This is a genomic window from Brevundimonas sp. Root608, from assembly GCF_001427825.1.
Lineage (GTDB): Bacteria > Pseudomonadota > Alphaproteobacteria > Caulobacterales > Caulobacteraceae > Brevundimonas.
Window position 1 is genome coordinate 108,890 of record NZ_LMGT01000005.1, and the last position, 111,920, is coordinate 220,809.

Sequence of the window (111,920 nt, forward strand, 5' to 3'; positions counted from 1 at the left end):
ACCGCGAGCGCAGGGTGGGCGACAGCGGAGCGACACTCAGGCCCTCAACCGCCTCGCCTGTGGCGGCGGGCGGCGGCGGCGCGGCGGCGCCTCCCGAACCGGACCCGTCCGCAGCGGCCAGTTCCTGCTCCGACGGCCGCGCTCCCGCCCGGACGTTCAGCGTCTGGCGGCGACCGTCGCGTATGATCTCAAGACGAATGGTTTCCCCGGGTCTCGCCTGCCCGACAAGCCGCGAGGCCTCCGTGCTGTCCGCCACGGGTTTACCGTTGACCGCGACGATATAATCGTCGATGCGCGCACCCGCGCGGTCGGCGGGTGCGCCCTCCGTGACGTTTTCGATCAGCGCGCCCTTGAAGTCGCGGGGCTGGCCCAAGGCCTCCCAGCCGTCGGGGCTCAAGGTTCTGAGGCCGACGCCGACATAGCCGCGTTCCACGCGGCCGTTCCGCATCAGCTGTTCCGTCACGCCTTTCGCAATCGACGCCGGAATGGCGAACCCGATACCGACCGATCCGCCGGTCTGGGAATAGATCGCCGAGTTCACGCCGATGACACGGCCGTAGATATCGAAGGTGGGACCGCCCGAATTGCCCCGGTTGATCGCTGCGTCGATCTGCAGGAAGTCAACGTACTGGGATGTCTGGTCATCGACATTCTGCCGGGCGAGAGCCGAGACAATCCCCGCGGTGGCGGTGCCGCCCAGTCCGAAGGGGTTGCCGACCGCGATGACCCAGTCCCCGACCCGGGGCTGGGCCTGTTCCTCGAACGAGACAAACGGGAAGTCAGCGCCCTCGACCTTGATCACGGCGAGGTCGGTGGCCTCGTCACGGCCGACCAGGCGGGCTTCCATCTCGCGACCGTCCGCAAGCTTGACCCGGATTTCAGTGGCGTCCGCGACGACGTGGTTGTTGGTGGCGATGAAACCGTCGGCCGAGATGAAGAAGCCGGACCCGGCGCCCAGCGCGGTCGCGCCCTCCCCGTCCTCGCCTTCCTCCCCGCCCGGCGCTCCGTTGGGGTTCGGAATAGCGAAGGGCATGCCGGGGACTTGGATCATGTTGGGCCGCTGCACCCGCGTCTTGACCTCGATCTGCACCACGGCCGGCGCGACCTGGGCGAAGATGTCGGCGAAGCTGAGAGGCGCACCCTGCGGCGGCGCGAAGGCCAGTCCGCCGCCGGCGCTGGGCGCGAGACGGCCGCTGACGCCCGCGACGGGGCCCGCTTCGGCGGAGGGCCAGTCGATCACGCCGCCCGCGGTGGCGGCGGCGGCGAAGGCGAGGCCGGCGACGGCCCCCAGCATGAATTCCTTGCGCTTCATCATGGAGTTCTTTGCGATCCTTTCGGGCGTAACGCCGCCCGTTTCGACACTGAATATAGGACGGTGACCCGTTTCACCAACGCATGGCGCGATCATAGGTCCCGGCAAGCGTCAGTCGTCAGACGCCTTTGCGTCAGGATCGCGGCGATCCGCGCCGGCGGCGAGAATATCGGCCAGGCGGGCTTCCTCATCGGCCGACAGGGCCGGCGTTTCCTCGCGGCGGCGGCGCGCGAGGGCCAGCAGGCCGATCCCGACCGCCGCCAACGCCGCCAGCGGCCCGAACCACAACAGCCAGGTCCCCGCCCGCACCGGCGGCGTGAACAGGACGAAGTCGCCGTAGCGGCGCACCAGATCCTCGCGCACCTGGGCGTCGCTGCGGCCGGCGGCGATCTCCTCGCGCACCAGCCGGCGCATGTCGGCGGCGATGCCGGCGGGGCTGTCGGAGATGGCCTCGTGCTGGCAGACGACGCAGCGGATGTCGTCGAACAGGGCCCTGGCGCGGGCCTCCTGGGCGGCGTCGGGCAGGGGCCGGTCGGGCGCGGGCGGCGGCTCGGCCGCCATCAGGCCGACGGCGGCCAGGGCGATGAGCAGGGCGCGCTTCATGCCGCCGCCTTCCGCTTGCCGACGCCCAGCCGCAGCCGCCGGTCCAGCAGGGACACGAGCCCGCCGAGGGCCATGATGGCGGGTCCGAGGAAGATCAGCCGCGCCCAGGGATTCCACCAGACGCGCACGCTCCAGGCCGGGGCTCCGGCGGCGGTCTCGCCGCGCTCGCCCAGCACGACATAGACGTCGTCCAGACCCCGGAAATCCAGTCCGACCTCGGTGGTCGTCTGACCCCCGGCGGGGAAGAAGCGGCGCTCGGCGGTGACGACGCGCGACGCGCCGCCATTGTTCAGGGCGACGGTCAGCCGGCCCTGTTCGGCCAGGTAGTTGGGCCCCTCGACGATGCGAACGCTGTCCAGCCGCACGTCATAGCGCCCGGCCGTGACGGTCTCGCCGACGGCCACGGTCCGGGCCGCCTCGACGCGGTAGCCGGTCTCGACCACCGCCCCCAGCACGAACACGCCCAAGCCCGCGTGAGCCAGGACCGTGCCCCAGGCGCCCAGCGGCAGGCCGCGCGCGCGGCGCAGGCTCTCGGGCAGGCTCACGCGGAACAGCCGGACCCGCTCGGCGACCTCGGCCAGGGCGCCGAGCACCAGCCAGCCGCCGAGGCCGATGCCGGCGGCGGACAGGGCCTTGCGCGGTTCGAAGGCCATCCAGCCCAGCAGCGCGACCAGGATGGCCAGGCCCGCGGCGACGGCCAGACGCTGGCCGACGCCCCTGAGGTCGCCGCGTTTCCAGGCGAGCAGCGGCCCGGCCGGCAGGATCAGGAAGGCGACGGCCATCAGCGGGACGAAGGTCAGGGCGAAATAGGGCGGACCGACCGAGATGGTCGCGCCGTTCGCCGCCTCGAGGATCAGCGGATAGAGGGTGCCCAGCAGCACGGTGGCGCAGGCGGCCGTCAGGAACAGGTTGTTCAGCACCAGCGCGCCCTCGCGGCTGACCGGCGCGAACTGGCCGCCGCCCCGGAGCCGGGGGCTGCGCCAGGCGAACAGGGCGAAGGCGGCGCCCGCGGTGACGCCCAGAATGGCGAGCAGCATCAGCCCGCGCTCGGGATCGACGGCGAAGGCGTGGACGCTGGTCAGCACGCCGGAGCGCACGAGGAAGGCCCCCAGCATGGAGAAGGTGAAGGCCAGCAACGCCAGGAAGGTGGTCCAGCCCGCCAGGGCTCCGCGCCGCTCGGTCACCACCGCGCTGTGCAGCAGGGCCGCGCCCGCCAGCCATGGCATGAAGCTGGCGTTCTCGACCGGATCCCAGAACCACCAGCCGCCCCAGCCCAGCTCATAGTAGGCCCAGAAGGCGCCCAGGGTGATGCCCAGGGTCAGCAAGGCCCAGCTGGCCAGGGCCCAGGGCCGGACCCAGCGGCCCCAGGCGGGCCAGAAGCTGTCGTTGGCGCGGCCCTCGATCAGGGCCGCCACGGCCAGGGAGAAACAGACCGAAAACCCGACATAGCCGGCGTAGAGGAACGGAGGATGGAAGGCGAGCGCGGGATCCTGCAGCAGGGGATTCAGCGACGACCCCTGGAGGGGCGCGGGATTCAGCCGCTCGAACGGGTTGGAGGTGAAGACCGCGAAGGCGAGGAACATCACGCCGAGCAGCCCCTGGGTCGCCACGGCCGAGGTCTTGAGGCCGAACGGCAGGTTGCGGGCCCGCGCCAGCGCCGCTCCGAACATGGTCAGCACCAGGCACCACAGCACCAGCGACCCCTCGTGGCTGCCCCAGGCGGCGGCCACCTTGTAGAGCAACGGCTTGTCGGTGTGGCTGTTGGCCGCGACATTGGCGACCGAGAAATCCGACACGGCGAAGGCGAAGACCAGCGCGCCGAAGGCGACGGCGACGGCGGCCGCCGCGGCGATGGCCGCGCCCTGGGCCGCGCCCGCCAGCACCGGGCTGCGGCGCAGACGGCCGGCCGCGGCCATGCCGGTCTGCAGCGCCGAGAGAACCAGGGCGAGGATGAGGGCGAAGGCGCCCAGTTCGACAATCACGTTGCGGGCGTCCCGGGGGCGGGCGTTGCGCCCTCAGGCCGCCATTCGCCTCTTTCCTTCAACCGCTCGGCCACCTCGCGCGGCATGTAGTTTTCGTCGTGCTTGGCCAGCACCTGGGTGGCGCGGAACGACCGGTCGGGCAGGAAGGCGCCCTGTGCCACCACACCCTGCCCCTCGCGGAACAGGTCGGGCAGATCGCCCTGATAGACGACCCGGGTCGCGGCCATATTGTCGGTGATGGAGAAGGCAACCTCGCCATCGGAGCCGCGCCGGACGCTGCCGGCGGCGACCAGACCGCCCAGGCGAACGACCCGGCCCGCCGGGGCCTTGGCCGCCGTGGCCTCGGAGGGCGAGAAGAAGAAGGTGACGCTGTCGCGCATGGCGTACAGGGACAGGCCCACCGCCAGGGCCAGCACCGGCGCGACGGCCGCGACCACCCAGAGCCGGCGCCGCGCCTTCGGCGATTTCGGGAGCCAGCTCACGCGCCGGCCTCCATGGCCGCGATCCGGCTCTCGAGACCGATCCGGCGCGGATCGGAAGGCTCCAGCGCAGCGATCAGCGGAGTCCACATGGCGCGCACGCCGGCGCGGTCCCCGCGCGCCATCGCCGCCTCACCGAGAAAATAGCGCGCGCCCAGCTGGCCGGGATCGCGCCGCAAGGCCTGGACGAAGGCCGCCTCGGCGTCGCCGCCGACCGCGCCCTGGTTGGCCCGGACGAGGCTTTCGCCCAGCCGCGCCCAGCTCTGCGCGTCGTCGGGCTGCAGGGCCAGGGCCCGGCGGAAGGCCGAGGCCGCGCCGATGGGATCGCCGGCCTCGAAGCGGGCGGCGCCGAGCATGGTCAGGGCCTGATGGTCGTCGGGTCGCTCCCGCACCACCCGGGCGGCGACGGCGGCGATCTGCGCCGGCTCGAGCATCTCCAGTTCGGTCGCCCACTGATCGACGCGGCGCTCGTAGGCCTGATCCGGCAGGCCGGGCGATCCGACCGTCGCATAGAGGCCAAGCGCAGCGGCGGCGGTCGCCGCCAGCCCGACGAGAACCTGGAGCCGGTCCCGCGGCTGCGCCCGTACGGGGGCCGTCTCCCGCTCCGCCGACAGAATGCGCCGGCCCGCCTCGGCGCGCGCGGCGGTCCAGCCGGCCTCGTCCAGCAGGCCGCGGGCTTTCAGCCGGTCCAGTTCGGCCAGCTCGGCGCTCGCGGTCAGGGTCGCGACGCCCTCGCCGGCGTCGGCGCCGCGCCGCGCGCCGGCCAGGACCAGCAGGCCGGCAAGCGCCGTCATCAGGGCCGTCATGATCCAGAAAACTGTCATCGCCGCGCGATGTAGCCGATCAGGCGGCCCGCGACGAGGCCCCGCCGCCCGCCGACGAGCCTCCGGCGACTGCGGCCCGACGACGCACCGTGCGGGCGGCCTCCGTCGCGGCTATCAGGTCCAGGCACTGGGCCGTGAAAGCCATCACCTTCAGGGCATGGGCTTCGTCGGGCGCCTCGCCGTCGTTGATCATGCGCAGGACGAGGTCGGCATAGTCGGTCAGGCGCGCCGTCAGGGCCTCGACGAGGGTCTTGCGGTCAGCCTCGCAGCCGAAGGTCGAGGCCGGGCCCCGCACCGAACCCACCAGCCGCAGCAGGCTGCGCGCGGCCAGGACGGTCTCGCCGTCGATCGGCGCGTCCAGTTGCGGCGCCTTGCGGGTCATGCGGCCGGCCATCTGGACGCGTTCCATGGGCAGGGCCTGGTCGACGGCCTTGTCGGCGGCGCGAAGCAAGGCCGACAGCCGACCGGCGATCGCGACCCGCCCGTCGCGGACGGACTTGCCCCATGCGCTCTGGGGATTGAGGGTCAGGGTCACGTCCAGTTCGCCCAGCACGTTCGCGCACCAGGTCAGATCGGCGATGACGTCCTTGACCCGGGCGATGTCGGCGGCGGGCTTGAAGGCGGCGATCCGGGCCGCGCGCAGGTCCACGCCGGCGATCAGCCGATCGACGAACCCGGCCAGTTCCGAGGCGCTCAGAAAACCCTCCTGGTCCACCGCGCAGGATGTCTGGGTGACGATGCGCAGGATCAGGACGGCGTCATCCAGGTGGGAGAACAGGATTTCCAGCACCCGCTGGGCGCCCTCGAGGCGAATGCCGGCGCAATCCTTGAGCAACAGGCGCAACTCGGCGATCTGGTCGCCATCCGGGCGCTTCAGCCAGACTTCCAGAGACGGCAGGCCGCGGCGGGCCATGTGGGCCAGGTCGAGGCAGGCGGCGAGGTCCTCGAGGCCGGCCAGCCGCGCCGGATCCTGCCCGCCGGGCCAGATCAGATCGGGCTGGTCGCGCACGAGGGCGGCGGCGGCCAGGCAGATGCGGTCGGCGACCATCACGGAGGGTTCGTCGCCGTCCAGACGGGGCAACAGGCCGGGTTCCCGGGCGGACGCGGCCTTCCACAGGCGCGCCAGAACGAAAGGCGGAAACGTGAGGGCCGCGACCCCGTCGGCCCGGTCCCGGAACATGGGAATCAGGGGAGCCATGACGAATTGACGGCGCACGCGGTCCCGCTGCTCGTCCGCCAGCATCATGCGCAGTTCCGCCGCCCGACCGCCCGGCAGGGGCGCGACGGCGGAGGCCACGGTCTTGAGCATGGCGTCCGGACACCGCTCCAGCATGGCGGCGAGCGCGACTTTGTGGGCGACGGTCAGCCCCGACATTCAATGTTCCCAAGGCCGGAAGACGCCCGACCGCCCGCCACACTGCACATTCAGGGTTAACAAGCGCTGTGCGAGACGCCGGATCAAGCCTCGGCCGCGGGCAGCTCCAGCAGAACTTTCAGTCCGCCCAGGTCGCTGTCGGCCAGGGTGATGCGACCGCCATAGGCCCGCGTCAGCTCGACGACGATCGACAGGCCCAGACCCGAGCCCGGCGTGGTTTCGTCCATCCGCGCGCCCCTTTCCAGCGCGGCCTCGCGCTGGTCCGCGCGCAGGCCGGGGCCGTCGTCCTCCACGACCACGACCATCTGGCCCAGACCGGTCGGTCCGGCGGAAATCCGGACCCGTCGTTTCGACCATTTGCAGGCGTTCTCGATCAGATTGCCGAGGATTTCCTGCAGGTCCTGCCGCTCGCCGCGGAAGCCCAGATCATCGGGGGCGCGCCAGTCGATCTCCACCCCCTTGGTCTCGAACACCCGCTCCAGCATGACGGCCATCTCGTCCAGGACCTCGGCGATCGGCGTGCGTTCGCCCAGGGCATGGGCGCGGACCGCAGCGCGGGCGCGGCGCAGGTGGTGATCGACCTGGGCCTTCATCACCTCGGTCTGTTTGCGCACCATGTCGGGCAGATCGCCCGGCTGGTCCCCCGCCGCGGCCAGCATGACCGAAAGCGGCGTCTTCAGCGCATGGGCGAGGTTGCCCACATGGGTGCGCTGGCGCTCGACCGTCTCCTGATTGTGGTCCAGCAGACGATTGACCTGTTCCGCCAGGGGCTGGATCTCGAGCGGATAGCTGCCGGCGATGCGGGCGATCCGGCCCTTGCGCACGTCAGCGATCTCGTTGCGCAGGGCGAACAGCGGCCGCAGGCCGATCTGGACCTGCAGGAAGACGGCGATCACCAGGCCCAGGCCGAGGATCAGCAGCGACGTCCAGGTGAAGGTGGCGAACTCGCGCGTGTCCTCGTCGATGTCCGAGCGGTTGATGCCCGCCATGAAGACCAGCGGCGCGTCCCGGCCCGGCAGCGACTTCATGCTGGCCGCCACCCGCAACGGCTCGGGGTAGGGACGACGCAGGGGGCCCGGGGCGGTGTAGCTGATGGTTTCGCCGTCGGCGGCGCGCAGGCGGCCGGGCAGGTCGACCGGGACGAACAGGCTTTCGCCCGCCAGCGACGGCGACCGGGCCAGCACGCGCAAGCCTCCGTCCGGCCCGAACTCGGCGACCGCCCAATACTTGCCGGACAGGGCGCGCAGGGTCTGGGCATCCATGATCGGGGTCACCGTCACGCCTTCGGGCGTCGCATCGGACGCCACGACCACCTCGTCGATGGTGTCGGCCAGAACGTCGCCCAGGCGGCGCAGGGCGGATTCCCGATACTGGGTGGTCAGGGCCCAGCCGGTCAGCACCAGGGCCAGCACGATCCAGGCCGAGGCCAGCCAGATCAGGCGCCGCGTCAGGCTTTTGCCCGGGCGGCCGAACCAGCGGCCCCAGGATCGTCCGTTTGTATCGACCGGCTCGTCCCCCGACGTTTCGGTCACGCCCCCTCGGACTCCCCGGCCAGCGGGGTCAGGCGATAGCCGAGGCCTCTCACCGTCTCGATGCGGTCAGAGCCGATCTTCTTGCGAAGACGTCCGACGAACACCTCGATCGTGTTGGAGTCGCGGTCGAAGTCCTGGTCGTACAGGTGTTCGACCAGCTCGGTGCGGCTGATCACCCGGCCCTGGTGCATCATCAGATAGTGGAGCAGCCGGTATTCGAGCGAGGTCAGCCGCAGGGGCTCGCCGTTGACCGTCGCCCGGGCCGCGCGCGGATCAAGCCGGAGGCCGCCGCACGACAGGGTCGCCGAGGCGATGCCGGCCGAACGGCGCAGCAGGGCCCGCAGGCGGGCCAGGAGTTCCTCGGTGTGGAAGGGCTTGGTCAGATAGTCGTCGGCGCCGGCGTCGAAGCCCGCCACCTTGTCGGACCAGGCGCCCCGCGCCGTCAGGATCAGCACCGGCGTGGTCTTGCCGTCGCGGCGCCAGCGTTCCAGCACCGAAACGCCGTCGATCTTGGGGAGGCCGAGGTCCAGCACCACCACGTCATAGGGCTCGGTGTCGCCGAGGAAATGGGCTTCCTCGCCGTCCGCGGCGTGATCGACCGCGTAACCGGCGTCGCCCAGGGCCAGCTTCAGCTGACGCGACAGGTCAACGTCGTCCTCGACAAGCAGCACGCGCATTCAGCGTTCTCCGATGACCCGGCCGGTGCGGCCATCCACCATGATGTCGGCGATCCGGCCGCCGGGATACTCCCATCGAACCACGATGGTTCCGCCGCGGTCGCTGGCGCCCAGGAATCGCCCCGGGCGACCCGAGGAGGCGCGCTGCGCGGCCTCACCCACGCTGATCCGGGGCCGTTCGTCCTGCCGCTCGCGCTCCGGACGATCGCGGTCGCCGCGCGGGACGCGGTCCTGCGCAACCGCCTGGGACAGGGGGGCGGCCGCGGTCAGGGCGGCAAGTCCTATGGCGAGGGAGCGAAACATGGGGACGGGTTTAGGCCTCAGGCTCTGAACGCGGGCTGAACGACCAACATAGACATATTTTACCGTCCGCGCCCCGCCCGGGCGGCGGAAGTTCAAAGCGGGGACGGGCCCCATTACGGCGATGTCACGGGGATGAACGGCAGCTGACACAGGGCGTTCAGGCAGGGCTCACGCTGGGAGTGGTCTTCTCCGTCTCAACGCCGGCCACCCGGTCCGCGTCGAACCGCCAGGAGACGACAGATGAAGACGTTCCTCATCCCCGCCATCGCCCTGGCCGCGGTCTCCATCGCGGTCCCGGCCATGGCCCAGAACTATCAAGGCCAGTATCGCGGCGACCGCGACGGCCGTTACGAGCAGGAGTATCGCGGCGATCGCGACGGACGCTACGAGCAAGAGCGTCGCGACGGACGTTACGAGCAAGAGCGTCGCGGCGACCGCTACGAGCGGGACAACCGCGGCGGCTGGCAATCGATCTCCCAGCGCAAATATCAGCTGGACCGCCGCATCGACCGGGGCGAACGCAATCGCCAGCTGAGCCGCCGGGAAGCGATGCGCCTTCGGGCCGAACTGAACCAGCTGGTCCAGCTTGAGTACAGCTATATGCGCGGCGGCCTGTCGGCCCGCGAACGCATGGAACTGGACCGCCGCTACGACCGTCTGTCGGCCCTGGTGCGCGCCGAACGTCGCGACAACGACAACCGTCGCTACTAGCCGGACCTTCCTCCCCCGGAGGTCCGAGGGGCGCGATCCGCAAGGGTCGCGCCCCTTTTGCTTACGCGGTCAGCCTCAGGCGGCTTTCGACCACGGTCACCGCCTGTCCGCGCAGCAGGACGCGATCGCCCCGCACCTCGGTCCCGATGTCGCCGCCGCGTCCCGGAAACAGCTGCCGGAAGCGCACGTCCCGGCGACCCAGCTTGTCGGCGTACAGCGGCGCGAGGATGCAGTGGGCGGAGCCCGTGGCCGGATCCTCGTCCACGCCGCAGCCGGGGGCGAAGAAGCGGTCGACCACGTCCACGTCGTCGGACGGATCGGCCAGGGCGCAGACGATCACCTGCCCCGTCTCCCCGGCCTCGCCCTGGATCGGCGTCAGGGCGCGGATGTCGGGCGAAACAGCGCGCACCGCCGCCGCGTCGGCCAGCACCGCGACCAGATAGCGGCCGGCCCAGACCTCGACCGGGTCCGCGCCCAGCGCCTCGGCCAGGCCGGCGGGCGCCGTCGCGCAGCGGCGCGGCGGATCGGCCGGGAAGTCCATTTCATAGCCAGACGCCGCCCGCCTCACGATCAGCGGGCCCGAGCGGGTGTCGAAGGTCAGGGCCGCCGCCTCAAGGCCCGTCTCGGCCAGCAGGACATGAGCCGAGGCCAGGGTGGCGTGGCCGCACAGATCGACCTCCATGCCCGGGGTGAACCAGCGCAGGCCGAACCGCGCCGGATCGCCCGTGCGCAGCAGGAAGGCGGTTTCGGCCTGGTTGTTCTCCCTGGCCAGCGCCTGCATCCAGGCATCGGAGGGCCATTGGCGAAACGGTTCGACCACGCAGGCCGGATTGCCCTTGAAGGGCTCGGAGGCGAAGGCGTCGACGGTCCACTGGCGCATCAGGCGGTCTCCGGTTCGATGACGGTCAGTTCAGGCCAGCGCGCCCGCGCCCGTTCGACCACGCGCAGCCAGTCCCTCGCCACGCCGCGGTTGGGATTGGGCCGCAGGACCAGGTTGAACATGTCGTCCAGGCCCAGGGGCGCGGCCACACTGACGGCGTCGTCCTTCTCCAGCCGCACGCCGATGGCGAAGGCCGGGGCCACGAACCGCTCAAGGGCCTCGTCGGTGCCCGACAGCGGGTCATAGGGCTCGCCGAAATGGGCGGGAAACCAGATCGGCACGCGCGCCTGGTTGCGCACCTCGACGGTGCTGCGGAAGGGCTCGTCGAAGGCGGCCGCGACCCGTTTGATGACGACGTCCTCGGCGTCCCAGCTCGTGTCCGGATCGAAATAGCCGACGTCATAGTCGCGGACGCCATAGCCCGCCGGCCGGCCCGTCAGGGCGTTCCAGACGCTCTGGTAGACCGCGCCCGAGAATATCCGCCAGTCCGGCAGGTCCTGATCCCGAATCCCTCGCAGCACATGCATCAGGCCCGGGTCGGCGCGGACAATGTCGACCAGCCGGGATTCCAGCGCCTTCATCGGTCGCGCCTCATCGGCCAGCCGTGGTCCAGCGGCCCGTGCCCCGCGCCCAGACCCGGCGCGCGGCGGATGGCCTCGGCGACATAGGCCCAGGCCTCGGCCACGGCGGCCTCCAGCGGCAGCCCCTTCGCCAGCCCCGCGGCGCAGGCGCTGGCCAGGGTGCAGCCGGTGCCGTGGGTGTGGCGGGTGTCCAGACGCGGGCCCTCGAGCAGGGTTTCGCCGTCCGGCGTGACGAGGACGTCGATGACGGTCTCGCCCGGAATATGGCCGCCCTTCATGAGCACGGCCGCGGCCCCGAGGTCGAGCAGATGCTCGCCCGCCCGGCGCTGGCCCTCGATATCCCTGACCTCGAGGCCGGTCAGGGCCTCGGCCTCGGGCGCGTTGGGCGTCAGCAGGGCGGCGCGCGGGATCATCAGCGCCCGGACCGCCGAGACGGCGTCGTCGGCGAGCAGGCTCTGCCCGCCCTTGGCGACCATGACGGGGTCGACGACCGCCGGGGCGGCGCAACTGTCCAGAATGGCGGCGACGCGTTCCACCACCTGGCGCGAACCCAGCATGCCGGTCTTGATGGCGTCGGCGCCGATATCGTCCAGCACGGCCCGCGCCTGGGCCTCGATCAGATCCAGCGGCAGCGGATGGACGCCGTGAACGCCAAGGGTGTTCTGCACCGTGATCGCGGTGATCGCCGTGGCGGCGTAACCGCCCAGGGCGGTGACCGCCTTGATGTCGGCCTGCACCCCCGCCCCGCCGCCCGAGTCCGAGCCGGCGATGATCAGGACGCGTCCGAGGGGCGAGGTCATGCGCGCTGGATGGCCAATCGCGGCCGGTTCGGCAAGCCGGATCGTGCTTTATCCGACGATCGCCGAGCCGACGGCGGCCTGGACTGCCAGCGCCTGGACGGTTTCGCGGACGTCGTGGACGCGGATGATCGCGGCCCCGCGCCGCGCGGCCTCGAGCGCCAGGGCCAGGGAGCCGCCGAGGCGGTCGTCGGCGTCGCTCGCCGTCGGGTCGACCGACTGGATCGTGCGCTTGCGGCTGGCCGCGTAGAGGACGGGGAAGCCGGTCGCCGTCAGCCGGTCCAGATGCGCCGTCAGGGCCAGGTTGTGCGCCGCCGTCTTGCCGAAGCCGATGCCGGGATCCAGCCAGATGCGCTCGCGCGCCACGCCGGCGGCCAGGGCCGCGCCGGCGCGGGCGACCAGCCAGTCCGCGACCTCGGCGACGACGTCGTCATAGCGGGGATCGGCCTGCATGGTGCGCGGCTCGCCCTTCATGTGCATCAGCACCACGTCGCAGCCGAGTTCGGCGGCGGTGGCGACACTGTCGGGGGCGTGGCCGAGGGCGGTCACATCGTTCCACATCGTCGCCCCGGCGGCGACCGCGGCGCGGGCGACCGCGGGCTTCATGGTGTCGATGCTGATGGGGCCGTCCCAGTTGGCGCGCAGCCCCTCGATAACGGGAAGGACGCGGGCGATCTCGTCCTCCGCCGTGACCGGCCCGGCGCCGGGCCGCGTGCTCTCCCCCCCGACATCGAGAATGTCCGCGCCCCGTTCGACCAGCCGCAGCCCATGCGCCACGGCGGCCTCGACCGAGGCCAGCCGGCCGCCGTCCGAGAAGCTGTCGGGGGTGACGTTGACGATGCCCATGACGCGGGGACGGCTCATCGGAAATCCCGGAGGAAACGGGCGCGCCGACGGGCGCGCCCTTCAGGCCTGGCCGGCCTCGCGGTCAGTGGACCGTGGCGGGCTCGACGGTGACGCCGTCCGACACCGGGGTGATCGGCACCGAGACCGACGGGCCGGCGTTGGGGAAGTTGCTTTCGTCGCGGTTGGGGGCGAGACCCTTCTCGAGCAGGTCCTTGATCTCCTGACCCGACAGGGTCTCGTACTCGAGCAACGCCTGGGCCAGGGTTTCCAGATCGGCGGCCTTGTCGGTCAGGATCTGGCGAGCCTCGTCCCAGCCGGCGCCGACGATGCGCTTGACCTCGGAATCGATGATCCGGGCCGTCTCTTCCGAGACGTTCTGGCTGCGGGCCACCGAGTGTCCCAGGAAAACCTCCTGCTCGTTCTCGCCATAGGCGACGGTGCCCAGGATGTCCGAGAAGCCCCACTGGGTGACCATGCGGCGGGCCAATTTCGAGGCCTGCTGGATGTCAGAGGACGCGCCCGAGGTGATGTTCTCCTTGCCGAAGATCAGCTCCTCGGCGACGCGGCCGCCGGCCATGATGGCGATGCGGTCGACCATCTGCTGGTACTTCATGGAATAGCGGTCGCCTTCCGGCAGCTGCATCACCATGCCGAGGGCCTGGCCGCGCGGGACGATGGTCGCCTTGTGCACCGGGTCGGCCATCTTGACGTTCATGGCCACGATCGCGTGGCCGCCCTCGTGATAGGCGGTCAGGCGGCGCTCTTCCTCGTTCATGGCCATGGATTTGCGCTCTGCGCCCATCATGACCTTGTCCTTGGCGTCCTCGAAATCGCGATGGGTGACCATGCGACGGTCCTTTCGGGCCGCCATCAGGGCCGCCTCATTGACCAGATTGGCCAGGTCGGCGCCGGAGAAGCCGGGGGTGCCGCGGGCGATGGTCTTGACCACCACGTCCGAGGCCAGGGGCACGTCCTTCATGTGGACGCGCAGGATCTTCTCGCGGCCGTTGACGTCGGGATTGGGCACCACGACCTGGCGGTCGAAGCGGCCGGGACGCAGCAGGGCCGGGTCCAGCACGTCGGGACGGTTGGTGGCGGCGATCAGGATGATGCCCTCGTTGGCCTCGAAGCCGTCCATCTCGACCAGCAGCTGGTTCAGGGTCTGCTCGCGCTCGTCATTGCCGCCGCCCAGACCGGCGCCGCGGTGACGGCCGACGGCGTCGATCTCGTCGATGAAGATGATGCAGGGGGCGTTCTTCTTGGCCTGTTCGAACATGTCGCGCACGCGGCTGGCGCCGACGCCGACAAACATCTCGACGAAGTCGGAGCCCGAGATCGAGAAGAAGGGCACGCCCGCCTCCCCGGCCACGGCGCGGGCCAGCAGGGTCTTGCCGGTGCCGGGAGGGCCGACCAGCAGGGCGCCCTTGGGGATCTTGCCGCCCAGCTTCTGGAACTTGCCGGGATCCTTGAGGAAGTCGACGACCTCCTGCAGCTCTTCCTTGGCCTCGTCCACGCCGGCGACGTCGTCGAAGGTCTTGCGGCCCTTGTGCTCGGTCAGCAGCTTGGCCTTGGACTTGCCGAAGCCCATGGCCCCGCGCGCGCCACCCTGCATCTGGCGCATGATCAGGATCCACAGGCCGATGATCAGCACGAAGGGCAGCAGGCCGATCAGGGCGCTGACCCAGATGGACTGGCGCGTGCTCTTGGCGTCGACGACGGCGCCGGTCTCGGCGATGCTGGTCAGCAGGTCGCCGTTGGGAACGGGCGTGGTGACGGTGACGACCCGGTTGTCCTTCAGGGTCGCCTTCAGGGTCTCGCCGCGCGACTCGACGCTGGCGATGTCGCCGGCGTCGCGCGCCTTGAGCAGGTCGGAATAGGTCATCGCCTGGGGCTGTTGCGCCGCGGCCTTGGCACCGGCGGGGGCGGCGATGCCCCCGGGACGGCTGACGGCCACATAGACGGCCATGGCCCCGAGGATGATGAGGCCCCAGAAGGCGAAGTTACGCAGGTTCATGCTCGTCTCGTTCCTCGGGCGCGGGCGCGCCCCGTCACTGATGTCAGGTCGAAAATAGGGGGTTCGGAGGCGTTGCGCCATGGATGACGGCGCCCAGGTCCCTTTCGTGCGTCATTCGGTCCAGCGCGAGCGCCAGTCTCCATTCGATCAGCGACCGCGTTCGCGCCGCCGTCCGTGCAAGAACCGGGGCGCCGCCATCGTTCCGGATCAGCACAGGTTGGCCGCCGCGAGCCGGGGGCGGCAGGGCCTTCAGGACCGCGCGATCGGCGTCGGACAGGGCGGCCATGCGGCCGGCGGCGGAGACGACGGACCAGCCGGGTTCGGCTGAGGTGATGGCCCAGCGGCCGTCCCAGACGGCTTCGACTCCGGGCGTCAGCGGCAAGGGCGGCGGAGGACGGCGGGTCAGTTCGCCGGGCTCGCGGGTGATGGCGACGCGGTTGGCGGCGGCCTCGATGCGAGCGCCGCAGAGGGTGGCGGTGAAGGATTCGCCGGAGCGAAGGCGGGTCACGAGGGCGCTCAGCCGGTCCCGGCGGGGCGGGCGGTCACCGCCTCCGGCGCAGACGAGGACCGCGGCGAGGGCCTGAGCGTCGATGTCGCGGGGCGGTTGGAACCACCCCTCTCCCCTCGGCAGAGGGGTTGAGCGGGCGGCGCAGCCGTCGTTCTGGCGCGAAAGGGTGAGGGGTTCCGGCGGCGGCGCCGCATGGTGCCGTAACCCCTCGTCCGCCCACCCGGCTTTCGCCGGGCGGGCCCCTCCTTCTCCCGATGGGAGAAGGGAGGCGCGGGCGCGGCTGCGGGCGTACGTCAGGTCCTCATTGGCCGGGTCGTCGATCCACGCCGCCCCCTGCCCCGCCAGCCAGTCGCGGACCTCCGCCCGGCCAGCGTCGAGCATGGGGCGCAGCAGCATCAGCCCGCGCCCCTCGGGCCAGGCCGGAGACGGAGCCCAGTCGCGCAGCCGGCCGAGCGTGGAGCCTTCTTCCCGCATGACCTCGCCCTCGGCGATGTCGTCGGCGGTGTGGGCGAACAGGATGATACGGGCGCCCGCCTCGCGCGCGGCGTCGGCGATCAGCGCGTGTCGGGCGCGGCGGGCGGCGGCCGTCAGGCCCGTCGAGGGTTTCGGCCCGGCCCACGTCAGGCGCCGCCACTCCGCGCCGGCGTCCTGGGCGGCTGTCCGGGCGAAGGCGGTCCAGTCCGCGCTGTCGGGGTGGAGCCCGTGGTCGACCGTCAGGGCCAGCAGGCGTCGCCCGTTGGCCCGCGCCCAGCCGGCCGCGACGTGCAGCAGGGCGAGGGAGTCGCCCCCGCCCGACAGGGCCAGGGCGAGCGGATGATCGACGTCCGGCTCCAAGCGAGCGGACAGGCGGGCCAGAACCGGCCCGGTCCAGTCGTCCGGGGTCGGGTTCAGCCCGGCCGCCGGACCGGCGTCGCGGCGGGGCAGCCGATGCGGGTCCGGGCCTCGGCCGCGCGGGTGCGGACCACCGGCGTCGCGGCCTCGGCGTAGCGGCGGCCGAACTCGGTCAGGGCGGTGCAGGCCTGGGTCTTGCGGTCGGTGGCGTTCAGCGCATTGGCCAGTTCCAGCGTGGTCGCCGGGGCCCAGGGCGTGGTCGGCCAGCCCCGCAGGGCGGCGGCGTAGGCCGAGACCGCGCCCGCATGGTCGCCGGCCGAGACGCGCAGGTCGCCCAGACGGCTCGAGGCCTCCTGGGCCTGGGGCGTGTCGGGCCAGGCGGCGATGACGGCCTGCAGGGCGCGGTCGCCCCGCGCCGGATCGCTGGCGGCCAGGCGCGCGGCGGCGGTCAGGTCGCGGGCGGCGTCGCCGGTCGGCGAGGTCGTCGGGATCGGGGCGTTGAGCTCGGCTTCGCGGGCGGCGGCCTGTTCGATGGCCTGCAGACGGCCCTCGGCGTCGCGCAGGCGGGTGGTCAGGGCGCCGTTGTCGCGCGTGGCCTCGTCCAGCTGGAAAGTCAGCCGCTCGAGGTCGCCGTTGACGCGCTGGACCGTGGCCTCCACGTCGGACAGCCGGCGATCCATCAGGCCGACGCGGCCCTGAAGCGCCACGACCTCGGCGTCGGGCTCGATGATGACGGGCTGTCCGGCGGCGTTGCGCTGGGTCACGGCGCGCTCGAGACGGCGCACATTGCGGTCCAGTTGGTCCAGCCGGCGCTTGTCCCACTGGATCGGCTCCAGCGGCGCGGTCTGGGCCACGACGGTCGTGGTCCCGGCGATCAGGATCACGCCCAGGACCGAGATCAGGGCGTTGCGCGTACGGAGGGCGGCGGGCAGCTTCAGCATGGTCATGGTCGTCCCAGGGGCGCCGCCCCGCCGCGTGGCGACGGGGCGAAGGATCGTATCAGCGCGTCGCGCCCGAGACGATCGCGGTGTGGGCGTTGCGGTTGCGGGCGAAGGCTTCTTCGGTCGAACCGGCGGCGATCGGCCGTTCCTTGCCATAGCTGATGGTGTCGATGCGGCCGGCGTTGACGCCGCGCTCGACCAGATAGGTGCGGACCGATTCGGCGCGGCGGGCGCCCAGGGCCAGGTTGTATTCGCGGGTGCCGCGTTCGTCGGCGTTGCCCTCGATGCGAACGGTCACAGTGGGATAGCGCTGCAGCCAGGCGACCTGGGCGTCCATGCGCGGATAGGCCTCGGGGCGGATCTGATAGCTGTCGAGGTCGAAATAGACCCGGTCGCCGACGTTGACGACGAAGTCCTGCTCGGAGCCGGGGGCGGCCGCGCCGACGGCGCCGCCGGTGATCGGGGCGGCGCTGTTGTCGTTGTACTGCTCGTTGCCGGCGGGCGGCACGGTCTCGCCCGCGCCGGTGTCGGCGGGACGGCGCGGGGTGCAGGCGGCGATGGCGGTCACGGCCAGGCCGACGGCGGCCAGACGGACCAGGGTCGAGGGCTTCATCATCGGATCGTCTCCTTCAGGTGAGGCCGGGGCCTCTGACTTGGCTTTAAAGCGTTGCTACTGACGCGCCACCGGTTTCACCAGTCGCGATAACGCGGGTTTGAGCTACAGGGCTCGGTTTGTCGTCAGCTCGGGCAGGCGTCGGGGCCGGTCCCGCCCAGATTCGACGGCTGTTCGTCCAGAAGCGGCGACCAGGCCGGGTCCGAACCCCGGCCGTCGTAGCCGGCCTGGGCCACCACCCGGCCTGACAGGTCGACGGTCCACAGCCGGGTGTCGCCGCCCGGGCTCTGGCGCGCGAACATGATGTAGCGCCCGTTCGGGGCCCAGGACGGACCCTCCTCGAAATAGCTGGACGACAGGATGCGCTCGCCCGAGCCGTCGGGCTTCATGACGCCGGTCGAAAAACGGCCGCCGCCCTGTTTGGTGAAGGCGATCAGGTCGCCGCGCGGGCTCCAGTTCGGGGCGGTGTACAGGCCGCCGCCGCGGGCGATGGCGCGCTGGCCAGTGCCGTCGGCGCGCATGACGTACAGGCGGGCGCTGCCGGACCGGTCCGAGGTGAAGACGATCTGGCTGTTGTCGGGACTGAACGAGGGCGAGGTGTCGATGCCGGGATCGCTGGTCAGGCGCCGCACCTGACGGCTGGACAGGTCCATCACATAGACGTCGGTGTTGCCGCCCCGGATGATCGAGAAGGCCATCTTCGACCCGTCGTTCGAGAAGCGCGGGGCCAGGACCTGGCCGTCGAACTCGCCGAGGCTTTCGCGGCGGCCGGTCGCCAGATTGTAGAGGTAGATGCGGCTGTAGTCCCTGCCCAGCGCTACATAGGTGATCTCGTTGGGATCGTTCAGCGAGAAGCGGGGCGACATGATGATCTCGTCGCCCTGGGTCAGATAGATCGGGTTGAACCCGTCCTGGTCCGAAATCGCCAGACGCGACAGGCGGTTCAGCTGGGTCCCGCTTTCGGAGACGAACACCACGCGGCTGTCGAACAGGCCGGTCTCGCCGGTCATGCGCTGATAGACCAGGTCGGCGATCTTGTGGCCGATCCGGCGCCATTGCTCGGGCGTGGCGGTGAACTGGTAGGAGGCCAGCTGGCACTGGCGATAGGGGTCGTACAGCCGGAAACCGTAGTCATTGCGGTCATCGGGCCGGCGCGTGACCGCGCCATAGAGCACCGCCTGGGCGCCGATCGAGGTCCATTGCGGGAAGTTGGGGGCATTGGCCAGGGTCAGCCCGGTCTCGACGAAGCCGGCCGGGTCCATCGGCTCGAAATAGCCCGAGCGACGCAGGTCGGCGCGGATGACGCCGCCCAGGTCGGCCCCGTTCTGGCCGTCGAAATTGACCACGGCGATCTGCAACGGCCGCAGCACGCCCTGATCGACGACGATGTCTTCCTGCTGCGGCGGCGCCGGCGTCTGGGCCGACGCGGCCTCGGCGGCGAGGCTCGCCGCCAAGGCGGCTGTGGCCAGAAGAAGGGTCGTTCGCATCAAGGTCTCCAGTCGTCTGCGCGGGCGGGACCGACGCACCCGGACCGCGTGTTCGCCAGCTTGGGCGGGAATGCGGCGATAATCAGGTCCGCCAACCGGTCCAGGGCGATAGGTAGCCCGAAGGCGTCACATTGGTGAAGGCGCGATCAGCGGGAGCCGCACATCGTCGCCGTCCGGAACGAAAAGGGCAGTTCCTGCTGTTCATAACCGGCGGGCATGTCGAATGGCGCGGCCGCATGGATGGCGCGAAGCACCGAATCGGCCGCCGCGCGCCAGCCCGGCTCGCTGCGCGGCTGGGTCAGGCGGGGACTGCCGACGATCCGGCCGCGCGCATCCAGGGTGACGCGTACGCCGATGGTCAGGTCATCGCCGCCCGGAATATCGCAGTTCACGTCCCAGTGCGGGGTCACCTGGCCCGCGAGGGCCTGCAGCGAGGCCCGGCCGACGGCCTGCGGGGCCGAACCGCGGCCCGTCTGCCCCGTGGCCGGGCGCGTGCCGGGCCGGGTCGCGGGACGCGGCGGCCCCGCGAGGGCGTCGAGGTCCAGCGTCTCCTCGCGGCGCGGCGGGGTCGGGCGGGGCGGCGTGGGCCGCGGCGGGGTCGGCTGGGCGCGCGGCGGCGTGGGACGCGGCGGCGTTGTCTTCTTCAACGGCGTGGGCGTCGGGAGGGGCGGCGGGACCGGCTTCGGCTCGGGCGGCGCGGGAACCGGCTCGGGCGGCGGGGCCACCGGCGCCGTGGCGGCGTCCTCGGTGACCAGCTCCTCGCTCGGATTGTCGGCGGCGGCGGCCTCGATCACCACGTCGGAGACGATCGAGACGGGCACGGCGTTGAGGATCGGACGCAGCTCGGCGCGGGGCGCGAACAGGCTGGCCGCCAGCACGGCGGCGATGGCGCCCCCGTGCACCAGGACGGAACCGATCAGGGCCGGGCCTGGCCGTTCCAAGGCGTCAGCCCTCCCCGCCTGATCCGGTAGATTGGGCCGAGGTGTCGGTGATCAGGTTCATTTTCGTGAAGCCGGCGCCCGACAGCCGGGCCATGACGCGCGCCACGGCCTGGTAGGGCGCGCGGCCGTCGGCGCGGACGAAGACCGGCTTGTCGCGCGCGTTCTCGCCGCCCTCCTGGGCCACGGCCAGGATCAGGCGATCCCACGCCACCTCCCCATCGGCGACGAAGATGGCGCCGTCGCGGTCGATCGAGACCACCACCGGCTCCTGATTGGTCTCGACGGCGCTGGCCTCGGTCCTGGGCAGTTCGACCTCGACCCCGGTCGTCAGCAGCGGCGCCGAGATCATGAAGATGATCAGCAGCACCAGCATGACGTCGACCAGCGGCGTCACATTGATCTCGCTCAGCGGCCGCTTGCGCGGCCGTCTGCGGCCCCGGACGTGTCCGCCCCCGCCGCCGCCCGCCAGCGCCATGGCTCAGAACTCCCGGCGGCTGTAGTCGCCCGAAGGCGGCGCGGGCGCCGGCGGCGGCGGCGACGCGGCGGTCGAGCCCCCCAGACGGCGCGCCACGGCGGACTGCAGGTCGTCGGCGAAGCTTTCCAGCCGGCCGGTGAACTTGCCCGCGTCGATCGAGAATTTGTTGTAGGCGATATAGGCCGGAATGGCCGCGGCCAGGCCGAGGGCCGTGGCGAACAGGGCCTCGGAAATCGCCGGGGCCACGGTGGCCAGATTGGTGTTGCCCGACAGGGCGATGGCCCCGAAGGCGTTCATGATGCCCCAGACCGTGCCGAACAGGCCGATGAAGGGCGAGGAGGTCGCCACCACCGACAGCACGCCGAGGCCGTTCTCGACCCTCTGGCCCTCGCGGGCGATCAGGCTGTCCAGCGCCCGGTCGATCCGCGACATCAGCAGATTGGCCTGGTTCTCGGTCAGGGGGCCGCGCGTCCGCGCCTCGCGCCAGTCGGCCAGGGCGATGACCAGCATGCGCGGCAGCGGATGGACCGGATCGGGACCCGCCTGGGCGGCGACCTCTTCCAGCGACCGGCCGGACCCGACCGCCTTCTCGAAATTGTCGGCCTGGCGGTTCAGCGACGAGAATCGCGCCGCCTTGTCGATGATCACGGCCCAGGACCACAGGGAGGCGATCGCCAGTCCGATCATGATCGCCTGCACGACGATGTCGGCCTCGAGGAACAGGCTCACGGGGTTGATCATCGAGGCCTGGGCGGCGGTGGTCATCGAAGGGCGTCCTTGCCGTCTGTCCGTCCCTGTGCACCGGACGGCCGTGGCGGTTGTGTGGCGTACTGCACCGGGTCTAGCGAGGTGTGGCGGCGACGTCACCCGTCTACACGCGTCAGGCGGGGGAAACGGCTACGCTTCGCGCGCCAGCCACGGGCCGACCTTTTCCACGAGCGCCCGCGTGGGCCGCCGGGGCCGTCCATCCATATGGATGCACACGACCTCGACATCCGCCCGGCACAGCACGTCATCGCCGCGCGTGACCGTCTGGGAGATCAGCAACCGCGGCCCCTTCACCGCGTCATAACAGGTGCGCACGATGAGGGCGTCGTCGATGCGCGCGGGCTTGAGGAAGTTCAGCCCCATCCTCGTCACCACGAAGGCCATGGGCTGGTCGCCGTCCAGCAGGTCGGCGTGGCCGATCCCCATCAGCCGCAGGCAGTCGGACCGGCCGCGCTCGAAATAGCGGACATAGTTGGCGTGATAGACCAGGCCGGTGAAATCCGTGTCCTCGTAATAGACCCGCACGGGCAGACGGTGCTCGCGGCCCTCGAATCGGCCGGTCGTGGGCTGGTCGGTCATGGGGTCGTCGCCGGCGGTCTGGGCAGGTGCGGACAGTCGGCGCGCAGCATGGCCTGGAATTCGGTCGCCAGCGGATCGTCGCTCATCATGATCCGGTTGGGGCGCGAGATGAAGCTGTACGCCGCGCTCTCGCCGCGCCGGCCGACATAGCCGCAGACGACGCGGCCCCGGCCCTCGTCCAGCAGGCGGATCTCGGCGGTGCGGCCCAGTTGCTCGCGGGCCTGGCGCAGCACCCGCCGGGCCGGGGGCTCCTCGACCACGCCCGGCCGCGAGGTGCGGACCGCCCCCCAGACGATCACCGCGCCCAGCAGCAGCACCGCGGCGCCCAGCACCGCGATCAGCCGGTCGGTTCGGATCGCCCTTCGCGCCATGCGCCTCTCCTTCACGCGGAGCATGAAGGGGTTCGGCGATGGCGGAAAGGGGCCGCCTCCCCTTCCGTGCATCCCGGCTTTCGCCGTGGACGGGCGGACAGCGCGATGCGCGGGTTATTTGCCCCCGAACAGTCCGCCCTGCTCCGGTCCCCGGGGCGGTTCGGTCAGGCCGAGGTGGGCGTAGGCCCGGGCGCAGGCCATGCGGCCGCGCGGCGTGCGCTGGATGAAGCCCTGCTGCAGCAGATAGGGTTCGATCACGTCCTCGACGGCGTCGCGCGCCTCGGCGATGGCGGCGGCGAGGGTGTCCATGCCGACGGGACCGCCCCCATAGTTCTCGATCAGGGCCTTGAGAAAGCGGCGGTCGTTGGCGTCCAGCCCGGCCTCGTCGACCTCCAGCCGGGCCAGGGCGCGGGCGGCGGCCAGACGGTCGATCATCGGCGACCCTTCGGCCCCGGCGAAGTCCCGCACCCGGCGCAGCAGCCGCCCGGCCACGCGCGGCGTGCCGCGCGAGCGCGAGGCGATCTCGCGCGCGCCCTCGTCGTCGACCGCCACGCCCATCTTGCGCGCCGCCCCGGTGATGACCCGCACCAGTTCATCGGGCGTGTAGAATTCCAGCCGCAGGGGAATACCGAAGCGGTCGCGCAGGGGCGTCGCCAGCAGGCCGGCCCGCGTCGTCGCCCCGACCAGGGTGAAGGGCGCCAGATCGATCCGCACCGAGCGCGCCGACGGCCCCTCGCCGATGATCAGGTCCAGCACATGGTCTTCCATGGCGGGGTACAGGATCTCCTCGACCGTGGGGGCGAGACGGTGGATCTCGTCGATGAACAGCACGTCGCGCGGTTCGAGATTGGTCAGGATGGCGGCGAGGTCGCCGGCCTTGGCCAGGATCGGGCCCGAGGTGGCGCGGAAGCCGACGCCCAGTTCGCGGGCCACGATCTGCGCCAGGGTGGTCTTGCCGAGGCCCGGCGGGCCGAACAGCAGGACGTGGTCCAGCGCTTCGTTCCGGCCGCGCGCGGCGTCTATGAAGACCTTCAGATTGCCCTTGGCCTGCTCCTGACCCACGAACTCGGACAGGGTCTGGGGCCGCAGGGCGCGGTCGTAGGTTTCGCCGGGGGCGGGGTCGGCGGAGACGATGCGGTCGTCGGTCATGGGCGCACCCCGGAAACTCCGTGCATCCCGGCGAAAGCCGGGACCCGGTTCTTTCGCGGGGCAGTCTGCATGGGATTGGCGTCAGCGTATCGGCGGTCCGACCGGGTCGCCCAAAGCACTGGGTCCCGGCTTTCGCCGGGATGATCGGTTGAGAGAGTCACCGCCCCAGCTCCTGCAGGGCGGCGCGGATCACGGCGGACAGCTCGGCCTCCTCGCCCAGACGGATCAGGGCCTGGTCGACGGCGCGGCGGGCGTTGACCTCGGCCACGCCGAGACCGAGCAGGGCCGAGACCGCCTCGCCGGTGACGCTGGGCAGAGGCGGCGCGATTTCGGCATGAACGCCCGGCGCGCTCGGTGTGAAGGAGACGTCGCCCAGCGGCTTGCCCTTCAGTTCGGTGACGATGCGCAGGGCCAGCTTGGGGCCCACGCCGTTGGCCCGCGCCACCGCCGCCTTGTCCTCGCGCGCCACCGCCGCCGCCAGCTCTCCGGGCGGCAGGACGTCGAGCACGCTGAGCGCCGCCTTGGGACCGACGCCCTGGATGCCGTTGAGAGTCAGGAAGGCCCGGCGCTCGTCCCGGGTCAGGAAGCCGTACAGCCGCGGGCCGCTCTCGGCGTTGAAGGTGGATTCGATCTGCAGGGTGGCCTCGTCGCCCGGGGCTGGCAGACGCTGCAGGGTGCGCGCGCCGCAGAACACCACATAGCCGACGCCCGAGCAGTCGATCAGACAATGGTCCTGCTCGACCTCGGCCAGCACGCCCCGGAGCCGGCCGATCACGCCGCCCCCCGCATCGCCAGCAGGGCCCGCTTGCGCAGCTGCGCATGGGTGATGGCCACCGCCAGGGCGTCGGCGGCGTCGGCCTTCACCTCGCCCGCGGACGGCAGCAGGCGTTTGACCATGAAGGCGATCTGGCTCTTGTCGGCGTGGCCGGCGCCGACCACGGCCTTCTTGATCAGGTTGGGCGAATACTCCGCCACGGACAGGCCGCAGCGGGCGGGAGCCAGCATGACCGCCGCGCGGGCGTGGCCCAGCTTCAGGGTCGACGCCGGGTTCATGTTGACGAACACCTCCTCGATCGCCGCTTCGTCGCAGGCGTGCGCCGCGCAGACCGCGCCCACCCCCTCGAGGAGATGCAGCAGCCGCTCGCTGAACGGCGCGGCCTCGGGCGGGCTGATCACCCCGTGCGCGACCCAGCGCAGCCGCGAGCCCTCGGCGACGACCACACCCCAGCCGGTGCGGCGAAGACCGGGGTCAAGGCCGAGGATGCGAGTCGCCCCATCTGGAATCAAGGTGTTCGTCATTCGTTCCATTCATGCCTCAAACGAGGTTGACGAACAATGACCGGCCGTCACTCCTCGCGGGGCAGGATGGAAAAGCCCGCCAGGCCGTCCTCGGCGCTGAGCTGGGCCACCAGGCGGTCGATGTCGATCGGCACGTGTCCCTTGACCTTGAGATGATGCTCGTGGATCGCGCCGTCGTGGGTCATCACATGACCGAGGCGGACCACCTTCACCCCGTTGCCGCGCAGCAGGTCGCGGACGGCCAGGCCGCTGGGCGCCTGGCCCCGCTTCCAGCGCAGGACCACGTCCATCACCCCCACATGGGGCAGCTTGGCGTCCAGGAACCGCAGCACGGCCAGCACGGCCAGGGTCGCGCCGGAACCGATCAGCGCCAGTTCCGTCATCCCCACGCCGTACAGGACCCCGATCGCCGAGGTGACCCACAGGGACGCCGCCGTGGTCAGGCCGTGGACCGAGAACCCCTCGCGGAAGATGACCCCGGCGCAGAGAAAGCCGATGCCGGTCAGCAGGCCATGCGACATCCGCGTCGGGTCGATCACCACCGTCTGTCCCGGCAGGGCGGTGAAGGCCCAGGTCGCCTGGTGCATCGCCGCCAGCATCAGCAGGCAGGAGGTCAGGCACACCAGGATATGGGTCCGGAAGCCCGCCGGATGGCCGTGATAGGTGCGTTCGATGCCGATCAGCCCGCCCGCCGTCATGGCCGCCGCGACGGGCCAGACCAGATCCCAGTTCATGTGTGTAAATCGCTCCGCAGACTGACGAATCTTCAGCCTAGCCCCGCCCGCGGCCCGCGATCAAGCGGTCGTCGTCCGGTCAGTCGTTTCGCGGATCCAGCCGGTAGGACGTCACACCCTCGATGGTCCGCAGCCGGGCGGCGAGATCTTTCAAGGCCCCCTCGTCGTTCAGCCTCAGGCTGAAGCTGCGGCGCACGCTGTCGCCGTCGTCGATCAGTTCGAACCGGTCCGCCCGGCGCGCGGGATCGGCCTCCGCCAGCGCCGTCTCGACATGACCCTCCGCGTCGGGATCGCCGCGCCGCCACACCACTTCCGCGTCCACGACCGCTCTTCTCGGCAGCTTCAGGTCCACCAGCCTCAGCACCACCAGTATGGCGGCCGTCAGCAGGGCCCCCGTCGCGCCGAGGGCGAACAGCCCCGCGCCCAACAGAAGGCCGATGGCGGCCGTGATCCATAACGACGCCGCCGTCGTCAGCCCGTGGATCGAGAAGCCCGAGCGGAAGATCACGCCCGCGCACAGGAAGCCGATCCCGGTCAGGACCCCGTGCGCCATCCGCGTCGGATCGCTGACGATCTGGGTGCCCGCCAGCGGCGCGAACCGCCAGGCGCCCTGCGACACCGCCGCCTCCATCAGCAGGGCCGAGGCCAGACAGACGAGGATATGGGTCCGGAATCCGGCGGCCCGTCCCCGCCACTCGCGCTCGAACCCGATCAGGCCGCCGGCCGCGACGGCGGCGAGCAGGGGCAGGGCGAAACCCGGCAGGTCGGTCATGTGCATGCTCCGGCGACGGTCGATCGCGCGGCGCTGTTCCGCCTCGCGCCGATCCACGCTAGCCTCGATCCGGGATCGGGAGAACACAGCATGTCGACTTCAGGCGGCGCCGTCGTCGTGGCCATGGCCCGGCGGGCCGAACGGACCATCGTCCAGACCCTGCGCGAACACGGCGCCACGTCGGCGGACCGGGCGGTGCCCCTGTCGGTCGGACGCCCCGGCGGCCGCGCGGCCTTGCGGCGGCTGACCCGGTGCGACGCCGTGCGCCCGAACGGCGAGCGCTACTGGCTGGACGAGCGGGCCTGGGAGGCGATGCGCGACGGCCGGCGGGTGCGCGCCGTCTTCGCCCTGATCGTCGTGGCGGCGGTCGTCATCGGCCTTGTCGCCTTCGGCGCCACGCGCGCGGGGGCCCAGACGCCGGCTCTCCGCCCCGACCAGGCGGCCTTCCGCGCGCTCTATGAAGAATTGGTCGAAACGAACACCACCCTGTCGCAGGGCAGTTGCACCCTCGCCTCGGAACGCATGGCCGCTCGCCTCCTGGCCGCCGGCTATCCCGCCGCCGACGTGCGCATCCTGACCCCGGCCGACCGCCCCAGGGACGGCAATCTCGCGGCGGTGCTGCGCGGTTCGGACCGGTCCGCCGAGCCCCTGCTGCTGCTGGCCCACATCGACGTGGTCGAGGCCAATCCCGCCGACTGGACCCGCGATCCCTTCACCCTGGTCGAGGAGGACGGCTATTTCTACGCACGCGGCGCGTCCGACGACAAGGCCCAGGCCTCGGTCTGGGTCGACACCCTGGTGCGGCTGAAGTCAGCCGGCTTCCGGCCGCGCCGCGACATCAAACTGGCCCTGACCTGCGGCGAGGAGACCGCCGACACCTGGAACGGCGTCGAATGGCTGCTGCGCGAACACCCCGACGCGCTACAGGCCGGCTTCGCCCTCAACGAGGGGGCGGGCGGCCAGCTGGACGCTGAAGGAAACCGCGTCGCCCTGAACGTCCAGGCGGGCGAGAAGCTGTATCAGGACTATACCCTTGAGCTGACCAACCCCGGCGGCCACAGCGCCCGGCCGCGCAAGGACAACGCCATCGCCGCCATGTCGCGCTCGCTCGCGGCGCTCGGGGATTACGACTTCGCGCTGGAGCTCAACCCGGTCACCCGCGCCTATTTCGCGGCCGTGGCGGAGACGTCGCCGCAATACGCCGCCGATCTTCGCGCCCTCACGGCGAACGATACGCCCGATGCGGCGGCGGCGGCGCGTCTGTCGGCGGCCAATCCGATCTGGAACGCGACGATGCGCACGACCTGCATCCCGACGCTGATCAACGGCGGTCACGCGCCCAACGCCCAGCCCCAGCGCGTCACCGCCAACGTCAACTGCCGCATCTTCCCCGGCCATACGATCGAGGAAACCCAGGCCGAGATCGCCCGGGTGCTGAACAACCCGGCCATCGCCATCTCGCCCCTGGGCGCCGCTGATCCGACATCGCCGCCGCCGACCCTGAGCCCGGCCATCCTCGACCCGATCCGTCAGATCGCCGGCCGGATGTGGCCCGGCGTGCCGGTCGTGCCGACCATGGCCGTGGGGGCCACCGACGGCCGGTTCACCAACAAGGCGGGCATTCCGACCTACGGCGTCACCGGCATGTTCGGCGACCCGGACGGCGGCGGCGCGCATGGCCTCAACGAACGCATCCGCGTGCGCTCCCTCTACGAGGGCCGCGACTTCCTGTTCGATCTGGTCAAGGCCTACGCCTCGGCGCCGTAAAGCGTGCGGAACCGGCCCGGCGCGTTTGGCGTTAGGGGCCGATGCGGCGGCGTTGGCTGCTTCACAGGAGGGGCGATGCACGGCCCGACCGACCGGTGTCTCGACGTCGAGAATTTCTCGGCCCTCAAGGCCGAGGTGCTGCGCGCCGCGGTCGAACTGTCCGACGAACAGCTGATGGATCTGACGGACGCCCTGCACGTCATCCTCCGCCTGCGCCGCCCTGGCCGGCCGATACGGCATCCTGACGGCTGGGTCACCGACGAGCTTCGCAGCTTCGCCTGAGCGGCCTCAGCCCGCGTACTTCGCCATGTCCTCGTCCGAGATGTCCTCGTTCGAATAGACGTTCTGCACGTCGTCCTCGGCGTCCAGGGCGTCGAGCAGCTTCATCAGCGTGCCGACCGCCTCGCCGGTGACCGGCACCTCGGTCTGCGGGCGCCAGACCAGGGCCGTGGACTTGGCGTCGCCGAGGATTTTCGACAGGGCCTCGGCCACTTCGTTCAGGTCCTCGAACGTCGTCCAGATGGTGTGGCCCGGCGCGTCCTCGTAGATGTCGGGCTTGACCAGATCGCTCTCGACGTCCTGGGCGCCGGCCTCGATGGCGGCCTCCATGACCGCGTCCTCGCTGCCGGCCTCGGCCGGGTAGATGATCCGGCCGACGCGGTTCCACATGAAGGCGACGGAGTTCATCTCGCCCAGCTGGCCGCCGTTCTTGGTGAAGCAGGAGCGGATGTTGGAATTGGCGCGGTTGCGGTTGTCCGTCAGGGCCTCGACGATGATGCCCACGCCGCCGGGGCCCCGCCCCTCGTAGCGGACCTCTTCCATCGTATCGACATCGCCGCCCGCGGCCTTGTTGATGGCCCGCTGGATCACGTCGCGCGGCAGGCTTTCGGCCTTGGCGTTGTTGACCGCCAGACGCAGGCGCGGGTTCATGGCGATGTCGGGCATGCCCAGCTTGGCGGCCACGGTGATGTCGCGCGACAGCTTGGAGAACAGCTTGGAACGCTGCGCATCGGCGCGTCCCTTGCGGTGCATGATATTCTTGTATTTGGAATGGCCGGCCATGAAGCTCTCTTGAAGTGGGCGCTATCGTTCGCCGCGCGGCGGCTCGCTGCATGAGCGCGGACGGCGTCGGATGAGCCCGCGCATCTAGCCGAAGCCGCGTGCGCTGTCACGACACAGGAACCGCCCGCGCCCCGGGACATTCTTCCTGCATCCCGAACGGAGCCGTTTCCATGACCGCCGAAGACGTCATCTACGACGCTGACCTGTACGCCGACGGCGACCTCGACGAGGCCGACATCGTCGAGTGGTACGAGACCCGGCCCGTCTCCGTGTCGACCGCCGTCGCCGCCGGCTCGATCATCGCCGCCTTCACCCTCGGCGCCCTCACCGCGGTGGGCGCCCTGGCCCTGATGGGCCGGCTGGACGACTAGGCCTTCAGGCTCTCCAGAAAGCCGCGCATCTTGTCGTCCACCGGCACCGGCCGCTTGGTTTCGCGGTCGACATAGACGTGGACGAAATGGCCGACGGCGGCGGCGTCTTCCTCGTTGTTGCGGAACAGGCCGATTTCGTAGCGGACCGAGCTGGTGCCCACATGGGCGACCCGCACCCCGGCCTGGATCTCGTCCGGGAAGGCGGTCGGCGCGAAATAGCGGCAACCCGTCTCGACCACCAGGCCGATGGTCGTGCCGTGGTGGATGTCCAGCACGCCGTTGACAACCAGCAGCCGGTTCACCGCCGTGTCGAACCACGAATAATAGACGACGTTGTTCACATGGCCGTAGACGTCGTTGTCCATCCACCGCGTGGAGATGGCCTGGAACCGGCGATAGTCGCCGCGTTTCGTGCGCTCGATCGTACCCGTCATGAAGTCTCCCTTGGCGCTATCGCTCGGCGCGCGGCGCCTCGCTGCTTGAGCGCGTTGTTTCCCCGGCGCGTCTGTGCGCGCTTGAGGGCAGCCTTGGGCTTGGCGGAGGCGGCGTCAAGCGCCTAGCGTGCCCGCATGCAGACCACCGCCGCCGTTCTCCGTACCCTGGGCGCCCCCCGCCCCTATGCGGACAGCCTCCCGCTCTCGATCGAGACCGTGACGCTGGACGCGCCCGGCCCCGGCGAGGTGCGGGTCGCCGTCAAGGCCGCTGGCCTGTGTCATTCGGACCTCAGCGTCATCAACGGCGACCGGCCCCGCCCCCTGCCGATGGCCCTGGGCCACGAGGCTGCGGGCCTGGTCGAGGCGCTGGGGGACGGCGTCACCGACCTGGCCGTCGGCGACCATGTCGTCATGGTCTTCATGCCCTCCTGCGGCCACTGCAACCCCTGCGCCGGGGGCCGCCCCGCCCTGTGCGAGCCGGGCGCCGCCGCCAATGGCAGGGGCGAGCTGCTGACCGGCGGTCGCCGCATTCATGACGCGGCGGGCGACCTGAACCACCATCTGGGCTGCTCCGCCTTCGCCGGCCATGCCGTCGTCTCGCGCCGCTCTCTGGTCAAGATCGACGCCGACCTGCCGTTCGAGCACGCGGCCCTGTTCGGCTGCGCGGTCCTGACCGGGGTCGGGGCGGTGGTGAACACCGCCGGGGTGCGGGCCGGCCAGGGCGTCGCCGTGGTCGGCCTGGGCGGAGTCGGCCTGTCGTCGGTACTGGGCGCCCTGGCGGCCGGCGCCGCTCCCGTCGTCGCCGTCGACCTGTCCGAAGACAAGCTGGCGCTGGCCCGAACCCTCGGTCCGGTGCAGACGGTCAACGCCGGCGACGCGGACGCCGTCGAACAGGTCCGCGCCCTGACCGGCGGCGGGGCCGATTTCGTGTTCGAGATGGCCGGGTCTGTCCGGGCGCTGGACGCCGCCTGGCGGATGACCCGGCGCGGCGGGACCACGGTCACCGCCGGCCTGCCCCCGCCCGAGGCCGCCCTGGCCGTCAACGTCGTCTCGCTGGTCGCCGAGGAACGCACCCTGAAGGGCAGCTACATCGGAACCTGCGTGCCCAGCCGGGACATCCCCCGCTATGTCGCCCTGTTCAGACAGGGGCGCCTGCCGGTCGATCGCCTGTTGACCGGCGTCATCCCCCTGTCGGACATCAACGCCGCCTTCGACCGGCTGGCCGACGGCCAGGCGGTGCGGACCGTCGTGCGGTTCTAGACCAGCTTCAGACCCACGCCCGGCTTGCCGTCCGGCTTGCCGACCGAGACGTCCAGCGTTTCAACGCCGAACTGCAGGCCGCGCACGGCGCGCGCCGCCAGGGCCTTCATCTCGTCCGCGGGCCGGTCGGAACGGATGTCGAGGAACCAGCCGATCCGGCCGATGTCGGGCCAGATGGCCCGCGCCAGCCACACCCCCTCGACCATCGGGGCCTTGAAGTTGTCCCGGATCACCTGCGTGAGCATGACGGGTTCGTTTTCGGGCTCGACATCATGCAGTTCGACCCGACCGGAGACGGGGTAGAACGACGGCAGCTGTTCGTGCTCCAGCACGGCCTTGATCTGGTCGGGGTTGAGCAACAGACCCTTGCCGTCCTCCGGGTTCAGCAGCACCACCGAATCCTTCAGAAGGCTGAGCAGGGCTCGCCCCTGCATGGCGAGGATGCGCGCGTCCTCGCCGAACACCCGGGTCGCCCGGCTGGGATCGGTGAACAGGCTGACGCTGTCGCGGCCGTCGTTCAGCACCAGGCCCCGCAGGATCAGCTGCTCGCCCTGGCGCAGCACCTTGCTCCCGTCGTCGCCGGGGGTCCCGCCGGGGCCCTCGGGATCCGGCACGGCGTACAGGTCGGCCTCGAGCATCACCCGTTCGAACCACCCCATGCGCGAGGCGTCGGCCAGAGCCTCGTAGAGGGCCTCCTCCAGCGGGTTCAGGGGATTGTCGGTGAAGACGAGGGGCTGGGCGTCGGTCATGGTCTACTCGGCGTCGAAGGGGCCGACACAAGAGGCGAGCCGGGGCGCGCCGTCAATCGTCTGCCTCCGCCGCCCGAGCGGGCGGCCGGCCCCGAAGGTCCGGCCGCCCGTGTGCGGGGTCGTCCTAGCTGAGGACGACGATCGCGACGCGCCGGTTCTGGGCCCGGCCTTCCGGCGTCTCGTTCGGGGCCACCGGCGATTCCTCGCCATAGGAGATGGTCGCCATCCGGTTCAGGGCGATGCCCTGGCGGCTCAGCGAGCGGCGGACGGCCTCGGCCCGGGCCTCGCCGAGCTGATCGTTGTATTCGGCGTCGCCGCTGGCGTCCGTATAGCCCTGGATTTCCAGATAGACGTTGCGGTTCTCGCCCTTGAGACGCTGGGCCAGTTCTGCCAGCCGCTGTTCGGCTTCGGGCGAGAGGGCGTGGCGGTCGGTCGGGAATTTGACCGAGTCGTCCGACAGCACGACTTCGTAGAGGAATTTGCCTTCCGCCAGCTTGTGGGCCGCATTGGCCCGCTCAAGCGCCTGTCCGGCCGTGCCTTCGACCTGGGTCACCCGGTTGTCGACCACGGCAAGATTCTCACGCACGAATTTGTGGCTGGCGCAGCCGCTGGCGGCGAGGCCGAGGGCGAGAACCACGCCGGTCATGGCCGTCGTCCTGAGTTTCGATCGGGTCAAGTGTCGTCTCCTGATGGGCGGGGCGCCGCTCCCGCATAGGTGCGCGGACCTGAACCTGCCGTAACCCGGACGGCGGAGTGATGACCCGCATAGGGCCAAAACGCGTCACCTTGACCATTAGCTGAGCCTTACCGCCCGGGGGCGGCGGACGCCCTTCCGGCGCCACCTTGTTGACGCGGGCGGATGGTCTTCAGGTCGGCGCGGGCGCAATCAGGCTCGCCGGTCGAGACGTCCAGGTGCCGCCAGACCCCGAGATGCAAACCGGAAAATCACCCGGTGCGGCCGTATCGGCTCCGCGCCGCCCCGCCCCGTCCGGACGCCGGATGCGGGCATGGGCGCCCGCCGTCGCGCTGAGTCTGTCGGCACATCTGACGCTGTTTCTGGTCCTCGCTTCCTCTTCCCCGTCCCCGATCACAATTGTTCCGCCCGCGCCCGAACCGAGAGCCGTTGTGGTCACCCTGACCCGACCGCCCCCTCCTCCGCCGCCGCCCACGGCTCCGGTCATCGCCGAACCGCCCCCCGGTCCGCTCACGGCCGAGCCTGCCGCCGCTGCTTCGCCCGCTCCGCCGCGCCCGGTTCCGGCCCGCGCCGCGCCGCGCCCCCGGCCGGTTCGCACGCCACCGCCGCCCGACGTCCCCGCCCTGCCCGCCAACCCGGCTCCCGTGGTCGCCCCCATGGCCGTGATCGGCGAGGCCCAGCTGGCCGGCGCCCTCCGGGCCGGGACGGGTCAGGGCGGCGGTTCGGGATCGGGCGGCGGCGGGGGCGGCGGCGCGGGCGCGGGAACCGGCGGCGCCTGCGACATGGTCCGGCGGCTGCAGGACGCGCTGCGGGCCGACCCCGAGGTGCGCGCCGCCGTAGCCCAGGCCCATCGCGCCATGCCGGCCTCGGGTCGGGCCATCCTGGTCTGGAACGGCGACTGGATCCAGGACCCGACCCAGGCGGGCAAGGGTCTGGCCGGGGTGCGCCAGGCCATCGCCCTGGAGGTCGCCTTCGCGCCGCGCGAATGCCGGACCCAGGCGATGCGCGGCCTCGCCGTCATCGCCTTCGCCGACGGACCGGGCGCGCCGCGGCTGGCGCTGGGCGGCGGCGCTTGGCGCTGGTCCGACCTGCTGGGCGCGCGCTAGGTCCCGGGCGATCAGGCCTTGTCGCGGATCCGCATGGCCCCGCCGGCGGCGCCGGTCTGGACTTCGAACCGCCCGGTTCCCCGGATCAGGTCCGACAGCTTGGCGCAGCCGTAGGTGCGCTGGTCGAAGTCGGGATAGGCGTTGCGCAACCGGTCGCCGAGGCCGCTGACCGTGACCCAGCCGTCGCCGTCCTCGTCCATGTCAGCGATCACCGTGGCAATCAACCGGGCCGCCTCGGCCGGCTTGCGCTTGCCGGGGGCGGGGGCCGGCGTGGGCGCGGGCCCCGCCCCCGTGGTCCGGCGGCGCGGCGCCGGCGACGCCTCCTCGCCTGCCGGCGCGCTGAGGTTCTCGGTGTAGATGAAGCGGGTGCACGCCTGGCGGAAGCTTTCGGGCGTCTTCTGCTCGCCGAAGCCGAAGACGTCGACGCCTTCCTCGCGGATGCGCGACGCCAGCCGGGTGAAGTCGGCGTCCGAAGAGACCAGGCAGAAGCCGTCGAACCGGCCCGAGTGCAGCAGGTCCATGGCGTCGATGACCAGGGCGATATCGCCCGAGTTCTTGCCCTTGGTGTTGGCGAAATTCTGCTGCGGCTGGATGGCGTACCTGGCCAGGACCCGCGTCCAGCCGGCGATCTGGGCGCTGGCGAAATCGCCGTAGATGCGCCGCGCCGAGGCCTCGCCAAGGGTGGCGATCTCGGTGAACAGGGCCTCGGCGATCCGCGCCGAGGCGTTCTCGGCGTCGATCAGAACGGCAAGGCGCGGGGCCTTTCCTTCAGCAGGCATGGCGGGGGTCCTCGGTTGGAGCGACGGCACCTGTCGCCCCGGTCGCGCCCCGGGTCAATGCCGGCTAGCCCGCGGGGGCGGCCGTGGTGCGGACCAGAAGACCGTCGACCGGCTGGACCACGCCGTTCGAGGCCACGGTCTCGTCGCCGGTCAGGCGCGCGCGGGCGCCGTTGTCGCCCGACACGATCACGGAGTCGCCGTCCTTCGAGAAGGTCAGCAGGGTGTTGGCCATGGTGCGCATCTCGGCGGCGCCCGAGCCGTTGCGCTCGATGGCGGCGACGATGTCGGCGCGGGTCAGGGCGCCCGGCACGATATGGGCCCGCAGCATGGCGGCGCCCTGGGCCTTCATCGCCTCGTCGCCGAGATCGCCGGCCGAGGCGGCGAAGGCGGCGTCCAACGGGGCGAACACCGTATAGGGGCCCTTGCCCGCCAGCACGTCGCCGAGAGCGGCGTTGTCCAGCACGCGTTCCAGCGTGCCGAACGACCGGTCATCCTTCAGCGTCGCCGCGATGGTCCGGTTCGAGGGGGCGGCGGCCTTGCCCGCGCCGTCAGCCTTGCCCGTGCCCTCGCCGCAGGCGGTCAGGGCCATCACGCAAAGGGGGGCCAGCGCCCAGCGCATCGTTCGTGTCATGCTCATGCTCTCTGTCGGGTCAGGGATCAGGTCAGCAGCTGGATGACGGCGGTCACCAGCTGGGTCTTGGGGTCGGCCTGATACACATAGCCGTCGTTGTAGCGGTACATGGCGTTGGCGTTGTCGACGTACTGGTCCCGGTAGGCGGCGGGCACGTTGTAGACGTCGTAACCGCTGGGCAGGGGCTGGCCGACGCTGAGGTTCTGGCCGGTCAGCAGGGCCGCGACCTGGCTGATCATCTGCGTCTGCGGATCCACGCCGTAGAGGGCGCCGTCGGCATAGCGGTAGTCCTGGCCCTGCGGCAGGCCGAAATAGCTGGAATAGTAGTCGGGCGCCGGCTGGTAGGCATATTGCGACGGCCACGCCGCGCCGGGCGCCAGCGCCCCGCCCAGCACGGGCAGATAGCCGAGCAGCGAACCCTGCGGGTTCATGCGGTACAGATAGCCGTCCTCGTAGCGATAGCGCGACTCGTCGCCGGCCCGGCGCCACAGCGATTCATAGCGGTCGACGCCGGCGGCGGCGGCGATCCGGCGCGCCTGGCCCGGAGGCAGGCAGCCGTTGTCCTTCTTCGCCAGTCCGGGCGGGCAGCCGGCGATCAGGCCGCGGTCGTCGTCGCGGTTGAAATAGACCACCGGGCGGCCGTCGCGGGTCTGGAAGACCTGACGCGCGGCCTCGCGGCGCATTTCGCGGCGGTCGTCGCGGTCATCGTCGTCCCCGCGCCGGTCGCGCACAGCCTCGACGGCGCGGGCGGCCCGGACCTCGGACCGCGCGACGCGGGGCGTCTCATTGCGGCCCGGACGGTCGTCGCGTCCCCGGCCCCGGTCGTCGTCGTCGCGGCCGCCGCGGTCGTCGCCGCGGTCCTGCTTGCCGCCTTCATGGCCGCCGTGGCCGCGACCGTTTCCGTTGCCGTGGTCCTGGGCGAGGGCGGCGCCGGGCGCGGCCAGGGCCAGAAGAAGGGCGGTGGTGATCGGAACAAGCTTGTACATGGGGTTACTCTTTCAGTTCCCCCTCACAACGTCCCCGACCGGACGGTGTTCCCTCGCCGGCCGCAAGGACTCCGCCGCGCGCCGCCGTCAAGCGGCGCACGGCAGGCCCGTCCGGGCCGGGCCGACAGGCGCAGCCGGATCGGAAACCCGGCCGCGACTCCCGCCCTGTTACCCCGCCCGCCGTCCGAACATCCCGGCCAGCGCCGTCATTCGGCCCTTGTCGGCGCCGGTCGCCCGTTCCGCCGCCGCGTTGAGGGCCGCGGCCAGGTCGGCCGCGCCGCCGCGGTCGTCCGCGCTGCGGCGCCACTGGTCGACGCCGGCGCGGATGCGCGCGGTCAGGGCGGCGTCGGCGGTCGGCGAGCGCATGATCTGGTCGAGATAGGCCTGGGCCACGTCGGGGCTGTCGGGCCAGCTGACGCGCATCTGGGTCTGGGGGTTGATGGTGTCGGCCCGGACGCTTTCAGCCGCGGCGATCTCGGCCGCCGACAGATGTTCGCCGGGGACCAGTTTCAGCACGTCGAGGCCGCGGGCGATCTCGCTGGCGTAGATGCGGCCGTTGAGCCAGTAGGCCGACCAGTGGCCGGCGACGTACATCTTGCCGGTCTCGAGCGGCCCGCGGTCGAAGAAGGCGATCTCGACCGGCCGGGTCGCGTCGGTGAAGTCCATGATCGAGACGCCGCCCTGATACCAGGCCTGGACCATCAGGTCGCGGCCGGGGACGGGGATGACCATGCCGTTGTGGGCGACGCAGTTCTGGTCGGCGGGCTGGGCCGAGGGCAGTTTGTGGAAGGCGCGGCCGCGCAGGGTGCGGTTCTCGATGGTGGCGACCATGTTGGCGCCCCAGGTCGAGGGATCCTCGGCGCGGCAGCGGGCGCTGGTGCCGCCGCCCCACTCGTCGGTGAAGACGACCTTGTCGCCGGCGTTGTTGAAGGTGGCCGAGTGCCAGTAGGCCATGTCGGGGTCGAAGATGTCGGACACCCGGGTCGGGTTCCGCGGATCCGAGATGTCCAGCAGGATGCCGTTGCCGCTGCAGGCGCCGGCCGCCAGGCCGATGTCGGGATAGACGGTGATGTCGTGGCACTGGTTGGTCTGGGCGGTGCGCTGGCTGGCGATGCCGGCGGCGCCGCCGCGCCACAGGCCGGCGACGCGGCCCGTCTGGCTGTCGGCGAAGATGCGCGGGCGGTTGACGATGGCGGCGTCCTGCGGCCGGTCCAGCGGCACCTCGATGACGTCGATCGAGAACAGGGCGGTGTCGGGGTTCTGGTCCGGCTGGCCGTCGGTGCAGATGGACAGCTCCTCGGTCTTGCGCACGTTCGAGGTGCCCGAGTTGTAGATGTAGAGCCGGCGCGGGTCGGTCGGGTGCGGGACCAGGGTGTGGGTGTGCGAGCCGCGGCAGGTCTGGACGGCGGCGATCTGGCGCGGGGCGTTCAGGTCGCTGATGTCGAAGATGCGCACGCCGCGGAAGCGGTCGGCGTTGACCTCGCCCGTGGCGGCGGTCGTGCCGCAGTCGAGGCGGGCGCGGTTCTCTTCCACCGACATGAACAGCAGGTCGCCGTGGATGGAGACGTCGCCCTGGCCGCCGGGACAGACCACCGACATGACCAGCCGGGGCGCGCCGTCGGTCACGTCATAGGCGTTGAAGCCATTGAAATTGCCGAGGAACAGCTTGCCGTCCGACATCGCCATGTCAGTGTTGGCCAGGGCCAGGGGGCCGTATTTGGGGTTGTTGCGCATCCGCGCCTGGAAGGCCTCGGCCTCGGCCTGGTTGGTCGGCGGGGCGAACAGGGCCTCGGGGTCGAAGAAGCCGGGAGCGGGCTCGACCGAATATTCCAGCGCCATGCCCGAGGCCAGCTGGCCGGCGTCCCGCAGGCCGCCGCTCAGGGCGCTGCGCGCGTCGGCCGTGATGACCTGGGCCGCGGGCGCCTGGGCCTGGGCGGGGGCGAGGCCGGCGCCCATCAGCACGCCGAGGGCGGCGACAGTGGAAAGCAGGGTGCTGCGAACGTTCATGGGCCGGTCCTTCGGGTGCGGGTTCAGAGGTCTGAGAGGAGGGATTGCATGCGCAGGATCTCCGCCGACTGGTCGGAGACGACGGAGGCGGTGAAGTCGGACAGCATGGTGTCTTCGGCGGCGCCGTCCGTGGCCAGCAGGGCGTCGACCATGTCGAGGGCGCCCTGATGGTGCTGGATCATGCCCTCGAGAAACAGGCGGTCGAAGGCGGGGCCGCGGGCGGCGGCCAGGGCCTGCATCTGCGCCGGTGACAGCATGCCGGGCATGACGGGCGTGTCGCTGGCGGGCATGGCGGGGCCGGCGTGGGCGGCGTGGGCGGAATGATCCATGCCGGCGTGGCCGGACATGCCCGGCATCTCCAGCGGCTGGCCGCGCCCGGTCAGCCAGTCGCGCATGATGTCCATCTCGGCCTGCTGGCTCAGGGCGATGCGGCGGCCCATCAGCTTCACCGTCGGACTGGCGCCGCGGGTCTCGAGCAGCCCGACCATCTCAACGGCCTGGGCGTGGTGGACGATCATATGCTGCAGGAAGGCGACGTCGTCGCCGGTGAAGGTCGAGCGGCTCAGAGCCACCGCCTCGCCGGGGGTGATGATCCGCGCCGCCGCGCCGGGTGCGCCGGGCTGGAAGATCGGCGGCGTCTGCGGACCCGGCTGGGCCGCGATCAATCCGGCGAGGAGGAGGCCCGGCAGAAGGGTCAATCGCTAGCCCGCCGTGCCGACGGTGCTGAACTTGCCGTCCTGCAGATGGCCGATGACCCAGTTCATGGTCCGCCCGCCGGAGAATTTGACGGCCCAGGTCTCGACCCGGCCGTCGGGGGTGTCCTGGGCGCTGACGAAGGTCACCGATTCGATGGCCCCCATGGCGCTCAGGCCCGGAGCCATGCCCTCGATCTGGCCGTTGCAGGCGTCCAGCAGGGACGCCGCCATCAGCGCCTCAAGACAGGTTCCGGCGGCGGCCTCGGTGACGATGCGGTTCAGCTGTTCGCCATACTGGCCGTCCTGGGCCATCGCCGGGAACGCCATCAGCCCCGCCGCCGCCACGCCGGCCAGGATCACACGGATACGCATTCGGTCTGCTCCCTGCCCCGATTTCCGCGGGGACCATGACTCAGCCGGCGGGCGTCCACAACCTGCCGCCGCATGACAAAGAGTTCACGCTGGGGCCCGCGGGACGGTCGCCGGGCGGCTGGACTTCGCCCCCCCGGGGATGCTCTGTTGAGCCGTGGCGAGGACGCGGCCCCCCGAGGCGGTTCGCAACGTCCGGCAGCGGGGATTATGGAATGAAGCGCGTACTCCTGGCCACGGCCGCCTCGCTGGCGTTCGCCAGTCCCTCGTGGGGCCAGACTGCGGCGCCGGCGCCGGTCGCGGTTCCGGCGACGCAGGAGGCCGCGGCGCCCGCCGCCGCCGTCGACGACGAGACGCCCGCGTGGGACGTCCAGAACCCGCCCGGACCCTCGCGCGACATTCCCATCGACGTCACGCGCGGCACCTGGATGTCGCTGGACGTCAGCCCGGACGGCCAGACCCTCGTCTTCGACCTGCTGGGCGACATCTATGTGATGCCCGCCGCCGGCGGCGAGGCGCGCGCCATCGCCAGCGGCGTGGCCTGGGAGATGCAGCCGAAATGGTCGCCCGACGGCCGCCACATCGCCTTCACCTCGGATCGCGGCGGCGGCGACAACATCTGGATCATGGACGCCGACGGCTCCAACCCGACCCAGGTGTCGAAGGAGACCTTCCGCCTGCTGAACCAGCCCGAGTGGACGCCCGACGGCCAGTTCATCGTCGCCCGCAAGCATTTCACCTCGGCGCGCTCGCTGGGGGCCGGCGAGTTGTGGATGTACCACCGCTCGGGCGGCGGCGGCGTGCAGATGACCGAGCGCCGCACGCAGCAGAAGGACACGGGCGAACCCGCCTTCTCGCCCGACGGCCGCTATCTGTATTTCAGCGACGACGCCACGCCGGGGACGACCTTCGAATATTCGAAGGATCCCAACACCCAGATCTACATCATCCGCCGCCTCGACCGCGAGACGGGCGAGATCGACGCCTATGTCACCGGCCCCGGCGGCTCGATCCGCCCGACGCCCTCGCCCGACGGCAAGTCCCTCGCCTTCATCCGGCGCGTTCGCTACCAGTCGACCCTGTATGTCATGGACATCGAGTCCGGCCGCGAGACCCCGGTCTTCTCGGCGCTCGACCGCGACATGCAGGAGACCTGGGCGATCCACGGGGTCTATCCGGCGATCAGCTGGACGCCCGACAACCGCTCCATCGTCTTCTGGTCCGACGGCCGGATCCAGCGTGTCGACGTGGCCTCGCAGGCCGTGACCGACATTCCCTTCCACGTCGCCGACACCCGCCGGGTGCAGGATACGGTGCGCTTCCCCGTCGAGGCCGCGCCCGACCGGTTCGACGTGAAGATGATCCGCTGGGCCCGCCCCTCGCCCGACGGATCGCGGGTGGTGTTCGAGGCCCTGGGCAATCTGTGGATCCGCGACCTGCCGACCGGAACGCCGCGCCGCCTGACCCGCCAGAGCGACCATTTCGAACTCTATCCGTCCTGGTCGCGCGACGGCCGTTCGATCGTCTACACGACCTGGGACGATCAGGACCTCGGCGCCGTCCGCGTGGTTCCGGCGTCCGGCGGAACCGGGCGTGTCGTGACGCCCGACCCGGGCCACTATGTCGAACCGACCTTCTCGCCCGACGGCCGCACGATCGTCTATCGCACCGTCAGCGGCGGCTCGCTGACCTCGGCCCTGTGGGGCCGCGATCCCGGCGTCTACCGCATCCCGACGGCGGGCGGCGAGCCCGTCCATGTCACGGACGACGGCGAGGGCCCGCAGTTCGGCGCCGACGGCGAGCGGCTGTTCCTGACCGGCCGCGACGGCGACAAGCGCACCCTGATCTCGGTCGACCTGGACGGCGACGGGAAACGCACCCACCTGACCTCGGAATGGGCCAGCGAATTCGCCGTCTCGCCCGACGGAAACTGGGTCGGCTGGACCGAACGGTTCCAGGCCTTTGTCGCCCCCTTCGTCGCCGCCGGCCGGCCGCAGACGATCGCCCCCGACGGCAAGTCCCTGCCGCAGGCCCGGGTCACCCGCGACTCCGGCGAATGGCTCAGCTGGTCCGGCGACAGCCGCCGGCTGCAGTGGTCGCAGGGGCCCGAGCTTTTCACCCGCGACCTGAACCAGTCCTTCGCCTTCGTCGACGGCGCGCCCGACGAACTGCCCAAACCCGACGAGCGCGGGATCAACATCGGCTTCACCGCCGGGGCCGACAAGCCCGAGGGCCGCATGGCCCTGACCGGCGCCCGGCTGATCACCATGAACGGCGCCGAGGTCATCGAGAACGGCGTCGTCATTATCGACGGCAACCGCATCGAGGCCATCGGCCCGGCCGCGACCACGCCCGTCCCCGCCGGCGTCCCGGTCATGGACATGGCCGGCAAGACCATCATGCCCGGCCTGATCGACGCCCACTGGCACGGGTCAATGGGGTCGGACGAGATCATCCCGGAGCAGAGCTGGGTCGACTACGCCTCCCTCGCCTTCGGCGTGACCACGATCCACAACCCGTCCAGCGACACCAGCGAGATCTTCGCCCACAGCGAGCTGGCCCGCGCCGGCCGCGTGGTCGCCCCGCGCATCTTCTCGACCGGCTCGATCCTGTACGGCGCGACCAGCGCCGGGACCGTGAAGATCGACAGCCTCGACGACGCCCTGTCGACCCTTCGCCGCATGCAGGCGGCGGGGGCGTGGAGCGTCAAGAGCTACAACCAGCCCCGCCGCGACCAGCGCCAGCAGATCATCGAGGCGGCGCGCCGGCTGAACATGATGGTGGTCCCCGAGGGCGGCTCGCTGTTCCACGCCGACATGTCGATGATCGTCGACGGCCACACCACGGTGGAGCATTCGATCCCCCTGGCCCGCATGTACGACGACGTCCACCAGCTGTGGCGGCAGACGGGCACGGCCTACAATCCGACCCTGGTGGTGGCCTTCGGCGGCAGCTACGGCGAGAACTACTGGTATCAGGAGAGCAACGTCTGGGAGCATCCGATCCTGACGCAGTACGTACCACGCCGCCTGCTCGACGCCCGCGCCCGCCGGCCCGTGACCCTGCCGGACAATGAGTGGAACCACATCTCGGTCGCGCGCGAGGCGACGCGGCTGTCGCAGCAGGGCGTCCCCGTCCTGATCGGCGCCCATGGCCAGCGCGAGGGCCTGGCCGCCCACTGGGAGCTGTGGAGTCTCGCCCAGGGCGGCATGGCTCCGATGGACGTGATCCGCGCCGGCACGATCAGCGGGGCCCGCGCCCTGGGCCTGGACCGCGACCTGGGCTCGCTGGAGCCCGGCAAGCTGGCCGACATGGTGGTGCTGGACCGGAACCCGCTGGAGAACATCCGCGACACCACCTCCATCGCCTACACCATCGCCAACGGCCGGGTGTACGACACCGGCATGAACGAGGTCGCCCCGCGGCAGAGGGCCCGGGCGCCGTTCTGGTTCGCCGGGACCGGCGGCGAAGGCTGGTCGGCGGGGGCGACGGAGGCAGAGGCGGACGGCCACGGGCACGATTGACGGCGGCCGATCCCTGGCGGGTCTGGCCCGTCCGCGTCACTACGCCCGGGCGGTTTCCCGTTGCGCCAACGCGGCCCGGACCGCCGCGTTCAGGTCGTCGATGCGGAACGGCTTCCTGAGCACCCGGCCGGGATCGACCACGGCGTCGACCGCCGCCATGTCCGCATATCCCGTCGCCAGGATGATCGGCAAAGAGGGCAGATGGCGGCGGGCTTCGTTCACCACCTCGACCCCGTTCATGCCCGGCATCGCATAGTCGACGATGACGAGATCGGGCGCCGCCTCGCGCAGCGACTTCAAGCCGTCGGCCCCGTTGGACGAGGCCACGACGGCGTAGCCGGAGTCCTCCAGGCTATCGACGATGAACTGGCGCACGCCTTCGTCGTCGTCGATGACCAGAACCCGCTCGCGCTCGGTGCGCACGGGCAGGTCCCGCCGCGCGGCGGGCCCGGCGACGACCGCGACCGGCGCCGTCAGGGGCAGCCAGATCTCGATTCTCGCGCCCCGGCCTTCCGTGCTGTCGATCCGGACCGTGCCGGCGGACTGTCGGGCGATGCCGAACACCTGGCTCAACCCCAGCCCCGTCCCCTTGCCCACCGGCTTGGTCGTGAAGAACGGATCGAACACCTTGTCGATCAGCGAGGACGGGATTCCCGTGCCCGTGTCCGACACCGTCACCACGCCATAGTCGCCGGCCGAAAGCGTCGCGTCATCGGCCGTTTCCGACCGTGTCGAGATCCGCAGCGTCCCGCCGTCCGCCATCGCGTCCCGGGCGTTGATGGCCAGGTTGAGGATCGCCAGTTCCAGCTGGTTCTCGTCGGCCATGGCCCAGGGCTGATCCCCGTCGAGGGCCATTTCGATGGTGATCTGCGGCCCGATGGTGCGCGCCAGCATATCGCTCATGCCCGACACGAGCGCATTCAGGTCGACCGGCTGCAGATTGAGCCTCTGGGTTCGCGAGAAGGCCAGCAGCTGATGCGTCAGCTTGGCCGCCCGATCGGCCGCCTGCTGGGCGTAGCCCGTCAATTTCGCCGTTCGCTCGTCCATGGTGCGGCGCTGGATCAGTTCGAGATTGCCGAATATGACCGTCAGAAGGTTGTTGAAGTCGTGGGCGATGCCGCCCGTCAGCTGCCCCACCGCCTCCATCTTCTGGGCCTGCACCAGCGCCGCCTGGGCGCGTTCGCGCTCGGCGACCTCGGCGGTCAGCCGGTTGTTGGCGGTCGACAGCTCCGAGGTGCGCCGGGCGATCCGGGTTTCCAGACTGGCGTTGAGCTGCGTCAGCCGATCCTCGGCCGAGGTCAGGTCGTCCAGCAGCTGCCGCGCCTGATACTGGCGCCGGCGGCCCCTCAGCGCCGACTTGACCGCGCTGGCCAGGGTCTCGCCGTGGATCGGCCGCTCGAGCACGACGACGTTGCCCATCTGCTCGAGCACGATCTGGGCGTCGCGCGGCCGGCGTCCCGCGCGCTTGGTCGCCAGCAGGATGAACGGAAAGTCGGACCACGCGGGCTGGGCGTCCAGCCAGTCCGTCAGCCGCCCCCGGTCGGCGTGCAGGGACTCCTCCGTGACCAGGGCGACGCCTGCCCCGGTCGCGATCTCTCCCGCGAGATCGTCGACGCTGGCGCAGACCCGGCAGTCGTGTCCTTCCGGGGTCAGAACCCGGGCCATCACCTCGGCGTCCCGGCCGCGCAGGGCCAGCAGCAGAACGCGGTCCTGAAGGTTCACTCGTCACCCGCCGCCGGCTCGGCCGACATCAGGGCGGTTCCGCCGCGATAGTTCGGAAGCCCGGTCAGAACCCCCTCGAAGTCCTTCAGCGGCTCGCCGATCTCCAGCCCGGTGTGGGTCAGGCGGAACTGCCGGATGCTGGCCTGGTGCCGGGTGGTCCGGCTCTTGGCGACCGAGATGGCCTTGAGCACATTGCCGCGCGCCTCGAAATACCGGAACAGCACGATGGTGTCGGACAGATAGCTGAGGTCGATCTCCGAGCGGATGTCGCCGACGATGCCGTGCTGACCCAGCACCAGCATGGTCACCACCCCCTGCTGGTTCAGGTAGGACAGCATCTCGTGCATCTGCAGCAGCAGGAATTTCTCGCCGGGCATCGCCTGCAGGAAGGCGTTCAGGCTGTCGATGGCGATGAACCGGACGCCGTCCTGCTCGACCGCGCGGCGGATCCAGCTGGCGAACTCGCCGGGGGACAGCTCGGCCGGATCGATCTGGAAGATCTGCAGCGCGCCGCTGTCGATGTGGGGCTGCAGGTCCATGCCCATGGCGCGCGATCGCGCCATCATGGTCGCGACGCCTTCGTCGAACAGATAGTAGGCCGCCTTCTCGCCCCGCTCGATGGCGGTCAGGCCGGCCCGGACGGCGGTCGTGGTCTTGCCCACGCCCGACGGGCCGTTCAGCAGCGTGTTGGTGCCGGGCGAGATCCCGCCGCCCAGCATCTCGTCGAACTGCGGCACGCCCGTCGACAGCAGGGTGTCGGTGAATTCCCGGTGATGTTCGGCCGCGATCAGCCGCGGGAAGACGGCGACGCCGCCCGTCTCGATGGCGAAGTCGTGGAAGCCGCCGCGGTACTTCACCCCCCGCATCTTCACCACCCGCAGACGGCGCCGTTCCGAGCCGTATTCCTGGGCCGCCTGCTCCAGGGTGATGACGCCGTGGGCGATGCTGTGCAGCTGCAGGTCGCCGGGATCCGAGCTGCGGTCGTCCAGCATCAGCACCGTGCAGTTGCGGGTCGAGAAATACTGCTTCAGGGCCAGGATCTGCCGGCGGTAGCGCAGCGAGCTCTGGGCCAGAAGCCGCATCTCCGACAGGCTGTCGAAGACCACGCGCGCCGGCCGGATCCGGTCCACGCATTCGCGCACGCCGGACAGGGTCTCGCCCAGCTCGACCTCCGACGGCTCCAGGATCGACTGTTCGCTGTCCGGGTCCAGCCCCTCCTCATTGACCAGTTCGAACAGCTCGACCTGGTCCAGCGACCAGTTGTGGCTCTGCGCCACCTCGCGCAGTTCCGCGGCCGTTTCCGACAGGGTGATGTACAGCCCCCGCTCGCCGACCCGCGCGCCCTCCAGCAGGAACTGCAGCGCGATCGTGGTCTTGCCCGAGCCGGGCGTGCCCTCCAGCAGATACGACCGGTTGGCCGTCAGCCCGCCGCCGAGCACGCTGTCGAGCTCCGCGATCCCGGTGGAGACCCGGCGGGTCGGTTCGGCGGACGTGGAAGGCGGTGACATCTGCGGCTGGCTCTCCGGCGCCTTTCGGCGGATTGACCTCACCTAACGGCCAAGGTCCGCGATTGGCTCCATCATCATCATGTGCGGCGCCTGTCGAGCGTCCATATGGACAGACAGGTCCGGTAGCGGACAAACATCCGGCCGCGCCGCCGCCTCAGTCCGCCTCGGGCCAGACCGGCTCGCCGTCCTCTGTATCCGTCCCCAGCAACTTGCGCCGCACCGCCTCGTAGGCCGCCTCGTCCGGCTCCTGCGCCCAGGCGTCGCCCCGGCCCCGCGCGGCCCGGTCGGCCAGCCGGGCATAGCCCTCCGCCAGCCCGACCAGCGCCCGCGCCTCGGCCCACAGCCGTCCCGTCATGGCCCGGCCCGAGGCCCGCGTCGCCACCCGCGCCAGCGCCGCCGGATCGCCCGCCTCGGTCTCATCCAGTTCCGCGATCCCTGTGAACAGCCGCGCCGCCACCGCCTCGGGACTGTTGCGCCGCGCCTCTTCCAGCTCGGCCTCGCGCGCCAGCGCCTGCCCGATCGCCTGGGCGTCGCCCCAGTCGCGCTTGGTCGCCCCGTGCTGGGTGATCCGCTTGCGCACGGCGTGCTGCGACACCCGCCATTTCAGCGCCAGAAACGGCGCCGTGGCCCCCTCGCGATATTCCTTGAGGATGATCTCCCACGTCTCGGTCGAGAGCCGGTAGTGGGCGGGCGCATCCGGATCGCGCGGCTTGCGCGGCCCTTTCGGGGTGCGATGGGGATAGGTGTTGGCGAGCGGCGTATCGGTCATCGCACAAGGATAAGCCCGCCCGGACGGGCGCCAGGAACAAGGGCGAAATCGGCCCGCAAACGCAGGCGGGGCGGGGAATCGGGGTGCGAGGTAGAAACTAGACGCCGTCGGTTAGGCTCGTCCAGAGAACCTCTGCGATCTGCTTCGCCAGGAACGGGGGCACAGCATTTCCGACTTGAACGTATTGCTCAGTACGATTGCCCAGGAAGAGGTAATTATCAGGGAATGTCTGAAGCCTTGCTGCTTCTCTGACAGTCAGCGAACGACACTGGCTCGGATCGGGATGGATGAAATAGTGTCCATCCTTCGAGATATGGCTGGTGACCGTCGTCGAAGGCTGATCCCACCGCTGCGTCCTGAAACGATCAGCAAACTTGCCGGACGCCCAGTTGGCGTGAGCAGGCGCAAGTGCGCCGGGGAAATCCTCCGCCTTCGGGGCGCGACCGCGGACACCGGTGAAGACGGCGCTGAAGAAATATCGACCGAGGTCTTCGGTCATGTGGCCTCGGCTCGAATGATTGAGAGTCACTTCCAGGCGGCTGTCTGTCAGCCAGTTGGCGAGCGCTTTGGGACACTCCGAAGACAATGGCGCAACGGCGAGCGACGATCGGGGAGGAGTGGAATTCGAGGCCTTGAAAGGGGCTTGCGCTTCCCGTGCCGCCGACAACACATCCAGCATCTCCGGCATCCGAGCCAAGGCGGAGATGACCTTGTCCATCTGTTCGATGACTACGCCCCGCCAGGTCGTGTCACCGTCATCACCTCTGCTCAGGCCGCTTCGAAGAACCGGGAGCCCGGCAATCGCATTTCGAACGGATGTGGGCGCTCCGGCGGACGCGCCATGTCTATCGGCGGCCGATGGCATCTTCGCCGCAACATCCCGCCGAAGGCCAACAACGATGACTCGGTGGCGAGCCTGAGGGACGCCGAATTCCTCACTTCGGACAATAAAGTCCTGAGGACGGGCGGACGGCTTCAGCACGGCCCGTCCCTCATCATCCCGACCGATAGCGAATAGCTCGTATGAACCGTCGGTGCCGTCTGCCGCTCGAAGGTCGTCAAGCACTCTGTCGAATATGCGCCGTCCATCGACCGACGACGACAGAATGCCTTTCACGTTTTCCATCACGAACGCTGCAGGCTTCAGGCCCTGCAGAATTCGGATGTACTCACGGTAGAGAAAATGACGATTGTCATCCCCCGGAACGTAGCCTTCGATGCCCTGATTTCGGGAGCGCCCGACGAGAGAGTATGCCTGACAGGGAGGACCGCCGATCACGATTGTAGGAGTTCCCTGTCGCACCAGGGAAGCGATCCTTCTGTCCAGGACTTCCGCAGCTTCCTCACTGCCGAGCTCAAGCTGCAGCGCTTCATCAAGCGCTGCCTTCCATTCTCGCTCGTGTGTCTGAGCCCAGTTGGGCAGTTGCCGACCGCTATTCAGCGCCTCGTAATATTCGCCAGGAAATTTCTTGAACTGGCGAAGGAAGGCACGGAGCTGGAGCGTCTTGTGCGCGGACGCCTCCTTCTCAACGGACAGGGTGACCTCGAAGGGGCGATGTCCTCCGTGATCGGAAAACGACGAGAAGCCTTCGGCAAGGCCGCCCGGTCCGGCGAACAGATCGACGACCTGATACGTTGATGGCATGCCCTTGAAGTTCTCGCGCCCTGAATCCAATCGCTATGTACCAGGGTCGCTCGAAACCTCCATGTGAAAAGGTCGAGATGGCTGATGTTGTCGACAGGGTGACCCGATCCCGCATGATGTCGGGCATCAAGGGCCGCAATACCCTACCAGAACTGGTGGTTCGACGAGCCTTGCATGCAGCTGGTTTTCGCTATCGGCTGCATGCTGCTGACCTCCCAGGGCGACCGGACATCGTCCTTCCCAAGCACCGAGCCGTCATCCTGATTCATGGATGCTTCTGGCACCGCCATCCTGGATGCCGCTTCACCACGACCCCAGCAACTCGACCCGAATTTTGGGCCGAAAAATTTGCCCGCAACGTCGAACGAGATGCGCGAAACCAACAAGCGCTACAGGCGATGGGCTGGCGGATCGCTACCGTATGGGAATGCGGTGTCCGCCAGCTGGATCAGCATGGAATAGAGAGCCTGATCGCCTGGATATGCTCCGACGACTCAGAGTACGAGGAGCGAGCCTCACCCATGTAGCGTTAGTCCAAGGCGTTTGCCTTGAGCTTGTCCGCGCCGACTACGTAGCCCAGCTTCAGCCCCACCGCCTCGAATGCCATTTCGGCATTCTGGTTCTTCTGCAACGCCTCATAGACCGCGCGAGTCCGGTCCGAGTGCGTCCAATCGGCCGTCCAAATCGGATGATCTATAATCCGTTGAATCGCCGCCTCAACGTTGGTCCATTTTCCTCCTGAAAAATCTCCTCGGAGAAATACTTTATCGCTCTTCTCGGCCAATATATGAGCGGAAGCCTCACGTAAAAGGTCAGCAACATACTGAAGAGATGACTGGAACATCATCCTCTTCATCCGCTCTTCAGATTGAGCTGACAAAGACTGAGAGGAATCAAAAGCAGATTGTGAAAACTGATTAAGTATCCGAACAACGTTTTGTAGCTCAGCTTGTCGTTGAGCCGCCATTTCCTCTCCCCGCTCGGGCATCGCCTTTACGGATATGAGCCTTTCGATGACCTTCCGCTTTACTGAGTTCTCGGTGATCATCGGTCGAGAATTCTTCTCCGTGCTAACCTTTTGCACATAGTTCGACAGGTCGAGGGTGGGGTCGGATAAAACCCTCTGGACGAGCGCGGCTTCAAAGGCGTCCTTCGCCCGCCTTTTCTCGACTGGGTCGGAGAAGGATGACAAAAACCCCTGTTCCGAGGCTTCCCCAGGAGAAACTGACTCCTCATAGGTCCGAAGCTTGCCTTCCCATTCATCAGAAAGCTTAGCGGCCAGTTCGAAGGGGGAGACGCGGCATTCTCCCCACCCATGCTGGTGGGGATATCGTGATCAGCTTCCAAGACCTCCGAAGCGCGGTTCATCTCGTCGCTGCAAAGGAAACACTTCCCCCCGCTCTTGATCCAGAGGCGATCTTCGATGTCATCTCGCTCTTCTGGCGGAAGACTATCTCGGAGAGCCTTGGAGATGACGATACCGTTCATGGGCACCCAGCTATTTTTGAGGGATCAGGCGTTGGAATGCTAACGTATTGCGTCTGTAGGTTTTCTCAATCCTCATCCATCTTCAGCGCGGCGATGAACGCCTCCTGCGGGATCTCCACCTTGCCGAATTGGCGCATCCGCTTCTTGCCGGCCTTCTGCTTCTCCAGCAGCTTCTTCTTCCGGGTGGCGTCGCCGCCGTAGCATTTGGACGTCACGTCCTTGCGCAGGGCGCGGACCGTCTCGCGGGCGATGATCTTGCCGCCGATGGCCGCCTGGATCGGGATGACGAACAGGTGCGGGGGGATCAGCTCCTTCATCTTCTCGACCATGCTGCGCCCGCGCATCTCGGCCCGGCCGCGGTGGACCAGCATGCTGAGGGCGTCGACCGGCTCGGCGTTGACGAGGATGTTCATCTTGACCAGGTCGCCGACCTTGTAGTCCGACAGCTCGTAGTCGAACGAGGCGTAGCCCTTGGAGATCGACTTCAGCCGGTCGTAGAAGTCGAACACGACCTCGTTCAGCGGCAGCTCATAGACCACCAGGGCTCTGGAGCCGACGTAGGACAGCTCGACCTGGGAGCCGCGGCGGTCCTGGCACAGCTTGATGACGCCGCCGAGGTATTCGTCGGGGGTCAGGATGGTCGCCTTGATCCACGGCTCGCTGATTTCCATGATCTGCATCACGTCGGGCAGGTCGGCCGGGTTGTGCAGCTCGATCTCCGAGCCATCGCGCAGGGCGATCTTGTAGACCACGCTCGGGGCGGTCGCGATCAGGTCGAGGTTGAACTCGCGGCTGAGCCGCTCCTGGATGATCTCCAGATGCAGCAGGCCGAGGAAGCCGCAGCGGAAGCCGAAGCCGAGGGCGGCGCTGGATTCCATCTCATAGGTGAAGCTGGCGTCGTTCAGGCGCAGGCGGCCGATGGCGGCGCGCAGGTCCTCGAAGTCGGCGGCGTCGACCGGGAACAGGCCGCAGAAGACCACCGACTGGACCTCCTTGAAGCCCTTCAGCGGTTCGGCGGTGGGCTTCTTCTCGTCGGTGATGGTGTCGCCGACGGCGGCGTGGGCGACCTCCTTGATCTGGGCGGTGATGAAGCCGACCTCGCCGGGGCCGAGCTGGTCGACCGGGGTGTTCTTGGGCAGGAAGACGCCGACGCGGTCGATCAGATGGGTCGAGCCGTTCTGCATCATCTTGACGCGCTGGCCGGTCTTCAGCGTGCCGTCGAAGACGCGGACCAGGACGACGACGCCGAGATAGGGGTCGTACCAGGCGTCGACCAGCAGGGCCTTGAGCGGGGCGTTGGGGTCGCCCCTGGGCGCCGGCAGGCGGGTGACGATGGCCTCCAGCACGTCCTCGATGCCGATGCCGGACTTGGCCGAGCAGAGCACGGCGTCGGAGGCGTCGATGCCGATGACGTCCTCGATCTGCTGCCGGACGCGCTCGGGCTCGGCCGCGGGCAGGTCGATCTTGTTGAGGACGGGGACGATCTCGTGGTTGTTGTCGATGGCCTGGTAGACGTTGGCCAGGGTCTGCGCCTCGACCCCCTGCGACGCGTCGACGACCAGCAGCGATCCCTCGCACGCCGCCAGCGACCGGCTGACCTCATAGGCGAAGTCGACGTGCCCCGGCGTGTCCATCAGGTTCAGGACGTAGTCCAGCTCGTCCTTCGCCGTATAGTTCAGACGCACCGTCTGCGCCTTGATCGTGATCCCCCTCTCCTTCTCGATATCCATCGAATCCAAAACCTGAGCCGACATTTCACGCGCAGTGAGCCCGCCGGTGAACTGAATCAGGCGGTCGGACAGGGTGGATTTGCCGTGGTCGATGTGGGCGACAACGGAGAAATTCCGGATACGGTCGATGGGAGGGGTCGTCATGGCCGCGCCGGTAGCACGGCGGGGCGGAATCGCCAACGCGGACGGACCCCGGCCGCTCACGCGGTGGCGGATTACTTCGCGGTAACAGGGCGGATTCGCGTTTGAGAAGCGGCCGCCGAACCGCTATTCAACGGCTGATGACAGCGCCCGGGACGGGCGGCCGTCAACCGGCGCGCGGCCTCCCCGCCGTGGCCCAGGGGGATCAGACGTGAGCAAGACCATGCGGAACATGCGGACCGGCGCGGCGGTCGTCGTCATCGGCCTGGCCCTGGCGGCCTGCGGCGGCGAGGGCGATGCGAAGAAGGCCGATACCAAGGCCGGCGCCGGCGCGTCCAGCCAGACGGTCTCGGTCGTGACCGCCTCGCTGCAGAACCTGCCGCGCACCGTCACCGCCTCGGGCACCGTCTCGGCCTGGGAAGAGGTGCCTGTCGGCGCCGAGACCGGCGGTCTGACCGCCACCGGCGTCTATGTCGATGAGGGGACCTGGGTGCGCCAGGGCCAGCCTCTGGTGCAGATGAACGACGCCCTGCTGCGCGCCCAGCTGCGCCAGCAGCAGGCCGCCGTTCAGACGGCCGAGGCCAACGCCGCCCGCGACCAGGCGGCGCTGGGCCGCGCCCAGGAGCTGAAGGAGCGCGGCTTCCTCAGCCAGGCCTCGCTGGACACGGCCCTTGCCAACCATCGCGCCTCCAGCGCCAATGTGGCGGCGGCGCAGGCGTCCCTGTCCGAGACGCGCACGCGACTGTCGCAGGCGATCATCAAGGCGCCCGTCTCGGGCCTGGTCATCAGCCGCAGCGTCACGCGCGGCCAGATCATCGCCGCCGGAACCGAACTGTTCCGCATCGTCCGCGACGGCCGGCTGGAGCTGGACGCCCAGGTGCCGGAAACCGACATGGCCCTGGTCCGCGCCGGCCAGGGGGCCGTCATCTCGTCCGACCAGGTCGGCGAAACCACCGGCCGCGTCCGCATCGTGACGCCCGAGGTCGACGCCGAGACCCGTCTGGGAACCGCCCGCATCGCCATCACCGGCGGCGCCTTCCGGCCCGGCATGTTCGCCCGCGCCCGCATCCAGGTCGGCGACCAGCCGGCGGTGACCGTGCCGACGGCCGCGGTGCTGTACCGCGAGAACCGGGCGGGCGTCTTCGTCATGGGGACCGACAGCCGCGCCCGCTTCCAGCCGGTGACCGTGCTGTCGCGGACGGTCGATTCGACGGCGGTCAGCGGCCTGGCCGCCGGATCGCGCGTCGTGGTCGCAGGGGCCGGCTTCCTCGGCGACGGCGACCGGGTGACGGTGGCCGCCGCGGCCCGCCCCGCCCCCGTCCGCGCCGCCGCGCCGGCCAAGAAATAGGGCCCGGACGATGAAAAACATCTCGTCCTGGTCGATCCGGAATCCGATCCCGATCATCCTGCTGTTCACCCTGCTGACCATCGGCGGGGTGCTCAGCTTCCTGAGCATGCGGATCAACAATAATCCGGACATCGATTTCCCGCTGGTGGCGGTCACCGCCGTGCGGCCGGGCGCGGCGCCCAGCGAGATGGAAGTCCAGGTCACGCGCCTGATCGAGGACTCGCTCGCCGGCCTGTCCGGCGTGCGCCACATCAACTCCCAGATCACCGACGGCGTCTCCTCGACGACCATCGAGTTCGAGCTGGGCACGGACACCGAACGCGCCACCAACGACGTCCGCAACGCCATGGGCGGGCTGCGCGCCGACCTGCCGCAGGACATGCAGGAACCCAGCGTCCAGCGCATCGACATCACCGGCGACGCCCTGATCACCTGGGTGATCAGCTCGGAGACCATGACGCCGGAAGAGATCAGCTGGTTCGTCGACAATGACGTCAGCCGGACCCTGCTGGCCATCAAGGGCGTGGGCGAGGTCAATCGCGGCGGCGGCGTGGACCGCGAGATCGCGGTCGAGCTGGACCCGGACCGGCTGGCCTCCTACGGCCTGACCGCCGCCGCCGTCAGCCAGGCGCTGACCAGCGTCAACTCCGATCAGCCCGGCGGCCGGGTGACGATCTCGGGCTCCGAGCGGTCGATCCGCACCCTGGGCGCCGCGACCTCGATCGAGGCCCTGCGCGAAACCCTGGTGCCCCTGTCGGGCGGCCGGTCCGTGCGGCTGGGCGACCTGGGCCGGGTCGAGGACCACTGGTCGGAGCCCCGCCGTCTGGCGCGCTACAACGGTCAGGAAGCGATCACCTTCAACTTCCTGCGCTCGCGCTCGGCGTCCGAGGTCCGGATCGCGGAACGGGTCCGCGAAGCCGTCGCGGAGATCGACGAGGCGCATCCCGAACTGGTCATCCGCCAGGTCACCGCCAGCGTCGAAGAGATCGAGGAAAGCTATATCGCCTCGCTTGAAGCCCTGCTGCTGGGGGCCGTGCTGGCCGTGATCGTGGTGTTCATCTTCCTGCGCGACTGGCGCGCCACCTTCATCACCGCCACCGCCATTCCGATGTCGCTGATCCCGACGTTCCTGGTGCTGGAGCCGCTGGGCCAGTCGCTGAACGGCATCAGCCTGCTGGCCCTGTCCCTGACCATCGGCATCCTGGTGGATGACGCCATCGTCGAGATCGAGAACATCGTCCGCCACATGCGCGACGGCAAGTCGCCCTATCACGCCTCGATGGAGGCCGCCGACGAAATCGGCCTGGCGGTCGTCGCCACCACCGCGACCATCATCGCCGTGTTCGCGCCTGTCGGCGCCATGCCGGGCATCATCGGGCAGTTCTTCAAGGCCTTCGCGCTCGCCGCCTGTGTCTCCGTGGCCTTCTCGCTCGTGGTGGCGCGCACCCTGACGCCGCTCATGGCCGCCTATCTGCTCAAGCACCAGAAGCACGAGGACGCCGACCCGTTCTGGATGAGCGGCTATCTGAAGGCGCTGGGCTGGGGTCTGAGGAACCGCTGGAAGGTGTTCCTGATGGGCACCGGTCTGATGCTGGGCTGTATCGGCATCGTCATGTCCGGCGCGATCCCGTTCGAATTCCTCGCCAGCGGAGATCGCGGCCGGGCCGGATTCTCGGTCGAACTGCCGCCGGGCGCGACCCTGGCCCAGACCGACGCCGTGGTGCAGCGGATCACGCGGGACCTTCGGGCGCGCCCCGAGGTCACCTCGGTCTATGCCTCGATCGGAGGCCAGGAGGTAAACCAGGCCAACGTCTACGCCGACCTGACGGACAAGGGTGAGCGCGACCTGAGTCAGCAGCAGTTCGCCCGCGTGATGGTCGACAGCTGGAAACCGATCCCCGGCGCCCGCATCGGGGCCGGCGTCGCCCAGCAAGGCGGCGGCCCCTCGGACGGCACCAGTTACCAGTTCGCCATCCTCAGCGACAACGGGGCCGCCCTGACCGCGGCCGCCCGCGCCGTCGAGGCCGAGATGCGGACCGTTCCGGGCCTGGCCAATGTGGTCAACACCGCCGCGATCGCCCGTCCGGAGATCCTGGTCACGCCCCGTCCGGATCAGGCCGCCCTGATGGGCGTCTCGACCAGCGCCATATCCCAGGCTGTCCGCGTCGCGACCATCGGCGATGTCGACCAGAACCTGCCCAAATACAATCTGGGCGATCGACAGGTGCCGATCCGTCTGCGCCTGACCCGGGACGCCCGCGAGGACCTGTCAGTGCTGGAGACCCTGCGGGTTCCGACTGCCACGGGAGCCTCCGTGCCGCTCAGCGCCGTGGCCGACATCCAGTTCGGAGCGGGCCCCTCGCAGGTGCTGCGCCAGGACCGGTCGCGCGTCGCGACCATCTCGGCCGAGCTGGACGGGATTCGCAGCGGGGAGGCCGCCGCCGCCGTGAGCCGGCTGCCGACGGTCCAGAACCTGCCGGCCGGCGTGCGTCAGGTGCCCGCCGGCGACGAGGAATTCATCCAGGAGATGATCATCGGCTTCGCCATCGCCTTCGGCACCGGCATCCTGTTGATGTACGCCGTGCTGGTGCTGCTGTTCAAAAGTTTCGCCTATCCGATCACCATCATGGCCTCGCTGCCGCTGGCCATCGGCGGAGCCTTCGTGGCCCTGATGATCGGCGGCTCCAGCTTCTCGATCTCGTCCCTGATCGGGGTGCTGATGCTGATGGGCATCGCGGCCAAGAACTCGATCCTGCTGGTCGACTACATCGTCATGGCCGAGAAGGACGGGATGCCGCGCTTCGACGCCATCATGGACGCCGCCCACAAGCGGGCCCGGCCGATCCTGATGACCACCTTCGCCATGGGCGCGGGCATGCTGCCTGTCGCCCTCGGCTGGGGCGCCGATGTGGAGTTCCGCTCGCCGATGGCCATCGCCGTGGTCGGCGGCCTGATCTCCTCGACCTTCCTGTCGCTGCTCTTCATCCCGCCGATCTTCACCATCATCGACGACATCGCGGGCTTCTTCGCCCGGCGGATGAGCAAGATGTTCGCTGGCCAGAGGCACGCGCCCCCGCGGCCGGAAACGACGCCGGCGGAGTAGTCGGACACCTGCTTCGCAAGCGCCGCCGTCTCCCCTTTCGGCAGACGGCGGCGGCCGCAGGCTGACGGATGAGGGGTCACCGGGGACGGCGCGGGTCATCCCCCCGGAAGGCGAATCTCCGCGCCCCTTCCACCGCCAGGATAAGACCGGCCGGACATTCCCCGCCCGGCCTGGTCGGCCCGGCCAGGGGTCGGCGGCCATTGCCGTCATGGCCTTTATGGCAGACGGGCCATTGCGGTTCATGCGGCCCTTTCGACTGCGGTCTTTGCAGGACCCGAAAGCGACCGGGGATTCCTCCCCCGCCCCCGCCCCGCACATCACCCAAAACAAAACCGGCCGGGGTTTCCCCCGGCCGGCTTCGTCGATCCGCCGTGCGGCGGGGCGGCTAGTATTTGAAGCGCAGGGTCGCGCCGTAGGTGCGCGGCTGGCCCAGGAAGGCGTCGTAGGTCTGGGTGTCCAGCGCCGGGTTGTAGTAGGTGCCGTTCGGCTGGACCGTCGTCTGGAACGCCGAGCCTTGCAGCGGAGCGTTATAGGCGACCTGGATATACTCCTCGTCGGTCAGGTTCTGGACCCAGAACTCGGCCGTCCAGCGCTCGTCCTCGGTGCCGACCATGATGCGGCCGTTCACCGTGGTGAAGGCTTCCTGCAGCTTGTAGGGCAGCAGGTCCGAGCCCGTGTTGTAGTCGCCCATGTATTTGGCGGCGAGGCTGAAGCCGGCGCGCAGGCCGTTCCCCATGTTGCGTTCGAAGTTGACCGAGCCGGTGGCCGACCACTCCGGCGCGAACGAGGCGCGGGCGCCCGGCAGCAGGGACAGCTGCGGGAAGTTGCCGGGGGTCGTCAGATCGGCGGCGGTGAAGTTTCCGTAGTTGGCGTCGGTCCAGGTGACGCCGCCCTGGAAGCTCAGGCCCTCGATCGGGGTGAACCAGACCATGTCGGCGTCGACGCCGCGCGAGGTCAGCTCGGGGATCGATTCCACCACGAAGGCGGTGCCGAGGAAGGTGTTGAGCTGGAAGTCCTCGAACGTCTGGTCGAAGTAGGTCGCGTTCAGCAGCAGGGTGCGGCTCAGCAGCGTCATCTTCACGCCGGCTTCGTAGCTGTCGACCACTTCCGACGGGAACAGCAGCGAGGCGGTCGGGGTGATGCCGCTCTGCACGCGATCCAGGTTGTAGCCGAAGCTCTTGTAGCCGCGAGCGTAGGACACATAGGCCAGGATCGACGGGTTCAGGCGGTAGGACGCCTTGACCGTTCCGCTCAGTTCCCCGTCGTCGAAGCTTTCGGAGATGTTGCGGTTGGTGAAGGCCGAGTTGGCCCAGGGCAGGCAGATGGTGCCGAGGATGGTCGGAGCCGAGGCGCCGAGCACCGCGCCAATGGCTCCGGCGTTGGCCAGGGCGGCGTTACACGTATTGCCGTTGCCGTTGATGTTGCGCTGCTGCGCCACCAGGCTCTTGTCGTCGAGGGTGTAGCGAAGGCCGAGGGTGATGTCGAAGGCGTCGGTGACGTGCCAGCTGTTGTTGGTGAAGAGGGCGATCGACTCCGACTGCTGGTCGTACTTGTCCTCGACGCCTTGCCCGACGACGAAGCCGATGCCGCCGCCGAGGGCCGCGCCGCCGCTGACGAGACAGCCGCCGAGGCCCGGCGCCGTCTGGGCCGCGCGGGTGAAGCAGCCGATGTCATTGGGGCTGACCGGAATGGCCGGGTTCGCCCGGTTGATGCCGGCGCTGAGAATGAACGACAGATAGGGCGTGTAGTCGGCGCCGAAATAGTAGCTGTCCGTACGGCCGATATCTTCCTTGGTGGCGAACAGGCCGACCAGCCAGTCGAGGCGGTCGTTCGACCCGGCCAGGCGGAATTCCTGGGTCAGGTTGTCGACTTCATAGCCGTAGTCGCCGTCCTGGACGCGGTACAGCAGGTCAGCGCCGGTGTAGTCGATGTCCTGGCCGAGGCTGGAGGTCCAGCGACGGGCCGAGGTGACCGAGGTCAGGGTCGCGCCGCCGAGGAACGTCGGCATGTCGATGTTGGCCTCGATCGAGATGCCCTTGTCCTCGACCTCCTGGCCGTCCGCACGGTTGGCGAATCCGGTGCGCGAGAACGGCAGGACGCCGAAGCCGGCGGCCGGCGGACGCTGGCCCGTGCCGTTCGAGAGACCGTCAACGAACGGATAGGTGGGTCCGGTGCGGATCTGGGTGCCGATGCAGCAGAACTCGTCGCGCGACGAATAGTCGGCGATCATGCGGATGGAGACGTCATCGTTCGGCAGCCACAGCAGCTGGCCGCGGACGGTGCCGAAATCCTGGTTGCCGTCGGTGGTCTCTGCTCGCGGGCCGTCGCCGGTGTCGATATTCATGAAGCCGTCGCGGACACGGCGACCGGCGTAGAGGCGGAAGGCCAGGGTGTCGCTGATCGGGCCGGTGACGGAGCCGGAAGCGCCCATCTGGCCGTAGTTGCCGGCGGTCAGCTCGGCGTTGAAGCCCGGGGTGAACGAGGGGGCTTCAGTGATGATGTTGATGACGCCGGCCGAGGTGTTCTTGCCGAACAGCGTGCCCTGCGGGCCCTTCAGGACCTCGATGCGGGCCAGTTCGCCCAGATCGCCGAAGCCGACCGAGTTGCGCGAGCGATAGACGCCGTCGATGACCACGCCGACCGAGCTTTCCAGGCCGGGGTTGTCGCCGACCGTGCCGACGCCGCGGATGCGGGCGGTGGTCGAGGCTTCCGACGAGGTCGAGGTGACCGTCATGCCGGGGGTCAGGATCTGCAGATCCTTGATGTCGCGCACGCCGGCGTCCTGCAGCACTTCCTGCGACAGGCTGGTGACCACGATCGGAACGTCCTGCAGGTTCTGCTCGCGCTTCTGGGCGGTGACGATGATGTCGTCGATGGTCTGCGGCGCGTCCTGCGGCGCATCCTGAGCGGAAGCGACGCCGGCGAGGCCGAAGGCGCAGGCGCCCACGACGGCGGCCGACACAGTAGTGCGAAGAAGGTTGGTAAGGCGCATGGTCGCTCCCCGACATGGGCCGGGACCCCGTCAAGGACGGCGACCGCGGCGTTTCCTGATCCCTGGCCCGCGCTCTTCTTGATGAAGCGCGGAAAGTCCAGCGTCCGGGGTAGTCCAAGCCGGACTCAGCGACAAGGAGCGGGACCATTCACGGCCCTGTTTCCGCCATGGCGCAACCGTGACTGTGACGCAAAAGCGACAGAAACCGATGACGCTAGGTCAATATTCCCCTAGGTCGGGATAGTATCCGGGGTCTGTTCGGCCAAATTCTTGCGCCGTCGCGCCGCCGCGGCCAGCACCGCGCCGCCGGCGAGCGCGGATAGCAGAGACCCGAGCAGCACGCCCAACTTGACCTCGACCTGTTCCGGCGAGTCGATCGCCCCCGGGAAAGCAAGGGTGCCGATGAACAGGCTCATGGTGAAGCCGACGCCACACAGCAGACTGACTCCGTAGACTTCCAGCCATGTCGCGCCCGTCGGCCTGGCGCCGATCCTGAGGGCGGAGGCGAGCCATGCGGCGCCCAGCACTCCGACCTGCTTGCCGATGAAAAGGCCCAGCGCGACGCCGAGCACCAGCGGAGCCAGCATCTGGTCCAGCGACAGGCCCGCGAAGCTGACGCCGGCCTTGGCGAAGGCGAACATGGGCAGGACCAGGAAGGCGACATAGGGGTGCAGATCGTGCATGGCCTCGCGCAGGGGGCTTTGACCGTCGTCGCGGCGATCGACGACCGGCACGATGGCGGCGAAGGCGACGGCGGTCAGGGACGTCGACAGCCCCGCCAGCACCGTCAGATACCAGACCGCGCTGAAGCCCAGGACCCAGAAGGGGGCCGGTATCCTGCGGCTCCGGGCGATGAAGAAGCCGACGACCAGAAGCGCCACGATTCCGGCGAGCGGCTGAAGGCTGACCCCGCTGGAAAAGAGCGCCGCGATCAGGGCGATGGCGCCGAGGTCGTCGACGATGGCGAGAGTCAGCAGGAAGACGCGCAGCGACGACGGCAGCCTGCGCGCCACCATGGCGAAGACGGCCAGGGCGAAGGCGATGTCGGTCGCAAGCGGGATAGGCCAGCCGCCGTGCGGCCCGCCCATCACGCTCGAAAGGGCCAGATAGACCAGGGCCGGGGCGATCATGCCGCCCGCCGCGGCCAGAACCGGCGTGGCCAGTTTGCGCGGATCGCTGAGCTCGCCGCGCAGGATTTCGTATTTGATCTCCAGCCCGACCACGAGGAAGAAGACCGCCATCAGCCCTTCCTTGATCCATTCAGAGATGGACATCTCGAGGGCCAGGGGCCCGACCTGGAGGACATGTTCGCTCTTCAGCCAGCCGAAATAGCCCGCCGACAAGGGCGAGTTGGCGACGATCAGGGCGGCCAGGGCGGCGAGGCCCAGGACCGCGCCCGAGCCGGCCTCGGTCTTGAGGAATTCGAGAGTCAGTTTGCGCGCCACGGCGGCCTCCGGATCGGAAAGGTCTGTCGTGGCGTCAGGTTATCGACGGACGCCGGACCGGGTTCATCCCCCTGTGGGGCGCCGGCCTGGCCGCGCGCGCGGCCTGATCTCTGCGGACACAATAGATGCTGGCGCGGGGCGTTCAACCGTTGCGTCCCTGCCATCGAGACGTCATTTGCCGGGCATGCCAACGTCCCCCGCCTACCGTCCCGATTCCCGCTTCTTCGATCTGGGCGATGAATACGGCGACGCCGTTCGTCCGGCGGACTTCCCGGAGGCCATCCTGCGCGTCCGCAACGACAGGGCCGCCTCGAGCGTGGGGCTGGACGGGCTGAGCGACGCCGAATGGATCGCCCATTTCGGCCGGTTCGAGCCGCTGCCGGGCCAGCCGGGGCCGCTCGCCATGCGCTATCACGGGCACCAGTTCCGCACCTACAACCCCGACCTCGGCGACGGCCGCGGCTTCCTGGCGGCCCAGATCCGGGACGATCGGGGGCGACTGCTTGACCTTGGTTCCAAGGGATCGGGCCAGACGCCCTGGTCACGCGGCGCCGACGGGCGGCTGACCCTGAAGGGCGGGGTGCGCGAGGTTCTGGCCGCCGAGATGCTGGAGGCGTTGGGCGTGCCGACCAGCCGCGCCTTCAGCCTGATCGAGACCGGTGAGCCCTTGCAGCGTGGCGACGAGCCGTCGCCGACGCGGTCGGCGGTGCTGGTGCGGCTGTCGCACAGCCACATCCGTTTCGGCACCTTCCAGCGAGCGGCGTATCTGGGCCGCAAGGACATGATCGAGGCGCTGATCGACCATGTCCGCGCCGCCTATCATCCCGATGTCGCGGCGGGCGACGTCCCCGGCTTTCTGCGCGCCGTGGTCGAGAGTTCGGCCCGGCTGACCGCACGATGGATCGCCGCCGGCTTTGTCCATGGGGTGCTTAACACCGACAATCTGAACGTCACGGGAGAAAGCTTCGACTACGGTCCGTGGCGGTTCCTGCCGCGTTACGAACCCGGTTTCACCGCCGCCTATTTCGACCACACCGGCCTCTACGCCTTCGCCCGCCAGCCCGAGGCCGTGTTCTGGGCCCTGACGCAACTGGGCGGGGCCCTGAAGCTGGCGGCCGACGCCGGGCCGCTGACCGAGGCGCTGAACGGGTTCGGCCCGGCCTATATCCGCGAACTGCGCGCCGCCTTCCTGGCCCGGCTGGGCGTGCTGAGCCTCGGCGAGGCCGCCGACCAGCGCCTGGTTGACGCGACCCTGGCCGTGCTGCGCGAGGGCGGCGAGGCCCTTCGCTGGGAGCCGCTGTTCTTCGACTGGTTCGGCGGCTTCGCCTCCTCCGCCCGGGCGCTGGGCGGTCCGCGCGGCAAACTCTATCAGGGTGAGGCGTTCGACGTCTTCCGCTTCGCCCTGTTCGAGCACGGGCCAGACCGACCGGAGCGGCTGGAGCATCCGGTCTTCGCCCGGTCCGAGCCTGAGGAGATGCTGATCGACGAGGTCGAGGCGATCTGGACGGCGATCGACGACGACGACGACTGGGGCGCGCTGGAGACAAAGATCAGACGCGTCCGCGAGGCCGGCCAGGCGTGGGGCCTGTCAGACTACTGACAGCAGGCTGTCAGCAGGGATGCGCCAGAAGGCGCAGGCCGGTCGCCGCCGGCGTGGTTGTGACCGAAGGACCCCCGTCATGCCGACCCCGTCCGTGCGTCCCGGATGTTCCGGGCCTGGCCTTAACCCCGCTGCAAGGCCCGTCGCATTACAGAGAATTATGGATACGGCCACGCTTCGGCCCCGTAGCTCACGCAGAAGGCGGTCACGGATGGTTACGGTCACGCTTCGCACTCTTGCGGAATGGATTGGGCGATCCGACATCGCCACTGTTGCCAATCACAAGAGCGCCCTCCCCGGCGTCAGAAAAATGACTTCCCAGACCCTCTCGCCCGCCCGCTCGCGCCTGAACGCCAGCTATCGCAACCTGACCCTCTGGACGCTGCAGGGCTGGCTCGCGATGTTCTTCATCGGCGCGGGCTACGCCAAGCTCAGCGAGCCGATGGCCAATCTGGTCGACCTGATGCGCTGGCCGGCGCATGTCGCGCCGAACATGGTGCGCGGTCTGGGTCTGGCGGAAATCCTGCTGGCGCTGCTGGTGCTGGCCCCTCTGGTGTCGTGGAAGCACGGCCGCCCGCTGCTGGTCATGGCCGCCTCGGGCCTGCTGGCCCTGGAAGTGGTCATGCTGGGCCTGCACGCGACCGGCATGGACGCCGGTCCGACGGTGACCAATCTGGTCCTGATCGCCATGACCGCGCCGGTGCTGTGGATGCGGGCTCGCGAAGTCCGCTAGTCTTTCGGCCCCGCGGCCCGGCAACGGTCCGAGCACACCCTGACGCTTTCCCAGTCGCGCGCCCATTTCCGGCGCCACGAGAACGGCCTGCCGCAGACGACGCACGTCTTCTGCGGCAGATCGCGTTTGTCCGGGGCCGAGCCCAGATTGACGTGTTTGCGAGCCATGCCCAGCTAAAGGCTTCCCTTTACGTGCACGTCAAGTTATGACGCATGCATGGCGACCGCCGACGACCATCGCACCTATTCGATCCGCCAGCTGTGCCGCGAGTTCGGGGCGACGGCGCGGGCGCTGCGCTTCTATGAGGACAAGGGGCTGCTGACGCCCGCCAGAAAGGGTCAGACGCGGGTCTATGACGCCCGCGACCGCGCGCGGCTGAAGCTGATCCTGCGCGGGCGTCGCATCGGCTTCAGCCTGCTGGAGATCCAGGAGATGCTGGACCTCTATGACCACGACAATCACAACGCCCATCAGATGGCCGTCGCCCTGCGCCGCCACCGGGCCCAGATCGCCGCGCTGAAACAGCAGCGCGAAGACCTCGACGCCGCCATCGAGACGGCCGAGGAAGCCTGCGCCGTCATGGAGAAGAAGCTGGGCGAATACCGCCCCGACCTCCTGCCCGGCGCCGAGGAATACGCCGACCTGCTGAAGGCCCGGCTGAACCCCGATCCGCACCACCAGCCCTTCAAAGCGAGAGCCTGAACATGGCCTACAAGGCGCCTGTCCGCGACCTGACGTTCATTCTGGACGAGGTGCTGGAGATCGACCGCTATTCGAACCAGCCCGGTTTCGCCGACGTCTCGTCCGATCTGGTCGCCCAGATCCTCGAGGAAGGCGCGAAATTCGCCGAGGAGGTCATCGCCCCGCTGAACCGCGTCGGCGATCAGGAAGGCTGCAAATGGGTCGACGGCAAGGTCACCGGCCCGACCGGCTGGAAGGAAGCCTACAAGGCCATGGTCGAGGCCGGATGGCCCGCCCTGTCGGCCCTGCCCGAGCACGGCGGCCAGGGCATGCCCTCGGTCGTGGCCATGGCCTTCGGCCAGATGACCGCCGCCGCCAGCGCCGCCTTCTCCATGTATCCGGGCCTGACGGCCGGCGCCTACTGGGGCCTGAACGCCAACGGCTCGGACGAGCAGAAGGCCATGTATCTGCCCAAGATGGCCTCGGGTGAGTGGGGCGGGACCATGAACCTGACCGAGCCCCAGTGCGGCACGGACCTGGGCCTGATCCGCACCAAGGCCGTGCCCAACGGCGACGGCAGCTACAACATCACCGGCCAGAAGATCTGGATCAGCTCGGGCGAGCACGACTTCACCGACAACATCATCCATCTGGTGCTGGCCCGGATCGAGGGCGCGCCGGCGGGGATCAAGGGCATCAGCCTGTTCGTTGTGCCCAAGGTGTTCGTCAACGCCGACGGATCGCTGGGCGAGCGTAACGCGGGCGCGGCCTGCGCCGGCCTCGAGCACAAGATGGGCATCCACGGCAACGCCACCTGCGTCATGGCTTACGAGAACGCCAAAGGCTGGCTGGTCGGGACCGAGAACAAGGGCATGGCGGCCATGTTCGTGATGATGAACGAGGCCCGCCTCGGCACCGGCTTGCAGGGTCTGTCGATCGGCGCCGCCGCCTATCAGGCCGCCGTTGAATTCGCCCACGATCGCCTGCAGGGCCGCAGCCTGACCGGACCGAAAAACCCGGACGGCCCGGCGGACTCCATCATGGTCCACCCGGACGTGCGCCGCATGCTGCTGGAGGCGAAGGCCTTCGTCGAGGGCGGCCAGGCCTTCACCCTGTGGACCGCCCTGCAGGCCGACCTGCAGCATTCGAACGACGAGGCCGAGGCCCAGAAGGCCCGCGACTACATGGGGCTGATCACCCCGGTGCTGAAGGCCTATCTGACCGACAAGGGCTTCCATGTCGCCTCGCTGGCCATGCAGGTGCACGGCGGCAGCGGCTACACCGAGCATTTCCCGGCGTCGCAGTATCTGCGCGATGCGCGGATCACCATGATCTACGAGGGCGCCAACGGCATCCAGGCGCTGGATCTGGTGGGACGCAAACTGCCCGCCAACGGCGGCCGGGCCATCATGACCTGGTTCGCCGACATCGACGCCTTCGTGGCCGAGAACGGCGGCGAGTCGGCGATCAAGCCCTTCGTCGACGGCCTGACCGACGCCAAGAAGAAGCTGCAGGAGGCCACCATGTGGCTGATGCAGAACGGCATGCAGAACCCGGACAACGCCGGGGCGGCGAGCACCGACTATCTGCACATCTTCGGCCTCACGGCCCTGGCCTATATGTGGGCGCAGATGGCCAAGGCGGCGCAGGCGAAGGTCGACGAAGGCTCGACCGATCCCTTCTACGCCAACAAGCTGATGACCGGCCGCTACTTCGTCGAACGCATCCTGCCCGATACGGGGGCGCATCTGGCCAAGCTGAAGACCGGCGCCGAGGTGCTGATGCAGATGCCGGCGGAGGCGTTCTGAGCATGAACGTCCTCAACGTCCCCGAGCCCGCCTTCATGCAGGAAGAGGAGATCGTCCTCTTCTCCGACAGCGTCGGCAAATGGATCGACGAGCACGCGCCGCCCGAGGCGGTGCAGTCGTGGATCGCCAACTCGTCGGTGCCGCGCGAGCTGTGGAACGCGTCCGGCGAGGCCGGCCTGCTGGGCCTGTCCATGCCCGAGGCCGACGGCGGCATGGGCGGGGACTACCGGCATGAGGTGGTGCTGATGCGCCAGCTGGGCTGGAAGGGGGCGGACCATTTCGGCATCTCGCTGCACAATGCGATCGTCATGCCCTACATCTGGCACTACGGCACCGAGGAGCAGAAGGCGCGCTGGCTGCCGCGGCTCCAGTCCGGCGAACTGGTCGGCGCCATCGCCATGACCGAGCCGGGCGCCGGGTCCGACCTGCAGGGCGTCAAGACCACCGCCATCAAGCAGGGCAACCAGTATGTGGTGAACGGCTCCAAGACCTTCATCACCAACGGCCAGCTGGCCAATTTCATCATCGTCGTGGCCAAGACCGACCCGACGGAGGGCGCCAAGGGCACCAGCCTGATCGTGGTCGAGACGGACGGCGCGGAAGGCTTCGAGCGCGGGCGGAACCTGCACAAGATCGGCATGGAGGGGAACGACACCTCCGAGCTGTTCTTCAACGATGTGAAGGTTCCCGGCGAGAACATCATCGGCGGCGGCGAGGGCCAGGGCTTCATCCAGTTGATGCAGCAACTGCCGCAGGAGCGTCTCAACATCGCCGTCCAGGGCGTGGCCGCCTCCGAGCGCGGGCTGCAGGAGACGCTGGCCTACGTCAAGGAGCGCAAGGCCTTCGGCAAGCGGGTGATCGACTTCCAGAACACCCAGTTCAAACTGGCCGAGGTGAAGACCAAACTGACGGTCGCCAAGGTCTTCGTCGACCACTGCCTTGGCCTGCACCTGCAGGGCAAGCTGGACGCGGCCACGGCCTCGATGGCCAAATACTGGGTCACCGACATCCAGGGCGAGGTCATCGACGAGATGCTGCAGCTGCATGGCGGCTACGGCTATATGAACGAATATCCGATCGCCCAGCTGTACAAGGACGCGCGCGTGCAGCGCATCTACGGCGGCACCAACGAGATCATGAAGCTGTTGATCGCGCGCACGCTGTAACCCTCCTCCCCTCCGTCACCCTCGGGCTCGACCCGAGGGTCAGGCGTGGACCTATCGGTATGATCCGTGCGCATCGGAGACCGGGTCTCGTCACCCTCACCGAGCACCGGCCGGTCTGATCCTCGGGTCAAGCCCGAGGATGACGGCCAAGGGGGTGCGGGCTATGTCAGGACCATGATCCGCCTCCACGTTCCCACCCCGCTCGCCCCCGACGCCGCCGTCCTGCCGACGCTGGACCAGTCGCGCTACCTGACGCAGGTGATGCGGCTCAAGATCGGCGACGGCCTGCTGGTCTTCAACGGGCGCGACGGGGAATGGCGCTGCGTTATCGCCGAGGTGCTCAAGAAGGGCGTCGTGCTGCGGGCCGAGGAACAGGTGCGGCCGCAGTCGACCGGCCCCGATCTGGAACTGCTGATCAGCGTGGTGAAGAAGAGCGCGCTGGAGTTCGCCGTCGAGAAGGCGACCGAACTGGGCGTGCGGCGGGTCGGGCTGGTGGTCACCCACCGGACCCAGACGTCGCATGTGCGGATGGACCGGCTGGACGCCATCGCCATCGAGGCGGCGGAACAGACCGGGCGGCTGGACGTGCCGATGATCGACGAACCGGCGAAGCTGGCCGAGCTGCTGGACGGCTGGGAGGCCGGGCGGCGGCTGATGTTCTGCGACGAGACCGGCGGCGCACCGGCCGGCCCGGCGCTTCAGGCGGCCGGCGCGGATCCCTGGGCCGTGCTGATCGGTCCCGAAGGCGGGTTCTCGCCGGAGGAGCGCGAGCGGCTGCGAGCCCTGCCCTTCACCACCGCCGTGTCGCTCGGCCCGCGCATCCTGCGGGCCGACACCGCCGCCATCGCCGCCCTGACGCTGTGGCAGGCGGCCGTGGGCGACTGGGACCGCTAGCGGGACCGTCGGCTTCAGGGCAGGATGCGGCATGTTCAACGAACTCGTCCTGTCGACGGTCATGGCCCTGCTCGCCGTCAGCATCCACGGCTTCGGCCTGCTCAGCCTCGGCCGGGGACTGGAAATCTACGAAATCCGCGCGGGCCGCTCCTATGTCGAGGGGCCGCTGTGGCGGCACGCGCTCCTGACCATCGCCGTGGTCCTGGGCCTGTTCGTCGTCCATGGGCTGGAGATCTGGATGTACGCCGCCCTCTACAAGCTGATCGGCGCGGTGCCGGACCTGCGCGAGGCGGTCTATTTCTCAAGCATCAGCTATGGCTCGATCGGCTACGACGACTCGCTGATGGCGCCGGAGTGGCGGCTGCTGGGCGCGATCGAGGGCGTGGCGGGGGCGATCCTGCTGGGCTGGTCGGTCGCCTTCTTCGTCAGCGTCATGACCCCGTTCTCCGCCCGCAAAAAACACGGCATGGTCCATCGCGACATCCCTTGAGGAACGCACTGTTTCGCCCCATCTAGCCGCCACGACAGCCTTCGGGCTCTGGGGCTGAAAGAACCACATGGCCGACGCCGCGCCGCTCTCCCGCGAAGACCTGATCGGCGCCATGGCGAAGGGGGCCAAGCCGAAGGCCGAATGGCGCATCGGCGCCGAACACGAGAAATTCGGCTTCGACCGCGCGACCCTGCGCCGCCCGGCCTATGACGGCGAGAGCGGCATCCTGGCCATGCTGACCGGCCTGCAACGGTTCGGCTGGAGCCCGGTCGAGGAGGCCGGCCACGTCATCGCCCTGGAGCGCAAGAACGACGAGGGCATGACCGCCTCGATCTCGCTGGAGCCGGGCGGCCAGTTCGAACTGTCGGGCGCGCCGCTGAAGGACGTGCACGACATCTGCGACGAGACCGGCCGCCACCTGATGGAGGTCAAACAGGTCGCCGACCAGATCAACCTCGGCTTCATCGGCGCCGGTTTCGACCCGCTGTGGCGGCGCGAGGACGTGCCGATCATGCCCAAGGGCCGCTACGGCATCATGCGGGCCTATATGCCGAAGAAGGGGTCGCTGGGCCTCGACATGATGCTGCGCACCTGCACCATCCAGTCGAACCTGGACTTCGCGGACGAGGCCGACATGGTGGCCAAATTCCGCACCTCGCTGGCGCTGCAGCCGATCGCCACCGCCCTGTTCGCCTGTTCGCCCTTCATCGAGGGCAAGCCGAGCGGCTTCCTGTCGTCGCGCGCCAATGTCTGGACCGACACCGATCCCGACCGCACCGGCATGCTGGACTTCGTGTTCGAGGACGGTTTCGGCTACGAGCGCTACGCCGACTACGCCCTCGATGTACCGATGTATTTCGCCAAGCGCGGCGAGACCTATGTCGACCTGTCGGGACAGTCGTTCCGCGCCTTCATGACCGAAGGGCTCGACGCCCTTCCGGGCGAGCGGGCGACGAAGAAGGACTGGAACGACCACCTGACCACCCTTTTCCCCGAGGTGCGGCTGAAGTCGTATCTGGAGATGCGCGGCGCCGACGGCGGACCGTGGAGTCGCATCTGCGCGCTGCAGGCCCTGTGGGCCGGGGTGCTGTACGACGGCGCGGCCCTGGCCGCGGCCTGGGACCTGGTCAAGGACTGGGACATCGGCGACCACGAGCGCCTGCGCCGCGACGTCACGCGGCTTGGCCTGAAGGCCGAGGTCGCGGGCCGGTCGGTGCGGGACGTGGCCGTCGACATGGTCCACATCGCCCGCGAGGGGCTGAAGAACCGCGCCCGCTTCAGCGGCGGCATGGTCGACGAGCGCGGCTATCTGTCGGAGCTGGAAGACATCGCCGACAGCGGGGTCACCCCCGCCGAGCGGCTGCTGGAGCTCTACCACGGGGAGTGGCAGGGCGACGTGACGCGGATGTACCGGGACTTCGCCTACTAGGCGGGGCCGGCGTTGCGCGGCGCGCGGGCGTTGTCGGCCGCGTTGCATCGGGCGATCTCGGCTTCCGTCAGCGCCAGGCCGGCCCGGGCGAAGGCGGAAACCGCCCCCATCCGGCCGACGAAGCGCCGGCATTCCCGCATCAGCGGCTGGGTCGTGCCGCCGCCGCGTCCGGCGCACTGGCCGGCCGGGCCGCAGCTCCAGTTGCGTCCGTCGAGGTTCAGCTGGATTTCGCGGGGTTGCAGCAGGGTGGCCGCGGCGCCGGACGTCGGGGCGGGAGCGGCGGTCTGGACGGCGAGGGCCGCCATCAGGGTCAGGACGAGCATGGGTTCCTCCGAAGGCTGGTCATGACGAACGATCCGGGTTAAAAGTGACCGTTCGTGCACCATTAAGTGACCGATCGGTTACTTTGAGTCAAGAGGCTTTTGCATGCCGCCCAAAGGCGAGGCCACCCACGCCCGACTGATCGACGAGGCGATGACCCAGGTCACGGTGCGGGGCCTCGCCGCCGTGAGCCTCGGCGACGTCGCGAATGCCGCCGGTCTGTCCAAGAGTGCGGTGCTGAAGCATTTCCAGTCCAAGGAGGCGCTGCAGGCCGAGGTCGTCGACGCCATGATCGACCGCTTCAAGTCGGCGGTCTGGGACCCTGCGGAACCGCTTGAACCGGGCCGCGCACGTCTGGACCGCATCTTCGAGGGCGAGCTGGACTGGATCGACGGTGAGGATCGCCCGGGCGGCTGCCCGCTGAAGGCGGCGGCGATGGAGCTGGACGACCAGCCCGGCCCCCTGCGCGACACGCTGAAGGGCAGTCAGGTCCGCTGGGCCAAGACGCTGAAGCGCGAGTTCCGGACCCTGTATCCCGAAGCCGACGAGTCCACGCTGGAGCTCAAGGTGTTCCAGTTCAAGGGTCTGGTGCTGGCCTACGGCCATTCGCGCCGCCTGCTGGACGACGAGACCGCGCGAGGCCAGGCGACGGCGGCCTATCGGGCGCTTGTGGACGCGGCTTGATCCCGCCTTCCGGGTGGCGGAGAGTGCGGCCGTACCGGTGAAGGGGCCCCGCACGTGATCATCCGTCTGACCGCCATCCTGATGGCTGCATCCGCTCTGACCGCCTGCGGCGCGTCCGAACAGACCGCCGAACCCGCCGCCGCGTCGGCGACGACGACGGTCGCATCACCGGCCGCGGCCGGCGACCGCACAGTCTTCAGCGACCCCGCCCTGGGCATCGCCTTCGACCATGCCTCCTCGCGCCGCACAGGCCCCTGCCCCGATGGCGAAGAGGCCGGCTGCGTCGCTCTGTTCGAAGGCGATAAGCACGTGCTCTCCTTGCAGCTGAAGGACGGGCCGGTGGGAGCGGTGGCGGCGGCCGAGGCGGGCTTCGAGCGGAACGCGGACGGCGTGCTGATGACCACCTACGGCCGTTTCGCGCCGGTTCCGGTGGAGCCGTTCTCCGGTCCCGGCTGGACGGGCCTCAGGGCCCGTGTGACCTGCGGCGTCTCCGACGAGGAGACCGGCTTCCACGCCGCCGGCGGCGAATGTCTTTGGGCGGTGATCGGCGATGGCGAGCGGGCCGTCGTGGCCAGCACCCAGGGCATACTCGGCCTGGACGACGACACCATGCGGACTCTGACCTCGATCCGCTTCCTGCCGAGGGCCTGAGCCATGGGCGGCAGAATCCGCGTCGGCATCGGCGGCTGGACCTATGAGCCCTGGCGCGGGGTCTTCTATCCGGACAAGCTGAGCCAGAAGAGGGAGCTGGAGTACGCCAGTTCCAAGCTGACCTCGATCGAGATCAACGGCACCTACTATTCGGGCTTCAAGCCCGAGACCTGGATGAAATGGCGCGACGAGACGCCCGACGACTTCGTCTTCGCGGTCAAGGCCAGCCGGTTCTGCACCAACCGCAAAATCCTGTCGGAGGCCGGCGAAAGCATCGGACGCTTCCTCGACCAAGGGCTGACGGCGCTGGGCGACAAGCTGGGGCCGATCAACTGGCAGTTCATGGCCACCAAGAAATTCGATCCGGTCGATTTCGAGGGTTTCCTCAAGCTGTTGCCGAAGGAGAAGAACGGCATTCGTCTGCGCCACGCCCTGGAGGTCCGCAGCGGGACGTTCGACAACGCGCAGTTCTACGACCTGGCCCGCAAATACGGCGCGGCCATCGTCTACGGCCATGACGACGAGGCGCCGGAATGGCCGCGGATCAATCAGGACACGGCCGACTTCAAATACGCACGGCTGATGTCGAGCCGCGAGGATGAGCCGACCGGCATGTCTCCGGCCGAGCTGGACGGCATCGTCAGACAGACGCGCGAATGGGTGAAGCAGGGCGACGTCTTCGCCTATTTCATCGCCGGGGCGAAGGTGCGCAATCCGGCGGCCGCCCAGGCCCTGATCGAAAAGCTGGGGTGACCCGGTTGCGCCGGGCCGTCGGCGCGCACACTTGAGCCCGGCCTTTCAGGAGCCTTCCCCATGCCCATCGCCACCCGCGCCTTCGCCGCCACCTCCAGCGACGCCCCGCTGTCGCCCTTCAGCTTCGACCGGCGCGATCCGGGCCCGGACGACGTCGCCATCGAGATCAAATTCTGCGGCGTCTGCCACTCGGACCTGCACGTGGTGAAGAACGACCTGGGCAACACCACCTATCCGATCGTGCCGGGCCACGAGATCGCCGGCGTGGTGACGGCGGTGGGCGGCAACGTCGCCCGCTTCAAGGTCGGCGACCGGGTCGGCGTCGGCTGCATGGTCGACAGCTGCCGCCAGTGCAAACCCTGCCTCGAGGGCGAGGAGCAGTACTGCGTCCCCGGCATGACCCAGACCTATGGCTCGCCCGACCCCAAGGGCGCCGCCGTCGGCCAGACCATCACCCAGGGCGGCTACGCCACCGCCATCGTGGTCGACCAGAACTATGTCGTGACCATCCCCGACAGCATCCCGCTGGAGGCCGCCGCGCCGCTGCTGTGCGCCGGGATCACCACCTATTCGCCGCTGAGGCACTGGAAGGTCGGGCCGGGCTCGAAGGTCGCCGTGATCGGCCTCGGCGGTCTCGGCCACATGGCGGTCAAACAGGCGGCGGCCATGGGGGCCGAGGTCACCGTGCTGTCGACCTCGGACCGCAAGAAGGCCGACGCGGAGCGGATGGGGGCGAAGCATTTCCTCATCAACTCGGACAAGGCGGCGATGAAGGCGGCGGGCGAGCGCTTCGACCTGATCATCAACACCGTCTCGGCCACGCACGAGATCGCCAGCCATGTGCAGCTGCTGGCCAGGGACGGGACCATGGTCATGCTGGGCCTGACCACCGAGGGCCTGCCGGTCTACGCCATGGGCCTGTTGTGGCGGCGGCGCTCGGTGGCCGGCTCGCTGATCGGCGGCATCCGCGAGACCCAGGAGATGCTCGACTTCTGCGCCGAACACGGCCTGGCCTGCGACATCGAGGTGATCGCCCCGGACCAGATCAACGAGGCCTATGCGCGACTGCAGAAGTCCGACGTGCGTTATCGCTTCGTGCTGGACATGGCGCGGATCTGAGACGAGGGGGAAGGGTCGACCCTCGAACCTTCCCCCGCTACACCTGTTCCTGAACAGGCGCCGCGTCAGACGGCGCCATCAGGGACAAGGAAACGCACATGGCACGAGTGGCTCTGGTCACGGGTGGGACCCGCGGCATCGGCAAGGCGATCGTCCAGCGGCTGAAGGAAGACGGCATGTCCGTCGCCGCCGGCTATTCCGGCAATGTCGAGGCGGCCGAGGCGACGGCGAAGGAACTGGGCGTCACCATCGTCAAGGGCAACGTCGGCTCGTTCGACGACTGCGCCCGCGCTGTGAAGGAGATCGAGGACCAGCTCGGGCCGATCGACGTGCTCGTGAACAACGCCGGCATCACCCGCGACGGCTTCTTCCACAAGATGAGCGCCGACCAGTGGTCCGACGTGATCCGGGTCAACATGGACAGCGTCTTCAACATGACGCGCCAGGTCATAAACGGCATGCGCGACCGGGGTTTCGGGCGCATCGTCAACATCAGCTCGATCAACGGGCAGAAGGGCCAGATCGGCCAGACCAACTATTCAGCCGCCAAGGCCGGCATGATCGGCTTCACCAAGGCCCTGGCGCTGGAGAATGCGCGCAAGGGCGTGACGGTGAACTGCATCGCCCCCGGCTATATCGACACCGAGATGGTCGGAGCCATGGACGAGAAGGTCCTGGCCGGAATCATCGCCCAGATCCCGGTCGGAAGGCTCGGAAAAGGCGAGGAAATCGCCGATATGGTGTCATGGCTGTCGGGCGAACGTGCCGGATATGTCACAGGCTGCACCCTGTCGCTGAACGGGGGTCAGTATCTGGTCGGCTGATCGGGGCCTGCCCAAAATCCGCCGCGCCGGCGCTTCACCACTTCCGTCATGGAGTTGACGGCAGGGTCCAGAACGGCGCGAACGCCGCTTCCGGCCGCGATGGCGATCGCCCTCGCGACGGCGGCGTTGTCCTTTGCGTCCACGGCCTCCGAAGCCCAGGCCCAGATCCGCGGCAACGCCCAGGCCGAGCAGAGCCAGTCCCTCCGCAACAGCGGGGGGACCTCGCGGACCCTGCCGCCCACGGGCCGCTATGTCGCGGAATCCGGTGAAGCCTTCATCCTCGACCGTTCGGGCCAGCGGCCCCTGCTGCGCTTCGACCGGCGCGACGAGACCTGGGTGCTGCGCCCGACCGCCGCCCCGCGCGGCGACGTCATCTATCGCAACGACGCGGGCGACCAGTTGCTGCGGGTCACGCCCGGCGGCGGCATGACCGTCTATACGCCGCGTGCGCCCGGCGGATCGCCGGCCTCGCTGTCCGGCCCGGCCGCCAGCCTGTCGCCGCCGACCCTCGGCCCGGCCCAGATGTTTCAGCTGATGACCCGGCGCAGCGCCATGCTGAGCCAGGCCCTGGGGCGGCTGATCGAGATCAATGTCGACACCGACGGCGCCGCCGAAAGCCTGACCGTCGAAGCCCTCATCCTGTCGACCGACGCGGCCCTGCGCATCGCCCGCTCGCCGTCGGCGCGGTCGTCGCTGGACCGGCTGCGCAGCATCACCATCGTCGATGGTCCCCGCGCCTCGGTGACCTATGCCAGGGGCGATCTCCGCATCGTGGTGGCGCCCGTCCAGGGCGTGGCGGGCCGGCCCTCTTCGGCGCGGGTGATCGACGCCTTCCTGACCCCCGCGCCGCCGCCCCGGCGCTAGGCGCGTCTAGCCGGTGAAGACATCCTTCGCCGCCCGGCGGGCGGCGAATTCGGCGGCATGGGTCGCGCGCATGAAGGGATTGAACGCCTTCTCCAGACCGATCGTGGTCGGAACCGTCGCCTCGCCCCGTTCCCGCATCGCGAAGATTTCCCCCGCCCGCGCGATCATTTCCGGCCGATCGTCGAGGCTCAGGGCGAAGCGGGCGTTGGCGGCGGTGTATTCATGGGCGCACCAGACCACGGTCTCGTCCGGCCAGGCAGCGAGGGCCTGCAGGCTGGCGTGCATCTGCTCCGGCGTCCCTTCGAACAGCCGGCCGCAGCCGAGGTTGAACAGCACGTCGCCGACGAAGGCCTGGGCGTCCGCGGCCGAGCGATAGACGATATGGCCGAGGGTGTGGCCCGGCGCGTCGGTCACCTCCAGCACGGTCTGGCCCAGCCTCACCGTGTCGCCGCCGGCGACGATGCGGTCGATCGGCGCGGCCTTGCGCACCTCTTCGGGCCCGACGATCTCGCAGCCGGTTTCGGCCTTGAGCCGGGCGTTGCCCTGGGTGTGGTCGGGGTGCCAGTGGGTGTTCAGGATCAGGTCCAGCCGCCCCCAGCCCGATCGCTCCAGCGCCTCCAGAATGACGGCGGCGTCCGGCGTGTCGATCGTCGCGACCGCGCCGGTGGCTGCGTCGCGGACCAGCAGGCCGTAGTTGTCGTTCAGGCAGGGAAAGAGGCGCACGTCGAGGGTCATGCGCCTATCCTAGCAGCCCGCCCCGACCCGGCCTATGCTGGCTCCATGCGGCGCAGCATCGAGGACCTTCGCATCTTCTACGGCGAGCCGGCCGGCGCCCTGGCGCGCCGTCTGCTGGCCCGGCGTCTGGAGGACGCCTGGGGCGAGGCGGCCAACAGCGACGTCCTGGGTCTGGGTTACGCCACCCCGTGGCTGGACGCCTTCGTCGGGGCCCGCCGGGTGGTCGCGGCCATGCCGGGCGGTCAGGGAGTCGAGCTGTGGCCATCGGTGGGCAAGAACCGGACGCTGCTGGTCGACGACCGCCGTCTGCCCTTCGCCGCCGGATCGTTTGACCGCATCCTGGTCGTCCACGCCCTTGAGGAAGCCGACGACGCCCAGGCCCTGATGGCCGAGGCCGTGCGCGCCCTGTCGCCGGCAGGGCGGATCATCCTGGTCGCAGCCGCGCGGGGCGGCCTCTGGGCGCGGGCCGAGACCACGCCGTTCGGACATGGGCGACCCTTCACCCGCGGCCAGCTGGAGCGGCTGGTCCGGGCAGCCGGTCTCGAACCGACCGCCTGGTCGCAGACGCTGTATGTGCCGCCCTGGGGGCCGCTGCTGCCGCTGGCCGACGGCTTTGAACAGGTCGGCAAGCGCATCATGCCGGGCGCGGCGGGAGTCATCCTGCTGGAGGCGACGCGTCGGGAATACGCCCGTATCCGGCCCGGAGGGGCGGTGGCGACCGCGCCGGTGAGGACGCCCGCCCTCCAGCCCCGGCCTGCGAACCGGTCGGGGACCGGCGATGATCTGGCGGGAACGGCCAAACGCCCTTAAAGGCGGGCCATGCAGCGACTGATCCTGATGCGACACGCCGAGGCCGAACGGGCCGCCAGCTCCGGTCGGGACCGCGACCGCGCCCTGTCCGTGCGGGGCCGGCAGGACGCCGCCGCCATGGGCCGGGCCCTGGCCGCGCGGGGCATGAGGCCCGATCTGGCGCTGGTGTCGCCCGCGCTGCGCACCCGCCAGACCTGGGATCTGCTGCACGACGCCTTCGGCGACGTCCAGGTGCGCGAGGACGAGGCGCAGTATAATGGCGGCGCCCACGCCCTGCGCCTTCTGGTCGAGGCCGCCGAGGACGAGGCCGGCTGCCTGATGGTGGTGGCGCACAATCCCGGCGTTCATCTGCTGGCCGTCGAATATCTGGTCGAAAGCGCGGCGTCGCCGTCGGTTCTGGACCGCATGAGCGGCGGGTTTCCGCCGGGCTCCGCCGCCATCTTCACCGTGGATGTCGCCGGCCGTTGCGCCTTCGAGGGCTTCCTGCAGCCCCGCGACCTGGGCGGCCTGTGAGCGGCGTCGCCTACAAGCTGGTCGACAGGGCCGAGTGGACGGCCGCGCGCGAGGCCGGGAGCTACGCCGGTTCGGCCGTCGATCGGGCGGACGGCTACATCCATCTGTCGAGCGCAGAACAACTGCCCGAGACGGCGCGCCGACACTATGCGGGTCGGACCGACCTGATGCTGGTCGCCGTGGACCTGCGGGCTGTTGGCGACGATCTGAGGTGGGAGGCGTCGCGCGGCGGGGCCCTGTTTCCCCATCTTCACGCCCCGCTTCCGGTCGCCGCCGCGACGGACGAGCGCGGCCTGTCGGTCGACGACCATGGCGTCATGCGTTTCGACGACGGAGCTGTCGGATGGCCCTGAGCGACCTCGGCGCCGCCCTGCTGCGACGGCTGGATCCCGAGGTCGCGCACGGTCTGGCGATCCGCGCCCTTCAGATCGCGCCCCTGCCGGCGCCGCCCGCCGACGACCCCATTCTGAAGACCCGTCTGGCGGGGCTCGAACTGCTGAACCCGGTCGGCCTCGCGGCCGGTCTGGACAAGAACGGCGAGGCCCTGCGAGGGCTGGCGCGCCTCGGCTTCGGTTTCGTGGAGTGCGGCTCGGTCACCCCGCGGCCACAGGCCGGCAACCCGAAGCCGCGCCTGTTCCGCCTCTCGGAAGACCGCGCCATCATCAACCGGATGGGGTTCAACAACGCGGGCCTCGAGGCCTTTGCCGCCCGCCTGGCGAATCGCCCGCGCACGGTGGTCGTCGGCGCCAATCTCGGGGCCAACAAGGACACGGACGACAAGGCGGCCGACTATGTCACGGGTCTGAGGCGCCTGCGCGGCCTCAGCGACTATGTCACGGTCAACGTCTCCTCGCCCAACACGCCGGGACTGCGCGCTCTCCAGGGCCGGGCGGCGCTGGACGACCTGCTGGGCCGATTGAACGAGGCCCGGGCCGGCGATCCGACGCCGGTTTTCCTCAAGATCGCGCCCGACCTGACGCCTGACGAGATCGCCCTGATCGTCGAGGCCAGCCTGGACCACGGCATCGACGGCCTGATCGTCGCCAACACCACCCTGGATCGGCCCGACAGCCTGCGCTCGCCGGACCGCGGCGAAGCGGGCGGCCTGTCCGGCGCGCCCCTGAAGGCCCGCGCCATGAAGGCGCTGCGCGCCGCGGCGACGGCGTCGGCCGGACGCCTGCCCCTGATCGCGGTCGGCGGGATCGATTCCGGGGCCGAGGCCTACGCCCGGATCCGCGCCGGCGCTTCGGCCGTCCAGCTCTATTCGGCCCTGATATACGACGGCCCGGGGCTCGTCGCGCGGATCAAACGGGACCTCGCCGCCCGCCTGCGCGCCGACGGATTTTCGACGGTGTCCGAGGCCGTTTCAGCGGCCCGTTGACGGAGCGTTAGGGCAACGCGGGCATAGTGCGCGCACGGGCGAAACCGCCTTGTTCGGGGAACCGCATGGCGATCGCCAAAGTCGATACGCAGGCCTCAAATCCCGCACCGGCGGACGACTGGGCGATGGCGATCCGTCAGCGGCGCAAGGCGTTGCTGCAGCGGCTCGGCATGTCCGCGGCCAGCGCCCTGATCTTCAGCCCGCTGCTCGGCTGGCCGTTGAGCGTCGGCTGGGTCGTCGGCTATTTCATCATCCAGGCTCTCGATCTGTGGATTTTCGGCCCGATCAACAGCGGCCGGACAAACCGTCTGCAAGGCCTGCGCGGGATCGCCGGGTGGCTCATACTGACCGTCAACGCCGGCTATTTCGGCAGCCTGTCGGTTCCGTTGTGGCTCGCGGGCGGCCCGATGGGCGGCATCTGCGCCGCCCTGCTGTTGTCCGCCGGCGCCATTTATTCGGTGATCAACGCTCCCCGGTCGAAGTCCGTCATGCTGCTGACCGCTTCGTTCCAGTTTCTCTATCTGTCGGCGACGCCGGTCTTCATGGCGATCTATGGCGCGTCAACGGGCTTCGTGACCGCAGCGGCCATCGCCGTGGGCGTCTTCATCACCTACTGCCTGTCGACCTGGCAGCGCATGAACGAGGCGCGCCTGGCGGAAAGCGCGGCGCGGATCGAGGCCGACCAGAAGCGATCGGACGCCGAACGCATCATGGAGGGCCGCAGCGCCTTCCTGGCCGCCATCGGCCACGATCTTCGCACCCCCATCAGCGCCATCCTGACCGGTGCGGCCGAACTGGAGCGCGGCGCGACCGACGCCTCCGCGCGGTCACAGGCCCATCTGATCACGGACGCCGGCTTCATGATGAAGGCCCTGCTGGACGATCTTCTGGATCACGCCAAGCTGGACGCCGGACACATGACGGTGGACCAGGTCGACTTCGATCTGCGCGACCTGCTGAACCAGACCGTCCGCCTCTGGCGCGGGCCGGCCCGCGCCAAGGGACTCAAATTGCGGGTCGAGGGCGCCGCCTTCGTCCCCGCGGCCGTGCGCGGCGATCCGATGCGCCTGCGTCAGGTCCTGAACAATCTGATCTCCAATGCGATGAAGTTCACCGACACCGGATCGATCACCCTGCGCCTGCAGGCCTGGCCGGACGAGCCGGGCGGCCACGCGGTGCTGATCGAGATCGCCGACACCGGTCCCGGCATGACCCCCGAACAGGTCGGGCGTCTGTTCACGCCCTTCGACCAGACCATCGCCGGGGTCAGCGCCGTCCATGGCGGAACCGGCCTGGGCCTGGCCATCAGCCGCCAGCTGGTCCAGTTGATGGACGGACGCCTGACCGCCCGCAGCCAGCCCGGCGTCGGCTCCCGCTTCACCCTGTCCCTGCACCTCCAGCCGGGCGAGGCCGTCCCGGCCGGCACGCCGGCCCTGGACCAGCAGAGCCGCGACGCCGTCGCCCGTTCCCTGTCGGGCAGCCGCTCGGCCGCCGCCGAACAGATCGCCGCGCCCCAGCCCCTGTACGAGGCGCCCCCGGCCCCCGCGTCGCTCGCCGCCGCCGCGGAGCCCGGGCAGGAGGAGGACGACGAGGGCCGGCCCATGCGGGTGCTGGTGGTCGACGACCACGACATCAACCGCCGCGCCATCCAGCTGATCCTGCAGCCGCTGGGCTGCGACATCGCCACCGCCGCCGACGGCATGGCGGCGCTCAGGATTTGCGAGCACACCGCCTTCGACCTGATCTTCATGGACGTGCGGATGCCGGAACTGGACGGCCGCGAGACCACCCGCCGCATCCGCGCCGGCGACGGCCCCAACGTCGGCGTGCCGATCATCGCCGTCACGGCCGACACGGCGGCCGAGGACATCGCCGCCTGCACGGCGGCGGGCATGACCTATTTCGTGCCCAAGCCGATCACCCCGCCGATGCTGCTGGAGGCCATCACCCATGTGATGACCATGGCTCAGGGGGAAGACGTCGACGAGGCGCAGACCGTAGCCGCCTGACCCCGCACTTCGGTCGCCAGCCGATCGGCGAAACCGTCGGCCTTCATCGCGCATTCCCAGACCGTGACCACGCGCCAGCCGTCGGCCGTCAGCGCCGCCCGGCTGGCCTCGTCGCGCCTCCGGTTGCGGTCGATCTTCGCGATCCAGTAGGCGGCGTTGGCCTTGGGCTGTCGGCCGCCTCTCGGGCAGTCATGGCCGTGCCAGAAACAGCCGTGCACGAACACGGCGACACGCCGCCCCTTCATCACCAGATCGGGCCGGCCCGGCAGGCCCGCGCCGCCCAGCCGGTAGCCGATGCCCGCCGCGCGCAAGATGCGGCGCACGGCCAGTTCAGGCGCGGTGTCGCGGCCCTTCACGCGGCGCATGACGGCGCTGCGCTGTTCCGGGGTGAAGACGTCTGTGGTCACGATCCAGACCTCTCGCGCCGCGTCGCGAGCGGTCGCGCCTCTAGAGCTGCGCCAGCAGATGCTCCGCCGACGAGACCTTGAACTCGCCCGGCTGTTCGATGTTCAGCTGCTCGACGACGCCGTCCCTGACCAGCATGGAATAGCGCTGCGAGCGCTCGCCCATGCCGAAGCCCTTGGCGTCCATCGACAGGCCCAGCTGGCGGGTGAAGTCGCCGTTGCCGTCGCCCAGCATGACGATGTCGTCCTTGCCGATGCCCTGGCTGTCGGCCCAGGCGCCCATGACGAAGGCGTCGTTGACCGAAACGCAGGCGATCGTGTCCACGCCCTTGGCGACAAGGTCCTGGCGGAGGTCCTTGAAGCCCGGCAGATGCTTCGCCGAACAGGTCGGGGTGAAGGCCCCGGGGACGGCGAACAGGGCCACGGTCCTGCCGGCGAAGATGTCGTCGGTGGTGACGGGTTTGGGGCCGTCGTCGGTGGCGCGGGTGAGGTTGGACGAGGGGATGCGGTCGCCGATCTGGACGGTCATGGGCAGGCTCCGGGAGGGGGTGTGAGGACCAAACGTGCCGATCAGATAGGCGTTGCCGCCGCTCCCGCCAACCGGTCACGCCTTGCAGACGCCGCCATCCGCACCAATGATAGGGTCATGGACGAATTCCAATCCCTGGCCGGCCGGCTTCTGGTGGCCATGCCCGGCATCAGCGACCCCCGGTTCGAGCACGCGGTCATCCTGATCTGCGCCCACCGGCCGGACCACGCCATGGGCCTGAGGCTGGACCGCCCCGCGCCCGGCGTGAACCTGAAGAAGGTGCTGACCAAACTCGACACCGCCGCGCCCGACGACGCCGACAGCCGCGCCGTGCTGATCGGCGGGCCGGTGGAGCGCGAGCGGGGCTTCGTGCTGCATACCGACGACTGGCTGGTCGACGACGCCTCCCTGGCCTTCGGCGCGGGCTTCGCCATGACCGGCACCCGCGAGGCCCTGCTGGCCATGGTCGATCCGGCGACGGGTCCGCATCGCTCCGTGCTGCTGCTCGGCTACGCCGGCTGGGACGAAGGGCAGCTGGAGGAGGAACTGGGCGAGAATGTCTGGCTGACCGCCGACGCCGATCCCGAACTCATCTTCGACCCCGACCACGAGAGCAAATGGGGCCGGGTGCTGGCCGGTCTGGGCGTGGATCCGGCGCGATTGTCGGGACAGATCGGCCGGGCCTAGGCCGACCGGGCCTTGATCGGCGCCGTGCCGTCGGCCAGCGATTCGTTCAGATACACCTCGGCCTCCTGGGCCGGCAGGGCCGGGGCGTAGCCGAAGCCCTGGCCGTAGTGGCACTGGGCGTCGAGCAGCAGCTTGGCGAGGCCGGCGTTCTCGACCCCCTCGGCGACGACGTCGAGACCGAGGTCGCGGCCGAGATTGACCACCGACTTGACGATCTTGGCCGAGCCCTCGTCCTTGTCCATGGTCAGGACGAAGTAGCGGTCGATCTTCAGCGTATCGAACGGCAGCTTGGCCAGCCAGGTCAGGGACGAGAAGCCGGTGCCGAAATCGTCGAGCGCCAGCGACGCGCCCGCTTCGCGCAGCCGGGTCAGGGTCTCGGCCGCGCGCGAGGTGTCGCGCATGATGTCGCCCTCGGTCACCTCCAGCTTCAGCGCGCCCTTGGGCAGGCCGGCCTCGGTGATGATGCGGGTGACGTCGTCGACCAGATCCGGCCGCTCGATCTCGCCGACCGACAGGTTCACACTGCAGAACAGCTTGCCCGCCGCCGGGTGGCGCGCCAGCCATTCGGCCAGCTGTCGCGACGCCGAGGTCATCATCAGCAGCCCCAGCTCGTTCATCAGGCCCATCTCGTCGGCCAGGCCGAGGAATTCGTCGGGCGGCACCAGCCCGCGCTTCGGATGGCGCCAGCGGGCCAGGGCCTCGAACCCGGCCACCGCCCCCGTCAGCAGATTGACGATCGGCTGGTAGAAGGGCTCGATCTCGCCGCGGACGAAGGCGTTCCTCAGGTCGGCCTCGAGCGCCAGACGGGACAGGCTGTCGCTTTCCAGCGCCCGGCCATAGGCGGCGGCCCCGCCGCGGCCCGCCAGCTTGGCCTGTTCGACGGCCAGTTCGACCCGGCGCAGCAGTTCGGCCGGATCGGGCGCGTCCGGCCCGCCCTCGGCCGCCGCCGAGCCGATCGACACGGTCGGATAGATGTCGAAACCGGCGATTCTCAGGGGTTGTTCAAGCGCCTCCCGCACCCGTTCGGCCACGGCGCCCGATCCTCTCGGCGCCAGGACCGCGAACTCGTCCTCGCCGATGCGGGCCGCGTTGGCGTCATGGGCGAAGGCGGCGTTCAGGCGCGAGCCGAGGGCCGACAGCACAAGATCGGCCCGGGCGTGGCCCAGGGCTTCGTTCAGGCGGCGCAGGCGGTCCACGTCGGCCACAACGAGCTCATAGTCGCCGGGCTGGGTCAGCAGTTCGCCGGCGCGGGCCAGGAAGGTGCGGCGGTCCAGCAAGCCGGTCAGGTGATCGCGATGCGAGGCGGCGAATTTGGCCTCCAGGGCCACCACCCCGGCGGCGCGCAGCCCGTCTTCCAGCCAGACGCCGCGCCAGATGCAGGTTTCGGCGTCGCGCATGCGCAGCCGGATGGCGACCTCGGTCCCCTCCTCCTGCGGTTTGAGGATCTTTTCGGCCAGGGAGCGGTCCTGCGGGGTCGCCACGGCGGTGAAGGCGGCGCCCGAACACTCCGGCGCCAGCGGCCCCAGGCCCAGGGCGCGGGTGGCCCCGGTGAATCGCATCTGGTCGTCGGCGGGCGTCCATATCCATAGGGCAGTGTCGGCCGCCGCCAGCGCCTCGATGGCGGTCGTCGCGTCCCAGGCCAGACTTCTGGAGCGAGTGTTCAAACGCTTACCGGTCCTGATGGAGAGCCCCAGGGATCACCCCTGGTCAGCCGCCGCGCGCGGCTCCGTCATTCACGACGCCGAACAGGAGATGATCTGCCCATGCGCCGTTAATTTTGAGATAAGCCCGGGCTTCGCCCTCGAGGACGAAGCCGGCCTTTTCCAGAACGCGACGCGAGGCGAGGTTGCCGGGCACGCAGGCCGCATCGACCCGGTGCAGGTTCAGATCGTCGAAGGCGTAGGCGACCATGGCCCGCACCGCCGCCGTGGCGTGTCCCCGGCCCGCGAAGGGCTGGCCGATCCAGTAGCCCAGCGTCCCCGTCTCGGCCACGCCGCGGCGCACGTTGGACAGGGTGATGGCCCCGACGAGCGCCTGGTCGGCGTCGGCGAAGATGAAGAAGGGCCAGGCGTTGCCGGCCTCCATTTCGCGGGCGTAGATGGACAGCCGACGCTTGTAGGCGGCCCGGGTCAGGTCGTCCTCGGGCCAGCTGGGCTCCCACGGTTGCAGATAGGCGTGGCTGGCCTGACGCAGGGCGGCCCAGGCGTCGTGATCCCCGGCGCGCGGGGCTCTCAGGGTGACTCCGCCCCCCTTCACGACCGGACCGGTCGCCTCGTTGATCCAGTCCAGCAGGGCCATGAGGTCAGACTAGCGGGCCGGCGCTCAGCCGAAAAGAGCCTCGCGGAAGGCGGCACCGGCCGGCGCGGCCGCCTTCGGCCCCAGCACCGCGGTCGCGGCCTTTCCGGCCCCCAGCGACATCGCCGCGGCGGCGCGCACGTCCTCGGCGGTCGGCGCCAGCATTCGCTCGGCCATGGTTTCCGAGGAGATCGGCGCGCCGAACATCAGCACCTGGGCCGCCGCCCGGCCGGCGCGGGCCGCCGGGCTTTCGTCCGACATCCACAGCCCGGCGTTCATCACCGCCTTGGCCCGCGACAGCTCCGCCGCCGTCGGTCCGGTCCCGGCGAGGGCCTTGAGCTCGGCGGCGCAGACCCCGGCCAGTTCGACCGCCCGTTCGGCGGCGGCTCCGGCGTAGATGCCGAGGATGCCCGTGTCCTCATAGGGTTCGTGGTAGGCGTCGATGGCGTAGGCCAGCCCCCGCTCCTCGCGGGCGCTCTGGAACAGGCGCGAGGCCATGCCGCCGCCCAGGATTTCGGTCATCAGCCGCGCGGCCGCATAGGCCGGATCTCCGGCGGCGGGCGCCGGCAGCTGGAAGACGATGTTGGCCTGTTCGATCCGCCGCGACAGGGCGGCGCCGCCGCCGGTGAAATGCGGCGTCTGCGGTTCCTGCGCGGGCGCGCCGGTCTCGGAGCCGAACCAGCGCTCGGCCAGGGCCAGCAGCTCGGCCTCGTCCACGGCGCCGGACACGGCGACCACCATCCGATCGGGCGAGTACAGCCGGGCCCGCCAGTCGCTGATCGACGCCCGCGTGATCGGCTTCAGGCTTTTCACCGAGCCGAGAATCGGCCGGCCCAGCGGCTGGCGGGCATAGGCTTGGGTCTGGGCCATTTCGAAGACGTGGTCGTCGGGCGTGTCGAAGGCCTCGGCGATCTCCTGGGCGACCACGTCCTTCTCGCGTTCGATCTCGTCGGGATCGAGCGTTGGGCGAAACACCAGATCCGACACCACCTGCATGGCCAAGGGCAGCGAGCCGTCCAGCGCCCGCACCTCGAAACTGGTTCGCTCATAGCCCGTGGAGGCGTTCAGCGACCCGCCCTCGGCCTCGATCCGCTCGACGATCTCGCGTGCGCCCATGTCGCCCGCGCCCTTGAAGACCAGGTGTTCGAGACAATGGGACCAGCCCGAGGTCGCCTCGGTCTCCCATTTCGCCCCGCCGCGCACGGCGACCGTCAGGGCCAGGGTGCGCAGGCCGGGCATGGGATCGCAGACGACGCGGACGCCGTTGGACAGGGTGTGGAGGGTGGCGGTCAGGATCTCGGCTTTCTACGCAGCAGCGCGATATAGAAACCGAGCACCGCCAGCGCCAGTCCGAACCACGTCAGGGCGTAGCCGAGGTGGTTGTTCGAAAAGGCGGCGGGCGGGGCCGAGGGCTGAAGGGCCCCGAAACCGGGAAAGGCTGACGTCACCGCGTAGAGGGTCTGGGAGGCCCGTTCCGGCGGGACGCCGAGGACCGCCGCGATCGCGCGATTGTCACGGGCGAAGAACCGCCCATTTTCGGGCGGAAGGGCGAAACTGTTCGGGGCCGGCGTGTTTCTGACTTCGGCGATGATCTTCGGATAGCTGCCCGGGAGGCGAGGCGCTCGATACTGGGTGAAAGGCGGACGCGCGCTGATCTCCTCCGACATGAAGCCGAGGTCGACCAGACGACCGCTACACTCGGCGATCAGGCGGACGCTTGGGACGCCGTCGTGGATGGTCTGCAGTTCAACCCGTTGGTTGGCCTGAAAGTCGCAATCGAGGATGACCTTCTGGAACTCCGGCAGGTCGGTCCGCTCGCCGGAAGGCAGGGGAACCGGCGGATGCGTCGCCGCCGCCTCGGCCTCGGCGATCAGTCCGTTCTTCCACTGCATCCGTTGCACCTGCCAGACGCCCAGCGAGGCCAGCAGGACGACCGCCAGCGCGCAGACGATCGTCAGGCCCCAGGGGAAGCGGTTACGGGTCGCCTCAGTCGTCATTGCGCGCCTGTCCCGCCTTGTTGCGCATCTGCAGGGCGATCATCACCCCCTTGCCCGGCCGCATCAGGCCCAGCGACAGGCCGGCCACCAGCGGCAGGGCTGCCGCCAGCATGGCCCAGATGGGGGGATTGTACGCGACCTGGATGAACAGGGCCGAGAACACCACGATCCCGCCGGCGATCTGCATGATGAAGACAGCCGCCCCGTCGCCCGTGTTCAGACGCGTGAAATCGAAGCCGCAGGCCTCGCAACGTTCGACCACCTTCAGGAAGCCCGCGAACAAACGCCCCTTCCCGCAATGGGGACAGCGGCAAAGCAGACCGGCGCGGATCGGGTCGATCCGCGCCGGTTGAAGATCAAGCCCTGTGGGGCCTTGGTTCACCCGAAGGTGACGTAGACGAAGGCGAAGAGGAACAGCCAGACCACGTCCACGAAATGCCAGTACCAGGCGGCGGCCTCGAAGCCGAAATGCTTGGCCGGGCTCATCTGGCCGGCGTAGAGGCGCAGAAGGCAGACCAGCAGGAAGATGGTGCCGATCAGGACGTGGAAGCCGTGGAAGCCCGTCGCCATGAAGAAGATCGAACCGTAGAGGCCGGAGTTCGCCGCCTCCTCGTTGAAGAACAGGTTCTCGTGGATGATGTGGTTGTACTCATAGGCCTGCACCGCGGTGAACAGGATGCCAAGGGCGACGGTGATCAGCAGCCCCGTCTTGGCGGCGCTGCGGTCGCCGACCTGCAGGGCATGGTGCGCCCAGGTGACGGTCGTGCCCGACAGCAGCAGGATGACGGTGTTCAGCAGGGGCAGCTGCCAGGCGTCCAGCGTCTCGACGCCCTTGGGCGGCCAGGTCGACCACGCCTTGGCCGTATCGGCCCAGTTGGCGACTTCCGGAATGTGGGCGCGGGCTTCGTTGAAGACCGCCATTTCGAAGAACATCCAGAAGAAGGCCGCGAAGAACATCACCTCGGAGGCGATGAACAGCATCATGCCGTAGCGCAGGCCGATGGAGACGACCGGCGTGTGGTCGCCCGCCTTGCTCTCCTTGATCACGTCGGCCCACCAGCCGAACATCGACACCAGCACGCCGGCGAAACCGGCGAAGAACAGGGCCTTGTCGCCCTTGGCCAGCAGGGCGCCGGCGACGGCGCCGGCGTCCTCGCCGACCAGGCCCTTCATCCAGACCACCGCGCCGACCATCATGGTCGTGACGGCGATCGAGGCGACCAGCGGCCAAGGGCTGGGGTTCACCAGGTGGTAGTCGTGATGCGGTGCGGCGTGGGCGTCGGCCATCAGGGTCTCTTCAAGCGGTCGAGATACGTAGGGGGCAGGCTATAGCGTCCGCTATCCGGCTGCGCCAGAGGCTTGGCCGGCGTTGGTCGCCAGGTCCGCCGCCTTGGTCGGATAGAAGGTGTAGCTGAGGGTGATCTCGCGCACGCCGCGGCTCTCGCGATCGGTCGCCATCTCGGGCGCGACGAAATACTGGACGGGGAATTTCAGCGTCTGCCCGGGCTGGATCGTCTGCCCCTCGAAGCAGAAACACTGCAGCTTCTGGAAATAGGGACCCGCCCGTTCCGGCACGACGTTGTAGGCCGCCGTGGCGTGGATCGGCTGGTCCGAGGTGTTGGTCACGTCGAAATAGGCCATGCCGGTCTCGCCGATTCGCACCCGCTGGCTGACCTGTTCGGCGCGGAAGGTCATCGGCAGGTCGCGGACATTGGTGTCGAAGCGAATCAGGACTGTCTCATCCAGAATTCGGTCCGGGGCGGTTTCGGCCTTGCGGACCGTGCCGTCGAAGCCCGTGACCTGACAGAACATCCGGTACAGGGGCACCGCCGCGAAGGCGGCGCCGGTCATGCCCATGACGGCCAGGACGCAGGCGATGGCGATGGCGTTCCGCGACAGCTTCATCCGGCGTAGCCCACCGGCCGGCCCTCGGCGATCGCGTCGGCGCGGGCGTCCAGATTGCGCTTCAGGTTCAGCACCGTCACGCCGAACACCAGCACGATGAAGGCGACCAGCGCCCCGGCGATGGCCAGGTTGCGCTTCTTGCGGGCTTGCAGCTGTTCCGGGGTCAGGCGGGTCATGGTCGTTACAGTCCAGGGATGGCGGCGACGCTCTCGACCAGCAGGGCCGCGAACAGGGCCATCAGATACAGGATGGAGAAGGCGAACAGGTTCCGCGCCGGTTTGGCCTCCGCGCGGACATCATACAATGCGGCCTCTCGCCCCACGGCCTCGGCCTTGTCGGGCTGGTCGCCGGCGCGGCTGCGATACAGGCGCACGGCCAGGAACAGGAAGCCGAGGCCGCCCACCACCGACACGGCGAGGTACAGCAGGCCGCCCATCCCCGTCAGACCGGGCGCGATGGCCACGGGGACGAAGACCAGGGTGTAGAGCAGGATCTGCAGCCGGGTGCTTCTCGCGCCCCGCGCCACCGGCATCATCGGAATACCCGCGCGGGCGTAGTCGCCGGCCGAATACAGGGCCAGGGCCCAGCTGTGCGGCGGGGTCCACAGGAAGATGATCAGGAACAGCAGCCACGCCTGCCACGGGGCCTGCCCCGTCGCCGCAGCCCAGCCGATGACCGGCGGGAAGGCCCCGGCGGCGCCGCCGATGACGATGTTCTGGGGCGTCCGCCGCTTCAGCAGCAGGGTGTAGAAGGCGGCGTAGTAGACGATGGTCAGCAGCAGCAGGCCGCCCGCCAGCCAGTTGGTCGTCATGCCCAGCAGCATGACCGAAAAGATCGACAGGATGACGCCGAAGGTCATGGCGTCGTTCTTGTTGACCCGGCCCGCCGCGACCGGCCGCCCGCGGGTGCGCCGCATCAGGGCGTCGGTCTCGCCCTCCAGCGCCATGTTCAGCGCCCCGGCCGCGCCGGCGCCGACGGCGATGCACAGGATGGCGATGGCGCCGGAGATCCAGTCGATGTCGCCGCCGGCGACCACCAGCCCGGTCAGGGCGGTGAAGACCACCAGCGACATCACGCGCGGCTTCAGCAGCTGGAAGAAGTCCTCCGGCTGGGCCGTCGAGATCACGGTCTGTGGGGTGGCTTCGGTCATGGCTCTTTCAAAAACCCGGAAGGCCGCCCTTTCGACTGAAAGAGCGGCCCCCGTGTGTCAGTCCCGGTATGGCCGGTCCTAGTGCTCGTCGCTCTTGACCACCGGCAGTTCGTTGAACTGGTGATGCGGCGGCGGCGAGGACAGGGTCCACTCCAGCGTCGTGGCGCCTTCGCCCCACGGGTTGGCGACGCCCTTGCGGCGGCGAATGGCGGACTCGGCCAGCATGATCAGGAAGACCAGCACGCCGATGGCCGTGATCGCATAGCCGAACGACGAGACCTTGTTCCACAAGGCATAGCCGTCTGAATAGTCGACATACCGGCGCGGCATCCCCTGCAGACCGAGGAAGTGCTGCGGGAAGAACACCAGGTTCACGCCCACGAACATGATCCAGAAGTGCGCACAGCCGAGGAACTCGTTGTACTTCACCCCGAACATTTTTTCGTACCAGTAGTAGAAGCCGCCGAAGATGGCGAAGACGGCGCCCAGCGACAGCACATAGTGGAAGTGGGCCACGACGTAATAGGTGTCGTGCAGGCTGTAATCGATGCCGGCGTTGGCCAGGACCACGCCGGTCACGCCGCCGACGGTGAACAGGAAGATGAAGCCGATCGCCCACAGCATGGGCGTCTTGAAGCTGATGGAGCCGCCCCACATGGTGGCGATCCAGCTGAAGATCTTCACCCCTGTCGGCACCGCGATGATCATGGTCGCGGCGATGAAGTAGGCGCGCAGGTTCACGCTCATGCCGACCGTGAACATGTGGTGGGCCCACACGATGAAGCCGACGAAGCCGATGGCGACCATGGCGTAGGCCATGGCGAGGTAGCCGAAGATGGGCTTCTTCGAGAAGGTCGAGACGATGTGGCTGATGATGCCGAAGCCCGGCAGGATCAGGATGTAGACCTCGGGGTGGCCGAAGAACCAGAACAGGTGCTGGAACATGACGGGGTCGCCGCCGCCGGCCGGGTCGAAGAAGCTGGTGCCGAAGTTGCGGTCCGCCAGCAGCATGGTGATGGCGCCGGCCAGGACGGGCAGCGACAGCAGCAGCAGGAAGGCCGTGATCAGCACCGACCAGGCGAACAGCGGCATCCGGTGCAGGGTCATCCCCGGGGCGCGCATGTTGAAGATGGTGGTGATGAAGTTGATCGCGCCGAGGATCGAGCTGGCGCCGGCGACGTGCAGCGAGAAGATCGCCAGATCCATGGCCGGGCCGGTGTGGCCCGTGGTCGAGAGCGGCGGATAGATGGTCCAGCCGCCGCCGAAGCCCTTGCCCGGTCCGCCGTCGACGAACATCGACAGGCACAGCAGCACCCAGGCCGCGACCAGCAGCCAGAACGAGACGTTGTTCATGCGCGGGAAGGCCATGTCCGGCGCGCCGATCATGATCGGAACGAACCAGTTGCCGAAGCCGCCGATCATCGCCGGCATGACCATGAAGAAGATCATGATCAGGGCGTGGGCGGTGACGGTGACGTTGTAGCCGTGGTGCGAGGCCTCGACGAGGCCCAGCTTGTCGATCAGGCCGCCCTGGACGAAATACTGGATGCCCGGTTCGGCCAGCTCGAGGCGGATGAAGCCGGACAGGATGCCGCCCACCAGGCCCGCCATGATGGCGAACAGCAGGTACAGCGTGCCGATGTCCTTGTGATTGGTCGACAGGAACCAGCGGGTGAAGAAGCCCGGCTTGTGGTCGTGGTCGTCATGACCGTCGTGGTCATAGGCGAGGTTTTCGGCTGCGGTGGCCATGATCTGGGGGCTCTCGCGGATCGTTACTGGGCCGCCGGCGCCGCGGCGGGAGCCGGGGCGGGGGCAGCGGGTTGGGCAGGGGCGGTGGCGGCTGCGCCGACCGTCGGGATGGAAGTCGGGGCGGCGACGGCGCCTTCGGAGACCGTCGGGGCCCCCGTCGTGCCGGCGGCGACCTGGGCGGCGGTGCCGCCCGGAGCCTGTTCCGGCGTCTTCGGCGTCATCGAGCCGCCCTTGGAGGCGACCCAGGCTTCGAACTCGGCCTGGGTGACGACGTTGATCTGGATCGGCATGAAGGCGTGGTCGACGCCGCACAGTTCCGAGCACTGGCCGTAGAAGGTGCCGACGCGGTCGGCGCGGAACCAGGTCTCGTTGACGCGGCCCGGGACGGCGTCGGTCTTCAGGCCGAAGGCCGGCAGGGCGAAGGCGTGGATGACGTCGGCGGCGGTGACCAGCACGCGGACGGTCTTGCCGACCGGCACGACGATCGGTTCGTCGGCGGCCAGGCGGTACAGGCTGTGCGGCATGCCGCGCTGGGCCAGCTCGTCTTCCGGCAGCATGTTGGAGACGTATTCGGCGATGCCCTGGTCCGGATACTCATAGGCCCAGTTCCACTGGTTGCCGGTCGCCTTGATGGTCAGGTCCGGCGTCGGCATGTCGTGATAGGCGAACAGCAGACGGAACGAGAACAGCGAGATGAACACCAGGATCAGGACCGGCAGAACCGTCCAGATCACCTCGATCAGGGTGTTGTGGCTCCACTTGGCCGGAACCGGGTTGGCCTTCTTGTTGTAGCGGACGACGATCCACAGGATCAGGCCCAGCACCAGCAGGGTGATGAATGTGATGACCGGCATCAGGATGATGTCGTGGAAGAAATGCGCCTCGACCTTCAGCGGCGAGGCCGCCGGCTGCAGCCCGAGCGCGCCGTCCGTCGGCTGGCCCACCAGTTCCTTCGCCCAGACGGGCGTGGCGGAGAATACGGCCAGGCACAGGGCGGTGAAACCACCGCCGATCGACGCCCGGGCCCGCGTGCCCATCCCCATGCGAGACATCCTCATATTACCGTTTCGTCGCAAACGCTTGCGAGAGAATCGCAAGCAGGCGCCCGGACATGACGCCCGCAGCGGTTCTTCGGGCGGTCCATATCGCCCCGTCCGACGCTTGCCAAGCGATCAGCAAGAGATTGCGCGCGGCTGCGGCCATCGGCCCACGGATTAAATCTCCGTCATGTTATGACAGCTACCTTGCGTCACCAGATACCTTGCGATACGTCTTGGGCATCAAAGGAGGACGCCACGTGCCCGAAACCATCGAGATACAGCTGAAGAAGGGAGTGCTGACGCTATGCGTGCTGGCGCTTCTGAACCGGCATGACAGCTACGCCTATGAGATCGCCTCGACCCTGTCGGACGCGATCGACATGGGCGAGGGGACGATCTACCCGCTGATGCGGCGGATGCAGTCCGACGGACAGGTCGAGACCTATCTGGTCGAATCGGCGTCCGGGCCGTCGCGCAAATACTATCGCCTGACCGACGCCGGCCGCGCCGCGCTCGAAGCCCAGACGGCCGAGTGGCGCGCCTTCGCCCGCGCGGTCGAATCCGTTCTCGACGGCGCGGCGCCCATCGCCGCGCCGGCCGCGAAAAATGCCGACAAGGGAGCTGAACAATGACCCGCGCCGAATTCATGGGCCGGTTGCGCCGGGGACTGGTCGGCATGCCGACGTCCGCCGCCGCCGACATCGCCTCGGACTATGAGACCCATTTCGAGGACGGCGCCGCCGCCGGACGCTCGGAAGCCGAGGTCGCGGCCGCCCTGGGCGATCCCGACCGCCTGGCCCGCGAACTGCGCGCCGAGGCCGGCGCCCAGCGCTGGCATCAGGAAAAGAACCCGTCGGCCGCCGCCGGGGCCGTCTTCGCGGTCCTGGGTCTGGGCGCGATCGACCTCCTGATCCTGCTGCCCATCTTCATGAGCGTGGTCGGCGTCCTGTTCGGCTTCTTCATGGCCGCCGTCGGCCTGTTCATCGGCGGCGGGGCGGTGATGATCGCCGGTCCCTTCGCGGGCTTCCCGGGCGGCGTCGCCACGGCGATCCTCGGGGGCATCGGCCTGATGGCCGGAGCCACGGCGCTCGGCGCCCTGACCGCCATCGCCACCATCCTGCTGGTCAACGCCACCGTCTGGTACGCGCGCCTGCACTATCGCCTGCTGAAGCCCGCGCTGGGGGAACAATCCCCGGCCGACGGCAAGTTCTGAGGGAGGACAAGACATGATCCGCACGCTTCTCATCATCACGGGCGCCAGTCTGGTGCTCTGCATCGCCACCCTTTCCGGCGCCGCCGCCATCGGCGGGAACGATCTGGCCCGCCACGGCTGGGAGTGGACCTTCCATGACGTGGACAGTTCCGAAACGATCACATTCCAGCGCGGCGACGTCGGTCCGTCGGTGACCCGCAACCTGGCCTGGACCGGCGGCGACAAGCTGACGATCGAGATCCCGGGCGACGTGACCTACATCCAGGGCGACACGCCCTCGGTCGTGGTCACCGGCCGGAAGTCGATGGTCGACCAGGTCAACCTGATCGACGGCCGGCTGACCTGGTCCGAAGGCGATGACCGCTCCGAACACGTGGTCTTCGGCTGGAGCAACCATGACCGGCTCCGGGTCGTGATCACCGCCCCGTCGGTGAAATCCTTCGACCTCGAAGGCTCGGCCGACCTGTCGATCCGGGACTATGACCAGCCGACGTTCGACCTGAACATCTCGGGATCGGGCGACGTGGTCGCGGAAGGCGAGACGCAGACGGCGACGATCGACGTCAACGGCTCCGGCGATTCGGACCTGTCGGCGCTCCGCGCCACCGACGCCAGCGTCGACACCTCCGGCTCGGGCGATGTCCGGATCGGCCCGACCGGAGCCGCCAGGATCGATATCTCGGGCTCGGGCGACGTCGATCTGACCCGCCGGCCGGCCAATCTGCAGCAGTCGGTTTCCGGTTCCGGCGACATCGACCAGAACTGACCCGGTGACGCGAGGGCGGTCAGCCCCTACTTAGGGCCCATGACCGTCCTCGTATCGCCTCCCGCCATTCTCGACAGCGCCGACGTCGGCGCCGATGAAGCCCTGTCCATCCTGCAGGGCGCGCTCGAAGGCGCCGACGACGGGGAACTGTTCCTCGAACGGTCAGAGAGCGAATCGCTGGTCTTCGACGACGGCCGGCTGAAATCCGCCGCCTATGACGCCAGCGAAGGCTTCGGCCTGAGGGTCGTGGCGGGCGAGACCGCCGGCTACGCCCACGCCAACGAGATCAGCGGCGCCGCCATCCGCCGCGCCGCCGACAGCGCCTCTCTCGCCAGGTCCGGCCATGCCGGCGTCACGGCCGAGGCCCCCCGGGCCACCAACCAGCAGCTTTACGACGCGGTCGATCCCCTCGCCTCGCCCGCCTTCTCCGACAAGATCGCCCTGCTGTGCGAGATCGACGCCTGGGCCCGGGCCCGCGATCCGCGCGTGGTGCAGGTGTCGGCCAGCCTGATCGGCGAGCGTCGCCAGATCGAGATCCTGCGCGGCGACGGCCGGCTGGTGCGCGACATGCGGCCCCTCGTCCGGATGAACGTCTCCATCACCGTCGAATCCAACGGCAGGCGCGAGAGCGCCTCGGCCGGAGCCGGCGGGCGCGCCGGCTTCGAGACCTGGATCGCGCCCGACCGCTGGCAGGGCCAGGTCGACGAGGCCCTGCGTCAGGCGCTGGTGAACCTCGAGGCCGTCGACTGCCCGGCCGGCGAGATGGACGTGGTCCTCGGCGCCGGCTGGCCCGGCGTGCTGCTGCACGAGGCCATCGGCCACGGCTTCGAGGGCGACTTCCACCGCAAGGGATCGTCGGTCTTCTCGGGCATGATGGGCCAGCGAGTGGCCGCCCCGGGCGTCACCGTGGTCGACGACGGCTCCATCGCAGGACGCCGCGGGTCCCTGTCGGTCGATGACGAGGGCACGCCGACCTCGCGCACCGTCCTGATCGAGGACGGGATCATGGTCGGGCTGATGCACGACCGGCTGTCGGCGCGGCAGCTGGGCGCCCGCGCCACCGGCAACGGCCGCCGCCAGTCCTTCGCCCACATGCCGATGCCGCGCATGACCAACACCTTCATGGAAGGCGGCAGGGACAAGCAGGCCGACATGATCGCCTCGACGAAACGCGGCCTCTACGCCGCCAATTTCGGCGGCGGCCAGGTCGACATCACCAACGGCAAATTCGTCTTCCAGTGCACCGAGGCCTACCTCATCGAGGACGGGAAGATCACCGCCCCGGTGCGCGGCGCGACCCTGATCGGCGACGGGGCCACGGCCCTGCAGCGGGTGCAGATGATCGGCGACGACTTCGCCTTCGACCCCGGCGTCGGCGTCTGCGGCAAGGCCGGTCAGGGCGTCCCCGTCGGCATCGGCCAGCCCAGCCTCAAGATCGGCGGCCTGACCGTGGGCGGGACCGCCGTCTGATACGTCCGATTCTGACGCAGGTCGGGGTCATACTGCCGGTCCTGTCGATTTCCGTGGAAATCCGACGGACCCGGACGGTGAGACGCATGAGACGCATGAGACGGTGTTTTTCAGGGTCTCGGCCGCCACTCCGGGCCGACCACATCGAACCCGCGGGCCTCAAGGCCGTCGAGGACGCCGCCCGTTTCGGCCAGAAGCCGGATCGGAGCCACGCCCATGGTCACGCCGGGCGAGATCATCGCCGTCTCGATCGCCGCCGCCCACTGCTGCCTCAGCTGCGGCGCGATCTCCGGATCGCCCCATGGCCAGCACTGGTTCAGCGCCTTGTCGACCGGAGAGGCGACGACATCGGCGATCCGGAGCGCGCGCCAGTCCTCGGCCCGGTCCCGGGTCGCGTCCGGTCCCGCCTCGGCGGCGGCGATGGCGGCCTGGACGCAGGGCACATGGGCGCTCTGGGGCGCGGTGATCAGGCTGTCGATCAGGGCGTCGCCGCGCACGGTTCCGACCGGCCGGACCGGCACCCGGGCGCGCCGGGCCGCGCGCCGGATCACGTCCATGGCGTCGTCGCCGGTGCGGCCGCTCCTGTAGCCGGCCTTGTCCTGCATAAGGTCGAAGCCCACGAACAACAGGCTTGTCCGCCGCCAATCCTCATTGCGCTCGTCGGTCATCAGGGCCTCGAGCCGGGTCTGCCAGTCGGGCGTCAGAAAGTCTGCGGTCGTCTGGCCTTCGGGCATGCGCGCGATGGTTCGGGCGCGCCAGATGACGCGGAACAGGTCGGTGACCGAGGCCCGGCCCTCCTGCGGCGACAGGATCTGGTCCGATCGGGCCGCGGCCGCTTCCAGATCGTCAGGCCGCCACGTCAGGTCACGGGGAATGCCGGTGATCGCGCCGACCAGGATCAGGGTGCTGTCGCCGCGGGTCACCGTCCACATCGGCGCGCCCGAGCGCCGGGCCAGAACGATCACCTCGTCGAGCTCCGTCGCCTCCGCCTCGGGCGTCTGGGCCATCGAGACGGCGGGCGTCATGGTGGCGATCAGCAGGCCGGCGGCCAACAGGGCGGCTGTATGAGTTCTCACGACTATACCTTCGTCATTTGCATATGCCGAGTAACGCTAAGACTAAATTGGAACACAACCATGACATCGGTGTAATGATGTCGGAGATTTAATGCACCTGTCTGTCTTGTAACTGGAGGAGGCCGCGGCAGACCGTCACATCTCCCGTCACACGACGAGGGGAATCCTGCAATGACAAAGACCATCCTGCTGGCGACGACGGCGCTCCTGTTGACCGCCGGGGCGACGTCCGCCCAGACACCCGGCGAACAGCAGGCCGCCCCCCAGGCCCAGGCGGACCAGCAGGGCGTCCTGGTGTTCACGCCGGACTTCTTCGCCGACCAGCGGCCCAACAGCGCCCTGGACATGGTCAACCGGATTCCGGGCTTCAGCGTCGTCGACGGCGACGGCAGCCGCGGCTTCGAGGGCTCGGTCGGCAATATCCTGATCAACGGATCGCGCCCGGCGTCCAAGAACGACACCGGCTCGGCCGTGCTGGGCCGCACCCTGGCCGGCCAGGTCGAGCGCATCGAACTGGTCCGCGGCGGCGCGCCGGGCATCGACATGCAGGGCTTCGCCATCGTGGTGAACGTGATCACCAGAACCGAATCCAGCCGGCAGTCCATCCTCACCGCCAACGCCGCGATCTTCGACGGCGGGCAGGACCTTTACGGCGGCTCCTACCAGTTCACCGCCAGGGAGGGCGAGCGGACCTGGGGCGTGACCCTCAGCGACGGCATGTCCATGAGCGACGCCAACGGCATCGGTCCGATCGTCCGCCGCGACGCGAGCGGCGCCATCATCCGCCAGGAAGATTTCTTCAACGACCAGTACGGCGGCGGGACCTCCATCCGCGGCAATTTCGCGACGCCTCTCTACGGCGGCAAGATCGACCTGACGGCCCGCTACGGCGTCAACGACTACCACAGCATCAACCTGCAGACCTCGCCCACGGCGCGGCGCGAAAACCTGTTCGAGGACGACGGCTCGGGCGGCGAGTTCGGGGTGGTCTACACCCGTCCGCTGGGGACGCGGCTGAATCTCGAAACCCGGTTCATCCATCAGTTCAACGACTTCGACAACGTCTCGACATCGCGCACCCGCGTCAGCGGCGTCGACAGTCCGGAACAGCGCTTTGTCGCCGAGGGCAATTCGTCCGAAACGATCTTCCGCAGCCTGCTGCGCTTTGAACGCTCGCCGGCCCTGACCTTCGAAGGCGGCGGCGAGGTCGCCTACAACATGCTGGAGATCCAGCAGGCCTTCACCGTCGGCGGCGTCGCCGTGCCCCTGCCCTCGGCCTCGGTCAAGGTCGAGGAAACGCGCGGCGAGGTCTTCGGCAAGGCGACCTGGCGGGTCCGCCCGACCCTGACCGTGGAAGGCGGCTTGCGGGTGGAGGCGTCGACCATCACCCAGTCCGGCGACGCCGAGCAGGAAAAGAGCTTCTTCTTCCCCAAACCCCGCGTGCTGGCGACCTGGACGCCGATGCCGAACAACCAGTTCCGTTTCCGCTTCGAGCGCGAACTGGGCCAGCTGGACTTCGGCGACTTCGCCGCCTCCTCGGATCTGGACGAGGAGAATGTTCTGGGCGGCAATGCCGATCTGGAACCGGAGCAGCGCTGGATCACGGAAGCGACCTATGAGCGCCGTTTCTGGACCGACGGCATCGTCAGCATCGGCCTGCGCCATGACGAGATCGTCGACGCCATCGACGTGATCCCGCTGGATGGCGGCCTGTCGGCGGTCGGCAATATCGGCGACGGCGCCCTGGACCAGTTGGCGGTGAACGTCCTCGTGCCGATGGACCGGTACGGCTTCACCGGCGGGCGTCTCGGCTTCCGCAACACCTGGAACCATACCGAGGTCACCGATCCGACCACGGGCGAGACCCGCGCCATCTCGGGCGTCCGCCCGTCGCAGGCGACCTTCACCATCGCCCAGGACATCACCTCCTGGAAACTGCAATGGGGCGGCGCCTACATCACCAAGCTCAGCCAGACCAGCTACGATCCGGACCAGACCTCTGGCTTCCGCGGCGCCGACTATTTCGAACTGTGGGCCGAGTACAAGCCGACCGCGACCCTGTCGCTGCGGGCGCAGATCAACCTCTGGGACGATTTCGAGGTCGAGCGCACCGTTTTCGCCGCCCGCACGGCCGCCCGGCCGGTCGCACTGGTCGAGAACCGCTACATCGACCCCCGGACCTTCGTCTCCCTGCGGTTGCGCAAGACGTTCTGATCCGGCGACAGGCCGGGGCGGCCATGGCCTCGCCCCAAGCCTGTCGGCGAATTAATCCACCTGTCCGGCTTGTAACTGGAGGCCCCGCCGGACCACGAGCACCTTTGCCGTAACAGGGAGAGGATTTCATGGGAAAAGCTGTCTGGCTGGTCGGCGTCGCCCTGTGCGCCGTGGCGGCCCCGGCGATGGCGCAGACCTCGACAGGGGTCGCCGCCCTCTCGTCCTCCGCCGAGGCGCCGGTTCCGGCCGATCCGACCGGGACCGCGCCGGCGGTCGACGCGACCCGGCGGGGTGTGCTGGTCTTTGATCCGGCCTTCTTCGCCGACTCCCGGCCCGACACCGCGCTGGACATGATCGCCCGCCTGCCCGGCTTCGGCCTGGACACGGGAGACAGCGATACGCGCGGCCTCGCGGGCACGGCCGGCAACGTGCTGATCGACGGCGTACGGCCCTCGACCAAGAGTGACAATCTGGAGCAAATCCTGCGCCGCATCTCGGCGGCCGGCGTCGCCCGCATCGAACTGATCCGCGGCGGCGCGCCGGGCATCGACATGCAGGGCCGGTCAGTGATCGCCAACGTCATCCTGGTCCGGAGCGTCGTCACCGAACGCGTGCTGGAAGCCAACGCCTATTTTTATCCCGACGGCTACGTCGGCCCCGTGATCGCGGCGCGCTGGTCGCGGCGTGAGGGCGACAACCAGATCGAGGGTTCGATCAACGCGTTCTCGGACCGCACCGACGGAACCGGGGATGGCTTCCGTCGTCGCTATGACCCCGCCGGCAATCTGATCCAGGACGCCGACCTGGTGCTGTGGGACCGCATCCGCACGGTGCGGGCCACGGGCGCCGTCCAGCGCCGCGTGGCGGACGGCCTGCTGAAGGTGAACGGCCTGCTGGGCTGGTTCGGCAATGAGAATTCGCAGGATCTGCTGATCCGCTCGGGCGCCGGCAGCGACAGCTTCAATGACGAGGAGGCGGACTCGGTCGATAGCGAACTGGGCGTCAACTGGACCCGCGATCTGAGCCCCCGCCTCGGGCTGGAGCTGACCGGGCTGCAGCGTTACGGGACCGAGGAATACACCGGCGTCTCGACTGGCGCCGGCGGCAGCTCGACCTTCACGGCCGACGCCACCGCGGGCGAATCGATCGCCCGCGCGACCCTGCGCTACCGGCCCGACGACCGGTTCGCCGTCGAGACAGGCGGCGAGATCGCCTTCAACTTCCTCGACAGCACCAACGCCTATGAGGAAAACGGCGTGGCCATTCCCCTGCCGTCCGCTTCGGTCCGGGTCGAGGAACTGCGCGGCGAGGTGTTCGGCCAGACGACCTGGCGGCCCCGCCCCGAATTCACGCTCGAAGCCGGCGTCCGGGTCGAGGTTTCGGAGATCAGCCAGTCGGGCGACAGCGACCAGTCAAAATCCTTCGTCTTCCCCAAGCCTCGCATCCAGATGACCTGGACGCCGTGGGCCGGTCACCAGTTCCGCCTCCGCGCCGAACGCGAGGTGGGTCAGCTGGACTTCGGCGACTTCGTCGCCTCGGCCGACATCGACATCGGTCAGGTCGAAGGCGGCAATCCGGACCTGGAACCGCAGAAGGCGACCGTTTTCGAGGCCATCTACGAACGCCGCTTCTGGAACGAGGGCGTCCTCGACTTCACCCTGAGCCACGCCGAGATCGAGGATGTGGTCGATATCATTCCGCTGATCGGCGGCTTCGACGGCGTGGGCAATATCGGCGACGGGACGTCGAACTTCTTCCAGACCCGCCTGACCCTGCCGACGGACAAGCTGGGAATCCCGAACGGCCGGCTGCAGGTGCGCGGCAGCTGGTCCCGGACCTCCGTCGTCGATCCGGTCACCGGCGAGGAGCGGCGGTTCCAGGGAAACCAGGCCTTCGGCTGCGGCGTGGCGTTCAATCAGGACCTGAAAGGCGGCCGCTGGTCCTACGGCTTCGACCACGGCTGCAACATCGACAAGGGCGCCGCCTTCCGTGTGCGCGAGATTCGCCGGTTCTATTCCGAGCCCGGCGTCAGCGCCTATGGCCAGTGGAAGCCGCGCCCCGACCTGACGGTGCGGGTCGACCTCGGCAACGCCTCCAACCGCCGCAACGGCTACGATCGCGAGATCTACGCCGGCCCCCGCGACACCGCCCCCCTGTCGTTCCGCGAGGTGCGTCGCACGCGGATGAGCCCCTGGCTGTTCGTCCAGATAAGAAAGACCTTCTGAAGAAGGCGACCCCACGCCCCAAACTGACGTGCGCCACCCCCGCGCACGAAAAAGGGCGGAGCCGTCAGGCCCCGCCCTTTCTGTTGTCAGCCGCTGGCTGGATCAGCCCGCGGTGCTGGTCCCGGGCCTGGCGACGTTGCCGTCCTCCTGGCCCCGATCGGTCAGGGTCGGTCCCGGATGATTGCCGGCGTCATTGGCTCCATGCGACCAGCCCTTGATGAAGAAGCTGATCAGGATGAAGAAGGCGCCGATAACCATGCCGCCCCAGCCGAGCTTCTCGAAGATCTCGAGCGAGGTGCGCAGCGCAAGACCGGGGTCCAGCACCTGACCGCCGACGGTCTCCGTGCCCGCCAGACCCGCGATCCAGCCGCCCACGAACTGGGCGATGGAGCTGGCCAGGAACCAGACGGCCATCATGAAGCTGACCACCGCCGGCATCGACAGCTTGGTGATCTCCGACAGGCCCACGGGCGACAGGAACAGCTCGCCCGTCGTGTGGAACATGTAGAGCAGGCCCAGCAGCACGATCGGCAGCTGGAAGGCCGAGTTGGCCATGCCGGCGCCCCAGACCACCACCATGAAGCCGAGACCGACCTGGATCAGGCCGAGACCGAACTTCATCGTCGGGTTGGGGTCCATGTTGCGCTTGGCCAGATAGGCCCACAGCGCCGCCATGATCGGGGCGAACAGCAGGATGAAACCGGCGTTGAACGATTGGGTCTGGGCCGCGGTGATCGTGGCGTCGACCCAGAAGCCGGTCGGGGTGATCCCGGCCGCTTCCAGCTGGGCGGGCGTGCCCACCGTGACGCCGAGGAAGTTGAACGCCGTCGGCGTCAGGCTGAGGTCGACGTTGCGGTCGGCGAACAGGTTCAGCGAGGTGCCGGCCTGTTCGAACAGGGTGAAGAAGACCACCGAACCGAAGATGAGCACCACCGCCAGCATCATCCGCTCACGCTGCGCCTTGGTCTGGCACACCTTGATGATGACGTAGAGGATGAACAGCAGCGACGCGATCGTGGCCAGTCCCAGCACCCAGCCGACGACGGCGTTGCGCTGGACCAGGAACCAGATCAGGCCGACGCTGAGCGTACCCAGCAGATAGATCGACCATTCGCGGTTCAGCGGGCCGATCATCGGACGCTTCAGCATCTCCGGGTTGGGCGGCTCGCCCTTGCCCTCGAGCAGCGGCTTGCCGAGCATGAAGACGATCCAGCCCAAGGCCATGCCGATGCCGGCCAGGCCGAAGCCCGCCCACCAGCCGACCGTCTGGCCCAGATAGCCGCACAGCACCGCGGCCCAGAAGGCCCCGAGGTTGATGCCGTAGTAGTAGAGGGTGAAGCCGGAATCGCGCCGGGGGTCGCCCTGCGGATACAGCTGTCCGACGATGGTGGAGATGTTCGGCTTCAGGAAGCCGACGCCCATGATGATCAGCGACACCGCCAGATAGAACAGGTTCACGCCCATCAGGTCGCGCGTCTGGGTCATGACGTATGATCCTTCCGCCAGGGTGGCGGGAAGAGGCGACGCCGCCGGCATGCCGGCGACGGCGATGCCGCCGCCCTCGGCCGGACCGAAGGCGTATTTCTGGCCGTCGATGACGATGTTGACGTCCCGATCCGCGCCGCGGCCCTCCGCCGAAATCTCATAGGTCTGACCACCGTAGGTCAGGGTTTCGGTCGCGGGACGGCCCTCGAAGGCCATCAATCCGTGACCGGCGACCAGCAGCAGGGCGCCGAAGGCGATGGCCTTGCGCGTGCCGATGAAACGGTCGGCGAGAATGCCGCCGACCAGAGGCAGCAGGTAGACCAGCGAGGTGTAGGACCCGTAGGTCGAGCCCGCCATGGTGTCGTCGAACAGGAAATGCTGCGTCAGGAAGAAAATCAGGATGCCGCGCATGCCGTAGTAGGAGAACCGCTCCCACATTTCGGCGAAGAACAGGATGATCAGTCCGCGCGGATGGTTCTTCAGAATCTGCATCAGCACCGGAACGCCGGTGGCGAAGGTGATGATCAGGCCCAGAATGATGACGATATTCATGCCTGGTCTCCTGTGCTTTGCCGGGCTTCAAGCCCGATGCGCCTTGTCGGCGCGCCCCCTGCGTCCGTTCTGCTCAACGGCTCACTCCCTTTTTGCTGCGCCCCACCTGACGCGCGAAGGCGCATAAGCAGCACGCGGAGCAAGACCGGACAAGAGTTAAGGGTAAATTGGCTGGAAGGCGGCGTCCGACGCCTCGGCGGTGCGATGCCCGGAATCCGCGGTCGGGGTCGGGGTCGGGGTCGGGAATGAGCACCCCTTGAGTTGAAGCCGCGCTTGTCCGAGGTTCAGGTTTGGTTTTCGAAAGGCCGATCATGTCCCTCGCCCGTCTCCTCCCGGCCGCGCTCGCCCTTCTGCTGTCGGCCGCTCCCGCGGCCGCCCAGGACGCGCCGCGCTGGTCGTTCGCCATTCACGGCGGCGCCGGGGTCATCGAGCGCGAGAGCCTGACGGCCGAACAGGACGCCGCCTACCGCGCCGCCCTGAAGCGGGCGCTCGAGGCGGGCTCGGCCGTGCTGGCCGACGGCGGCGCGGCGCTCGACGCGGTGCAGGCCGCGATCGAGATCATGGAGGACGATCCGCTGTTCAACGCCGGGCGGGGCGCGGTCTTCACCGCCGCCGGACGCAACGAACTGGACGCCGCCGTCATGAACGGTTCCGACCTGACCGCCGGCGCCGTGGCCGGTCTGACCCGAACCCGCCACCCCATCGCGGCGGCCCGGGCGGTGATGGAGCGCTCGCCTCACGTCATGTTGATCGGCGAGGGCGCCGACACGTTCGCCGCTTCCGCTGGGCTGGAGCAGGTCGATCCGTCGTTCTTCTTCACCGAACGCCGCTGGCAGGGGCTGGAGCGGGCGCTGCGCCAGCAGAACCTTCCGGTCCCGCAGCGCCCCGCCGGCGCGCCGGGCCCCCAGGCGGCCAACGATCTGCCCGCCCCGCCCCTGAATGAACGGAAGTTCGGCACCGTCGGCGCCGTGGCCCTGGACAGCCAGGGCCGCCTCGCCGCCGGCACCTCGACCGGCGGCATGACCGCCAAGCGCTGGGGTCGGGTCGGCGACGTGCCGGTGATCGGCGCGGGCACTTATGCGTCGAACCGCGACGGCTGCGCCGTGTCGGCGACCGGCGACGGCGAATTCTACATTCGCGCCTCGGTCGCCCGCGACATCTGCGCCCGGATCGCGGGCGGCGCCGGAGGCCAGGCCGCGGGCCAGGCCGAGGTCGACGACGCCCTGTCCCTGGGCGGCTCGGGCGGCGTCATCGTCATGGACCTGCAGGGCCAACCCGCCTTCGCCATGACCACGTCCGGCATGTATCGCGGGGCGGTGTCCTCCGCCGAACCCGCGCGCGTCGCCATCTACGGAGACGAGGTCCTGCGGCCATGAGCGAACGCGACATCCCCGGCGTGATCGCCCCGCCTCCGCTGATCTATCTCGGCTTCCTGCTGGCCGGCTGGGGTCTGGCCGCATTGGGCGCACGGCCCGAGGCGGTCGAGGCGGGACTGGGCTGGCTGGCGGCCGGTTTCGGGCTCCAGATACCGGTTCGTCGAGGCGCGGCGCTGACCCTGATCGTCGGCGGGCTTTTGCTTGACGGCATGGCGGCGGGTCTGTTCCGCCGTCGGGGCACGGCGGTGGAGCCGTGGAAGCCATCCACCGCCCTGATCGTCGAGGGGCCCTACCGTCTCAGCCGCAATCCGATCTACGTCGGGTTCGCCGCGACCTACGCCGGCCTCGCCATCGCCATGGACAGCTGGATCGCGCTCATTCTCCTGGCCCCCTGCCTGTTCGTGATCGACCGGTTCGTCATCCAGCGCGAGGAGCGCTATCTGGCCGCCAAATTCGGACCGGGATACGAGGCGTTTCGCCAGAAGGTTCGCCGGTGGCTGTAGAGGACGACGAGTTGTCGGAGATGGCGCTCGAGGAGCTGGACATCGCCTGCGCCCTGCCCTGGCCCGATATGAAATCGGTGACGCCTTGGGGCGACAGCTTCACCGGCTTCGCGCCGTCGGGCCGGGAAGTCGAGATCGAGCGACGCTACCTGTGGGCCCACGCGCCCGAAGGCGCGATCGCGGTCGAGGTCGAGGTGCGCGACAGGGGCTCCCCGACGGGCGCGGAAGCCAAGGCCCTGATCACCGCGCCGCGCTGACCGCCCGCCGGAAACGCGGCGGCGTTAACCTTTGTCATTGCCAAGCTGAGCCGTCGGGGCAAGATGCGCCTCCGGACCAGGAGGGGGAGCCGCATGTCCTACGACGCCGACTTCGCCGCCGCCGACGCCGCCAATGCGCCGCTGGACGCCCCGCTGATGATCGGCGCCGATCCCGTGCTCTGGGGCGCCCTGCTGCTGGGGCTGGCCGCCGCCGTGCTGATCGGCTGGTATCTGGGTCAGGGCGCGCGCGGCGCGCGAGTCGACGCGGCGGTTTCCATCTGGGAGGAGATCGACGAGGCCGCCAAGGAAGCCATGAAGGCCGACGGGGACTCCTTGCCCGCCAAGGCTTCGGCGCTGCGCCGGACGATCGACCGGCGGCTGGGCCGGACCCTGGGCATCGCCGGCGGCGCTGGCAGGATGATCAAGGCGCTGGACGCCGCGCTCGGCGGCGAGGGCGAAGAACCACACAAACCCGACGGCGGTCATGGAAACGGCGACACGGCGGAACAGCGGGCGAGACATGAGCACGACGAGGCGCACCCCTCGTCCGTGGGCGGCGTGACCGTGATCGTCAACGCCGATGCGGGCCGCAAGGGGGGCGACAGCCACGGCGACCACGAGACGAAGAAGGGCTCCCTCGGCGTGCAGGAACGCAATGACGCCCTGCGTCTCGCCATCGGCCGCTTCAACGACCACTGGCGGCTCCGCGCCGACCGCGTGCGCGAACTGCGCGCCGCCCACGCCGAACTCTCGACCCCGGGGCCCAGGCGTACGGCGGGCGGCAGGATCAGCGGGACGCGCGCCGGCCACTGACCGGTCCGGCCACGGTTTCCTCGCCGGATAAAACCGCCTAAGCCTTGAGGCATGAAACTCGCCTCCCTCAAGCACGGCCGTGACGGTCGCCTCGTCCTCGTCTCCAGCGACCTCGCCTGGTTTACCGACGCCTTCCTGATCGCACCGACGCTCCAGTCGGCCCTGGACAACTGGGACCGGGTCGAGCCCGACCTTCTGGCCCTGGCGGAAAGCCTCGAACACGGCGGTGTGCCGCGCGGCCGGTTCCATGAGCGGGAGGCCTCGGCGCCCTTGCCCCGGGCCTACCAATGGGTCGACGGCTCCGCCTATGTGAACCACGTCGCACTGGTGCGTCAGGCGCGCAACGCCGAAATGCCCGACAGCTTCTGGACCGACCCGCTGATGTACCAGGGCGGCTCCGACGGCTTCCTCGCCCCGCGCGACCCCATCCCCCTGGCCGACGAATCCTGGGGCTGCGACCTCGAGGCCGAGGTGGTCGTCGTGACCGGCGACGTGCCCCAGGGCGTGACGCGGGAAGAAGCGCTGAACCACATCCGGCTGGTCGGCCTCGTCAATGACGTGTCGCTGCGCAACCTGATCCCGGCCGAGCTGGCGAAGGGCTTCGGCTTCGTCCAGTCCAAGCCCGCCTCGGCCTTGTCGCCGGTCTTCGTCACGCCCCGGGCGCTCGGCGACCGCTGGGTCGACGGCAAGCTCAAGGGCGAGCTGAACGTCCAGCTGAACGGCGAGGACTTCGGCAAGGCCGACGCCGGGGTGGACATGACCTTCGACTTCGGCACGCTGATCGCCCACCTCGCGAAGACCCGCGCCCTGTGCGCCGGCACCATCATCGGGTCCGGCACGGTGTCGAACCGCGACGCAGGCGGCGGCCCCGGCAAGCCCGTGTCCGAAGGCGGGCTCGGCTATTCCTGCATCGCCGAGGTCCGGACGGTCGAAACCATCCTGCACGGCAAGGCCGCGACCCCCTTCCTCAAGCATGGCGACACGGTCCGCATCGAGATGCTGGACGACAAGCACCACTCCATCTTCGGCGCCATCGAACAGACGGTGGAAGCGGTCTAGCCGCCCGCCAGCCGCAGCGCTTCATCCAGCGCCCGGTCCGCCGGAATACGCACATCGGGCTGGACGCCCACCCCTTCCCAATTGGTCCCGGTCACGGGGTGCCGCGCCACGCCTATGGGCATGATGACGGTGAACCACGGCCCCAGGTCCATGCCCGTCGAGGGGTTGGCGCCGCCGCCCGTCGGCTCGCCGATCACGGTTGCGCGGCGCGCCGCCTGCAGGTCGTAGGCCACGGCTTCAGCCGCCGAGAAGGCGCCCGGGCCGACCAGCACATAGATCGGCTGATCCGGAAACGCCGGTCGGGCGACCTTGTTGGCGAAACGCTCGATGGTATCGCGGCTGCCGTCCTGAACGCACCCCTCGGGATCGGCGGGATCGGGCGCGCAGCGACGGAACTGCAGATCCTCCAGCCGCATCGGCTCCGGCGCGAGATGTCCCATCAGCTGACGCAGGGCGACCTCGCCGCCGCCGAGGTTCTCACGCAGATCGAGGACAAGCGCCCGGGCTCCGGCCAGCCGCGCCATCGCGGCGTCGATCGCGCCCGCCGAATCCGGATGGCCGCTGAAAGAGGCGAGGTTCAGATAGCCGACGCCGCCGTCCAGCATCCGCGCCGCGCGAACGCCATAGCCGTTGCGCGCCTCCTCGGCCGACATCGCCTCCATGGTCGGCGGCGGACCATCGGCGACCACGTCGTCGCGGCTGCGGCTCTCGAGCCAGACCTGCAGATGTCTGTCGCCCGACACCGCCAGCAGGTCGGCGTTGATCGCCTGACGGAAGGCCTCGGGTTCGGTCAACGCCAGATAGGCCGGACGCCTTTCGGCCAGCCGGGCCCGGATGGCAGGCGTTCGGTCGGCCATCACATAGTGGGCCAGCCGCCGGTCCAGCGTATCCAGCGCGCGCGTCCGGTGGATCAGGGCGCCCGCCCCGGTCGCGACGCCTGCCGTCGCCTCCTGCGCCATCACCGCCGCCGGCCCCTGGCAGGACAGCAGCAGGCCTGACATGATCGCCAGCATCACACGCTTCATCTCGACCTCCGACGTTTCAGGAGGGGGAGGCCGCGGTGCGCCTTTACGGATGCGTGGGACAGATTAAGCTCTCGAAAGCTATGTGGCCGCTTCCGGGCTGTATGCGGGGACACCGTCATGACGCCTGAACCGACCACCGCCATTGATGGCTGGGCCGCGACGTTGATCCTTGCGCAGACCGGGATATGAGGCGTCTCGCGCTCGCATTGGCCGCCGTGGGGCTGGCAAGTCCGGCCATGGCGCAGGATGTCAGCGCGGATTGGGACCTGACCACGGATCCCGCCCGACAAGTCACTCTGGCGACGCTGAACTTCGGCAGCAATCAGATCGCGCTGCGTTGCAAGACCGGCGTGCTGGACTTTCTGCTCACGGGCGTGCCGACGACGGTAGCCTCGCCAGCCGTGACGGTGACGGCGGGGGCCATCCAGAACGAGCGCCAGCAGTGGCTGGCCTGGCCCGATCAGCCGATCATCTCACCACCGGAACCAGCCCGGTTCGCGCGGCAATTGCGTGCTGGTGGGGAGTTGGACATTCGGCTGGACCCCGGCAGCGCCGGCGAAAGGCCGCGCCGCTACCGCCTGCCCGTGCCCCCATCCATCGCCGCCGTCGATCAGGTTCTGTCGGCCTGTTCGATTCCGCTGAACGACGACTGGGACCTGCGGCAAAGGGCCGAACTCGGAACGGCTGTCTGGGCCCGCCCCGTTATTCCTGAATTTCCGGAGCTGGCCGCTTCCCGGGGTGTGGAAAACGGGGAGGTTGCAGTCGGATGCGCCATCGCTGCCGGAGGCCTCCTGGACGAGTGCCGCATCCTGTCGGAAACGCCACAAGGCGCAGGGTTCGGACAAAGCGCGCTGCGATCGGCGAAGCGCTCGCGCGTCGAGCTTCCGGACGACGAGGAATCCGTGATCGGCAAGGTCGTCACGTTCACGGTCCGCTTCCGGATTTCGTGAGGCTTCAACTTGACGCCGCCGCGGCTGTCGCCACAAGGTTGCGCCTCGCAGACCCGCCCGGATTGTCCCATGAAGCGTTCCCTTGCCGCCCTGCTCGCCTGCATCGTCGCGCTGCCGGCCCTCGCGCAGGATGCGTCGGCCGACTGGGATCTGTTGGAGGATCCGCAAAAGAAGCTGCTGGTCGCCTATACCCGGTTCGACAATGGCGTGAGCATCGCCACGCGGTGCGCCGACGGCGGGTTCGAGGCGGTGATCACGGGATTGCCGCCGGCCGGGTCAGCGACCCGCCGCCCCCTGCGGATCGCCTTCGGCGACGAAGACCTGGCCAGCACCAGCTGGTCGGTGGCGATAGACGACACCGTGGCCGTCGCTGACCTTCCCGCGCCCTTCGCGCGCGAACTGCGGGCGGGCGGTCGTCTGCGCATTGTGGTCCCGAATGGCGCGGCGGCCGGGCGCAACCTGATGTACGATCTGGAGTTGCCGGCGTCTTCGGCCTCCATCGACCGGACGCTGACGACCTGCGAACGGCCATTGGTCGATCCCCGCGATGCGGAACTGGAGACCCTGTCAGAAGACGGCGTGCCCGTGAACCTGATGTGGGGAGTCCGGCCCGAGCCCCGCTACCCCGCGACGCGGTATGCGCGCGGTTTCGCCATCATCTCCTGCGTCACCAATCCGACGGGATCCCTCCGCGACTGCGCGATCGAGTCCGAGCATCCGCGCGAAGGCGGGTTCGGGGCCTCAACCCTCGCCTCGGCCCGACGCGCCCGCGTGCGCAACGCCGCCGATCCCCGCGGCCCGGTCCCGACGACGCGTGTGCTCTACCGCACCCATTTCGTGGTTCAGGGATATCAGACCCGCGAAGAGGAAGAACGCCGACGCGAAAATCGCAGGCTGGAGCGGGAAGAACGGGCGGCCCGACGCGCCGCCGGCGGATGATCCGACGAGGATTTCTTCATCTCCGCCTCCAGCCTTGCTGCGCCCTTTGCCGGATTGACCCGGACTGACAGCCCACGCTACCAAGCCCGCCTGCCGAGAGACCGGGCGGCCTGTGCGGGCGTGGTGGAATTGGTAGACGCGCCGGACTCAAAATCCGGTTCCGAAAGGAGTGCCGGTTCGACCCCGGCCGCCCGCACCACGAGCAGAACGGCGTCAGATCATCGCGTTGGCGGCAGATATTCCGCGGGGATGGGCGCGGCCGGCGTTTCGGCCTGCCAGTAGACGCTGATCACCCACCAGCGCACGCCGTCGTTGAACAGCTGGATGCTGTTGATCCCTCGAGCGAAGGGCTGCGGGTCTGACAGGCGGTGCAGGCTTTCATACGTCGACCAGACATGGACGATACGGCCGAACCGCTCCGAGCGGCGCGCGATCTCGCGTTCGTGGAACCCTTCGGCCAGCAGCAGCGGCTCGCTGCGGGTGACGTATTCGTCGGGCGTGATCGAGCGGACGACGCCCTGACCCTCGCGGTTCATCCCCGAGGGCATCAGCCGGGCGGTGGGATGGAACAGCGACCGGAAGCGGCCCCAGTCGCGGGCCACGCCGGCGTCGCCGGAGATGACTTCATAGAGGGCTCCGACGATGGCCTCGGGCGTGGCGACATCGGCCGGGGCGGCGGTCGAAACGGGAACGGGCGGAGCCGCGGTCTGGGCGGCGGCGGGAGCGGCGCAACCGAGAGCCATCGCAGCCATGAGTATCGAAAGACGCACCTGAATCCCCCCCTGTTTTCCGGGAGTATGCCGGGACGTCGCCCGGGGCGCCAGCGGGGCGCTATCCGGGTTCGACCACCTCGCCGTCTTCCTTGACGAACCGGTCAGGCCGGCGGTCCAGCAGGTCGAAGACCTTTTCGGACGGCCGGCACATGGCGGCGCCGCGGGGTGTGCGGACGATGGGGCGGTTGACCAGGACGGGATGGGCCAGCATCGCCTCAAGGATCGCGCCGTCCGGCGTGCCCGCATCCAGCAGGACGGGATCGATCCCCGCGGCTTCCTTCTCGCGCAAGGCGTCGCGCGGCGTCAGCCCGGCCTCGGCGAAGAGGTCGCCCAGCTGGGCGGCGGTCCAGCCCGTCTGCAGATACTCCACCACCTCTGGCTGGTAGCCCGAGGCCTCGACCATCGCGAGGACATTGCGCGAGGTGCCGCAGGCGGGGTTGTGGAAGACGGTGACGGGGAAGGCGTCGGACATCTCAGCATTCCTTTTCGGCGGTTCCGGGGACGACGGGTCCGGCCTCGTACCAGCCCTTGGGGCGATTGACGATCCGCATCACTGACAGCATCAGCCGCGCCTCGATGGGCGCTCACTTCGCGTTTCGTCCCGGCAAATTCGCGCGGCCCCGGTTGCACCTTGCCCCCTTGAACCGCATCTGGGCGGGGATGACCTCCCCGACCCTTGCGCCAGCCGCCGCCGTGAAGGGGCCCGGGTTTCCCGAATTCGTCGCCCTGATCGCCATGATGATGGCGCTCAACGCGCTGGCCATCGACTCCATGCTGCCCGCCCTTCCGGCCATCGGCGAGGCGCTGGGCGTTGTCTCCGAGAACAGCCGCCAGTGGGTCATCACCGCCTATCTGCTGGGCTTCGGTGTGACCCAGATCATCTACGGGCCGCTGGCCGACCGGTTCGGCCGAAAGCCGGTCCTGATGCTCGGCCTCGGGCTCTATGTCGTGTTCAGCGTCCTGGCCGCCTTCTCGCCGACGTTCGAACTGCTGATCGCCGCGCGGGTCGGGACCGGCGTCGGCGCCGCCGCCCTGAGGGTGCTGGCCGTCTCGATCGTGCGCGACCGCTATTCCGGGCGGACCATGGCGCGGGTGATGTCGCTCAGCTTCCTGGTCTTCCTCGGCGTACCCATCCTCGCCCCGACACTCGGCCAGTTGATCCTCACGGTCGCGCCCTGGCCCTGGGTGTTCGGCGTCCTGGCGCTGGGCGGAGCCGCCTTCGCGATCTGGGCCGCCATCCGCCTGCCCGAGACCCTCCACCCCGAGGACCGGATGCCCATCCAGATCGGCCGCA

Annotated in this window: 111 protein-coding genes and 1 tRNA gene (2 of these 112 running past the window's edge); 45 read left to right on the forward strand and 67 right to left on the reverse strand. The window is 69.3% G+C overall.

What is annotated here, in order from left to right; genetic code table 11:
- From ASD59_RS08815 to ASD59_RS08855, 9 genes are all read right to left on the reverse strand, one after another.
- A protein-coding gene (locus ASD59_RS08815) for a Do family serine endopeptidase (RefSeq protein WP_055830954.1) crosses the window boundary here: on the reverse strand, positions 1-1,315 show its 5' portion. 248 nt of this gene lie to the left of the window's left edge; the window shows 1,315 of its 1,563 coding nt (coding positions 1-1,315); its start codon is at positions 1,313-1,315; its stop codon lies off the left edge, out of view.
- Positions 1,316-1,423: 108 nt separating this feature from the next.
- Positions 1,424-1,915, reverse strand: coding sequence for a cytochrome c-type biogenesis protein (locus ASD59_RS08820; protein WP_055830956.1), 492 nt, complete (start codon positions 1,913-1,915; stop codon positions 1,424-1,426).
- On the reverse strand, positions 1,912-3,897 hold the full coding sequence (locus ASD59_RS08825; RefSeq protein WP_055830958.1) for a heme lyase CcmF/NrfE family subunit: 1,986 nt from the start codon (positions 3,895-3,897) through the stop codon (positions 1,912-1,914). Before ASD59_RS08825 ends, ASD59_RS08820 begins: the two co-directional genes overlap by 4 nt.
- A complete protein-coding gene (gene ccmE / locus ASD59_RS08830; RefSeq protein WP_055830960.1) occupies positions 3,894-4,379 on the reverse strand; it encodes a cytochrome c maturation protein CcmE in 486 nt (161 codons plus the stop codon). The genes ASD59_RS08825 and ccmE overlap by 4 nt, the downstream gene beginning before the upstream one ends.
- Positions 4,376-5,182 (reverse strand): c-type cytochrome biogenesis protein CcmI, encoded by an 807-nt coding sequence (ccmI, locus tag ASD59_RS08835; protein ID WP_235561778.1) that lies wholly within the window; start codon positions 5,180-5,182, stop codon positions 4,376-4,378. Before ccmI ends, ccmE begins: the two co-directional genes overlap by 4 nt.
- A 37-nt stretch (positions 5,183-5,219) precedes the next feature.
- On the reverse strand, positions 5,220-6,575 hold the full coding sequence (locus ASD59_RS08840; RefSeq protein ID WP_055830964.1) for a hypothetical protein: 1,356 nt from the start codon (positions 6,573-6,575) through the stop codon (positions 5,220-5,222).
- Between the two features lie 83 nt (positions 6,576-6,658).
- The gene (locus ASD59_RS08845) at positions 6,659-8,107 is read right to left on the reverse strand and encodes a sensor histidine kinase (protein ID WP_156376985.1); all 1,449 of its coding nucleotides are present in this window, start codon (positions 8,105-8,107) and stop codon (positions 6,659-6,661) included.
- Positions 8,104-8,784, reverse strand: coding sequence for a response regulator transcription factor (locus tag ASD59_RS08850; protein WP_055830966.1), 681 nt, complete (start codon positions 8,782-8,784; stop codon positions 8,104-8,106). Before ASD59_RS08850 ends, ASD59_RS08845 begins: the two co-directional genes overlap by 4 nt.
- Positions 8,785-9,087 (reverse strand): hypothetical protein, encoded by a 303-nt coding sequence (locus ASD59_RS08855; protein WP_055830967.1) that lies wholly within the window; start codon positions 9,085-9,087, stop codon positions 8,785-8,787.
- A gap of 240 nt (positions 9,088-9,327) precedes the next feature.
- Here ASD59_RS08855 and ASD59_RS08860 point away from each other — a divergent pair, with 240 nt between their 5' ends.
- The gene (locus tag ASD59_RS08860) at positions 9,328-9,798 is read left to right on the forward strand and encodes a hypothetical protein (RefSeq protein ID WP_055830969.1); all 471 of its coding nucleotides are present in this window, start codon (positions 9,328-9,330) and stop codon (positions 9,796-9,798) included.
- A 61-nt stretch (positions 9,799-9,859) separates the two neighbouring features.
- Here ASD59_RS08860 and ASD59_RS08865 read toward each other — a convergent pair whose 3' ends face one another.
- The 19 genes from ASD59_RS08865 to ASD59_RS08955 all read right to left on the reverse strand — a co-directional run bounded on the left by ASD59_RS08865 (position 9,860) and on the right by ASD59_RS08955 (position 26,384).
- A complete protein-coding gene (locus ASD59_RS08865; protein WP_055830971.1) occupies positions 9,860-10,678 on the reverse strand; it encodes a PhzF family phenazine biosynthesis protein in 819 nt (272 codons plus the stop codon).
- The gene (locus ASD59_RS08870) at positions 10,678-11,259 is read right to left on the reverse strand and encodes a nucleotidyltransferase family protein (protein WP_055830973.1); all 582 of its coding nucleotides are present in this window, start codon (positions 11,257-11,259) and stop codon (positions 10,678-10,680) included. Before ASD59_RS08870 ends, ASD59_RS08865 begins: the two co-directional genes overlap by 1 nt.
- On the reverse strand, positions 11,256-12,059 hold the full coding sequence (thiD, locus tag ASD59_RS08875; protein ID WP_055830976.1) for a bifunctional hydroxymethylpyrimidine kinase/phosphomethylpyrimidine kinase: 804 nt from the start codon (positions 12,057-12,059) through the stop codon (positions 11,256-11,258). The genes ASD59_RS08870 and thiD overlap by 4 nt, the downstream gene beginning before the upstream one ends.
- Positions 12,060-12,107: 48 nt before the next feature.
- On the reverse strand, positions 12,108-12,920 hold the full coding sequence (gene folP / locus ASD59_RS08880) for a dihydropteroate synthase (protein WP_055830977.1): 813 nt from the start codon (positions 12,918-12,920) through the stop codon (positions 12,108-12,110).
- Positions 12,921-12,984: 64 nt separating this feature from the next.
- On the reverse strand, positions 12,985-14,916 hold the full coding sequence (ftsH, locus tag ASD59_RS08885; RefSeq protein ID WP_055830979.1) for an ATP-dependent zinc metalloprotease FtsH: 1,932 nt from the start codon (positions 14,914-14,916) through the stop codon (positions 12,985-12,987).
- A 43-nt stretch (positions 14,917-14,959) separates the two neighbouring features.
- Positions 14,960-16,258, reverse strand: coding sequence for a tRNA lysidine(34) synthetase TilS (gene tilS / locus ASD59_RS08890; protein ID WP_200943626.1), 1,299 nt, complete (start codon positions 16,256-16,258; stop codon positions 14,960-14,962).
- A gap of 53 nt (positions 16,259-16,311) precedes the next feature.
- On the reverse strand, positions 16,312-17,202 hold the full coding sequence (locus ASD59_RS08895) for a tetratricopeptide repeat protein (RefSeq protein ID WP_235561779.1): 891 nt from the start codon (positions 17,200-17,202) through the stop codon (positions 16,312-16,314).
- A gap of 52 nt (positions 17,203-17,254) precedes the next feature.
- Complete coding sequence (pal, locus tag ASD59_RS08900; RefSeq protein ID WP_055831275.1) at positions 17,255-17,809, reverse strand: peptidoglycan-associated lipoprotein Pal; 555 nt, start codon at positions 17,807-17,809, stop codon at positions 17,255-17,257.
- 125 nt (positions 17,810-17,934) lie between these two features.
- Entirely contained in the window at positions 17,935-19,296 is a 1,362-nt protein-coding gene (gene tolB, locus ASD59_RS08905) for a Tol-Pal system beta propeller repeat protein TolB (protein ID WP_055830982.1), read from the reverse strand.
- A 146-nt stretch (positions 19,297-19,442) separates the two neighbouring features.
- A complete protein-coding gene (locus ASD59_RS08910; RefSeq protein ID WP_055830984.1) occupies positions 19,443-20,237 on the reverse strand; it encodes a hypothetical protein in 795 nt (264 codons plus the stop codon).
- A gap of 4 nt (positions 20,238-20,241) precedes the next feature.
- Positions 20,242-20,712, reverse strand: a complete 471-nt coding sequence (locus ASD59_RS08915) for an ExbD/TolR family protein (protein ID WP_055830985.1) — start codon at positions 20,710-20,712, stop codon at positions 20,242-20,244.
- 3 nt (positions 20,713-20,715) lie between these two features.
- On the reverse strand, positions 20,716-21,477 hold the full coding sequence (tolQ, locus tag ASD59_RS08920) for a protein TolQ (RefSeq protein WP_055830987.1): 762 nt from the start codon (positions 21,475-21,477) through the stop codon (positions 20,716-20,718).
- Positions 21,478-21,609: 132 nt separating this feature from the next.
- Positions 21,610-22,059 (reverse strand): tol-pal system-associated acyl-CoA thioesterase, encoded by a 450-nt coding sequence (gene ybgC, locus ASD59_RS08925; RefSeq protein WP_055830989.1) that lies wholly within the window; start codon positions 22,057-22,059, stop codon positions 21,610-21,612.
- On the reverse strand, positions 22,056-22,430 hold the full coding sequence (locus ASD59_RS08930) for a hypothetical protein (protein WP_055830991.1): 375 nt from the start codon (positions 22,428-22,430) through the stop codon (positions 22,056-22,058). Before ASD59_RS08930 ends, ybgC begins: the two co-directional genes overlap by 4 nt.
- A gap of 114 nt (positions 22,431-22,544) precedes the next feature.
- On the reverse strand, positions 22,545-23,579 hold the full coding sequence (gene ruvB, locus ASD59_RS08935) for a Holliday junction branch migration DNA helicase RuvB (protein ID WP_055830993.1): 1,035 nt from the start codon (positions 23,577-23,579) through the stop codon (positions 22,545-22,547).
- A gap of 157 nt (positions 23,580-23,736) precedes the next feature.
- On the reverse strand, positions 23,737-24,354 hold the full coding sequence (ruvA, locus tag ASD59_RS08940; protein ID WP_055830995.1) for a Holliday junction branch migration protein RuvA: 618 nt from the start codon (positions 24,352-24,354) through the stop codon (positions 23,737-23,739).
- Positions 24,351-24,878: a crossover junction endodeoxyribonuclease RuvC gene (gene ruvC, locus ASD59_RS08945; RefSeq protein WP_055830998.1), complete on the reverse strand. Its 528-nt coding sequence runs from the start codon at positions 24,876-24,878 to the stop codon at positions 24,351-24,353. Before ruvC ends, ruvA begins: the two co-directional genes overlap by 4 nt.
- A 47-nt stretch (positions 24,879-24,925) precedes the next feature.
- Entirely contained in the window at positions 24,926-25,612 is a 687-nt protein-coding gene (locus ASD59_RS08950; protein WP_055831000.1) for an MgtC/SapB family protein, read from the reverse strand.
- A gap of 79 nt (positions 25,613-25,691) precedes the next feature.
- Positions 25,692-26,384 (reverse strand): MgtC/SapB family protein, encoded by a 693-nt coding sequence (locus tag ASD59_RS08955; protein WP_055831277.1) that lies wholly within the window; start codon positions 26,382-26,384, stop codon positions 25,692-25,694.
- 90 nt (positions 26,385-26,474) lie between these two features.
- Between ASD59_RS08955 and ASD59_RS08960 the strand changes: the two genes are divergently transcribed.
- Positions 26,475-28,151 (forward strand): M20/M25/M40 family metallo-hydrolase, encoded by a 1,677-nt coding sequence (locus tag ASD59_RS08960; RefSeq protein ID WP_200943625.1) that lies wholly within the window; start codon positions 26,475-26,477, stop codon positions 28,149-28,151.
- 75 nt (positions 28,152-28,226) lie between these two features.
- Positions 28,227-28,433, forward strand: a complete 207-nt coding sequence (locus ASD59_RS08965) for a hypothetical protein (protein ID WP_055831002.1) — start codon at positions 28,227-28,229, stop codon at positions 28,431-28,433.
- 6 nt (positions 28,434-28,439) lie between these two features.
- Here the strand turns inward: ASD59_RS08965 and ASD59_RS08970 are convergent, their stop codons facing one another.
- Positions 28,440-29,213 (reverse strand): YebC/PmpR family DNA-binding transcriptional regulator, encoded by a 774-nt coding sequence (locus ASD59_RS08970; RefSeq protein WP_055831003.1) that lies wholly within the window; start codon positions 29,211-29,213, stop codon positions 28,440-28,442.
- A gap of 170 nt (positions 29,214-29,383) precedes the next feature.
- Between ASD59_RS08970 and ASD59_RS08975 the strand changes: the two genes are divergently transcribed.
- Complete coding sequence (locus ASD59_RS08975; RefSeq protein ID WP_055831005.1) at positions 29,384-29,584, forward strand: hypothetical protein; 201 nt, start codon at positions 29,384-29,386, stop codon at positions 29,582-29,584.
- Here the strand turns inward: ASD59_RS08975 and ASD59_RS08980 are convergent.
- Positions 29,581-30,018 carry an acyl-CoA thioesterase gene (locus tag ASD59_RS08980; protein WP_055831007.1) on the reverse strand — a complete coding sequence of 146 codons (438 nt, stop codon included), beginning with the start codon at positions 30,016-30,018 and terminating at the stop codon, positions 29,581-29,583. The genes ASD59_RS08975 and ASD59_RS08980 overlap by 4 nt on opposite strands.
- 135 nt (positions 30,019-30,153) lie before the next feature.
- Between ASD59_RS08980 and ASD59_RS08985 the strand changes: the two genes are divergently transcribed.
- A complete protein-coding gene (locus ASD59_RS08985; protein WP_055831009.1) occupies positions 30,154-31,278 on the forward strand; it encodes a zinc-dependent alcohol dehydrogenase family protein in 1,125 nt (374 codons plus the stop codon).
- Here ASD59_RS08985 and ASD59_RS08990 read toward each other — a convergent pair.
- Positions 31,275-32,027: an SseB family protein gene (locus tag ASD59_RS08990; protein WP_055831011.1), complete on the reverse strand. Its 753-nt coding sequence runs from the start codon at positions 32,025-32,027 to the stop codon at positions 31,275-31,277. The two genes, ASD59_RS08985 and ASD59_RS08990, sit on opposite strands and share 4 nt — an antisense overlap.
- Positions 32,028-32,151: 124 nt before the next feature.
- Positions 32,152-32,703, reverse strand: coding sequence for an OmpA family protein (locus tag ASD59_RS08995; protein WP_055831013.1), 552 nt, complete (start codon positions 32,701-32,703; stop codon positions 32,152-32,154).
- Between the two features lie 449 nt (positions 32,704-33,152).
- Between ASD59_RS08995 and ASD59_RS09000 the strand changes: the two genes are divergently transcribed.
- Positions 33,153-33,827, forward strand: coding sequence for a hypothetical protein (locus ASD59_RS09000; protein ID WP_156376986.1), 675 nt, complete (start codon positions 33,153-33,155; stop codon positions 33,825-33,827).
- Between the two features lie 11 nt (positions 33,828-33,838).
- Here ASD59_RS09000 and ASD59_RS09005 read toward each other — a convergent pair whose 3' ends face one another.
- The 6 genes from ASD59_RS09005 to ASD59_RS09030 form a co-directional block, all read right to left on the reverse strand.
- Positions 33,839-34,606 carry an NYN domain-containing protein gene (locus ASD59_RS09005; RefSeq protein ID WP_055831018.1) on the reverse strand — a complete coding sequence of 256 codons (768 nt, stop codon included), beginning with the start codon at positions 34,604-34,606 and terminating at the stop codon, positions 33,839-33,841.
- Between the two features lie 64 nt (positions 34,607-34,670).
- The gene (locus tag ASD59_RS09010; RefSeq protein ID WP_162246628.1) at positions 34,671-35,237 is read right to left on the reverse strand and encodes a fasciclin domain-containing protein; all 567 of its coding nucleotides are present in this window, start codon (positions 35,235-35,237) and stop codon (positions 34,671-34,673) included.
- 26 nt (positions 35,238-35,263) lie between these two features.
- Positions 35,264-36,223, reverse strand: coding sequence for a hypothetical protein (locus ASD59_RS09015; RefSeq protein WP_055831022.1), 960 nt, complete (start codon positions 36,221-36,223; stop codon positions 35,264-35,266).
- A 168-nt stretch (positions 36,224-36,391) separates the two neighbouring features.
- On the reverse strand, positions 36,392-38,230 hold the full coding sequence (locus tag ASD59_RS09020; RefSeq protein WP_055831025.1) for an LVIVD repeat-containing protein: 1,839 nt from the start codon (positions 38,228-38,230) through the stop codon (positions 36,392-36,394).
- A gap of 23 nt (positions 38,231-38,253) precedes the next feature.
- Positions 38,254-38,928, reverse strand: coding sequence for a DUF305 domain-containing protein (locus ASD59_RS09025; RefSeq protein ID WP_156376987.1), 675 nt, complete (start codon positions 38,926-38,928; stop codon positions 38,254-38,256).
- A 3-nt stretch (positions 38,929-38,931) separates the two neighbouring features.
- Positions 38,932-39,297, reverse strand: a complete 366-nt coding sequence (locus ASD59_RS09030) for a hypothetical protein (RefSeq protein ID WP_055831029.1) — start codon at positions 39,295-39,297, stop codon at positions 38,932-38,934.
- 212 nt (positions 39,298-39,509) lie between these two features.
- Between ASD59_RS09030 and ASD59_RS09035 the strand changes: the two genes are divergently transcribed.
- Positions 39,510-42,818, forward strand: coding sequence for an amidohydrolase family protein (locus ASD59_RS09035; RefSeq protein ID WP_055831032.1), 3,309 nt, complete (start codon positions 39,510-39,512; stop codon positions 42,816-42,818).
- Between the two features lie 39 nt (positions 42,819-42,857).
- On the opposite strand, the gene ASD59_RS09040 is transcribed toward ASD59_RS09035, so the two are convergent.
- The 4 genes from ASD59_RS09040 to ASD59_RS13935 form a co-directional block, all read right to left on the reverse strand.
- On the reverse strand, positions 42,858-44,540 hold the full coding sequence (locus tag ASD59_RS09040; protein WP_200943624.1) for a response regulator: 1,683 nt from the start codon (positions 44,538-44,540) through the stop codon (positions 42,858-42,860).
- Positions 44,537-46,048: an ATPase domain-containing protein gene (locus ASD59_RS09045; protein ID WP_055831034.1), complete on the reverse strand. Its 1,512-nt coding sequence runs from the start codon at positions 46,046-46,048 to the stop codon at positions 44,537-44,539. Before ASD59_RS09045 ends, ASD59_RS09040 begins: the two co-directional genes overlap by 4 nt.
- Positions 46,049-46,202: 154 nt before the next feature.
- The gene (locus ASD59_RS14695; RefSeq protein ID WP_055831036.1) at positions 46,203-46,817 is read right to left on the reverse strand and encodes a hypothetical protein; all 615 of its coding nucleotides are present in this window, start codon (positions 46,815-46,817) and stop codon (positions 46,203-46,205) included.
- Positions 46,818-46,914: 97 nt separating this feature from the next.
- On the reverse strand, positions 46,915-48,462 hold the full coding sequence (locus tag ASD59_RS13935; RefSeq protein ID WP_056617444.1) for a DNA cytosine methyltransferase: 1,548 nt from the start codon (positions 48,460-48,462) through the stop codon (positions 46,915-46,917).
- 77 nt (positions 48,463-48,539) lie between these two features.
- On the opposite strand from ASD59_RS13935, the gene ASD59_RS09060 reads away from it, so the two are divergent.
- Positions 48,540-48,989 (forward strand): very short patch repair endonuclease, encoded by a 450-nt coding sequence (locus tag ASD59_RS09060; protein WP_055831040.1) that lies wholly within the window; start codon positions 48,540-48,542, stop codon positions 48,987-48,989.
- Positions 48,990-48,991: 2 nt separating this feature from the next.
- Here the strand turns inward: ASD59_RS09060 and ASD59_RS14255 are convergent, their stop codons facing one another.
- Together ASD59_RS14255 and lepA are read right to left on the reverse strand one after the other, a co-directional pair.
- Entirely contained in the window at positions 48,992-49,510 is a 519-nt protein-coding gene (locus ASD59_RS14255) for a hypothetical protein (RefSeq protein ID WP_156376988.1), read from the reverse strand.
- A 505-nt stretch (positions 49,511-50,015) separates the two neighbouring features.
- The gene (gene lepA, locus ASD59_RS09070) at positions 50,016-51,824 is read right to left on the reverse strand and encodes a translation elongation factor 4 (protein WP_055831044.1); all 1,809 of its coding nucleotides are present in this window, start codon (positions 51,822-51,824) and stop codon (positions 50,016-50,018) included.
- A gap of 208 nt (positions 51,825-52,032) precedes the next feature.
- Between lepA and ASD59_RS09075 the strand changes: the two genes are divergently transcribed.
- Both ASD59_RS09075 and ASD59_RS09080 read left to right on the forward strand, forming a co-directional pair.
- A complete protein-coding gene (locus ASD59_RS09075) occupies positions 52,033-53,169 on the forward strand; it encodes an efflux RND transporter periplasmic adaptor subunit (protein WP_327019544.1) in 1,137 nt (378 codons plus the stop codon).
- A 10-nt stretch (positions 53,170-53,179) separates the two neighbouring features.
- Positions 53,180-56,272: an efflux RND transporter permease subunit gene (locus tag ASD59_RS09080; RefSeq protein WP_055831048.1), complete on the forward strand. Its 3,093-nt coding sequence runs from the start codon at positions 53,180-53,182 to the stop codon at positions 56,270-56,272.
- A gap of 385 nt (positions 56,273-56,657) precedes the next feature.
- Here ASD59_RS09080 and ASD59_RS09085 read toward each other — a convergent pair whose 3' ends face one another.
- A complete protein-coding gene (locus ASD59_RS09085; RefSeq protein WP_055831049.1) occupies positions 56,658-59,264 on the reverse strand; it encodes a TonB-dependent receptor in 2,607 nt (868 codons plus the stop codon).
- A gap of 230 nt (positions 59,265-59,494) precedes the next feature.
- Positions 59,495-60,709, reverse strand: a complete 1,215-nt coding sequence (gene nhaA / locus ASD59_RS09090; protein ID WP_055831051.1) for a Na+/H+ antiporter NhaA — start codon at positions 60,707-60,709, stop codon at positions 59,495-59,497.
- Between the two features lie 184 nt (positions 60,710-60,893).
- Here nhaA and ASD59_RS09095 point away from each other — a divergent pair, with 184 nt between their 5' ends.
- Complete coding sequence (locus ASD59_RS09095; protein WP_055831053.1) at positions 60,894-62,309, forward strand: protein adenylyltransferase SelO; 1,416 nt, start codon at positions 60,894-60,896, stop codon at positions 62,307-62,309.
- Positions 62,310-62,619: 310 nt separating this feature from the next.
- On the forward strand, positions 62,620-63,042 hold the full coding sequence (locus ASD59_RS09100; RefSeq protein WP_055831054.1) for a DoxX family protein: 423 nt from the start codon (positions 62,620-62,622) through the stop codon (positions 63,040-63,042).
- Here the strand turns inward: ASD59_RS09100 and ASD59_RS13940 are convergent.
- The gene (locus ASD59_RS13940; RefSeq protein WP_082560136.1) at positions 63,039-63,209 is read right to left on the reverse strand and encodes a DUF2256 domain-containing protein; all 171 of its coding nucleotides are present in this window, start codon (positions 63,207-63,209) and stop codon (positions 63,039-63,041) included. The genes ASD59_RS09100 and ASD59_RS13940 overlap by 4 nt on opposite strands.
- A gap of 49 nt (positions 63,210-63,258) precedes the next feature.
- Between ASD59_RS13940 and ASD59_RS09105 the strand changes: the two genes are divergently transcribed.
- From ASD59_RS09105 to ASD59_RS09130, 6 genes are all read left to right on the forward strand, one after another.
- A complete protein-coding gene (locus tag ASD59_RS09105) occupies positions 63,259-63,744 on the forward strand; it encodes a MerR family transcriptional regulator (protein WP_055831059.1) in 486 nt (161 codons plus the stop codon).
- 2 nt (positions 63,745-63,746) lie between these two features.
- Positions 63,747-65,531, forward strand: coding sequence for an acyl-CoA dehydrogenase C-terminal domain-containing protein (locus tag ASD59_RS09110; RefSeq protein ID WP_055831061.1), 1,785 nt, complete (start codon positions 63,747-63,749; stop codon positions 65,529-65,531).
- Positions 65,532-65,533: 2 nt separating this feature from the next.
- A complete protein-coding gene (locus ASD59_RS09115) occupies positions 65,534-66,697 on the forward strand; it encodes an acyl-CoA dehydrogenase family protein (protein ID WP_055831064.1) in 1,164 nt (387 codons plus the stop codon).
- 174 nt (positions 66,698-66,871) lie between these two features.
- Complete coding sequence (locus tag ASD59_RS09120) at positions 66,872-67,591, forward strand: 16S rRNA (uracil(1498)-N(3))-methyltransferase (RefSeq protein ID WP_055831066.1); 720 nt, start codon at positions 66,872-66,874, stop codon at positions 67,589-67,591.
- Positions 67,592-67,622: 31 nt separating this feature from the next.
- Positions 67,623-68,081 (forward strand): ion channel, encoded by a 459-nt coding sequence (locus tag ASD59_RS09125; RefSeq protein WP_055831068.1) that lies wholly within the window; start codon positions 67,623-67,625, stop codon positions 68,079-68,081.
- Between the two features lie 67 nt (positions 68,082-68,148).
- On the forward strand, positions 68,149-69,510 hold the full coding sequence (locus ASD59_RS09130; protein WP_055831070.1) for a glutamate--cysteine ligase: 1,362 nt from the start codon (positions 68,149-68,151) through the stop codon (positions 69,508-69,510).
- Here ASD59_RS09130 and ASD59_RS09135 read toward each other — a convergent pair.
- Positions 69,507-69,833, reverse strand: coding sequence for a CC_3452 family protein (locus ASD59_RS09135; protein WP_055831072.1), 327 nt, complete (start codon positions 69,831-69,833; stop codon positions 69,507-69,509). The two genes, ASD59_RS09130 and ASD59_RS09135, sit on opposite strands and share 4 nt — an antisense overlap.
- Positions 69,834-69,936: 103 nt before the next feature.
- On the opposite strand from ASD59_RS09135, the gene ASD59_RS09140 reads away from it, so the two are divergent.
- The 6 genes from ASD59_RS09140 to ASD59_RS09165 all read left to right on the forward strand — a co-directional run bounded on the left by ASD59_RS09140 (position 69,937) and on the right by ASD59_RS09165 (position 74,726).
- Positions 69,937-70,515, forward strand: coding sequence for a TetR/AcrR family transcriptional regulator (locus ASD59_RS09140; protein WP_055831074.1), 579 nt, complete (start codon positions 69,937-69,939; stop codon positions 70,513-70,515).
- A gap of 54 nt (positions 70,516-70,569) precedes the next feature.
- Positions 70,570-71,166, forward strand: a complete 597-nt coding sequence (locus ASD59_RS09145) for a hypothetical protein (RefSeq protein WP_055831076.1) — start codon at positions 70,570-70,572, stop codon at positions 71,164-71,166.
- A gap of 3 nt (positions 71,167-71,169) precedes the next feature.
- Complete coding sequence (locus tag ASD59_RS09150) at positions 71,170-71,919, forward strand: DUF72 domain-containing protein (RefSeq protein WP_055831078.1); 750 nt, start codon at positions 71,170-71,172, stop codon at positions 71,917-71,919.
- A gap of 60 nt (positions 71,920-71,979) precedes the next feature.
- On the forward strand, positions 71,980-73,038 hold the full coding sequence (locus ASD59_RS09155) for an NAD(P)-dependent alcohol dehydrogenase (RefSeq protein ID WP_055831080.1): 1,059 nt from the start codon (positions 71,980-71,982) through the stop codon (positions 73,036-73,038).
- Between the two features lie 98 nt (positions 73,039-73,136).
- Positions 73,137-73,862 (forward strand): acetoacetyl-CoA reductase, encoded by a 726-nt coding sequence (gene phbB / locus ASD59_RS09160; RefSeq protein ID WP_055831083.1) that lies wholly within the window; start codon positions 73,137-73,139, stop codon positions 73,860-73,862.
- Between the two features lie 99 nt (positions 73,863-73,961).
- Positions 73,962-74,726 carry a DUF4908 domain-containing protein gene (locus tag ASD59_RS09165; RefSeq protein WP_055831085.1) on the forward strand — a complete coding sequence of 255 codons (765 nt, stop codon included), beginning with the start codon at positions 73,962-73,964 and terminating at the stop codon, positions 74,724-74,726.
- A gap of 6 nt (positions 74,727-74,732) precedes the next feature.
- Here the strand turns inward: ASD59_RS09165 and gloB are convergent, their stop codons facing one another.
- A complete protein-coding gene (gene gloB / locus ASD59_RS09170; protein ID WP_055831087.1) occupies positions 74,733-75,461 on the reverse strand; it encodes a hydroxyacylglutathione hydrolase in 729 nt (242 codons plus the stop codon).
- A gap of 45 nt (positions 75,462-75,506) precedes the next feature.
- On the opposite strand from gloB, the gene ASD59_RS09175 reads away from it, so the two are divergent.
- From ASD59_RS09175 to ASD59_RS09195, 5 genes are all read left to right on the forward strand, one after another.
- On the forward strand, positions 75,507-76,271 hold the full coding sequence (locus tag ASD59_RS09175) for a class I SAM-dependent methyltransferase (protein ID WP_055831089.1): 765 nt from the start codon (positions 75,507-75,509) through the stop codon (positions 76,269-76,271).
- A gap of 9 nt (positions 76,272-76,280) precedes the next feature.
- Positions 76,281-76,784 (forward strand): SixA phosphatase family protein, encoded by a 504-nt coding sequence (locus ASD59_RS09180; protein ID WP_055831091.1) that lies wholly within the window; start codon positions 76,281-76,283, stop codon positions 76,782-76,784.
- Positions 76,781-77,137: a DUF952 domain-containing protein gene (locus tag ASD59_RS09185; protein ID WP_055831093.1), complete on the forward strand. Its 357-nt coding sequence runs from the start codon at positions 76,781-76,783 to the stop codon at positions 77,135-77,137. Before ASD59_RS09180 ends, ASD59_RS09185 begins: the two co-directional genes overlap by 4 nt.
- Positions 77,128-78,165: a quinone-dependent dihydroorotate dehydrogenase gene (locus ASD59_RS09190; RefSeq protein WP_055831095.1), complete on the forward strand. Its 1,038-nt coding sequence runs from the start codon at positions 77,128-77,130 to the stop codon at positions 78,163-78,165. Before ASD59_RS09185 ends, ASD59_RS09190 begins: the two co-directional genes overlap by 10 nt.
- 65 nt (positions 78,166-78,230) lie before the next feature.
- Complete coding sequence (locus ASD59_RS09195; RefSeq protein ID WP_055831097.1) at positions 78,231-80,174, forward strand: ATP-binding protein; 1,944 nt, start codon at positions 78,231-78,233, stop codon at positions 80,172-80,174.
- On the opposite strand, the gene ASD59_RS09200 is transcribed toward ASD59_RS09195, so the two are convergent.
- The gene (locus ASD59_RS09200; protein ID WP_082560138.1) at positions 80,132-80,581 is read right to left on the reverse strand and encodes a very short patch repair endonuclease; all 450 of its coding nucleotides are present in this window, start codon (positions 80,579-80,581) and stop codon (positions 80,132-80,134) included. The genes ASD59_RS09195 and ASD59_RS09200 overlap by 43 nt on opposite strands.
- Before the next feature lie 40 nt (positions 80,582-80,621).
- The gene (locus ASD59_RS09205) at positions 80,622-81,107 is read right to left on the reverse strand and encodes a peroxiredoxin (RefSeq protein ID WP_055831099.1); all 486 of its coding nucleotides are present in this window, start codon (positions 81,105-81,107) and stop codon (positions 80,622-80,624) included.
- Positions 81,108-81,224: 117 nt separating this feature from the next.
- Here ASD59_RS09205 and ASD59_RS09210 point away from each other — a divergent pair, with 117 nt between their 5' ends.
- On the forward strand, positions 81,225-81,794 hold the full coding sequence (locus ASD59_RS09210; RefSeq protein ID WP_055831102.1) for a YqgE/AlgH family protein: 570 nt from the start codon (positions 81,225-81,227) through the stop codon (positions 81,792-81,794).
- Here ASD59_RS09210 and ASD59_RS09215 read toward each other — a convergent pair.
- From ASD59_RS09215 to coxB, 11 genes are all read right to left on the reverse strand, one after another.
- Complete coding sequence (locus ASD59_RS09215) at positions 81,791-83,458, reverse strand: putative bifunctional diguanylate cyclase/phosphodiesterase (protein WP_055831104.1); 1,668 nt, start codon at positions 83,456-83,458, stop codon at positions 81,791-81,793. The genes ASD59_RS09210 and ASD59_RS09215 overlap by 4 nt on opposite strands.
- 43 nt (positions 83,459-83,501) lie before the next feature.
- Positions 83,502-84,092 carry a GNAT family N-acetyltransferase gene (locus tag ASD59_RS09220; protein WP_055831106.1) on the reverse strand — a complete coding sequence of 197 codons (591 nt, stop codon included), beginning with the start codon at positions 84,090-84,092 and terminating at the stop codon, positions 83,502-83,504.
- A gap of 24 nt (positions 84,093-84,116) precedes the next feature.
- Positions 84,117-85,328 carry a M16 family metallopeptidase gene (locus tag ASD59_RS09225; RefSeq protein ID WP_156376989.1) on the reverse strand — a complete coding sequence of 404 codons (1,212 nt, stop codon included), beginning with the start codon at positions 85,326-85,328 and terminating at the stop codon, positions 84,117-84,119.
- Between the two features lie 50 nt (positions 85,329-85,378).
- A complete protein-coding gene (locus tag ASD59_RS09230) occupies positions 85,379-86,086 on the reverse strand; it encodes an SURF1 family protein (protein ID WP_055831110.1) in 708 nt (235 codons plus the stop codon).
- Entirely contained in the window at positions 86,076-86,369 is a 294-nt protein-coding gene (locus tag ASD59_RS09235) for a DUF983 domain-containing protein (RefSeq protein WP_327019545.1), read from the reverse strand. The genes ASD59_RS09230 and ASD59_RS09235 overlap by 11 nt, the downstream gene beginning before the upstream one ends.
- A gap of 95 nt (positions 86,370-86,464) precedes the next feature.
- Positions 86,465-87,373: a cytochrome c oxidase subunit 3 gene (locus ASD59_RS09240; RefSeq protein ID WP_055831115.1), complete on the reverse strand. Its 909-nt coding sequence runs from the start codon at positions 87,371-87,373 to the stop codon at positions 86,465-86,467.
- A gap of 51 nt (positions 87,374-87,424) precedes the next feature.
- The gene (locus ASD59_RS09245; RefSeq protein ID WP_055831117.1) at positions 87,425-87,991 is read right to left on the reverse strand and encodes a cytochrome c oxidase assembly protein; all 567 of its coding nucleotides are present in this window, start codon (positions 87,989-87,991) and stop codon (positions 87,425-87,427) included.
- On the reverse strand, positions 87,988-88,167 hold the full coding sequence (locus tag ASD59_RS09250) for a hypothetical protein (RefSeq protein WP_055831119.1): 180 nt from the start codon (positions 88,165-88,167) through the stop codon (positions 87,988-87,990). Before ASD59_RS09250 ends, ASD59_RS09245 begins: the two co-directional genes overlap by 4 nt.
- Before the next feature lie 5 nt (positions 88,168-88,172).
- Positions 88,173-89,141: a heme o synthase gene (gene cyoE / locus ASD59_RS09255; RefSeq protein WP_055831121.1), complete on the reverse strand. Its 969-nt coding sequence runs from the start codon at positions 89,139-89,141 to the stop codon at positions 88,173-88,175.
- 78 nt (positions 89,142-89,219) lie between these two features.
- Complete coding sequence (gene ctaD / locus ASD59_RS09260; protein WP_055831123.1) at positions 89,220-90,890, reverse strand: cytochrome c oxidase subunit I; 1,671 nt, start codon at positions 90,888-90,890, stop codon at positions 89,220-89,222.
- Positions 90,891-90,913: 23 nt separating this feature from the next.
- Entirely contained in the window at positions 90,914-91,933 is a 1,020-nt protein-coding gene (coxB, locus tag ASD59_RS09265) for a cytochrome c oxidase subunit II (protein WP_055831125.1), read from the reverse strand.
- A 254-nt stretch (positions 91,934-92,187) separates the two neighbouring features.
- Between coxB and ASD59_RS09270 the strand changes: the two genes are divergently transcribed.
- The 4 genes from ASD59_RS09270 to tldD are packed head-to-tail and all read left to right on the forward strand — an operon-like array spanning position 92,188 to position 95,379.
- Positions 92,188-92,562 carry a PadR family transcriptional regulator gene (locus ASD59_RS09270; RefSeq protein WP_055831127.1) on the forward strand — a complete coding sequence of 125 codons (375 nt, stop codon included), beginning with the start codon at positions 92,188-92,190 and terminating at the stop codon, positions 92,560-92,562.
- Complete coding sequence (locus ASD59_RS09275) at positions 92,559-93,143, forward strand: DUF1700 domain-containing protein (RefSeq protein WP_055831129.1); 585 nt, start codon at positions 92,559-92,561, stop codon at positions 93,141-93,143. Before ASD59_RS09270 ends, ASD59_RS09275 begins: the two co-directional genes overlap by 4 nt.
- A gap of 13 nt (positions 93,144-93,156) precedes the next feature.
- Positions 93,157-93,909 (forward strand): GIN domain-containing protein, encoded by a 753-nt coding sequence (locus ASD59_RS09280; protein WP_055831131.1) that lies wholly within the window; start codon positions 93,157-93,159, stop codon positions 93,907-93,909.
- A 39-nt stretch (positions 93,910-93,948) separates the two neighbouring features.
- Positions 93,949-95,379, forward strand: a complete 1,431-nt coding sequence (gene tldD / locus ASD59_RS09285) for a metalloprotease TldD (protein ID WP_055831133.1) — start codon at positions 93,949-93,951, stop codon at positions 95,377-95,379.
- A gap of 110 nt (positions 95,380-95,489) precedes the next feature.
- Here tldD and ASD59_RS09290 read toward each other — a convergent pair whose 3' ends face one another.
- Positions 95,490-96,455, reverse strand: a complete 966-nt coding sequence (locus ASD59_RS09290) for a TraB/GumN family protein (RefSeq protein ID WP_235561780.1) — start codon at positions 96,453-96,455, stop codon at positions 95,490-95,492.
- A gap of 171 nt (positions 96,456-96,626) precedes the next feature.
- Here ASD59_RS09290 and ASD59_RS09295 point away from each other — a divergent pair, with 171 nt between their 5' ends.
- Together ASD59_RS09295 and ASD59_RS09300 are read left to right on the forward strand one after the other, a co-directional pair.
- Positions 96,627-98,669, forward strand: coding sequence for a TonB-dependent receptor plug domain-containing protein (locus tag ASD59_RS09295; RefSeq protein WP_055831134.1), 2,043 nt, complete (start codon positions 96,627-96,629; stop codon positions 98,667-98,669).
- A gap of 128 nt (positions 98,670-98,797) precedes the next feature.
- Positions 98,798-100,894 (forward strand): TonB-dependent receptor plug domain-containing protein, encoded by a 2,097-nt coding sequence (locus ASD59_RS09300; protein WP_055831135.1) that lies wholly within the window; start codon positions 98,798-98,800, stop codon positions 100,892-100,894.
- A 102-nt stretch (positions 100,895-100,996) separates the two neighbouring features.
- On the opposite strand, the gene ASD59_RS09305 is transcribed toward ASD59_RS09300, so the two are convergent.
- A complete protein-coding gene (locus ASD59_RS09305) occupies positions 100,997-102,931 on the reverse strand; it encodes a peptide MFS transporter (RefSeq protein ID WP_055831136.1) in 1,935 nt (644 codons plus the stop codon).
- Positions 102,932-103,242: 311 nt separating this feature from the next.
- Here ASD59_RS09305 and ASD59_RS09310 point away from each other — a divergent pair, with 311 nt between their 5' ends.
- From ASD59_RS09310 to ASD59_RS09330, 5 genes are all read left to right on the forward strand, one after another.
- Positions 103,243-104,307 (forward strand): isoaspartyl peptidase/L-asparaginase family protein, encoded by a 1,065-nt coding sequence (locus ASD59_RS09310; RefSeq protein WP_055831289.1) that lies wholly within the window; start codon positions 103,243-103,245, stop codon positions 104,305-104,307.
- Positions 104,304-104,810: a methyltransferase family protein gene (locus ASD59_RS09315; protein ID WP_055831137.1), complete on the forward strand. Its 507-nt coding sequence runs from the start codon at positions 104,304-104,306 to the stop codon at positions 104,808-104,810. The genes ASD59_RS09310 and ASD59_RS09315 overlap by 4 nt, the downstream gene beginning before the upstream one ends.
- Positions 104,801-105,067 (forward strand): hypothetical protein, encoded by a 267-nt coding sequence (locus ASD59_RS09320; protein WP_235561781.1) that lies wholly within the window; start codon positions 104,801-104,803, stop codon positions 105,065-105,067. The genes ASD59_RS09315 and ASD59_RS09320 overlap by 10 nt, the downstream gene beginning before the upstream one ends.
- Positions 105,068-105,160: 93 nt before the next feature.
- Positions 105,161-105,880 carry a hypothetical protein gene (locus tag ASD59_RS09325; RefSeq protein WP_055831138.1) on the forward strand — a complete coding sequence of 240 codons (720 nt, stop codon included), beginning with the start codon at positions 105,161-105,163 and terminating at the stop codon, positions 105,878-105,880.
- 51 nt (positions 105,881-105,931) lie between these two features.
- On the forward strand, positions 105,932-106,939 hold the full coding sequence (locus ASD59_RS09330; protein WP_055831140.1) for a fumarylacetoacetate hydrolase family protein: 1,008 nt from the start codon (positions 105,932-105,934) through the stop codon (positions 106,937-106,939).
- Here ASD59_RS09330 and ASD59_RS09335 read toward each other — a convergent pair.
- Positions 106,936-107,964 carry a S41 family peptidase gene (locus tag ASD59_RS09335; RefSeq protein WP_055831145.1) on the reverse strand — a complete coding sequence of 343 codons (1,029 nt, stop codon included), beginning with the start codon at positions 107,962-107,964 and terminating at the stop codon, positions 106,936-106,938. The two genes, ASD59_RS09330 and ASD59_RS09335, sit on opposite strands and share 4 nt — an antisense overlap.
- A 185-nt stretch (positions 107,965-108,149) precedes the next feature.
- Between ASD59_RS09335 and ASD59_RS09340 the strand changes: the two genes are divergently transcribed.
- The 3 genes from ASD59_RS09340 to ASD59_RS09350 all read left to right on the forward strand — a co-directional run bounded on the left by ASD59_RS09340 (position 108,150) and on the right by ASD59_RS09350 (position 110,052).
- Entirely contained in the window at positions 108,150-108,914 is a 765-nt protein-coding gene (locus ASD59_RS09340; protein WP_055831147.1) for an energy transducer TonB, read from the forward strand.
- Between the two features lie 69 nt (positions 108,915-108,983).
- Complete coding sequence (locus ASD59_RS09345; RefSeq protein ID WP_055831148.1) at positions 108,984-109,853, forward strand: hypothetical protein; 870 nt, start codon at positions 108,984-108,986, stop codon at positions 109,851-109,853.
- A gap of 114 nt (positions 109,854-109,967) precedes the next feature.
- Positions 109,968-110,052: transfer RNA gene (locus ASD59_RS09350), tRNA-Leu, on the forward strand.
- Positions 110,053-110,071: 19 nt separating this feature from the next.
- On the opposite strand, the gene ASD59_RS09355 is transcribed toward ASD59_RS09350, so the two are convergent.
- Complete coding sequence (locus ASD59_RS09355) at positions 110,072-110,605, reverse strand: hypothetical protein (RefSeq protein WP_235561782.1); 534 nt, start codon at positions 110,603-110,605, stop codon at positions 110,072-110,074.
- A 79-nt stretch (positions 110,606-110,684) separates the two neighbouring features.
- Positions 110,685-111,098, reverse strand: coding sequence for an arsenate reductase (glutaredoxin) (gene arsC, locus ASD59_RS09360; RefSeq protein ID WP_055831152.1), 414 nt, complete (start codon positions 111,096-111,098; stop codon positions 110,685-110,687).
- A 188-nt stretch (positions 111,099-111,286) separates the two neighbouring features.
- Here arsC and ASD59_RS09365 point away from each other — a divergent pair, with 188 nt between their 5' ends.
- Positions 111,287-111,920, forward strand: the 5' portion of a protein-coding gene (locus ASD59_RS09365) for a multidrug effflux MFS transporter (RefSeq protein ID WP_055831154.1). Its footprint extends 629 nt past the window's final position; 634 of the gene's 1,263 nt are visible here — the first part of the coding sequence; the start codon lies at positions 111,287-111,289; the stop codon falls past the right edge of the window.

Excerpts from the sequence above, each read along its gene's own strand:
- ASD59_RS08820 (WP_055830956.1), bottom strand. The coding sequence starts at position 1,915 with ATGAAGCGCGCCCTGCTCATCGCCCTGGCCGCCGTCGGCCTGATGGCG.
- ccmI (WP_235561778.1), bottom strand. The coding sequence starts at position 5,182 with ATGACGGCCCTGATGACGGCGCTTGCCGGCCTGCTGGTCCTGGCCGGC.
- ASD59_RS08840 (WP_055830964.1), bottom strand. The coding sequence starts at position 6,575 with ATGTCGGGGCTGACCGTCGCCCACAAAGTCGCGCTCGCCGCCATGCTG.
- ASD59_RS08850 (WP_055830966.1), bottom strand. The coding sequence starts at position 8,784 with ATGCGCGTGCTGCTTGTCGAGGACGACGTTGACCTGTCGCGTCAGCTG.
- ASD59_RS08855 (WP_055830967.1), bottom strand. The coding sequence starts at position 9,087 with ATGTTTCGCTCCCTCGCCATAGGACTTGCCGCCCTGACCGCGGCCGCC.
- ASD59_RS08860 (WP_055830969.1), top strand. The coding sequence starts at position 9,328 with ATGAAGACGTTCCTCATCCCCGCCATCGCCCTGGCCGCGGTCTCCATC.
- ASD59_RS08865 (WP_055830971.1), bottom strand. The coding sequence starts at position 10,678 with ATGCGCCAGTGGACCGTCGACGCCTTCGCCTCCGAGCCCTTCAAGGGC.
- ASD59_RS08870 (WP_055830973.1), bottom strand. The coding sequence starts at position 11,259 with ATGAAGGCGCTGGAATCCCGGCTGGTCGACATTGTCCGCGCCGACCCG.
- thiD (WP_055830976.1), bottom strand. The coding sequence starts at position 12,059 with ATGACCTCGCCCCTCGGACGCGTCCTGATCATCGCCGGCTCGGACTCG.
- folP (WP_055830977.1), bottom strand. The coding sequence starts at position 12,920 with ATGAGCCGTCCCCGCGTCATGGGCATCGTCAACGTCACCCCCGACAGC.
- ftsH (WP_055830979.1), bottom strand. The coding sequence starts at position 14,916 with ATGAACCTGCGTAACTTCGCCTTCTGGGGCCTCATCATCCTCGGGGCC.
- ASD59_RS08895 (WP_235561779.1), bottom strand. The coding sequence starts at position 17,202 with ATGACCATGCTGAAGCTGCCCGCCGCCCTCCGTACGCGCAACGCCCTG.
- pal (WP_055831275.1), bottom strand. The coding sequence starts at position 17,809 with ATGAAGCCCTCGACCCTGGTCCGTCTGGCCGCCGTCGGCCTGGCCGTG.
- tolB (WP_055830982.1), bottom strand. The coding sequence starts at position 19,296 with ATGCGAACGACCCTTCTTCTGGCCACAGCCGCCTTGGCGGCGAGCCTC.
- ASD59_RS08915 (WP_055830985.1), bottom strand. The coding sequence starts at position 20,712 with ATGGCGCTGGCGGGCGGCGGCGGGGGCGGACACGTCCGGGGCCGCAGA.
- tolQ (WP_055830987.1), bottom strand. The coding sequence starts at position 21,477 with ATGACCACCGCCGCCCAGGCCTCGATGATCAACCCCGTGAGCCTGTTC.
- ybgC (WP_055830989.1), bottom strand. The coding sequence starts at position 22,059 with ATGACCGACCAGCCCACGACCGGCCGATTCGAGGGCCGCGAGCACCGT.
- ASD59_RS08930 (WP_055830991.1), bottom strand. The coding sequence starts at position 22,430 with ATGGCGCGAAGGGCGATCCGAACCGACCGGCTGATCGCGGTGCTGGGC.
- ruvB (WP_055830993.1), bottom strand. The coding sequence starts at position 23,579 with ATGACCGACGACCGCATCGTCTCCGCCGACCCCGCCCCCGGCGAAACC.
- ruvC (WP_055830998.1), bottom strand. The coding sequence starts at position 24,878 with ATGACGAACACCTTGATTCCAGATGGGGCGACTCGCATCCTCGGCCTT.
- ASD59_RS08950 (WP_055831000.1), bottom strand. The coding sequence starts at position 25,612 with ATGAACTGGGATCTGGTCTGGCCCGTCGCGGCGGCCATGACGGCGGGC.
- ASD59_RS08955 (WP_055831277.1), bottom strand. The coding sequence starts at position 26,384 with ATGACCGACCTGCCGGGTTTCGCCCTGCCCCTGCTCGCCGCCGTCGCG.
- ASD59_RS08960 (WP_200943625.1), top strand. The coding sequence starts at position 26,475 with ATGTCGACTTCAGGCGGCGCCGTCGTCGTGGCCATGGCCCGGCGGGCC.
- ASD59_RS08965 (WP_055831002.1), top strand. The coding sequence starts at position 28,227 with ATGCACGGCCCGACCGACCGGTGTCTCGACGTCGAGAATTTCTCGGCC.
- ASD59_RS08970 (WP_055831003.1), bottom strand. The coding sequence starts at position 29,213 with ATGGCCGGCCATTCCAAATACAAGAATATCATGCACCGCAAGGGACGC.
- ASD59_RS08975 (WP_055831005.1), top strand. The coding sequence starts at position 29,384 with ATGACCGCCGAAGACGTCATCTACGACGCTGACCTGTACGCCGACGGC.
- ASD59_RS08980 (WP_055831007.1), bottom strand. The coding sequence starts at position 30,018 with ATGACGGGTACGATCGAGCGCACGAAACGCGGCGACTATCGCCGGTTC.
- ASD59_RS08985 (WP_055831009.1), top strand. The coding sequence starts at position 30,154 with ATGCAGACCACCGCCGCCGTTCTCCGTACCCTGGGCGCCCCCCGCCCC.
- ASD59_RS08990 (WP_055831011.1), bottom strand. The coding sequence starts at position 32,027 with ATGACCGACGCCCAGCCCCTCGTCTTCACCGACAATCCCCTGAACCCG.
- ASD59_RS09005 (WP_055831018.1), bottom strand. The coding sequence starts at position 34,606 with ATGCCTGCTGAAGGAAAGGCCCCGCGCCTTGCCGTTCTGATCGACGCC.
- ASD59_RS09010 (WP_162246628.1), bottom strand. The coding sequence starts at position 35,237 with ATGACACGAACGATGCGCTGGGCGCTGGCCCCCCTTTGCGTGATGGCC.
- ASD59_RS09015 (WP_055831022.1), bottom strand. The coding sequence starts at position 36,223 with ATGTACAAGCTTGTTCCGATCACCACCGCCCTTCTTCTGGCCCTGGCC.
- ASD59_RS09020 (WP_055831025.1), bottom strand. The coding sequence starts at position 38,230 with ATGAACGTTCGCAGCACCCTGCTTTCCACTGTCGCCGCCCTCGGCGTG.
- ASD59_RS09030 (WP_055831029.1), bottom strand. The coding sequence starts at position 39,297 with ATGCGTATCCGTGTGATCCTGGCCGGCGTGGCGGCGGCGGGGCTGATG.
- ASD59_RS09035 (WP_055831032.1), top strand. The coding sequence starts at position 39,510 with ATGAAGCGCGTACTCCTGGCCACGGCCGCCTCGCTGGCGTTCGCCAGT.
- ASD59_RS09045 (WP_055831034.1), bottom strand. The coding sequence starts at position 46,048 with ATGTCACCGCCTTCCACGTCCGCCGAACCGACCCGCCGGGTCTCCACC.
- ASD59_RS14695 (WP_055831036.1), bottom strand. The coding sequence starts at position 46,817 with ATGACCGATACGCCGCTCGCCAACACCTATCCCCATCGCACCCCGAAA.
- ASD59_RS13935 (WP_056617444.1), bottom strand. The coding sequence starts at position 48,462 with ATGCCATCAACGTATCAGGTCGTCGATCTGTTCGCCGGACCGGGCGGC.
- ASD59_RS09060 (WP_055831040.1), top strand. The coding sequence starts at position 48,540 with ATGGCTGATGTTGTCGACAGGGTGACCCGATCCCGCATGATGTCGGGC.
- ASD59_RS14255 (WP_156376988.1), bottom strand. The coding sequence starts at position 49,510 with ATGATCACCGAGAACTCAGTAAAGCGGAAGGTCATCGAAAGGCTCATA.
- lepA (WP_055831044.1), bottom strand. The coding sequence starts at position 51,824 with ATGACGACCCCTCCCATCGACCGTATCCGGAATTTCTCCGTTGTCGCC.
- ASD59_RS09080 (WP_055831048.1), top strand. The coding sequence starts at position 53,180 with ATGAAAAACATCTCGTCCTGGTCGATCCGGAATCCGATCCCGATCATC.
- ASD59_RS09085 (WP_055831049.1), bottom strand. The coding sequence starts at position 59,264 with ATGCGCCTTACCAACCTTCTTCGCACTACTGTGTCGGCCGCCGTCGTG.
- ASD59_RS09095 (WP_055831053.1), top strand. The coding sequence starts at position 60,894 with ATGCCAACGTCCCCCGCCTACCGTCCCGATTCCCGCTTCTTCGATCTG.
- ASD59_RS09100 (WP_055831054.1), top strand. The coding sequence starts at position 62,620 with ATGACTTCCCAGACCCTCTCGCCCGCCCGCTCGCGCCTGAACGCCAGC.
- ASD59_RS13940 (WP_082560136.1), bottom strand. The coding sequence starts at position 63,209 with ATGGCTCGCAAACACGTCAATCTGGGCTCGGCCCCGGACAAACGCGAT.
- ASD59_RS09105 (WP_055831059.1), top strand. The coding sequence starts at position 63,259 with ATGGCGACCGCCGACGACCATCGCACCTATTCGATCCGCCAGCTGTGC.
- ASD59_RS09110 (WP_055831061.1), top strand. The coding sequence starts at position 63,747 with ATGGCCTACAAGGCGCCTGTCCGCGACCTGACGTTCATTCTGGACGAG.
- ASD59_RS09115 (WP_055831064.1), top strand. The coding sequence starts at position 65,534 with ATGAACGTCCTCAACGTCCCCGAGCCCGCCTTCATGCAGGAAGAGGAG.
- ASD59_RS09120 (WP_055831066.1), top strand. The coding sequence starts at position 66,872 with ATGATCCGCCTCCACGTTCCCACCCCGCTCGCCCCCGACGCCGCCGTC.
- ASD59_RS09125 (WP_055831068.1), top strand. The coding sequence starts at position 67,623 with ATGTTCAACGAACTCGTCCTGTCGACGGTCATGGCCCTGCTCGCCGTC.
- ASD59_RS09130 (WP_055831070.1), top strand. The coding sequence starts at position 68,149 with ATGGCCGACGCCGCGCCGCTCTCCCGCGAAGACCTGATCGGCGCCATG.
- ASD59_RS09135 (WP_055831072.1), bottom strand. The coding sequence starts at position 69,833 with ATGCTCGTCCTGACCCTGATGGCGGCCCTCGCCGTCCAGACCGCCGCT.
- ASD59_RS09140 (WP_055831074.1), top strand. The coding sequence starts at position 69,937 with ATGCCGCCCAAAGGCGAGGCCACCCACGCCCGACTGATCGACGAGGCG.
- ASD59_RS09150 (WP_055831078.1), top strand. The coding sequence starts at position 71,170 with ATGGGCGGCAGAATCCGCGTCGGCATCGGCGGCTGGACCTATGAGCCC.
- ASD59_RS09155 (WP_055831080.1), top strand. The coding sequence starts at position 71,980 with ATGCCCATCGCCACCCGCGCCTTCGCCGCCACCTCCAGCGACGCCCCG.
- phbB (WP_055831083.1), top strand. The coding sequence starts at position 73,137 with ATGGCACGAGTGGCTCTGGTCACGGGTGGGACCCGCGGCATCGGCAAG.
- ASD59_RS09165 (WP_055831085.1), top strand. The coding sequence starts at position 73,962 with ATGGCGATCGCCCTCGCGACGGCGGCGTTGTCCTTTGCGTCCACGGCC.
- gloB (WP_055831087.1), bottom strand. The coding sequence starts at position 75,461 with ATGACCCTCGACGTGCGCCTCTTTCCCTGCCTGAACGACAACTACGGC.
- ASD59_RS09175 (WP_055831089.1), top strand. The coding sequence starts at position 75,507 with ATGCGGCGCAGCATCGAGGACCTTCGCATCTTCTACGGCGAGCCGGCC.
- ASD59_RS09180 (WP_055831091.1), top strand. The coding sequence starts at position 76,281 with ATGCAGCGACTGATCCTGATGCGACACGCCGAGGCCGAACGGGCCGCC.
- ASD59_RS09190 (WP_055831095.1), top strand. The coding sequence starts at position 77,128 with ATGGCCCTGAGCGACCTCGGCGCCGCCCTGCTGCGACGGCTGGATCCC.
- ASD59_RS09195 (WP_055831097.1), top strand. The coding sequence starts at position 78,231 with ATGGCGATCGCCAAAGTCGATACGCAGGCCTCAAATCCCGCACCGGCG.
- ASD59_RS09205 (WP_055831099.1), bottom strand. The coding sequence starts at position 81,107 with ATGACCGTCCAGATCGGCGACCGCATCCCCTCGTCCAACCTCACCCGC.
- ASD59_RS09210 (WP_055831102.1), top strand. The coding sequence starts at position 81,225 with ATGGACGAATTCCAATCCCTGGCCGGCCGGCTTCTGGTGGCCATGCCC.
- ASD59_RS09220 (WP_055831106.1), bottom strand. The coding sequence starts at position 84,092 with ATGGCCCTGCTGGACTGGATCAACGAGGCGACCGGTCCGGTCGTGAAG.
- ASD59_RS09225 (WP_156376989.1), bottom strand. The coding sequence starts at position 85,328 with ATGCCCGGCCTGCGCACCCTGGCCCTGACGGTCGCCGTGCGCGGCGGG.
- ASD59_RS09230 (WP_055831110.1), bottom strand. The coding sequence starts at position 86,086 with ATGACGACTGAGGCGACCCGTAACCGCTTCCCCTGGGGCCTGACGATC.
- ASD59_RS09240 (WP_055831115.1), bottom strand. The coding sequence starts at position 87,373 with ATGGCCGACGCCCACGCCGCACCGCATCACGACTACCACCTGGTGAAC.
- ASD59_RS09245 (WP_055831117.1), bottom strand. The coding sequence starts at position 87,991 with ATGAAGCTGTCGCGGAACGCCATCGCCATCGCCTGCGTCCTGGCCGTC.
- ASD59_RS09250 (WP_055831119.1), bottom strand. The coding sequence starts at position 88,167 with ATGACCCGCCTGACCCCGGAACAGCTGCAAGCCCGCAAGAAGCGCAAC.
- cyoE (WP_055831121.1), bottom strand. The coding sequence starts at position 89,141 with ATGACCGAAGCCACCCCACAGACCGTGATCTCGACGGCCCAGCCGGAG.
- ctaD (WP_055831123.1), bottom strand. The coding sequence starts at position 90,890 with ATGGCCACCGCAGCCGAAAACCTCGCCTATGACCACGACGGTCATGAC.
- coxB (WP_055831125.1), bottom strand. The coding sequence starts at position 91,933 with ATGGGGATGGGCACGCGGGCCCGGGCGTCGATCGGCGGTGGTTTCACC.
- ASD59_RS09275 (WP_055831129.1), top strand. The coding sequence starts at position 92,559 with ATGACCCGCGCCGAATTCATGGGCCGGTTGCGCCGGGGACTGGTCGGC.
- ASD59_RS09280 (WP_055831131.1), top strand. The coding sequence starts at position 93,157 with ATGATCCGCACGCTTCTCATCATCACGGGCGCCAGTCTGGTGCTCTGC.
- tldD (WP_055831133.1), top strand. The coding sequence starts at position 93,949 with ATGACCGTCCTCGTATCGCCTCCCGCCATTCTCGACAGCGCCGACGTC.
- ASD59_RS09295 (WP_055831134.1), top strand. The coding sequence starts at position 96,627 with ATGACAAAGACCATCCTGCTGGCGACGACGGCGCTCCTGTTGACCGCC.
- ASD59_RS09300 (WP_055831135.1), top strand. The coding sequence starts at position 98,798 with ATGGGAAAAGCTGTCTGGCTGGTCGGCGTCGCCCTGTGCGCCGTGGCG.
- ASD59_RS09305 (WP_055831136.1), bottom strand. The coding sequence starts at position 102,931 with ATGAATATCGTCATCATTCTGGGCCTGATCATCACCTTCGCCACCGGC.
- ASD59_RS09310 (WP_055831289.1), top strand. The coding sequence starts at position 103,243 with ATGTCCCTCGCCCGTCTCCTCCCGGCCGCGCTCGCCCTTCTGCTGTCG.
- ASD59_RS09315 (WP_055831137.1), top strand. The coding sequence starts at position 104,304 with ATGAGCGAACGCGACATCCCCGGCGTGATCGCCCCGCCTCCGCTGATC.
- ASD59_RS09325 (WP_055831138.1), top strand. The coding sequence starts at position 105,161 with ATGTCCTACGACGCCGACTTCGCCGCCGCCGACGCCGCCAATGCGCCG.
- ASD59_RS09330 (WP_055831140.1), top strand. The coding sequence starts at position 105,932 with ATGAAACTCGCCTCCCTCAAGCACGGCCGTGACGGTCGCCTCGTCCTC.
- ASD59_RS09335 (WP_055831145.1), bottom strand. The coding sequence starts at position 107,964 with ATGAAGCGTGTGATGCTGGCGATCATGTCAGGCCTGCTGCTGTCCTGC.
- ASD59_RS09340 (WP_055831147.1), top strand. The coding sequence starts at position 108,150 with ATGAGGCGTCTCGCGCTCGCATTGGCCGCCGTGGGGCTGGCAAGTCCG.
- ASD59_RS09345 (WP_055831148.1), top strand. The coding sequence starts at position 108,984 with ATGAAGCGTTCCCTTGCCGCCCTGCTCGCCTGCATCGTCGCGCTGCCG.
- ASD59_RS09355 (WP_235561782.1), bottom strand. The coding sequence starts at position 110,605 with ATGGCTGCGATGGCTCTCGGTTGCGCCGCTCCCGCCGCCGCCCAGACC.
- arsC (WP_055831152.1), bottom strand. The coding sequence starts at position 111,098 with ATGTCCGACGCCTTCCCCGTCACCGTCTTCCACAACCCCGCCTGCGGC.